The sequence below is a fragment of the Streptomyces sp. NPDC111656 genome, from assembly GCF_055656965.1.
The window spans coordinates 1-108,860 of sequence record NZ_JBVKCA010000029.1 but is presented as its reverse complement, the minus strand read 5'-3'; the positions used below and the strand labels follow the sequence as shown (position 1 = coordinate 108,860).

General features: G+C 70.4%; 88 protein-coding genes, 3 pseudogenes and 2 riboswitches. Of the genes and pseudogenes, 35 read left to right on the top strand and 56 right to left on the bottom strand.

The window, feature by feature from the left end; translation table 11 throughout:
• Positions 1–110: 110 nt before the first annotated feature.
• Positions 111–1,562, bottom strand: coding sequence for a MocR-like pyridoxine biosynthesis transcription factor PdxR (pdxR, locus tag ACZ7M3_RS46700; RefSeq protein ID WP_472072061.1), 1,452 nt, complete (start codon positions 1,560–1,562; stop codon positions 111–113).
• A gap of 47 nt (positions 1,563–1,609) precedes the next feature.
• On the opposite strand from pdxR, the gene ACZ7M3_RS46695 reads away from it, so the two are divergent.
• Complete coding sequence (locus ACZ7M3_RS46695; protein WP_472072059.1) at positions 1,610–2,806, top strand: MFS transporter; 1,197 nt, start codon at positions 1,610–1,612, stop codon at positions 2,804–2,806.
• 4 nt (positions 2,807–2,810) lie between these two features.
• Here the strand turns inward: ACZ7M3_RS46695 and ACZ7M3_RS46690 are convergent, their stop codons facing one another.
• Positions 2,811–3,398, bottom strand: a complete 588-nt coding sequence (locus ACZ7M3_RS46690) for a TetR/AcrR family transcriptional regulator (RefSeq protein ID WP_099943455.1) — start codon at positions 3,396–3,398, stop codon at positions 2,811–2,813.
• Between the two features lie 97 nt (positions 3,399–3,495).
• Between ACZ7M3_RS46690 and ACZ7M3_RS46685 the strand changes: the two genes are divergently transcribed.
• Positions 3,496–5,061 (top strand): MFS transporter, encoded by a 1,566-nt coding sequence (locus ACZ7M3_RS46685; protein WP_472072057.1) that lies wholly within the window; start codon positions 3,496–3,498, stop codon positions 5,059–5,061.
• A 441-nt stretch (positions 5,062–5,502) separates the two neighbouring features.
• On the opposite strand, the pseudogene ACZ7M3_RS46680 reads toward ACZ7M3_RS46685, so the two are convergent.
• Positions 5,503–5,700 (bottom strand): annotated as a pseudogene (locus ACZ7M3_RS46680) (hypothetical protein); the annotation flags it as partial.
• Between ACZ7M3_RS46680 and ACZ7M3_RS46675 the strand changes: the two are divergent.
• Positions 5,677–8,643, top strand: a complete 2,967-nt coding sequence (locus ACZ7M3_RS46675; protein ID WP_472072055.1) for a helix-turn-helix transcriptional regulator — start codon at positions 5,677–5,679, stop codon at positions 8,641–8,643. The pseudogene ACZ7M3_RS46680 and the gene ACZ7M3_RS46675 overlap by 24 nt on opposite strands.
• An 84-nt stretch (positions 8,644–8,727) precedes the next feature.
• On the opposite strand, the gene serA is transcribed toward ACZ7M3_RS46675, so the two are convergent.
• From serA to ACZ7M3_RS46645, 6 genes are all read right to left on the bottom strand, one after another.
• The gene (serA, locus tag ACZ7M3_RS46670) at positions 8,728–10,317 is read right to left on the bottom strand and encodes a phosphoglycerate dehydrogenase (RefSeq protein ID WP_121414944.1); all 1,590 of its coding nucleotides are present in this window, start codon (positions 10,315–10,317) and stop codon (positions 8,728–8,730) included.
• Between the two features lie 369 nt (positions 10,318–10,686).
• Entirely contained in the window at positions 10,687–11,685 is a 999-nt protein-coding gene (gene ilvC, locus ACZ7M3_RS46665; RefSeq protein WP_472072053.1) for a ketol-acid reductoisomerase, read from the bottom strand.
• A 115-nt stretch (positions 11,686–11,800) separates the two neighbouring features.
• The gene (gene ilvN, locus ACZ7M3_RS46660; protein ID WP_054234575.1) at positions 11,801–12,331 is read right to left on the bottom strand and encodes an acetolactate synthase small subunit; all 531 of its coding nucleotides are present in this window, start codon (positions 12,329–12,331) and stop codon (positions 11,801–11,803) included.
• Between the two features lie 27 nt (positions 12,332–12,358).
• Positions 12,359–14,215: an acetolactate synthase large subunit gene (locus ACZ7M3_RS46655; RefSeq protein ID WP_452963012.1), complete on the bottom strand. Its 1,857-nt coding sequence runs from the start codon at positions 14,213–14,215 to the stop codon at positions 12,359–12,361.
• Between the two features lie 226 nt (positions 14,216–14,441).
• Complete coding sequence (locus tag ACZ7M3_RS46650; RefSeq protein WP_472072051.1) at positions 14,442–17,645, bottom strand: putative bifunctional diguanylate cyclase/phosphodiesterase; 3,204 nt, start codon at positions 17,643–17,645, stop codon at positions 14,442–14,444.
• 197 nt (positions 17,646–17,842) lie between these two features.
• Positions 17,843–18,784 carry a 2-hydroxyacid dehydrogenase gene (locus ACZ7M3_RS46645; protein ID WP_472072049.1) on the bottom strand — a complete coding sequence of 314 codons (942 nt, stop codon included), beginning with the start codon at positions 18,782–18,784 and terminating at the stop codon, positions 17,843–17,845.
• Between the two features lie 75 nt (positions 18,785–18,859).
• Between ACZ7M3_RS46645 and ACZ7M3_RS46640 the strand changes: the two genes are divergently transcribed.
• Together ACZ7M3_RS46640 and ACZ7M3_RS46635 are read left to right on the top strand one after the other, a co-directional pair.
• A complete protein-coding gene (locus ACZ7M3_RS46640; protein ID WP_393016519.1) occupies positions 18,860–19,867 on the top strand; it encodes an aldo/keto reductase in 1,008 nt (335 codons plus the stop codon).
• Positions 19,868–19,984: 117 nt separating this feature from the next.
• Complete coding sequence (locus ACZ7M3_RS46635; RefSeq protein ID WP_472072047.1) at positions 19,985–21,136, top strand: PQQ-dependent sugar dehydrogenase; 1,152 nt, start codon at positions 19,985–19,987, stop codon at positions 21,134–21,136.
• A gap of 10 nt (positions 21,137–21,146) precedes the next feature.
• On the opposite strand, the gene ACZ7M3_RS46630 is transcribed toward ACZ7M3_RS46635, so the two are convergent.
• The 14 genes from ACZ7M3_RS46630 to ACZ7M3_RS46565 form a co-directional block, all read right to left on the bottom strand.
• Positions 21,147–21,383 carry a DUF6191 domain-containing protein gene (locus tag ACZ7M3_RS46630; protein WP_472072045.1) on the bottom strand — a complete coding sequence of 79 codons (237 nt, stop codon included), beginning with the start codon at positions 21,381–21,383 and terminating at the stop codon, positions 21,147–21,149.
• 38 nt (positions 21,384–21,421) lie between these two features.
• Positions 21,422–24,505 carry a helix-turn-helix transcriptional regulator gene (locus ACZ7M3_RS46625; protein ID WP_472072043.1) on the bottom strand — a complete coding sequence of 1,028 codons (3,084 nt, stop codon included), beginning with the start codon at positions 24,503–24,505 and terminating at the stop codon, positions 21,422–21,424.
• A gap of 104 nt (positions 24,506–24,609) precedes the next feature.
• Positions 24,610–24,807 (bottom strand): hypothetical protein, encoded by a 198-nt coding sequence (locus tag ACZ7M3_RS46620; protein ID WP_351304078.1) that lies wholly within the window; start codon positions 24,805–24,807, stop codon positions 24,610–24,612.
• Between the two features lie 210 nt (positions 24,808–25,017).
• Positions 25,018–25,626: a hypothetical protein gene (locus tag ACZ7M3_RS46615; protein WP_472072041.1), complete on the bottom strand. Its 609-nt coding sequence runs from the start codon at positions 25,624–25,626 to the stop codon at positions 25,018–25,020.
• A gap of 64 nt (positions 25,627–25,690) precedes the next feature.
• A complete protein-coding gene (locus ACZ7M3_RS46610; protein ID WP_067370891.1) occupies positions 25,691–26,257 on the bottom strand; it encodes a GNAT family N-acetyltransferase in 567 nt (188 codons plus the stop codon).
• Between the two features lie 297 nt (positions 26,258–26,554).
• A complete protein-coding gene (gene gatB, locus ACZ7M3_RS46605) occupies positions 26,555–28,072 on the bottom strand; it encodes an Asp-tRNA(Asn)/Glu-tRNA(Gln) amidotransferase subunit GatB (RefSeq protein WP_095852470.1) in 1,518 nt (505 codons plus the stop codon).
• 16 nt (positions 28,073–28,088) lie between these two features.
• The gene (locus ACZ7M3_RS46600) at positions 28,089–28,331 is read right to left on the bottom strand and encodes a hypothetical protein (protein WP_054234587.1); all 243 of its coding nucleotides are present in this window, start codon (positions 28,329–28,331) and stop codon (positions 28,089–28,091) included.
• Positions 28,328–29,833, bottom strand: a complete 1,506-nt coding sequence (gene gatA / locus ACZ7M3_RS46595; RefSeq protein WP_075031593.1) for an Asp-tRNA(Asn)/Glu-tRNA(Gln) amidotransferase subunit GatA — start codon at positions 29,831–29,833, stop codon at positions 28,328–28,330. The genes ACZ7M3_RS46600 and gatA overlap by 4 nt, the downstream gene beginning before the upstream one ends.
• Positions 29,834–29,838: 5 nt before the next feature.
• Positions 29,839–30,135 carry an Asp-tRNA(Asn)/Glu-tRNA(Gln) amidotransferase subunit GatC gene (gene gatC, locus ACZ7M3_RS46590; protein WP_010984178.1) on the bottom strand — a complete coding sequence of 99 codons (297 nt, stop codon included), beginning with the start codon at positions 30,133–30,135 and terminating at the stop codon, positions 29,839–29,841.
• A 332-nt stretch (positions 30,136–30,467) separates the two neighbouring features.
• The gene (locus tag ACZ7M3_RS46585) at positions 30,468–32,714 is read right to left on the bottom strand and encodes a putative bifunctional diguanylate cyclase/phosphodiesterase (RefSeq protein ID WP_472072038.1); all 2,247 of its coding nucleotides are present in this window, start codon (positions 32,712–32,714) and stop codon (positions 30,468–30,470) included.
• A gap of 260 nt (positions 32,715–32,974) precedes the next feature.
• Positions 32,975–35,170 carry an NAD-dependent DNA ligase LigA gene (ligA, locus tag ACZ7M3_RS46580; protein ID WP_452968622.1) on the bottom strand — a complete coding sequence of 732 codons (2,196 nt, stop codon included), beginning with the start codon at positions 35,168–35,170 and terminating at the stop codon, positions 32,975–32,977.
• Between the two features lie 15 nt (positions 35,171–35,185).
• Complete coding sequence (locus ACZ7M3_RS46575) at positions 35,186–36,181, bottom strand: methionine synthase (protein ID WP_472072036.1); 996 nt, start codon at positions 36,179–36,181, stop codon at positions 35,186–35,188.
• Positions 36,178–36,876, bottom strand: a complete 699-nt coding sequence (locus tag ACZ7M3_RS46570) for an SDR family oxidoreductase (protein WP_472072034.1) — start codon at positions 36,874–36,876, stop codon at positions 36,178–36,180. The genes ACZ7M3_RS46575 and ACZ7M3_RS46570 overlap by 4 nt, the downstream gene beginning before the upstream one ends.
• Positions 36,877–36,883: 7 nt before the next feature.
• Entirely contained in the window at positions 36,884–37,423 is a 540-nt protein-coding gene (locus ACZ7M3_RS46565; protein WP_095852476.1) for an LOG family protein, read from the bottom strand.
• Between the two features lie 50 nt (positions 37,424–37,473).
• On the opposite strand from ACZ7M3_RS46565, the gene ACZ7M3_RS46560 reads away from it, so the two are divergent.
• A complete protein-coding gene (locus ACZ7M3_RS46560; protein WP_472072032.1) occupies positions 37,474–37,797 on the top strand; it encodes a DUF427 domain-containing protein in 324 nt (107 codons plus the stop codon).
• A gap of 88 nt (positions 37,798–37,885) precedes the next feature.
• Here the strand turns inward: ACZ7M3_RS46560 and mnmA are convergent, their stop codons facing one another.
• Positions 37,886–39,013, bottom strand: coding sequence for a tRNA 2-thiouridine(34) synthase MnmA (gene mnmA / locus ACZ7M3_RS46555; protein WP_472072030.1), 1,128 nt, complete (start codon positions 39,011–39,013; stop codon positions 37,886–37,888).
• Positions 39,014–39,327: 314 nt separating this feature from the next.
• On the opposite strand from mnmA, the gene ACZ7M3_RS46550 reads away from it, so the two are divergent.
• Together ACZ7M3_RS46550 and ACZ7M3_RS46545 are read left to right on the top strand one after the other, a co-directional pair.
• Complete coding sequence (locus tag ACZ7M3_RS46550) at positions 39,328–40,026, top strand: N-acetylmuramoyl-L-alanine amidase (protein ID WP_472072028.1); 699 nt, start codon at positions 39,328–39,330, stop codon at positions 40,024–40,026.
• A gap of 261 nt (positions 40,027–40,287) precedes the next feature.
• Positions 40,288–41,781: a multicopper oxidase family protein gene (locus ACZ7M3_RS46545; RefSeq protein ID WP_472072026.1), complete on the top strand. Its 1,494-nt coding sequence runs from the start codon at positions 40,288–40,290 to the stop codon at positions 41,779–41,781.
• A 42-nt stretch (positions 41,782–41,823) separates the two neighbouring features.
• On the opposite strand, the gene ACZ7M3_RS46540 is transcribed toward ACZ7M3_RS46545, so the two are convergent.
• The 3 genes from ACZ7M3_RS46540 to ACZ7M3_RS46530 all read right to left on the bottom strand — a co-directional run bounded on the left by ACZ7M3_RS46540 (position 41,824) and on the right by ACZ7M3_RS46530 (position 43,622).
• Positions 41,824–42,993, bottom strand: a complete 1,170-nt coding sequence (locus ACZ7M3_RS46540; protein ID WP_355302305.1) for a cysteine desulfurase family protein — start codon at positions 42,991–42,993, stop codon at positions 41,824–41,826.
• Between the two features lie 109 nt (positions 42,994–43,102).
• The gene (locus tag ACZ7M3_RS46535) at positions 43,103–43,432 is read right to left on the bottom strand and encodes a DUF4190 domain-containing protein (protein WP_355302303.1); all 330 of its coding nucleotides are present in this window, start codon (positions 43,430–43,432) and stop codon (positions 43,103–43,105) included.
• A 22-nt stretch (positions 43,433–43,454) separates the two neighbouring features.
• On the bottom strand, positions 43,455–43,622 hold the full coding sequence (locus ACZ7M3_RS46530; protein ID WP_095852481.1) for a hypothetical protein: 168 nt from the start codon (positions 43,620–43,622) through the stop codon (positions 43,455–43,457).
• Positions 43,623–43,765: 143 nt separating this feature from the next.
• Between ACZ7M3_RS46530 and ACZ7M3_RS46525 the strand changes: the two genes are divergently transcribed.
• On the top strand, positions 43,766–44,392 hold the full coding sequence (locus ACZ7M3_RS46525; RefSeq protein ID WP_472072023.1) for a TetR family transcriptional regulator: 627 nt from the start codon (positions 43,766–43,768) through the stop codon (positions 44,390–44,392).
• Between the two features lie 47 nt (positions 44,393–44,439).
• On the opposite strand, the gene ACZ7M3_RS46520 is transcribed toward ACZ7M3_RS46525, so the two are convergent.
• Both ACZ7M3_RS46520 and ACZ7M3_RS46515 read right to left on the bottom strand, forming a co-directional pair.
• Positions 44,440–44,814, bottom strand: a complete 375-nt coding sequence (locus ACZ7M3_RS46520) for a hypothetical protein (protein WP_472072021.1) — start codon at positions 44,812–44,814, stop codon at positions 44,440–44,442.
• A 125-nt stretch (positions 44,815–44,939) separates the two neighbouring features.
• Positions 44,940–45,350, bottom strand: a pseudogene (locus ACZ7M3_RS46515) (WYL domain-containing protein); the annotation flags it as partial.
• 38 nt (positions 45,351–45,388) lie between these two features.
• Between ACZ7M3_RS46515 and ACZ7M3_RS46510 the strand changes: the two are divergent.
• Both ACZ7M3_RS46510 and ACZ7M3_RS46505 read left to right on the top strand, forming a co-directional pair.
• The gene (locus ACZ7M3_RS46510; protein WP_472072019.1) at positions 45,389–45,565 is read left to right on the top strand and encodes a hypothetical protein; all 177 of its coding nucleotides are present in this window, start codon (positions 45,389–45,391) and stop codon (positions 45,563–45,565) included.
• An 18-nt stretch (positions 45,566–45,583) separates the two neighbouring features.
• Entirely contained in the window at positions 45,584–45,811 is a 228-nt protein-coding gene (locus ACZ7M3_RS46505; protein ID WP_472072017.1) for a DinB family protein, read from the top strand.
• On the opposite strand, the gene ACZ7M3_RS46500 is transcribed toward ACZ7M3_RS46505, so the two are convergent.
• The gene (locus ACZ7M3_RS46500; RefSeq protein ID WP_452968590.1) at positions 45,804–46,664 is read right to left on the bottom strand and encodes a thioesterase family protein; all 861 of its coding nucleotides are present in this window, start codon (positions 46,662–46,664) and stop codon (positions 45,804–45,806) included. The genes ACZ7M3_RS46505 and ACZ7M3_RS46500 overlap by 8 nt on opposite strands.
• Positions 46,665–46,878: 214 nt before the next feature.
• Here ACZ7M3_RS46500 and ACZ7M3_RS46495 point away from each other — a divergent pair, with 214 nt between their 5' ends.
• Positions 46,879–48,108 carry an alpha/beta hydrolase gene (locus ACZ7M3_RS46495; protein ID WP_472072015.1) on the top strand — a complete coding sequence of 410 codons (1,230 nt, stop codon included), beginning with the start codon at positions 46,879–46,881 and terminating at the stop codon, positions 48,106–48,108.
• On the opposite strand, the gene ACZ7M3_RS46490 is transcribed toward ACZ7M3_RS46495, so the two are convergent.
• Together ACZ7M3_RS46490 and ACZ7M3_RS46485 are read right to left on the bottom strand one after the other, a co-directional pair.
• Complete coding sequence (locus ACZ7M3_RS46490; protein WP_082417539.1) at positions 48,008–48,673, bottom strand: trimeric intracellular cation channel family protein; 666 nt, start codon at positions 48,671–48,673, stop codon at positions 48,008–48,010. The two genes, ACZ7M3_RS46495 and ACZ7M3_RS46490, sit on opposite strands and share 101 nt — an antisense overlap.
• A 47-nt stretch (positions 48,674–48,720) precedes the next feature.
• Positions 48,721–50,112: a M1 family metallopeptidase gene (locus ACZ7M3_RS46485; RefSeq protein ID WP_351304015.1), complete on the bottom strand. Its 1,392-nt coding sequence runs from the start codon at positions 50,110–50,112 to the stop codon at positions 48,721–48,723.
• A 347-nt stretch (positions 50,113–50,459) separates the two neighbouring features.
• On the opposite strand from ACZ7M3_RS46485, the gene ACZ7M3_RS46480 reads away from it, so the two are divergent.
• The gene (locus ACZ7M3_RS46480) at positions 50,460–50,981 is read left to right on the top strand and encodes a hypothetical protein (RefSeq protein WP_099943427.1); all 522 of its coding nucleotides are present in this window, start codon (positions 50,460–50,462) and stop codon (positions 50,979–50,981) included.
• Between the two features lie 94 nt (positions 50,982–51,075).
• Here the strand turns inward: ACZ7M3_RS46480 and ACZ7M3_RS46475 are convergent, their stop codons facing one another.
• The 8 genes from ACZ7M3_RS46475 to ACZ7M3_RS46440 all read right to left on the bottom strand — a co-directional run bounded on the left by ACZ7M3_RS46475 (position 51,076) and on the right by ACZ7M3_RS46440 (position 60,482).
• Positions 51,076–52,392 carry an ABC transporter ATP-binding protein gene (locus ACZ7M3_RS46475; RefSeq protein WP_472072013.1) on the bottom strand — a complete coding sequence of 439 codons (1,317 nt, stop codon included), beginning with the start codon at positions 52,390–52,392 and terminating at the stop codon, positions 51,076–51,078.
• A 23-nt stretch (positions 52,393–52,415) separates the two neighbouring features.
• A complete protein-coding gene (locus tag ACZ7M3_RS46470) occupies positions 52,416–53,510 on the bottom strand; it encodes an ABC transporter ATP-binding protein (RefSeq protein ID WP_382118428.1) in 1,095 nt (364 codons plus the stop codon).
• Positions 53,507–54,505 carry an ABC transporter permease gene (locus ACZ7M3_RS46465; RefSeq protein ID WP_060896606.1) on the bottom strand — a complete coding sequence of 333 codons (999 nt, stop codon included), beginning with the start codon at positions 54,503–54,505 and terminating at the stop codon, positions 53,507–53,509. The genes ACZ7M3_RS46470 and ACZ7M3_RS46465 overlap by 4 nt, the downstream gene beginning before the upstream one ends.
• A 111-nt stretch (positions 54,506–54,616) precedes the next feature.
• Entirely contained in the window at positions 54,617–56,413 is a 1,797-nt protein-coding gene (locus tag ACZ7M3_RS46460) for an ABC transporter substrate-binding protein (protein WP_472072011.1), read from the bottom strand.
• Between the two features lie 70 nt (positions 56,414–56,483).
• Entirely contained in the window at positions 56,484–57,491 is a 1,008-nt protein-coding gene (locus ACZ7M3_RS46455; protein ID WP_450428272.1) for an ABC transporter permease, read from the bottom strand.
• Between the two features lie 344 nt (positions 57,492–57,835).
• Complete coding sequence (locus ACZ7M3_RS46450) at positions 57,836–58,645, bottom strand: enhanced serine sensitivity protein SseB C-terminal domain-containing protein (protein ID WP_452968567.1); 810 nt, start codon at positions 58,643–58,645, stop codon at positions 57,836–57,838.
• A 198-nt stretch (positions 58,646–58,843) separates the two neighbouring features.
• Positions 58,844–59,647, bottom strand: coding sequence for an enhanced serine sensitivity protein SseB (locus ACZ7M3_RS46445; protein WP_472072010.1), 804 nt, complete (start codon positions 59,645–59,647; stop codon positions 58,844–58,846).
• Positions 59,648–59,801: 154 nt separating this feature from the next.
• On the bottom strand, positions 59,802–60,482 hold the full coding sequence (locus ACZ7M3_RS46440) for an AAA family ATPase (protein WP_388522609.1): 681 nt from the start codon (positions 60,480–60,482) through the stop codon (positions 59,802–59,804).
• Between the two features lie 168 nt (positions 60,483–60,650).
• Positions 60,651–60,751, top strand: a riboswitch (glycine riboswitch).
• Positions 60,752–60,863, top strand: a riboswitch (glycine riboswitch).
• A 34-nt stretch (positions 60,864–60,897) separates the two neighbouring features.
• On the opposite strand from ACZ7M3_RS46440, the gene gcvT reads away from it, so the two are divergent.
• From gcvT to ACZ7M3_RS46385, 11 genes are all read left to right on the top strand, one after another.
• Positions 60,898–62,016: a glycine cleavage system aminomethyltransferase GcvT gene (gene gcvT / locus ACZ7M3_RS46435; protein ID WP_472072009.1), complete on the top strand. Its 1,119-nt coding sequence runs from the start codon at positions 60,898–60,900 to the stop codon at positions 62,014–62,016.
• Positions 62,017–62,144: 128 nt separating this feature from the next.
• A complete protein-coding gene (gcvH, locus tag ACZ7M3_RS46430) occupies positions 62,145–62,522 on the top strand; it encodes a glycine cleavage system protein GcvH (RefSeq protein ID WP_067370840.1) in 378 nt (125 codons plus the stop codon).
• Between the two features lie 13 nt (positions 62,523–62,535).
• On the top strand, positions 62,536–63,798 hold the full coding sequence (gene glyA, locus ACZ7M3_RS46425; RefSeq protein ID WP_351303992.1) for a serine hydroxymethyltransferase: 1,263 nt from the start codon (positions 62,536–62,538) through the stop codon (positions 63,796–63,798).
• A gap of 157 nt (positions 63,799–63,955) precedes the next feature.
• The gene (locus ACZ7M3_RS46420; RefSeq protein WP_472072007.1) at positions 63,956–65,323 is read left to right on the top strand and encodes an L-serine ammonia-lyase; all 1,368 of its coding nucleotides are present in this window, start codon (positions 63,956–63,958) and stop codon (positions 65,321–65,323) included.
• Between the two features lie 203 nt (positions 65,324–65,526).
• Positions 65,527–66,486: a D-2-hydroxyacid dehydrogenase family protein gene (locus tag ACZ7M3_RS46415; protein WP_472072005.1), complete on the top strand. Its 960-nt coding sequence runs from the start codon at positions 65,527–65,529 to the stop codon at positions 66,484–66,486.
• A 745-nt stretch (positions 66,487–67,231) separates the two neighbouring features.
• Positions 67,232–68,638 (top strand): arylsulfotransferase family protein, encoded by a 1,407-nt coding sequence (locus ACZ7M3_RS46410; RefSeq protein ID WP_472072003.1) that lies wholly within the window; start codon positions 67,232–67,234, stop codon positions 68,636–68,638.
• A 33-nt stretch (positions 68,639–68,671) separates the two neighbouring features.
• A complete protein-coding gene (locus ACZ7M3_RS46405; RefSeq protein WP_472072001.1) occupies positions 68,672–69,526 on the top strand; it encodes a DAPG hydrolase family protein in 855 nt (284 codons plus the stop codon).
• Positions 69,527–69,665: 139 nt separating this feature from the next.
• Positions 69,666–70,991 carry an FAD-binding oxidoreductase gene (locus ACZ7M3_RS46400; protein WP_472071999.1) on the top strand — a complete coding sequence of 442 codons (1,326 nt, stop codon included), beginning with the start codon at positions 69,666–69,668 and terminating at the stop codon, positions 70,989–70,991.
• A gap of 238 nt (positions 70,992–71,229) precedes the next feature.
• Positions 71,230–71,787, top strand: coding sequence for a glycoside hydrolase family 25 protein (locus tag ACZ7M3_RS46395; RefSeq protein WP_261689979.1), 558 nt, complete (start codon positions 71,230–71,232; stop codon positions 71,785–71,787).
• 121 nt (positions 71,788–71,908) lie between these two features.
• On the top strand, positions 71,909–72,262 hold the full coding sequence (locus ACZ7M3_RS46390) for a hypothetical protein (protein ID WP_472071997.1): 354 nt from the start codon (positions 71,909–71,911) through the stop codon (positions 72,260–72,262).
• 73 nt (positions 72,263–72,335) lie between these two features.
• Positions 72,336–72,881 (top strand): MOSC domain-containing protein, encoded by a 546-nt coding sequence (locus ACZ7M3_RS46385; protein WP_097286304.1) that lies wholly within the window; start codon positions 72,336–72,338, stop codon positions 72,879–72,881.
• A gap of 2 nt (positions 72,882–72,883) precedes the next feature.
• Here ACZ7M3_RS46385 and ACZ7M3_RS46380 read toward each other — a convergent pair whose 3' ends face one another.
• From ACZ7M3_RS46380 to ACZ7M3_RS46365, 4 genes and pseudogenes are all read right to left on the bottom strand, one after another.
• A complete protein-coding gene (locus ACZ7M3_RS46380; RefSeq protein WP_351315763.1) occupies positions 72,884–73,609 on the bottom strand; it encodes an NADPH-dependent F420 reductase in 726 nt (241 codons plus the stop codon).
• A 6-nt stretch (positions 73,610–73,615) separates the two neighbouring features.
• Positions 73,616–74,072, bottom strand: a pseudogene (locus ACZ7M3_RS46375) (FCD domain-containing protein); the annotation flags it as partial.
• A gap of 184 nt (positions 74,073–74,256) precedes the next feature.
• Complete coding sequence (locus ACZ7M3_RS46370) at positions 74,257–74,469, bottom strand: EF-hand domain-containing protein (RefSeq protein ID WP_095852504.1); 213 nt, start codon at positions 74,467–74,469, stop codon at positions 74,257–74,259.
• 48 nt (positions 74,470–74,517) lie between these two features.
• Positions 74,518–75,432 carry a helix-turn-helix domain-containing protein gene (locus tag ACZ7M3_RS46365; protein WP_472071995.1) on the bottom strand — a complete coding sequence of 305 codons (915 nt, stop codon included), beginning with the start codon at positions 75,430–75,432 and terminating at the stop codon, positions 74,518–74,520.
• A 49-nt stretch (positions 75,433–75,481) separates the two neighbouring features.
• Between ACZ7M3_RS46365 and ACZ7M3_RS46360 the strand changes: the two genes are divergently transcribed.
• Positions 75,482–76,114 carry a GNAT family N-acetyltransferase gene (locus tag ACZ7M3_RS46360; protein ID WP_472071993.1) on the top strand — a complete coding sequence of 211 codons (633 nt, stop codon included), beginning with the start codon at positions 75,482–75,484 and terminating at the stop codon, positions 76,112–76,114.
• A gap of 3 nt (positions 76,115–76,117) precedes the next feature.
• On the opposite strand, the gene ACZ7M3_RS46355 is transcribed toward ACZ7M3_RS46360, so the two are convergent.
• The 7 genes from ACZ7M3_RS46355 to ACZ7M3_RS46325 form a co-directional block, all read right to left on the bottom strand.
• Positions 76,118–76,726 (bottom strand): ADP-ribosyltransferase, encoded by a 609-nt coding sequence (locus ACZ7M3_RS46355; protein ID WP_472071991.1) that lies wholly within the window; start codon positions 76,724–76,726, stop codon positions 76,118–76,120.
• Between the two features lie 90 nt (positions 76,727–76,816).
• On the bottom strand, positions 76,817–78,007 hold the full coding sequence (locus tag ACZ7M3_RS46350) for a YVTN family beta-propeller repeat protein (RefSeq protein WP_472071989.1): 1,191 nt from the start codon (positions 78,005–78,007) through the stop codon (positions 76,817–76,819).
• Positions 78,007–78,768 carry a polysaccharide deacetylase family protein gene (locus ACZ7M3_RS46345; protein ID WP_472072063.1) on the bottom strand — a complete coding sequence of 254 codons (762 nt, stop codon included), beginning with the start codon at positions 78,766–78,768 and terminating at the stop codon, positions 78,007–78,009. Before ACZ7M3_RS46345 ends, ACZ7M3_RS46350 begins: the two co-directional genes overlap by 1 nt.
• 224 nt (positions 78,769–78,992) lie before the next feature.
• Positions 78,993–79,496 (bottom strand): ATP-binding protein, encoded by a 504-nt coding sequence (locus tag ACZ7M3_RS46340; protein WP_054234655.1) that lies wholly within the window; start codon positions 79,494–79,496, stop codon positions 78,993–78,995.
• A gap of 264 nt (positions 79,497–79,760) precedes the next feature.
• Positions 79,761–80,528: an enoyl-CoA hydratase/isomerase family protein gene (locus ACZ7M3_RS46335; RefSeq protein ID WP_067370732.1), complete on the bottom strand. Its 768-nt coding sequence runs from the start codon at positions 80,526–80,528 to the stop codon at positions 79,761–79,763.
• Between the two features lie 131 nt (positions 80,529–80,659).
• Positions 80,660–81,910 (bottom strand): L,D-transpeptidase, encoded by a 1,251-nt coding sequence (locus ACZ7M3_RS46330; protein ID WP_472071987.1) that lies wholly within the window; start codon positions 81,908–81,910, stop codon positions 80,660–80,662.
• 202 nt (positions 81,911–82,112) lie between these two features.
• Positions 82,113–83,330, bottom strand: a complete 1,218-nt coding sequence (locus ACZ7M3_RS46325) for a L,D-transpeptidase (RefSeq protein ID WP_472071985.1) — start codon at positions 83,328–83,330, stop codon at positions 82,113–82,115.
• 151 nt (positions 83,331–83,481) lie between these two features.
• Here ACZ7M3_RS46325 and glgX point away from each other — a divergent pair, with 151 nt between their 5' ends.
• On the top strand, positions 83,482–85,749 hold the full coding sequence (gene glgX / locus ACZ7M3_RS46320; protein ID WP_452968491.1) for a glycogen debranching protein GlgX: 2,268 nt from the start codon (positions 83,482–83,484) through the stop codon (positions 85,747–85,749).
• 49 nt (positions 85,750–85,798) lie between these two features.
• On the opposite strand, the gene ACZ7M3_RS46315 is transcribed toward glgX, so the two are convergent.
• From ACZ7M3_RS46315 to ACZ7M3_RS46300, 4 genes are read right to left on the bottom strand one after another with little or no spacing between them, the layout of a single operon-like run.
• A complete protein-coding gene (locus ACZ7M3_RS46315; protein ID WP_450428229.1) occupies positions 85,799–86,452 on the bottom strand; it encodes a response regulator in 654 nt (217 codons plus the stop codon).
• The gene (locus ACZ7M3_RS46310; protein WP_472071983.1) at positions 86,442–87,710 is read right to left on the bottom strand and encodes a sensor histidine kinase; all 1,269 of its coding nucleotides are present in this window, start codon (positions 87,708–87,710) and stop codon (positions 86,442–86,444) included. The genes ACZ7M3_RS46315 and ACZ7M3_RS46310 overlap by 11 nt, the downstream gene beginning before the upstream one ends.
• 28 nt (positions 87,711–87,738) lie before the next feature.
• Positions 87,739–88,473, bottom strand: a complete 735-nt coding sequence (locus tag ACZ7M3_RS46305) for an ABC transporter permease (protein WP_472071981.1) — start codon at positions 88,471–88,473, stop codon at positions 87,739–87,741.
• Positions 88,470–89,372 carry an ABC transporter ATP-binding protein gene (locus ACZ7M3_RS46300; protein WP_472071979.1) on the bottom strand — a complete coding sequence of 301 codons (903 nt, stop codon included), beginning with the start codon at positions 89,370–89,372 and terminating at the stop codon, positions 88,470–88,472. The genes ACZ7M3_RS46305 and ACZ7M3_RS46300 overlap by 4 nt, the downstream gene beginning before the upstream one ends.
• A gap of 192 nt (positions 89,373–89,564) precedes the next feature.
• Here ACZ7M3_RS46300 and ACZ7M3_RS46295 point away from each other — a divergent pair, with 192 nt between their 5' ends.
• From ACZ7M3_RS46295 to ACZ7M3_RS46265, 7 genes are all read left to right on the top strand, one after another.
• Positions 89,565–91,349, top strand: coding sequence for an ABC transporter ATP-binding protein (locus tag ACZ7M3_RS46295; RefSeq protein ID WP_472071977.1), 1,785 nt, complete (start codon positions 89,565–89,567; stop codon positions 91,347–91,349).
• Complete coding sequence (locus ACZ7M3_RS46290) at positions 91,346–93,265, top strand: ABC transporter ATP-binding protein (RefSeq protein ID WP_472071975.1); 1,920 nt, start codon at positions 91,346–91,348, stop codon at positions 93,263–93,265. Before ACZ7M3_RS46295 ends, ACZ7M3_RS46290 begins: the two co-directional genes overlap by 4 nt.
• A gap of 53 nt (positions 93,266–93,318) precedes the next feature.
• Positions 93,319–95,028 (top strand): ABC transporter transmembrane domain-containing protein, encoded by a 1,710-nt coding sequence (locus tag ACZ7M3_RS46285; RefSeq protein WP_472071973.1) that lies wholly within the window; start codon positions 93,319–93,321, stop codon positions 95,026–95,028.
• The gene (locus ACZ7M3_RS46280; RefSeq protein WP_472071971.1) at positions 95,025–96,764 is read left to right on the top strand and encodes an ABC transporter ATP-binding protein; all 1,740 of its coding nucleotides are present in this window, start codon (positions 95,025–95,027) and stop codon (positions 96,762–96,764) included. The genes ACZ7M3_RS46285 and ACZ7M3_RS46280 overlap by 4 nt, the downstream gene beginning before the upstream one ends.
• A gap of 425 nt (positions 96,765–97,189) precedes the next feature.
• Positions 97,190–99,229, top strand: a complete 2,040-nt coding sequence (locus tag ACZ7M3_RS46275) for a M4 family metallopeptidase (RefSeq protein ID WP_472071969.1) — start codon at positions 97,190–97,192, stop codon at positions 99,227–99,229.
• Between the two features lie 298 nt (positions 99,230–99,527).
• Positions 99,528–101,186 (top strand): M4 family metallopeptidase, encoded by a 1,659-nt coding sequence (locus ACZ7M3_RS46270; RefSeq protein WP_472071967.1) that lies wholly within the window; start codon positions 99,528–99,530, stop codon positions 101,184–101,186.
• An 88-nt stretch (positions 101,187–101,274) separates the two neighbouring features.
• Positions 101,275–101,790, top strand: coding sequence for a DUF1990 family protein (locus ACZ7M3_RS46265; protein WP_452980753.1), 516 nt, complete (start codon positions 101,275–101,277; stop codon positions 101,788–101,790).
• Between the two features lie 31 nt (positions 101,791–101,821).
• On the opposite strand, the gene glgP is transcribed toward ACZ7M3_RS46265, so the two are convergent.
• Entirely contained in the window at positions 101,822–104,461 is a 2,640-nt protein-coding gene (gene glgP / locus ACZ7M3_RS46260) for an alpha-glucan family phosphorylase (protein WP_388535449.1), read from the bottom strand.
• A gap of 805 nt (positions 104,462–105,266) precedes the next feature.
• On the opposite strand from glgP, the gene ACZ7M3_RS46255 reads away from it, so the two are divergent.
• Positions 105,267–106,469: a S8 family peptidase gene (locus tag ACZ7M3_RS46255; protein ID WP_472071965.1), complete on the top strand. Its 1,203-nt coding sequence runs from the start codon at positions 105,267–105,269 to the stop codon at positions 106,467–106,469.
• A 194-nt stretch (positions 106,470–106,663) separates the two neighbouring features.
• The gene (locus ACZ7M3_RS46250) at positions 106,664–108,790 is read left to right on the top strand and encodes an alpha-1,4-glucan--maltose-1-phosphate maltosyltransferase (protein WP_472071963.1); all 2,127 of its coding nucleotides are present in this window, start codon (positions 106,664–106,666) and stop codon (positions 108,788–108,790) included.
• The last annotated feature ends 70 nt before the right edge of the window (positions 108,791–108,860 follow it).

The window sequence follows — 108,860 nt, the reverse complement described above, 5'->3', positions numbered from 1 at the left end:
CGCTTCCAGCCGCTCCCACTGTGCATCCGTCAGATCGCCACGAGACATCTGAAGATCGTTTCACGACCTTGATCAACATCTCAAACACGTCCTAGGACAGCTCCTCGGCCCTAGGGCAGGTCATGGCCGGCCACGACCCGTCCGGGTCGGCGAGCGCCGGCGAGCAGGTCGCCGATCGTCGCGACGCCCTCCGTGATCGCGCGTTCCCCCACGTCACCGAAGCCCAGGACGAGTTGGGGCGGCGCCGTCGCCCGGTTCGAGCGACAGGCGCTCATCCCGTACAGGCCGACGGACCGTGCGCGCGCCCCCTCGATGACGGCCCGTTCGGCGGCCGCGTCCGTGCCGGGCAGGTGCGCGACGGCGTGGAACCCGGCCGCGAGACCCGTCAGCCGGACCTCCGGGGCGTGTGCGGCGAGGGCCGTGACCAGGGCCGTGCGCCGGGCCGCGTAAGTCGTGCGCATGCGCCGCAGATGACGGTCGTAGCGGCCGGACTCGACGAGGCGGGCGAGGGCGAGCTGGTCGAGGGTCGGGGAGCCGCGGTCGATGCGCAGCTTGGTCGCCGTGATCGGGGCGGCGAGCGCGGGCGGGCAGAGCAGCCAGCCGATGCGCAGCGCCGGGGCGAGGGACTTGCTGACGGTGCCGATGGAGACGACCCGGTCGGCGGCCAGTCCGTGCAGGGCTCCGACGGGTTCACGGTCGTAGCGGAACTCCGCGTCGTAGTCGTCCTCGACGACGTAGGCGTCCCGCCGCGTCGCCCACTCGATCAGCGCGAGCCGGCGTTCGGGCGCGAGGACGACGCCGGTGGGCCACTGGTGGGCGGGGGTGACGACGACGGCCCGTGCCCCGGTCGCCTCCAGCGCCCGTACGTCGATGCCCTGCTCGTCGACCGGGACGGGCACCGCCGTCAGACCCGCCGCGGCCGCGGCCGCCGTCACCGTGGCGGGGGCGCCCGGGTCCTCGTACGCCACGACACGCACCCCCGCCCCGGCCAGGCTCTCCAGGGTGAGGCCGAGGCCCTGCGCGTAGCCGGAGCAGACGACGATCCGCTCGGGGTCGGCCGCGGCGGCACGCACCCGGCGCAGATATCCGGCGACGACCTCGCGCAGCACGCGACTCCCTCGCGGGTCCCCGTAGTCGAGGTCCGCGGTCGGCAGGGTGCGGCCCGCCTCGCGCAGCGCCCAGAGCCAGTCGGAGAGCGGGAAGCCGGTCAGGTCCGGCACGCCGTGCCGGAAGTCGGCGATCAGCCGCTCGGGCGTGCTCCGGTGCGGCGCGGGCGCGGGCGGTACGTGGGCGCACGCCGCGACCCGGGTGGCCGAGCCGACGCGCGTCACGAGGTAGCCCTCGGCCTGGAGTTGGGCGTAGCAGTCCTGGACGAGGCCCCTCGACAGCCCCATCTCGCGGGCGAGTTCACGCGAGGAGGGCAGCCGCTCGCCGGCGCCGAGGCGGCCCGTGCGGATCGCGTCCCGCAGCTGCCGCTCCAGCTGGGCGCGCAGTTGCTCGCCGCTCTCCCGGTCGACGCACAGGAGCAGTTCGGGTGACAGACCGGCCCACTGCAACGGCATGGAATTGGAGCTTACCGGGGGTCCGGCGGCTGCCTAGCGTCGTTCCCATGACAACGACCGCGCCCCGCATCCCGTCGGCGGCCTCGAGGCCCCCTCTTCTCACTCGCCCCCTGCTGCTCCGTTTCGTGAGCATGGTCGGCGCCTCGGCGAGCTTCTTCCTGCTCCTGTCGGTCGTGCCCCGCTACGCCACGGCGTCGGGCGCGGGCCTGGCCACCGGCGCCCTGATGCTCTCCACGGTCCTGGGTGAACTGGCCGCTCCCCGCCTGGTCGCCCGCTACGGCCACCGGGTCGCGCTGATCGCCGGGCTCACCCTGCTCGGCGCTCCCGCGCTGGTCCTGACCGTCTCCGACGGCATGACGTGGATCGTGACGGTCTGTCTCGTCCGCGGCCTCGGCTTCGCGCTCACGCTCGTCGCGGGCGGCGCGCTCACCGCGTCGCTCATTCCGGCCGAGCGGCGCGGGGAGGGCCTCGCGCTGGTGGGCGTGGTCTCCGGAGTGCCGTCGCTGATCGCGCTGCCGCTCGGCGTGTGGCTCGCGGCGCACGCCGGGTACGGGCCGGTCGCCGTGGCCGCAGGTGTGGCGGCGCTGGCCGCGATCGTCGCCGTACCGGGCCTGCCGGAACGGGAGCCGACGTCCGGGAAACCGGTGGGGGTGCTGGCCGGGCTGCGCACCGGTGGTCTGATGCGGCCCGGGGTCGTCTTCGCGACCACCGCCCTCGCCGCCGGGATCATCGTCACGTTCCTGCCGCTGGCGGTCCCTGCCGTGTACGGCACGGTCGTCGCCGTGGCCCTCTTCGTGCAGCCGGCCGCGTCGACCGCGGCCCGCCTGGCGGCGGGCCGGTACGGCGACCGGCACGGGTCCGCGCGTCTCGTCGTGCCCGGCCTGGTCCTCTCGGCCGGCGGCCTGTCGATCACGGCGGTGACCGGCAGTCCCGTCGCGGTCCTCGTCGGGGTCGCGGTCTTCGGCACCGGCTTCGGTATCGCCCAGAACGCCACGCTGACCCTGATGTACGCGCGGGTCCCGGCCTCCGGATACGGCACCGTCACCGCGCTGTGGAACGTCGCGTACGACGGTGGCATGGGCGTCGGCGCGGCGGGTTTCGGCGTGCTGGCCGGGGTGACGGGGTATCCGTCGGCCTTCGCCGTCACCGCCGTACTGATGCTGGTGGCGCTGATCCCGGCGTACCGCGATGCGCGAGCCGATCGCGGGTCCGGCGCCACGTCGACCGAAGTCGTGGCCGGGTGACGCCTCAGTCCCGCGAGCCGGTCGCCCCCTCGATCACGCGTCGCAGCCCCTCCGTGAGGTCGTCCGCCGTGGAGGCGCTCGCCGGGTCGAAGAGCCACTGCACCATCAGACCGTTGAGAAGCGCCTGGTAGAAGCCGCCGAGGGACTGGACGGTGCGCTCGTCGAGCGTCTCCTCGTCCAGGCCCGTGAGCATCGCGACGAGCCCGGACCGTCCCTCGATCTGCGCCTTCGCCATGAGGTCCCGCAGCTGCGGCACCCGCTCCCCCTGCGTCACGATCTCCATGCTGGCCGCCCACACGGGCTTGAAGTCCTCGAAGGACTCCAGCATCCGCGCCCACACGTCATGGAACCGCTCCACGGAACCCCCGGGCGCGCCCTCGTGCTCCTGGTGCGGGGCGAACTTCTCGCCCCACTCCTGCACCAGCTCCACGAAGGCCTGCGTCAGCAGCGCGTCCTTCGAACCGTAGTGGTAGCCGATGGACGCCAGGTTCGTCCCGGACTCCTTCACGATGTCGCGCGCCGTGGTGCGCACGAACCCCTTCTCCAGCAGGCAGCGCTTGGCGCCTTCGAGCAGATCCTCACGGTGTCCCATGGCGATCAGCGTACCCCCGATACAGACAACTGTCCCAGACGCTCGTTTTAAACAAGCGTACTAGACAAGCGTTTAAGACGTCCGTACAGTCCCTGCCATGACGCACTCGAAGCACTCGACGAGCACCACCCCCGCACCCGGCGGAGGCCTCGCCGGCCGCCGCGAATGGACCGCCCTCGGCGTCCTGATGCTTCCGCTGCTCCTGGTCTCGATGGATGTCTCGGTCCTGTACTTCGCGGTCCCCGCGATCAGCGCGGACCTGGAGCCGAGCGGCACCCAGCAGCTGTGGATCTTCGACATCTACGCGTTCGTGCTCGCCGGACTGCTCATGACGATGGGCTCGCTCGGCGACCGCATAGGCCGCCGCAAGCTCCTCCTCTTCGGCGCCGCCGCCTTCGGCACGGCCTCGGTCATGGCCGCCTACGCCGACAGCGCCGAGATGCTGATCGCGGCCCGCGCGGTCCTCGGCATCGGTGGGGCCACCCTCATGCCGTCGACGATGGCGATCATCCGCACGATGTTCACCGACCCCGGGCAGCGCGCGAAGGCGATCGGTCTGTGGTCCGGCGTCATGACCGGCGGCATCGCGCTCGGTTCGGTGATGAGCGGGGTCCTCGTCGAGTACTTCTGGTGGGGCTCGGTCTTCCTCGTCAACCTGCCCGCGATGGTGCTGCTGCTGGTCCTCGGCCCGATCCTGCTCCCCGAGTCCAGGAACCCGGAACCGGGCCGCTTCGACGTGCTCAGCGTGCCGCTGTCGATGGCCGCCGTGCTGCCCGTCATCTACGGCGTGAAGGAAATCCCGTCCGAGGGCTGGAAGTTCGAGTACGGCGCCTCGATCGTCGTCGGTCTCGTCTTCGCCGCGCTCTTCGTCCAGCGGCAGCGCACCGCCAAGTCCCCGCTGATCTCCCCCGAGTTGTTCCGGGGCCGGGGCTTCGCGCCCGCCGTCGTGCTCAACCTGGTCTCGGCGTTCGGGATGATGGGGTCGGCGTACTTCACCACCCAGTACCTGCAGTCGGTCCTCGGCAAGAGCTCCATGGAGGCCGCGCTGTGGTCACTGTTGCCGACGGTCCTGGTCGGGGTCGCCGCGCCGGTCTCCGCGCAGCTGGTGCAGAAGGGCGTCCACCGTGCGCACGTCGTCTCCGGCGGCTTCGTCCTCGGCGCGTGCGGCTACGGGCTGCTGGCCCTCGCCGGGACCGACTCGATGTGGCTGGTCCTCGCCGGGGCCGGAGTCCTCGCTTCGGGGATCGTCACCGTGATGTCCCAGATGATGGATCTGGCGCTGGGCACCGTCCCCGTCGGCAACGCGGGTGCCGCGGCCTCGCTGCTGGAGACGGGTGCCGAGTTCGGCGGGGCGCTCGGTATGGCGGTCCTCGGGTCCATCGGTACGGCCGTCTACCGCCACGAGATTCCGTCGGGCGCCCCGGCGCCGGCCCAGGAGACCCTCGGCGGCGCGCTGGCGGTCGCCCACCGGTTGCCGGGCGGCGCGGGCGATGCGTTGGTGCGGGCCGCGCGGGAGGCGTTCACCAGTGGGATGCAGGCGGCGGCGATCGCGGGGGCGGTGTTGTTGCTGGGGGCGGCGGGGGTGGCGGCTGCGACGTTGCGGCGCGTGCGGGTGCGGGAAGTCGGGGCCGAGGCCCCGCACCCTGAACAGGCCCCCGCCTGAGGCCCCTTCACCAGGGCTACGCCCTGGGAACCCCGGCTGTGCGCTCCGACTACGGGGGCGGGGTCCGATCACGCAGTTCCCCGGACCCCTGCCCTCCCGAAGTGCCTTGCCTGCAGGCCGGTGGGGCCGATCGCGCAGTTCCCCGCGCCCCTCGGACGGGGCTACGCCCCGGATTCCCGACTTTCCGGAGTGCTTCGTCTGCGGGCGGTGGGGGTCGCTCGCGCAGTTCCCCGCGCCCCTCGGGCGGGGCTACGCCCCGAAACCCCACCCACCCGAAGTGCCTTGCCTGCAGGCCGGTGGGGGCCGATCGCGCAGTTCCCCGCGCCCCTAAGAGCCCGGCCCCGGCCCACGCCATCCAGCCCGTCCGGCGTTTGAGGACGAGGCCGAAGGCCGATGCCCCGCCCACCCCGCTCAACCCACCCAGCCCCGGCCCGCACCACCCAGCCCGTCCGGCGTTTGAGGATGAGGCCGTTCGGGGCGATGCGGGGGGGCTGGGGGCGGCAGCGCCCGGTGGGGTTGGAGGGGCGGAGCTCCTGGGGATGGGACGGGTAGGGGCGGCGGGGGCGAGGAAAAAGGGGCGGGGCCGTGTCGGTGGGGCGTGTCAGGATGGGCGGCGTGGCACAGACATCCGGTACGCCGTTCATCGGCCGGGACGACGAACTCGCCCGGCTCACCGGCGTGCTGGACCGCGCCCGCGCAGGCACCCCCCGCGCCGTCGTCCTCTCCGGAGACGCGGGCGTCGGCAAGACCCGCGTCCTGACGGAGGCCGCCGCACACGCCACGCGCACCGGCATGACGGTGCTGACCGGCCACTGCGTGGACCTCGGCGACGTGGGCCTGCCCTATCTGCCGTTCACGGAGATCCTCGGCGTGCTCGGCGGAGACGAGCGGTTCGCCGCAGCCCTCGCGGCCCACCCGGCGGTCGACCGCCTACTGGGCTCCGGCAGCGGGACGGACACGGACTCCGGCAGCCGGCTGCGACTCTTCGAGGGCGTGGCCGGCCTGCTGGCGGACGCCGCCGACATCACCCCCCTCCTCCTGGTCCTCGAAGACCTCCACTGGGCGGACCAGTCGTCGAGGGACCTCCTGCGCTTCCTCCTCAGCCGAGGCGTCCTGCAGAATCCGACTCCGGGCTCCCCCACCCACCACCTCGCCCTCTTCACCTCGTACCGCTCGGACGACCTGCACCGCCGCCACCCCCTGCGCCCCCTGCTCGCCGAGCTGGCCCGGCTCCCCTCCGTGGACCGGCTCGAACTGCGCCCCATGGCCGACGCCGAAGTGGCCCGCCTGGTGCGCGCCCTGCGCACGGACGCCCTCTCCGACACCACCGTCCGCCGCATCGTCGACCGCGCCGAGGGGAACGCCTTCTACGCGGAGGAGCTGCTCGCCGCGCTGCCGGGCGACCTCGACCCGGCGGCGCCCGCCATGCCGAGCGGCCTCGCCGACCTCCTCCTCATCCGGATCGAGCAACTCTCCGACACCGCCCAGCAGGTACTGCGCACGGCCGCGGTCGCCGGGCGGCGCGTCGAGCACGACCTGCTGCGTGACGCCGTACAACTGCCGGAGGACGAGCTGGAGTCGGCGCTGCGGGAGGCCGTAGGACGACAGCTGCTGGTCCCCGGCGACGACGCCACGTACTCCTTCCGGCACGCCCTCGCCCGTGAGGCCGTCTACGCCGATCTGCTGCCCGGCGAGCGGGTCCGGCTGCACGGCGCGTTCGCCAAACTCCTCGCCGGTCGCGGTCACACCGCAAAGAGCGCGGCCGAGCGCGCCCACCACTCGCGGGAGAGCCACGATCTCGCGGACGCGCTGACCGCCTCGCTGGAAGCCGCCGACCACGCCCAGCGGGTCGGCGCGCCCGCCGAGGAGCTGCACCACGTGGAGGCCGCGCTCGAACTGTGGCCCGCGGTGGACCCCGGCGCCCGCCCCCGCACCGGCGACCCGGTCACGCTCACCCTGCGCGCCTCCGCCGCCGCCGCGCACGCCGGGGAGACCCACCGGGCGGTCTCCCTCACCCGCGCCGCACTCGCCAGGGCGGGGTCGGACGCGGACTCGGAGCTCGCCGCCCGCGTCCGCTACACCCTCGCGGGCAATCTGATGCGCGTCGACAGTCTGAAGGCCGCCTTCACCTACAGCAGCGAGGCACTGGCCATGATCCCGGCCGAGCCCCCGTCGCACACCTGGGTGTGGGCGGCGGCCACCCATGTCATGGCCGCGCGGTACATGGGCCACGACGAGGACGCCGAGCGCGTCGCCCGGCAGGCGCTGCGCACCGCCGAGGAGCTCGGACTCGCCGACGCCCAGGCCGACTTGATCATCTCCCTGGTCGGTCTGGAGGACCACAACCGGCGTACGGCCGAGGGCCGGGAGCGACTTCGGCGGGCCCGTGACCTGGCCCGGCACGCCGGCAATGTCTCCATCGAGATGCGCGCCCTCTTCAACCTCGCCATCGGGGCCTACGAATCCGGGGCCCTGGACGAGTGCCTGACCTGGCTCGCCGAGGGACTCGAGTGGGCGAACCGCTCCGGGCTCGTCTCCTCCCCGTACGCGCTGGAGCTGCGCTACCTCCAGTCCCTGATCCTCTACACCCTGGGCCGCTGGGACGAGTGCGCTCGGGCGGCCGCCGTCGACGCCGAACGGCTGCCACCGGCGGGCGGCTTCGCCATCGGGCCCGCGTTGTACGTCGCCCTGGCGCGCGGCGAGGAAGGGGCCGCCGAGCGGGCCCGCGCGCTGCTCGACGGACCGTTCGACTGGATGGCCACGCTCGTCGCGGGCATCGTGCTGACCGACGCCGCCGCCCTGCGCGGCGACCCCGAGGGCGCCGTGACCTCCGTACGGACGACGCTCGCGGCGCTCAGCGAGGGCTCCGGCGGCGGGCGGCCCGACATCGGTGTGCGGCTCGCGGCGCTGGCCCTGTCGGCGGTCGCGGACGCCGCCGTCGAGCTGCGTCTGACCGGCGACGAGGCGGGCGCCCTGCGCTGGGCGGACCTCGCGACCGAGCTGGTGGAGGTGGCCCGGCGCACGGCCGCGAAGGGGGAGGACGGCTCGCGGCAGGGACCGGAGGGGCTGGCCTGGCTCGCCCGCGCCGAGGCGGAGTGGCTGCGCACGCACTCGGGTCCCGAGGTGGCCGCCTGGGAGAAGGCGGTCGCCGCGTTCGACTACGGCGATCCCTATGAACTGGCCCGCTGCGAAAGACGGTTGGCCGAGGCACTGCTCGTGGCGGACCGTCGGGAGGAGGCCGCCGAGCGGGCCCGCGCGGCGCGCGACACCGCCGTCCGGCTCGGCGCCGTACCGCTGCGCGAGGAGCTGGACACCCTGATCCGGCGCGGTCGGCTCGCCGACTCACCGTCCGCCGCGGACCGTGTCCCGGCGCTGACCGCCCGCGAGAGCGATGTCCTGAGGCTGCTGGCGCGCGGCCGCACCAACCGTCAGATCGGCGAGGAGCTGTTCATCACGGGCAAGACGGCGAGCGTGCACGTCTCCAACATCCTCGCCAAGCTGGGCGCCTCGGGCCGTACCGAGGCCGTGGCCATCGCCTACCGGGAGGGGCTGGTCGAGCCGCCCCGGGACTCCCGCGCCTGACCGACCCCCGCGCATGACCGGGGCCCGGTCACCTCAGGTGACCGGGCCCCGGCCCGCGTACTGCGCCCGCGTACCGCGAGAAGGTCAGACGAGGTTCACCGAGCGCGCCGAGGTGGCGCCGATCTCCTCGGCCACATCGCTCAGCACGTTCTGCGAAACCGTGTCGTCGACGGTGAGGACCGCGAGGGCCTCGCCGCCCGCGGCGGCACGCGCGACCTGCATGCCGGCGATGTTGATGCCCGCCTCGCCGAGGATGCGGCCGACGGTGCCGACGACACCGGGACGGTCCTCGTAGCTCAGCACGACCATGTGGGCGGCGAGCGCGAGGTCCACGTCGTACTCGCCGACGGCGACGATCTTCTGCAGGTGCTTGGGGCCGGCCAGCGTGCCGGAGACCGAGATCTCCTGGCCGTCGCCGAGCGTGCCGCGCACGGTGACCACGTTGCGGTGGTCGGGGGACTCCGAGCTCGTGGTCAGACGGACCTCGACGCCGCGCTCCTGCGCGAACAGCGGGGCGTTGACGTACGACACCGTCTCGTCGACGACGTCCTCGAACACGCCCTTGAGCGCGGAGAGTTCGAGCACCTTGACGTCGTGCTGGGTGATCTCGCCGTACACCTCGACGTCGAGGCGGACCGCGACCTCGCCCGCGAGGGCGGTGAAGATGCGGCCGAGCTTCTCGGCGAGCGGCAGACCGGGCTTGACGTCCTCGGCGATGACACCACCCTGCACGTTCACCGCGTCCGGGACGAGCTCACCGGCGAGGGCGAGGCGCACCGAGCGGGCGACGGAGACACCGGCCTTCTCCTGCGCCTCGTCCGTGGAGGCGCCGAGGTGCGGGGTGCAGACGACCTGGTCGAGCTCGAAGAGCGGGGAGTCCGTGCAGGGCTCCTTCGTGTACACGTCGAGGCCGGCGCCGGCGACGCGGCCCTCCTTGAGCGCCGAGAACAGCGCCTCCTCGTCGACGATCCCGCCGCGCGCGGCGTTGACGATCCGCACCGACGGCTTGACCTTGTGCAGCGCCTCGTCGCCGATGAGACCGACCGTCTCGGGGGTCTTGGGCAGGTGCACGGTGATGAAGTCCGAGACCTCGAGCAGCTCGTCGAGGGAGAGGACCTTCACGCCCATCTGCGCGGCCCGGGCAGGCTGGACGTAGGGGTCGTAGGCGACAACCTTCATGCCGAACGCGGACATGCGCTGGGCGACCAGCGCGCCGATGCGGCCGAGGCCGACGACACCGAGGGTCTTCTCGGCGAGCTCTACTCCGGTGTACTTCGAGCGCTTCCACTCGCCGTTCTTCAGCGCGGAGTTGGCCTGCGGGATGTGGCGCGCGGTGGCGAGGAGGAGGCCGCAGGCCAGCTCGGCCGCGGTCACGATGTTCGAGGTGGGGGCGTTGACGACCATCACGCCGGCCTTGGTGGCGGCGGAGACGTCGACGTTGTCCAGGCCGACGCCGGCTCGTGCGACGACCTTGAGCTTCTTCGCGGCGGCGACGGCCTCCGCGTCGACCTTGGTGGCCGAACGGATCAGGATCGCGTCGACGTCGGCGATCGCGGGCAGCAGCTCGGCGCGGTCCGCGCCGTTCGCGTGCCGGATCTCGAAGTCCGGGCCCAGGGCGTCGACGGTCGCGGGCGACAGCTCTTCAGCGATGAGTACGACAGGTTTCGAGCTCACGTGAGTCCTCACAGGTCCAATGCGGACGGCCGTCCCGACGGCCGCATGCGGTGGAGGGTTGTAACGGCCCCGGGGAAGTGTAGGTGCGTTCCCGCGTCGTTCGGTGCGGCGACAGTGCGTGCCGGGCGGCGTGGGGGCGTGCCTACATTTCTTCGGGGTCGCTCGAGCCGCGTGGAAGACGCACGACGCTGTGGGCCTGACGCGTATGTTGTGCAGCAGTGTAGTGCCGCTACGGGGGCCTTCTTGCGCCTCCGTGGAAGGATCACCCGTCCGTGGCTGGACGGGGTGGACAACGGCGCGCTCACGGGCGTTACCCAGGGTTGGCCGAAGGGGCCGGAGCGGATGCTCCGGCCCCTTCGGCCGTACGGCTTACGCCTCGTCGTTGACCCACGACATGAGTTTGCGGAGCTCCTTGCCGGTGGTCTCCAGGAGGCTGTTCTCGTCCTGCGTCTTGTACTCGTTGTACTTCTTCAGGCCGGAGTGGTACTCCTCCATCCAGTTCTTGGCGAAGGTGCCGTCCTGGATCTCCGCGAGGACCTTCTTCATCTCGGCCTTGGTGGCGTCCGTGATGATCCGCGGGCCGGTGACGTAGTCGCCCCACTCGGCGGTCTCGGAGACCGACCAGCGCATCTTCTCCAGGCCGCCCTCGTACATGAGGTCGACGATGAGCTTCAGCTCGTGGAGGCACTCGAAGTACGCGATCTCCGGCTGGTAGCCGGCCTCGGTCAGCGTCTCGAAGCCCGCCTTGACCAGCGCCGCGGTGCCACCGCAGAGAACGGCCTGCTCACCGAACAGGTCGGTCTCGGTCTCCTCCGTGAAGGTCGTCTTGATGACGCCCGCGCGGGTGCCGCCGATGCCCTTGGCGTAGGACAGGGCGAGCGGGAAGGCACTGCCCGTGGAGTCCTGCTCGACGGCCGCGATGCAGGGAACGCCGCGACCCTCCTCGTACTGGCGGCGCACCAGGTGGCCCGGGCCCTTGGGGGCGACCATGGCGACGTCGACAGCGGCCGGGGGCTTGATGAAGCCGAAGCGGATGTTCAGACCGTGGCCGAAGAACAGCGCGTCGCCGTCCTTCAGGTTGTCCTTGATGGACTCCTCGTAGACCTGGGCCTGGATCGGGTCCGGCACCAGGATCATGATGACGTCGGCCTCGGCCGCGGCCTCCGACGGCGTCACCACGCGCAGGCCCTGCTCCTCGGCCTTGGCCTTGGACTTGGAGCCCTCGTGCAGACCGACGCGGACGTCGACACCCGAGTCACGCAGCGACAGCGCGTGGGCGTGGCCCTGGCTGCCGTAGCCGATGACCGCGACCTTGCGGCCCTGGATGATGGACAGGTCGGCGTCGTCGTCGTAGAACAGCTCGGCCACTGGGGTTCTCCTTGGTGTGCGGTGTTGCGTCCCACCGTACGGCGGGCGGGGGAAGGGAAGTTTTCGGGTCTCGGTATACGGGCGGTCGGTGATCGCCGACCGCCCCTACCAAGGATCAGGCTGATCGGTCGAGCGCGCGCAGCGAGCGGTCCGTGATCGAACGCGCCCCTCGTCCGATCGCGATCGTGCCGGACTGGACGAGCTCCTTGATGCCGAACGGCTCCAGCATCTTGAGCATGGCCTCCAGCTTGTCGCTGCCGCCGGTGGCCTCGATGGTGACGGCCTCCGGAGAGACGTCCACGGTCTTGGCGCGGAACAGCTGGACGATCTCGACGATCTGGGAGCGCGTCTCGTTGTCGGCGCGCACCTTCACCAGAACGAGTTCGCGCTGCACCGCCGAGCCGGGTTCCAGTTCGACGATCTTCAGCACGTTGACGAGCTTGTTGAGCTGCTTGGTGACCTGTTCGAGCGGCAGCGCCTCGATCACGTTCACCACGATGGTGATGCGCGAGATGTCGGGGTGCTCGGTGACACCGACGGCGAGCGAGTCGATGTTGAAGCCGCGGCGGGAGAACAGGGCGGTGATCCGGGCGAGGACACCCGGCTTGTTCTCGACGAGGACGGAGAGGGTGTGCTTGGTGCTCATGGTGGTGGACTCGGCTCTCTCTCGGTCTCAGTCGTCTTCGTTGTCGCCGAAGTCGGGGCGGACGTCCCGGGCGGCCATGATCTCGTCGTTCGAGGTGCCGGCGGCGACCATCGGCCACACCATGGCGTCCTCGTGCACGATGAAGTCGACCACGACGGGGCGGTCGTTGATCGAGTTCGCCTCCGCGATGACCTTGTCGAGGTCCTCGGGGGACTCGCAGCGGATCGCGTAGCAGCCCATGGCCTCCGACAGCTTCACGAAGTCGGGGACGCGGGTGCCGGCGCTCGGCTGCTTGCCGTCCGCGTCCGGGCCGGAGTGCAGCACGGTGTTGGAGTAGCGCTGGTTGTAGAAGAGGGTCTGCCACTGGCGGACCATCCCGAGGGCGCCGTTGTTGATGATGGCGACCTTGATCGGGATGTTGTTCAGGGCGCAGGTGGTGAGCTCCTGATTGGTCATCTGGAAGCAGCCGTCACCGTCGATCGCCCAGACCGTCCTGCCCGGCTGACCGGCCTTGGCGCCCATCGCGGCCGGGACCGCGTAGCCCATCGTTCCGGCGCCGCCGGAGTTCAGCCAGGTCGCGGGCTGCTCGTACTGGACGTAGTGCGCGGCCCACATCTGGTGCTGGCCGACGCCCGCCGCGAAGATGGTGCCCTCGGGGGCGAGCTGTCCGATGCGCTCGATGACCTGCTGCGGGGACAGGGAGCCGTTGTCCGGCTGCTCGTAGCCCAGCGGGTAGGTCTCGCGCCAGCGGCTGAGGTCCTTCCACCAGGCGGCGTAGTCGCCGGCGTGGCCCTCACTGTGCTCCTTCTGCACGGCCTGGACCAGGTCGGCGATGACCTCGCGGGCGTCACCGACGATCGGCACGTCCGCGGCGCGGTTCTTGCCGATCTCGGCCGGGTCGATGTCGGCGTGGACGATCTTGGCGTACGGGGCGAAGCTGTCCAGCTTGCCGGTGACGCGGTCGTCGAAGCGGGCTCCGAGGGCGACGATCAGGTCGGCCTTCTGCAGCGCGGTGACGGCGGTGACCGCACCGTGCATGCCCGGCATTCCCACGTGCAGCGGGTGGCTGTCGGGGAATGCGCCGAGCGCCATCAGGGTGGTGGTGACGGGCGCTCCGGTGAGTTCTGCGAGGACCTTCAGCTCGGCGGTGGCCTTGGCCTTGAGGACGCCGCCGCCGACGTAGAGGACGGGCCGCTTGGCCTGGGTGATCAGCTTGGCGGCCTCGCGGATCTGCTTGGCGTGCGGCTTGGTCACCGGGCGGTAGCCGGGCAGGTCCTGGGTGGGCGGCCACTGGAAGGTGGTCCGCGCCTGGAGGGCGTCCTTGGCGATGTCGACGAGGACGGGGCCCGGACGGCCGGTGGAGGCGATGTGGAAGGCCTCCGCGATCGTCCTCGGGATGTCCTCGGCCTTGGTCACCAGGAAGTTGTGCTTGGTGATCGGCATGGTGATGCCGACGATGTCCGCCTCCTGGAAGGCGTCCGTGCCGATCGCCTTGGACGCGACCTGCCCGGTGATCGCCACGAGCGGCACCGAGTCCATGTGCGCGTCCGCGATCGGCGTCACCAGGTTGGTGGCACCCGGGCCGCTGGTCGCCATGCAGACGCCGACCTTGCCGGTGGCTTGCGCGTAACCGGTGGCCGCGTGACCCGCGCCCTGCTCGTGCCGCACGAGCACGTGCCGCACACGCGTGGAGTCCATCAGCGGGTCGTAGGCCGGAAGGATCGCGCCGCCGGGAATGCCGAATACCGTCTCGGCCCCGACCTCCTCAAGCGAGCGGATGAGGGACTGCGCTCCCGTGACGTGCTCGGGGGCGGACTGCTGTCCTCCGGAACGGGGCCGCGGCTGCGGGTGATGGGCCCCGGTGGCCTGCTCGGTCATCGGCATTCTCTTCTCGATGCTGAGGGTTTTTGCGAGTTTTGTGCGGTGTACGGCTGGTGCCTGTGCAACAAAAAACCCCTCGTGCCGTGAGGCAAGCGAGGGGAGCGCGCCGGGTGCGGTCGCTGGGTGTTCCGGGTCTGTCCGGTGGTCACCAGCTTCAGCCGACGCGCTTTCCAAGTACGAGAATTCGGGTGCGCATGGCATTGACCCTCCCCCCGGCACGCACTGACTGTCAAGTGGGTGGGACGGGAGTCTCATTATGTGAGCGGAGGGCCGTACCGCCTCCGAAGACTGCGGGCACACCACTCGTATACACCCCCGCGCCGCCGCCCGCGAACGCGGGCTCGGCCGGGCCGTGCGGCACCGGGTAGTGGCCGCAGGACAGCGCTCTGCGCAGCCGGTACTCGTCGAGCGGTCCGGAGAAGGCCATGCCCTGTCCATGCGTGCAGCCCATCGCGCGCAGGGCGACGACCTGCTCGGGCAGGTCCACACCGTCGGCCACGGACTGCAGCCCGAGGTCGGTGGCGATCCGCAGCAGCCCGCTGGTGATCTTGTGCAGCCGGGCGGACTCGACGACACCCTCGACGAGGCCCCGGTCGAGCTTCAGTACGTCGACGGGCAGCCTTCTGAGCGTCGTGATGGCCGCGTAACCACTGCCGAATCCGTCCAGGGCGATCCGGATGCCGAGCCGCCGCAGCGTGTTCAGCCGCCGCTCCAGCTCGTCCAGGGAGACCCGGGGGTCGGTGTCGGCCAGCTCGACGATCAGGGAGCCGGAGGCGAGCCCGTGCCGGGTCAGCAGGGCCTCCACGGAGCCGAGAGGCATCGAGCGGTCCAGCAGACGCCGGGCGCTCATCCGCACGGCGACGGGCACCGTGACACCCGCGGCGGCCCGCTCGGCGGCCTGCTCGACGGCTTCCTCGAGCATCCATCGGCCCAGCTCGGCGGTCTTGTCGCTGTCCTCGGCGACGCGCAGGAACTCCGCCGGCGTGAAGAGCACCCCTTGGGAGGAACGCCAGCGGGCCTGGGCGGTGACCGTCGCGATCCGGCCATTGCCGAGGCAGACCACGGGCTGGTGGAGCAGTGCGAACTCGCCGTCCTGGAGCGCGGAGCGCAGCCGGGTGGCCAGCTCCGCCTTCCGTACGACGTCCTGCTGCATCTGGGGCGCGTACAGCTCGACGCGACCCTTTCCGGCCGCCTTGGCCCGGTACATCGCCAGGTCGGCGTTGCGCAGCAACTCGCCCGCCCCCAGACCCGGTTCGGCGAAGCCGACGCCGATGGACGCGGCGACGCGGACATCGTTGCCGCCGATGGCGTACGGCTGGGAGAGCTTGATCCGCAGCCGGTCGGCGAGCTCCAGGATCTGCTGTTCGCGCGCGTTCCGGTCGCGGCTGCCGTCGCCGACGATGAGCGCCGCGAACTCGTCGCCGCCCAGGCGGGCGGCGGTGTCGCCCTGCCGCACCGAGTCCTGGAGTCTGCGGGCGGCCTGGACGAGGAGCTCATCGCCGGCCTGGTGCCCGATCGTGTCGTTGACGGCCTTGAAGCCGTCGAGGTCGATGAAGAGGACGGCCGTGCCGCGCAGCGCGGCGCCGCGGTCGGTGGAGCGGCGGCCGGACAGGGCCTGCTGGACACGCCGGGTGAACAGCGCGCGGTTGGGCAGGTCGGTGAGCGGATCGTGTTCGGCGTTGTGCTGGAGCTGCGCCTGGAGCCGAACCCGCTCGGTCACGTCACGGCTGTTGAAGATGAGACCGCCGTGGTGTCGGTTGACGGTGGACTCCACATTGAGCCAACCGTCGTCGCCGGACTTGAAGCGGCACTCGATGCGGGTGGTGGGCTCCTCCAGGTGGCTGGCGGCCAGGAAGCGGCGCACCTCGTGCATCACGCAGCCGAGGTCCTCGGGGTGGATGAGGGAGGCGAGCTCGGAGCCGACGAGCTCCTCGGCGTTGCGGCCGTAGACCCCGGCGGCGGCCGGGCTGACGTACCGCAGGATGCCGTTCGGTGCGGCGATCATGATGACGTCGCTGGAGCCCTGCACCAGGGAGCGGAAGTGGTTCTCCTGCTGGGCCAGCTCCTGCGTGAGGGTGATGTTGTCGAGCAGCATGATGCCCTGGCGCACCACGAGCGCGAGTACGACGAGGCCGGCCGTGATGAGCACGACGCGGTCGACACTGCGGCCGTTCAGGACGTTGTAGAGAATGCCCAGCGTGCACACGGCGGCGGCCAGGTAGGGCGTGAGTGCGGCCAGCGATCCGGCGATCGGACGGGTGGCCGGGGACCGGTTGTGACCACCGTCCTGAGGCCCCTGAGGCCCCTGAGGCCCTTGAGATCCCTGAGGCCCTTGAGATCCCTGGGTGATCCCCGGTCCGCCCTGGCGGGGCCCCGGGATGTGCTCGTGCGCCACGCGCGCGTGCCCGTCCCTACGGGGCTCCTCCGTGCCGTGACCGTCGGCGGTCGGCTGCCCGAGCCGGGGACCGACCCACGGGGCGTACGCGAGGAGCAGTGACCCGGCGAACCAGCCCGCGTCGAGGAGCTGCCCGGAGTGGTAGTTGTTGTGCAGGAGGGGCGAGGTGAACAGGGCGTCGCACATCACGGTCAGGGCGAGCGCGCCGATCGCGGTGTTCACCGCCGAGCGGTTCACCGACGAGCGCCTGAAGTGCAGCGCGAGCACCATGCTGACCAGGGCGATGTCCAGCAGCGGGTACGCCAGCGAGAGCGCGGTGTGCGCGACGCTCGGCCCGTCGAACTTCGCCGCCTGGGCGAGCGCGAGGCTCCAGGACAACGTGAGCAGGGAACCGCCGATCAGCCAGGAGTCGAGCGCCAGGCAGACCCAACCTGCCTTGGTCACGGGCCTCTTGGCTAGCACGAGCAGTCCTACGATGGCGGGCGGAGCGAAACAGAGGAAGAAGAGATCGGCGTAGCTGGGACTCGGGACCTGTCGGTCGAGGACGACCTCGTACCACCCCCAGACTCCGTTGCCCAGCGAGGCCATGGTGGAGGAGAGCGCGAACAGCAGCCATGCGGGTCGAAAGCGGCTGCGGCGGCTGCGGGCGTAGAGGAAGCAGGAGACCGCGGCGGCGCCCGCGGCGGCGCTCAGCCCGAAGTCGCCCATGAACAGCGCGAGGCTCGCGGAGCCCCAGCCGAGCGCGGAACCGAAGGCGTAGCCCGCGCACACCAGGGCCAGCACGAGTTGCGGAATCAGGCCCGTTCCACCGCCGTACAACGGCCGACGGGGCAGCAGCGCCCCGGGGGAACTCACCGGGCCCACCCGGTCCGCGCGGGATCCCGCTGGCCCGTGTGCGCTGGGTGCGCATGCCTTCTGCGGCCGCTGTGCCTGCGGTGGTGATGGCCACCGTGACCACCATGGACGCCGTGGCCGCGTCTGCGCGTGGCCGCGCGCCAGGGTCGTCGGCGGCCCCGCCGCGTCGGATCGTTGGTCCATAGGCCGTGCATCGCCCGTCGCCCCCCTCGCAGTCCGAATGTCCATCCCCGGCGCCGAACGGTGCGCGGCGCAGCCCCTGTCGGGACGATACACCAGTCTCGTCACTCAGGGACATAGTGCCTCTACGCTCCGTGACGATCAGGGGTGGCGCGGACACTGCACGCATTCGCCGGACTGCGGAGGGTGCCCGAAGTCGGCTACGCGCCCGTCGTAAGGAGCACGTTGCCCAGGGGTTCCCGGTTCACGAAACGATTCAACTGCGCGGTCAGAAGCCGCTTGGCGCGGGGCAGGAACGCGGAGGTGGGGCCGCCGACATGGGGGCTGATGAGCACGCCGGGCGCCTGCCACAAGGGATGCCCCTGGGGCAGCGGTTCCGGATCGGTGACGTCGAGGGCCGCGGTGAGGCGCCCGCTGTCCAGCTCGGCGAGGAGCGCCTTGGTGTCGACGACGGGCCCGCGGGCGACGTTCACCAGCAGTGCGCCGTCCTTCATCCGGGCCAGGAACTCGGCGTTCACCAGGCCCCGTGTGCTGTCGGTGAGGGGCGTGGAAAGCACCACGATGTCGGCCTCGGGGAGCAGTGCGGGCAGTTCCGTGAGTGGGTGCACCGGACCGCGCGCCGTGGTGCGCTCGGAGCGCGCGACGCGCGCCACCCGCGCTACTTCGAAAGGCGTGAGCCGGTCCTCGATCGCGGATCCGATCGAGCCGTAACCCACGATGAGTACGGACTTGTCGGCCAGCGCCGGATGGAACCCGGAGTGCCACTCCCCCTTGTCCTGCGCCCGTACGAAGTCGGGGACGCCCCGCAGCGAGGCGAGGATCAGCGTGAGCGCCAGCTCGGCGGTGCTCGCCTCGTGCACTCCGCGTGCGTTGCACAACTGCACGCCCGGGGGCAGGGACCGCACGCTCTGCAGGACGTGATCGACCCCGGCGGAGAGCGTCTGTACGACGCGCAGGGAGGTCATTTCGGCCAGCGGCCGCTGCCCGACGCCGGGCTCCTTCATATAGGGGACGACGTAGAACTCGCAGTCGGCGGGATCCGCGGGAAACTCCTGGTCGCCGTCCCAGAAGCGGTAGCTCAGGCCCTCGGGGAGGCCCTCGATCTCGTCGGCGTGAAAGGGAAGCCACACATCGGAAGTCATGGTCAGGAGGCTATGCCAGGGGCCCGGTCGCGCAGAGGTTAGGTTGGGGTCCGGAAGAAGGAGGGGCAGGGCCAGGTGGAGCGCAGGACGATCGGCGCGGCAACGCTCGATGTGGGGGCGATCGGGCTCGGGTGCATGCCGATGAGCTGGGCGTACACCGGTTCGCGACAGCGCGGTGAGGAGTCGCTGCGCGCGGTGCACGCGGCGCTCGACCAGGGGTCGACGCTGCTCGACACGGCCGACATGTACGGGCCCTTCACCAACGAGCTGCTGGTGGGGCGGGTGCTGAAGGAGCGGCGCTCCGAGGCCTTCGTGTCGACGAAGGTGGGGCTGCTGGTGGGCGAGCAGCACATCGTGGCCAATGGACGCCCCGGCTATGTGAGGCGGGCGTGCGACGCTTCGCTGCGCCGCCTCCAGACCGATGTGATCGACCTGTACCAACTGCACCGCGCGGACCCGGAGATTCCGGTCGAGGAGACGTGGGGCGCGATGGCCGACCTGGTGTCGGCCGGAAAGGTGCGCTCGCTCGGGCTGTGCGCGGTGGGCGCCAGGTCCGCCCGTCGTGCGGGGGCGCGGCTGCACGACGGAACGATCCGGCAACTGGAGCGGGTGCAGCAGGTCTTCCCGGTGAGCGCGGTGGAGGCGGAGCTGTCGGTGTGGTCGACGGAGGCGCTGGACGCGCTGCTGCCGTGGTGCGCGGCGCGCGGGGTGGGCTTCCTCGCGGCGATGCCCCTCGGCAACGGCTTCCTGACCGGCACGCTCACCCCCGGCGAGGGGTTCGAACCCGATGACCTGCGGGCTCGCCACCCCCGCTTCACCGCCGAGATGATGGCCGCGAACCAGCCCATCGTCGTCGGGCTGCGGCGCATCGCCCGGCGCCACGGCCTGCTCGGGAACACGGTCACGCCGGCCCAGGTGGCGCTGGCCTGGGTGCTGGCCCAGGGACGGCACGTGGTCCCGGTGCCGGGGACCAAGCGGGAGCGGTGGGTCACGGAGAACGCCGGGGCGGCGGGGCTGCGGCTGACGGCGGAGGACCTGGCGGAGGTGGCGGCGCTGCCGGGGGCGCGGGGATCCTGGGACTGAGGCCGCCCCGCTCCGGGGGGACCGGGTGTTCCGGTTCGGGAACCCCTGGGACTCGCGCGGTGTATGAACAGTAGGACCGCCGCGTCGAAGGGACCTCTGATCGTGCAACGTCGAGTGATGAAGGCCGTGTTGGCCGCGGCAGCGCTGGTGGTGACGGCCGGCTGTTCCTCCGGTGGCGGAGGTGGGGCGCCGATCGGCGGCCCGATCCCGTCGTCGAGCGGTACGGGGACGGGGGCGTCGTCCGCTCCGCGGGCCACCGAGACGGCCGCGCCCGCCAAGGGCTCGGTGAAGGTGGTGCGCACCGTCACCGAGGGCCTCAAGTCGCCCTGGGGCCTGGCGCCGCTGCCGGAGGGCGGTCTGCTGGTGTCCTCGCGGGACGAGGGGACGATCACACGGGTCGACGAGAAGACCGGCAAGAAGACCGAACTGGGCGAGGTGCCCGGCGTGGCACCCGCCGCCGAGGGCGGCCTTCTCGGCATCGCGCTCTCCCCCGCGTACGCCTCGGACCACATGATCTACGCGTACTTCACGACGGCCTCGGACAACCGCATCGTCCGCATGCTGTACGACGAGAAGAAGCCGTCCGGGGAGCAGCTCGGGGCGCCGGACACGGTCTTCAAGGGCATCCCCAAGGGGATGATCCACAACGGTGGGCGGATCGCCTTCGGTCCCGACCGGATGCTGTACGCGGGGGCGGGCGAGACGGGTGACCGGGGGCAGGCCCAGGACACGAAGGCGCTCGGCGGCAAGATCCTGCGGATGACGCCGGACGGCGACCCGGCGCCCGGCAACCCCTTCGACAACTCGGTGGTCTACTCGTACGGGCATCGCAATGTGCAGGGTCTCGCCTGGGACGACAAGCAGCGGCTGTGGGCGTCCGAGTTCGGCCAGGACACCTGGGACGAGCTGAACCAGATCAAGCCGGGCGACAACTACGGCTGGCCGGTGGTCGAGGGCAAGAACGACGACCCGAAGTACCACAACCCGGTGGCCCAGTGGCACACGGACCAGGCCTCCCCGAGCGGTATCGCCTACGCCGAGGGCTCCATCTGGATGGCGGGGCTGCGCGGCCAACGGCTGTGGCGCATCCCGTTGAAGGGCACGGAGGCCGCCGCCGCCCCGCAGGCCTTCCTGAAGGGCGAGTACGGCCGGCTGCGCACGGTGGTCCCGGCGGGCGGCGACAAGCTCTGGCTCGTGACGAGCGAGACGGACGGCCGCGGCAGCCCCGGCCAGGGCGACGACAGGATTCTGGAGCTGGAGGTGAAGTAGGCGTCCGGCCTCAGGACTCGTCCGGCTCCGACACGGGTTCCTCCTCCGTGTCGCCCTGCCCGCCCTCCTGCTCCTGGTCCCGCTCCTGCTTGGGCAGCCGTACGACCACCTTGCCTGAGGTCAGGTCTATGGGGCCGCGGCCCGGGTCACCGTCGTTCAGGTCCACGCGGCTCAGTTCGAGTCGCCTGCGTTCGTCGTCGGTGTGCTTGCGGCCTGGTGCGAAGAGCTCCTCGAACATGTTGAACACGGCGCCTCCCTCGGCCCGGGTCCCTGCCAGCGTATGCCTCAGCCCGCCGTCCGGGCAGTGGGGGCCTCCTGGGGGAACAGACGCAGGCGGTGCGCCAGCGCCGCCGCCTCCCCCCGGCCCGAGACGTCCAGCTTGGCCAGGATGTTCGAGACATGGACGCTGGCGGTCTTCGGGGAGATGAAGAGTTCCTCGGCGATCTGGCGGTTGCTGTAGCCGGCGGCGACCAGGCGCAGGACGTCGCGCTCGCGGCTGGTGAGACCGAGGGCCTCGGCCGGGTCGGCGGGGGCCGGGGCCGACGGCTCGGGGGCGCGGCCCAGGGCGAGGCGGGCCCGCTGGGCGAGGAGCGCGACGGCATCGGCGAGCGGGCGGGCGCGGAGGTGGCCGGCCGCCGCCCCGGCCAGCCGCAGAAGCTCCGTGGCACGGGCCCGGTCGTCCTCGTCGGCTCCCGCGATCAGCAGGGACTCGGCGAGACGGTGCCGGACGCGGGCGAGGTCGTAGGGGCGTTCCAGCGGTTCGAAGGCGGTGACCGCCTCGGACCACTCGTGCGGGTCGGCCGTGCCCTCGGCGCGGCGGAGCTCGGCGCGTACCCACTGTTCGTGGGCGAGCCAGACGGGTGCTCCGGTGGCCAGGGACTTGGCGGCCTCGCGCAGCCGCTCCAGGGTCCCGGCGCGGCCCGCCTCGGCGACGGGCAGTCCGCGGGCGTCGGCCTCCGCGGTGGCGGCGGCGAGCAGCAGCGGCCAGCCGTCGCGCTGGGTGCCGGGCGGGAAGCCCGTGTCGAGGACGTCCTCCAGGGCGGCGCGGGCGTCGAGGAGGCGCCCCTCTCCGGCGGCGATGCCGATCGCGGTGCGGACCAGGGGCAGCGAGTACTGCGGCATGGTGTCGTGGGTGCCGAAGTGGGCGCGGGCGGCGGCGAGTTGACGTGCCGCTTCGGCGAGGTCGCCGCGGGCGAGCGCGAGATCCGCGAGGCGCATGGCACCGCTGCCGGACGGTTTGCCGCTGAGCCCGACACCCAGCGCGTTGCGCGCGGCCTCTACGGCCTCGTCCCACTGGCCGAGCGCGTAGAGCGACTCCGAGAGATTGCCCCACACCCAGGCCTCGGTGTCCAACAGCCCGGATTTACGGGCGAGTTCGACGCCCTCGCGCAGGACCGTGACCGCTTCCCGGGAGCGGCCGACGGACTCCAGGTGGGAGGGCAGGTTGATGTGGACGCGCCCCGTGACCATGGAGGGGGCGTGCCGGAGCACCCGCTCCTTGACCTCGTACATCTCCGCGATGCCCGTCTCCACGTCGCCCGCGTCGACCATGAGGCCGCCCAGCGTGAGCCGGGCGTTCAGCTCGATGTCCCGGGCGCCCACCATGCGCGCGTACTCCACGGCCCGCTCGGCGGCCGAGAGGGCGCCGGGACCCGGTTCGTGCAGCATGCACCAGGCGGCGACCATGGAGAGCACCTCGGCGTGCACCTCCGACGGCGGCAGGCCGCGCACCAGGTCCCGGGCGGTGGCGAGCTCCGTCCAGCCGTCCCCGCGGGCCTGTGCCTGCACCAGGCGGGAGCGCTGGATCCAGAACCAGGCGGCACGGAGGGGGTCGTCCTCGTCCTCCAGGACGCGCAGCGCCCGCTTGGTGATCTTCAGGGCGCGCTCGCGCTCCCCGCACAGCCGGCCCGCGACGGCGGCCTCGGCCATCAGGTCGAGGTAGCGCAGGGGGGTGGTGTCCGGGTCGCAGCCGCAGGGTGGGAAGACCTCCACGTAGTCGATGGGGCGCAGCTCGTCCCGTACGGCTTCGGGGGTGGCCTCCCACAGCTCCATCGCGCGCTCCAGGAGCCTGAGTTGCTCGGAGTGGGCGTGCCGGCGGCGGGCCTCTACGGAGGCGTCGAGGACGGCGGGGAGGGCCTTGGCGGCGTCGTGCGCGTGGTACCAGTAACTGGCCAGGCGGGTGGCGCGCTCGTCGGCCGGGACGAGCGTGGGGTCGGCCTCCAGGGCTTCGGCGTAGCGGCGGTTGAAACGGGAGCGCTCACCGGGGAGCAGGTCGTCGCTGACGGCCTCGCGGACCAGGGAGTGGCGGAAGCGGTAGCCGTCGCCGCCGGGTGAGGCGTGCAGGATGTTGGCGCCGACGGCGACGCGCAGCGCCTCGATGAGGTCGTCCTCGGCGAGCCGGGCGACGGCGGCGAGCAGCGGGTACTCGACGGTGGAGCCGCCCTCGGCGACGATCCGCGCGATGCGCTGGGCGCTCTCGGGGAGGCCTTCGACGCGGACGAGGAGCAGGTCGCGCAGGGAGTCGGTGAGCCCGGTGCGGCAGCCCTGGTGGGCGGCGACGGCGAGTTCCTCGACGAAGAACGCGTTGCCGTCGGAGCGTTCGAAGATGTCGTCGACCTGGGCGGGGTCGGGTTCGTGGGCGAGGATGCCGGCGATCTGACGGCCGACCTCGGCGCGGCTGAAGCGGCCGAGTTCGATGCGGCGGACCGTGCGGAGGCGGTCGAGTTCGGCCAGCAGGGGGCGCAGGGGGTGGCGGCGGTGGATGTCGTCGGCGCGGTAGGTGGCGATGACGACGAGGCGGCCGCTGCGCAGGGTGCGGAAGAGGTAGGCCAGCAGGTGACGGGTGGAGGCGTCGGCCCAGTGCAGGTCCTCGAGGGCGACGACGACGGTACGGTCGGCGGCGACGCGCTCCAGGAGGCGGGCGGTGAGCTCGAAGAGGCGGGCCATGCCCTCCTCGTCGGGCCGGCCGCCGCGGCCGGTCTCGCCCAGCTCGGGCAGCAGCCGGGCCAGCTCGTCCTCCTGTCCGGCGGCCGCGGCGGCGAGCTCGTCGGGGAGCAGTCGGCGCAGGGCGCGCAGGGCGGTGGAGAACGGGGCGAAGGGCAGTCCGTCGGCGCCGATCTCCACGCAGCCGCCGCTCACGAAGACGGCGCCCTCGCGGACGGCCGCGGTGGCGAACTCCTCGAGCAGACGGGTCTTCCCGACCCCGGCCTCACCGCCGAGCAGCAACGCCTGCGGCTCTCCCCCGGTGCTGAACGCCTGGGAGGTACCCCCGGTGACAGTACGGGCGAGCGCGTCGTGCAGGACGCCGAGTTCGTCGGTGCGACCGACGAACACCGGGCTGACGGACCTGGATTCCACAGGCCCGAGCATCGCACAGGGGTCTGACGGTGCGGCACTGGTTATCGAGCGGGCGACCGCCGCCCCGCTCGCCGGGAGGCGGCCGACCCCCGTACGGCCGCCCCCCGCACCCGCGCTCATGCGGCGCGGGCGAACCGGTGCCGGCGGGGACGCGGGCTATGCGCCTGCCCCTCCGGGTCGTTCTGCCCGGACTCGCGCGCGGCGGCGCGGCGGGCGGCGCGACGGCCACGGAGGGCTTCCCGCGCCTGGCGGTGGTTCTGTGCCTCGCGGATCAGCTCGTTGGATCGCATCTGCTGAAGCTCGTACTCGAACATGTCGTGTCCCTCGTGAGGAGTCGGTTTCGTCATCGCTTTCTGCGATGCCTCAACCTTCGTCTCCCAGGGGGGTGCGTCACATCGGGAGAGTTCCGCATCTTGCGCACGCGAAGGGCCTTAGAGCGGCCGTAAGTGACTCACGGCGGCTCTAAGGCCCCTCAGAGGTACGGAGATCCAGCCGTGGTCTCAGCCGGGGATTCAGGCGTGGTCTCAGCTGGTGGACGGCAGTCCGAGAATGATGTCGGAGTACTTGGCGACGGCGAGGACCAGGCCGATGACGCCGAGCGAGACGCCCGCCCAGGCGACCGACTTGATCCAGGCGGCCTGCGGCTTGCCGGGGGCCCCGAAGGCGGGCCGGACCAGGACCACGACGCCGACGATCAACGCGGCCAGCGCGAAGAGGCCGCCGACCAGCGCGGTGGTCGCCCACGCATCGCCGTAGACCTCCTTGACCTGCTTGGCGACGCTCGCGGTCGAGGAGGTCCCCAGCTGGCCGACGAGGGTCTCGCGGGCGGCGGCCACGGTGGCGACCCAGCTGCCGGTGAGGGACACGACGCCAAGGCCGGCGGAGACGACGGCGGCGGCGCCCTGGCCGACGCCGGGGGTGCCCTTCTCGGCCTCGGAGGTGTCCTCGCCCTCCAGGGCCTCGGCGTCGAGGTCGTCCTGGTCCTCCTCGGCGTCCTCGGCTTCGGCGTTGCCGGTCTCCTCGGCCTCGGCGTCCGGCGCCTCGTCGGTCTTGGTGGCGTTCACGGTCTCCTCGTCGCTCTTTGCCTCGGTGCCGTTCGCGTCCACGGCTTCGTCAACTGTCTTGGTTCCCATGACCCGCACCGTACGGACGGAGTCTGAGAAGTCTCTTAATGATCGTTGCGAGCGACGATCAAGATCATCGTTGCTCACGCGCGCGTGCCGCCCGCCACTCGGGCGCGAGCACCGACCAGACCTCCATGTCGAGGCGTACGCCCCGGTGGGGGTAGCTCTCCCGCAACACCGCGTCCCGGGTCATCCCGAGCCGCCGGGCGCCGTTCACGCTCGGCACGTTCGCGGAGGCGGCGATCCACTCCACACGATGGATCCCGCGCTCCTCGACCGCCCAGTCGATGAGGATCCGCATCGCCCGGGTGACCAGACCGCGTCCGGTGCCGGCCGGTTCCAGCCAGCAGCCGACCTCGCAGTTGCCGTGCTCGGCGTCGAAGTTCAGGAAGAGCACCCCGCCGACGAGCTTCCCCTCCAGCCACAGGCCGTGCAGGGATCCGGTGTCGGCGGCGCGCATGTCGGCGTACCGCTGGAGTGTCTCCCGCGCGGAGGGCACGTCCGTGGCCTTGGAGCCGAAGGGGATGTACTGCCCGATGAACTCCCTCCCCCGGTCCAGGTGCGCGAGGAACTCCTCCGCCTGCCAGGGCTCCAGGGGGCGCAGTTCCGCACCGTCGTCACCCAGGGATATCGCGTACATCCTGCTGCCGCTCCTTTTCCTGTACGACCTCCAGTACGTCCACCTGGGCGTCCGTCGCGGCGGTCGGCGTCTCTGATTGGCTGAGCGATCCTATGCCAGGCATGGTGTCCGGCATGGGTCCCCGAAAAGGTCACGCACTCGGTCCTCGCATCGCATACGACGCCGGCGTCGGGCGCACGGCACGGACCAGGAGGCGACGCATCACTACGGATGCCCAACCACCAGGGGGACCCGCGGGCATGCCTGAGGGGATGCATCGGTTCCGATGCATCCCCTCAGGTGGGTACTCACGGGTACTCAGCCCTCGCTGACGCCCAGCTTCTCCAGGATGAGTTCCTTGACGCGGGCCGCGTCGGCCTGGCCACGGGTGGCCTTCATGACCGCGCCGACCAGGGCGCCGACCGCGGCCACCTTGCCGCCGCGGATCTTGTCCGCGACACCCGGGTTGCCGGCGATGGCCTCGTCGACGGCGGCGGTCAGCGCACCCTCGTCCGAGACGACCTTCAGACCGCGCTTGTCGACGACCTCGTCCGGGGTTCCCTCGCCCGCGAGCACGCCCTCGATGACCTGGCGGGCGAGCTTGTCGTTCAGGTCTCCGGCGGCGACGAGCTGTGCCACCCGGGCGACCTGCGCCGGAGTGATGGGCAGGTCCTCCAGGGCCTTGCCCGACTCGTTGGCGCTGCGCGCCAGTTCACCCATCCACCACTTGCGGGCGGACGCGGCGTCCGCCCCGGCCTCGATCGTGGCGACGATCGGGTCGATGGCACCGGCGTTCAGGATCGACTGCATGTCGTGCGCCGAGACACCCCACTCCTCACGGAGGCGGTTGCGACGCGCGAGCGGCTGCTCGGGCAGGCCCGCCCGCAGCTCCTCGACCCACTCGCGGGACGGGGCGACGGGGACGAGGTCGGGCTCCGGGAAGTACCGGTAGTCCTCGGCCTCCTCCTTCACGCGGCCCGAGGTCGTGGACCCGGTGTCCTCGTGGAAGTGACGGGTCTCCTGGATGATCGTGCCGCCGCCGTTGAGAACCGCGGCGTGCCGCTGGATCTCGAAGCGGGCCGCACGCTCCACGGAGCGCAGCGAGTTGACGTTCTTGGTCTCACTCCGCGTGCCGAACTTCTCGCGGCCGTGCGGGCGCAGCGACAGGTTCACGTCGCAGCGCATCTGGCCCTGCTCCATGCGGGCCTCGGAGACGCCGAGCGCCTTGATGAGCTCGCGCAGCTCGGCGACGTACGCCTTGGCGACCTCGGGAGCGCGCTCGCCCGCACCCTCGATCGGCTTGGTGACGATCTCGATGAGGGGGATGCCCGCGCGGTTGTAGTCGAGCAGGGAGTGCGAGGCGCCGTGGATTCGGCCGGTGGCGCCGCCGACGTGCAGCGACTTGCCGGTGTCCTCCTCCATGTGGGCGCGCTCGATCTCCACGCGGAAGACCTCGCCGTCCTCCAGCTGTACGTCGAGGTAGCCGTTGAAGGCGATCGGCTCGTCGTACTGGGAGGTCTGGAAGTTCTTCGGCATGTCCGGATAGAAGTAGTTCTTCCGGGCGAAGCGGCACCACTCGGCGATCTCGCAGTGCAGCGCGAGGCCGATCTTGATGGCGGACTCGACGCCGGTCGCGTTGACGACGGGCAGCGAGCCGGGCATGCCGAGGCAGGTCGGGCAGGTCTGTGAGTTGGGCGCGGCGCCCAACTCGGTGGAACACCCGCAGAACATCTTGGTCTTGGTACCGAGCTCGACATGGACTTCGAGGCCCATGACGGGGTCGTACGTCGCGAGAGCGTCCTCGTACGACACCAGCTCGTCGGTCGTGGTGGTCACGGTGAAAACTTCCCTCTCAGCCCAGCAGGACGTCGTCGTCGCCCAGGCGCCTGAGCTCCCGGTAGAGGATGGCGAGGCCGGTGACGATGGCGGCGGCGGACACGGCCGCGTCGATGAGGCGCAGCGTGTCGTGCTCCGTACGGGCCTTCTTGGCCTGCTTGGCGACGCCGATCGCACCGAACGCGGTGCTCGCGATGGACAGGTACGTGCCGGACTTGGACTTCTTGAAGCCCTTGGCCTTGGTCAGAGCCTTGCTCACAACGACGGAGCCTCCTCGAGCAGCGGGTGGCCCCACTTTTCCACGAAGGCGGCCTCGACGGCGGCGCCGACCTTGTACAGCCGGTCGTCCTTCATCGCGGGGGCGATGATCTGCAGACCGACCGGGAGGTTGTCCTCCGGGGCGAGACCGCAGGGCAGCGACATGGCGGCGTTGCCCGCCAGGTTGGTCGGGATGGTGCACAGGTCCGCGAGGTACATCGCCATCGGGTCGTCGGCGCGCTCGCCGATCGGGAAGGCGGTGGTGGGCGTCGTCGGGGAGACGATGACGTCGACCTTCTCGAACGACTTCTCGAAGTCGCGCGTGATGAGCGTACGGACCTTCTGGGCGCTGCCGTAGTACGCGTCGTAGTAGCCGGAGCTGAGCGCGTACGTGCCGAGCATGATGCGGCGCTTGACCTCGGGGCCGAAGCCCGCCTCACGGGTGAGGGAGGTGACCTCCTCGGCCGACTTCGTGCCGTCGTCGCCGACCCTGAGGCCGTAGCGCATGGCGTCGAAGCGGGCGAGGTTGCTCGAACACTCGGACGGGGCGATCAGGTAGTACGCGGCGAGCGCCAGGTCGAAGGACGGGCAGTCCAGCTCGACGATCTCGGCGCCGAGCTCCTTGAGCAGGGCGACGGCCTCGTCGAAGCGCTGCACGACACCGGCCTGGTAGCCCTCGCCGCGGAACTGCTTGACGACACCGACGCGCATGCCGGCGACGGAGCCGTTGCGGGCCGCCTCGACGACCGGCGGGACCGGGGCGTCGATGGAGGTGGAGTCGAGCGGGTCGTGGCCCGCGATGACCTCGTGCAGCAGCGCGGCGTCCAGGACCGTACGGGCGCAGGGACCGCCCTGGTCGAGGGAGGACGAGAACGCGACCATGCCGTACCGCGACACCCCGCCGTACGTCGGCTTGACGCCGACCGTGCCGGTGACGGCGGCGGGCTGGCGGATGGAGCCGCCCGTGTCCGTGCCGATGGCGAGGGGCGCCTCGAACGAGGCGAGCGCGGCGCTCGACCCGCCGCCGGAGCCGCCGGGGATACGGGTGAGGTCCCAGGGGTTGCCCGTGGGGCCGTACGCGCTGTTCTCGGTGGAGGACCCCATGGCGAACTCGTCCATGTTGGTCTTGCCGAGGATGACGACGTCGGCGGCCTTCAGCCTCTTGGTGAGGGTCGCATCATACGGCGGGATCCAGCCTTCGAGGATCTTCGAACCGACGGTCGTCGGGATGCCCTCGGTGGTGAAGATGTCCTTGAGCGCGAGCGGCACACCGGCGAGGGGGCCGAGCTTCTCGCCCCGCTCCCGCTTGGCGTCGACGGCGCGGGCCTGCGCGAGGGCGCCTTCGCGGTCGACGTGCAGGAAGGCGTGCACCTTCTCGTCGACGGCCTCGATCCGGGCGAGGTGGGCCTCGGTGACCGCGACGGCCGTGAGCTCGCCCGCGGCGATCTTCGCGGCGATCTCGGCCGCCGTCAGCTTGATGATGTTGACGTTGGTGTCCGTCATGGTGATTAGTCCTCCCCCAGGATCTGCGGCACCTTGAAACGCTGCTGCTCCTGGGCCGGGGCGCCGGAGAGCGCCTGCTCGGGGGTGAGCGACGGACGGACCTCGTCCGCGCGCATGACGTTCGTCAGCGGCAGCGGGTGAGAGGTCGGCGGTACGTCTTGGTCGGCGACCTCGCTGACGCGGGCGACCGCGCCGATGATGTCGTCGAGCTGGCCGGCGAAGTGGTCGAGTTCTTCGGCCTTCAGCTCCAGACGCGCCAGCCGTGCGAGGTGGGCGACCTCCTCGCGCGTGATGCCAGGCATGCAGCGATCCTCTGGGTGAGAGTGTGTGGTTTGGCCCAATCCTATGGGTCCGGGGCCGATGCCCGCGCCCGGGTTTGCCTCAGCCCCCTTTCCCACCCGCACCACCCGTGACGGTTCGCGTACGAGAGGGAGGTCGCCGGTGGGGGTTCCTCGCCGTCGACGCCGCCCCGCCCGGGGACTGGCATCACCGACCGGAGCCCGCGGGCCGTCCGTGGCTGAGCGCCCAGTTCCCCGCGCCCCTGACGGGGCGCGGACGCCGACGGTGGGCGAGCCGCACGGGAGAGGTCCGCTTGTCGGGTGACCGTAACGGGTGGTGCGCGGGTGGGAGAGAACTATTCCGCGGCCGGCAGCGCGGCACGCGGCCGCTGCCAGCCGCGCGACCCCCGCGCCAGCAGCCACGCCGTCGCCTCCTCCGGAGGCATCGCCGCCGCGACCAGCCACCCCTGTACCGCGTCACACCCGAGATCCCGCAGCCGCTCCCACGTCTCGTCGTCCTCGACACCCTCCGCCACGACGAGGAGCCCCAGCGAATGCGCGAGATCGACGGTGCAGCGCACGATCTCCGCGTCCTCGTTGTCCACGGCGAGCCGCGCGACGAAGGACCGGTCGATCTTCAGCTCGCTCACCGGCAGCCGCCGCAGATGCACCAGCGAGGAGTACCCCGTACCGAAGTCGTCCAGCGACATCTTCACGCCGTGCCCGGTCAGTCCGGCCAGCGTGTCCGCGGCCCGCTGCGGGTCCTCGAGGAGCACATGCTCCGTTATCTCCAATTGCAACGCCCCCGCGGGGACCCCGTGCCGGGCGAGCCGCGCGGCGACCGAGCCCGCGAAACCGGGGGTGTGGACGTCCCGCGGGGACACGTTCACCGCGACCGGTACGCGCAGTCCCTGCGCCCGCCACCGCGCGACCTGCGCGAGCGCCGTCTCCAGCACGTACTCGGTGAGGTGCGGCATCAGTCCGGACGACTCGGCGATCGCGATGAACTCGTCCGGCGGCACCTTCCCCCGCTCGGGATGCACCCAGCGGACCAGCGCCTCGAGCCCGGCCACCTGTCCGTCGAAGCGGACCTTGGGCTGGTAGTGCAGTTCGACGTCACCGGCGTCCAGCGCCCGGCGCAGATCCCCCAGCAGACCGAGCCGGTCCGGTGTGTTCGAGTCCCGCTTGGACTCGTAGACCTCCACCCCCGTACGGTCCCGCTTGGCCTGGTACATCGCCACGTCCGCCCGCCGCAGCAGCCCCTCCGCGTCCAGCGCGTGGTCGGGAAAGACGGCGAGCCCGGCGCTGGCCTCCAGGACGAGGGTGAGTCCGTCGAGGTCGAGCGGCGAGCCGAGGGCGGCGACGAGATTGCGGGCGACCCGCGTGGCCGACGTGGTGGAGTCGGCGACGGGGAGTAACACGGCGAATTCGTCCCCGCCGAGCCGCGCGGCCTCCGCCCCGCGCGGCAGCGCCAGCCGCAGCCGGTCGGCTATCTGAAGGAGCAGCCGGTCCCCGGCGAGGTGCCCCAACGTGTCATTCACCGAACGGAAGCGGTCGAGGTCGATCAGCATCAGGGCGGAACGCGCGCCTATGCGCTCGGCATCGTCCAGAGCCGTCCAGGTCCGTTCGAGCAGCCACTGGCGGTTGGGCAGCCCGGTCAGCGGGTCGCGCAGTTGCTCCTCGGCCCGGACGCGGGCGATCCACAGGGTGGAGTCGAGGGCGATGAGGGGGATCGAGAACAGCGGCAGCAGCATCGGCTGGGCGATCGCGACCACGCAGATCAGCGGCGCGATACCGAGCAGCGCGACGGCGACCAGGCCCTGCCTGACCAGCGCCGTGCGGGTGGCGGTCGGCAGTCCGCCGGTGCCCGGCGCGTGCAGGTACCAGAGCAGGACGCGGGTGACCGCGAGATAGGCGGTCGCGACCAGCACCACCTCGGGTGCGGCGTAGAAGTTCCAGCTCTCCGGGTTCCAGGGCGCCTCCACGGACGGCACCCGCCCGAACATGGCGAGGACCAGCGCTCCGGCGCCGATGCCGAGGATGTCGACCGCGCCGTGCAACACCCCCTGGCGCCAGCGGCCTCGGCGCGCGGCGCCGACCAGCACGACGACCGTCAGACTGACCATCCCGGCGGCCACCCAGCCGTACAGCAGCAGGACCGCGAGGGTGAGCGCGGCGCCGGAGCCCGTGCCGCCCCACCAGCGGGCGCGGCCGAGGGCGACCAGATGGCCGACGATGATGCCGGTCAGTACCGCCAGCGACCAGCCGACCGCGCCGGACGGGAAGAGGGCGTGGTGGCCGCCGAACGCCCGGTAGAAGCCGCCGCCGAGAACGAACGCGGCCGCCCCGACGACCGCGGCGGGCAGCGTGGGCCAGGAGATGTGCCGCTCGGGTTCGTGACCGGACAGGCCTCCGCCGCGCCCCGTGGCGAGCCTGTCGGCCCCCGGGGCGGGGGCGGCTACGGTGAGGGGTGGTGCGGAGCCCTGCCCGCCCGTTTCGGGGCGCTCCGACGGACGCCCCGTCCGGAGGCCGGCCATCCATGCGCCGGTCATCCGGCGCAGGCGCAGCCGTGAGTCCGGGGCGGCGCTCTCGGTCGGTTCCATTCCCGTCCCTCTCACAGCCGGCGGTGCCCACGCCACGCGGCCCGTTGCCGGCGACAACTGCCAACGGCACCGCGTCTGAAAACCCTTCCCCAGACTCTTGCGGAGCAGGGGATGCCCCAACCGCAGCTGGGCACGGCAGGCGCACACCTCAACAGTAGGCCGCAGAAGGCTTCTACGGGCAGCGGTCGACGACGGTTGCCCGAATGCGACCCGGCCACCCGTATGCATCTGATATGCGCCGAACGGGTGGCCTTCAACCGCTACTCCTCGGTCGGGAGGGCGACTTCCGCGGCGGCCTCCGGTCCCTGTTCGAGCAGAACGGCGAAGCCCTCCTCGTTCAGAACCGGCACCTTCAGCTGCATCGCCTTGTCGTACTTGGATCCCGGATTGTCGCCCACCACCACGAAAGACGTCTTCTTCGAGACCGAACCGGTCACCTTCGCTCCCCGGCTCTGAAGGGCCTCCTTCGCGCCGTCCCGCGTGTGGTGTTCGAGCGTGCCGGTGACGACGACGGTGAGTCCTTCGAGCGGCCGGGGGCCCTCGTCCTCGCCGGAACCCTCGTCCTCCGTACGGACGCCCGCCGCCCGCCACTTGCGGAGGATCTCGCGGTGCCAGTCCTCCGCGAACCACTCCTTGAGCGAGGCGGCGATGATCGGGCCGACTCCCTCGGTGGTGGCGAGCTCCTCCTCGGTGGCCTGCTCGATGCGGTCGATGGAGCGGAACTCGCGCGCCAGCGCCTCCGCCGCGACGGGCCCGACATGACGGATCGACAGGCCGGTCAGGATCCGGGCGAGCGGGCGCTCCTTGGCCGCCGCGATGTTGTCCAGCATCGCGATCGCGTTCTTCTTGGGTTCGCCCTGCTGGTTGGCGAAGACCGTGGCGATCTTCTCCTCGCCGGTCTTCGGGTCGCGCTTGGGCAGGCCGCTGTCCTGGTCGAGGACGTACGCCTTGATGGGCAGCAGCCGCTCGATGGTGAGGTCGAAGAGGTCGCCCTCGTCGGCCAGCGGCGGTTCGGCCGGCTCCAGCGGCTTGGTGAGGGCCGCCGCCGCCACGTACCCGAAGTGCTCGATGTCGAGTGCCTTGCGGCCCGCGAGGTAGAAGAGCCGCTCACGCAACTGGGCCGGGCACGAGCGCGCGTTCGGGCAGCGCAGGTCGACGTCGCCCTCCTTCATCGGCCGCAGCGGCGTACCGCACTCGGGGCACTCGGCGGGCATCACGAACTCGCGCTCGCTGCCGTCCCGCAGGTCGACGACCGGGCCGAGGATCTCCGGGATGACGTCACCGGCCTTGCGCAGCACGACCGTGTCCCCGATGAGGACGCCCTTGGCCTTCACCACGTCCTGGTTGTGCAAGGTGGCGAACTCGACCTCGGAGCCGGCCACCGTGACCGGCTCGACCTGCGCGTACGGCGTGACGCGGCCCGTGCGGCCGACGCCGACCCGGATGTTGACGAGCTTGGTGTTGACCTCCTCGGGCGCGTACTTCCAGGCGATGGCCCAGCGCGGCGCGCGCGAGGTGGAGCCCAGGCGACCCTGCAGCGGGATCTCGTCGAGCTTGACGACGACTCCGTCGATCTCGTGCTCCACGGAGTGCCGGTTCTCGCCGTAGTACGCGATGAACTCCCGTACGCCGTCGAGGTCGTCGACCACCTTCGCGTACCGCGTGGTCGGCAGGCCCCACGAGTGCAGCAGCACATACGCCTCCGAGAGGCGGGAGAGGCTCTCGAAGCCCTCCAGGGCGCCGATTCCGTGCACCACCATGTGCAGCGGGCGGCTCGCGGTGACGCGAGGGTCCTTCTGGCGCAGCGAACCCGCCGCCGCGTTGCGCGCGTTGGAGAAGGGCTTGTCACCGGCCTCCACCAGGCGGGCGTTGAGTTCCTCGAACTTCTCCATCGGGAAGAAGACCTCGCCGCGGATCTCCACCAGGTCCGGGACGTGGTCGCCCTTGAGTCGGTCAGGGATCTCCGCGATCGTGCGCACATTGGGCGTGATGTCCTCGCCCGTGCGGCCGTCGCCACGGGTCGCGGCGCGGGTGAGGCGGCCGTGCTCGTAGGTCAGGTTGACCGCGAGGCCGTCCACCTTCAGCTCGCACAGGAAGTGGTGGTCCGAGGTGCCCACGTCCTTGGCGACGCGCTCGGCCCAGGCCGCCAGCTCCAGGTCGCTGAAGGCGTTGTCCAGCGAGAGCATGCGCGAGCGGTGCTGGACGGAGGTGAACTCGGTCGCGTACGCGCCCGCGACCTTCTGGGTCGGGGAGTCGGGGGTGCGCAGCTCGGGATACCGCTCCTCCAGGGCCTCCAGCGAGCGCAGCAACTGGTCGAACTCCGCGTCGCTGACGACCGGCTGGTCCTTCACGTAGTACCGGAAGCGGTGCTCCTCGATCTGCTCAGCGAGCTGCGCGTGCTGCTCCCGTGCCTCGGCGGGCAGGGAATTGGGCTGTGCGTCCTTGTCGCCGGCCACCGTGTCGTCCTCCCGTTACTCTGGGTTGTCCGCGAGGGATCTCGCCGCCCGGGCGCAGTGGGCGAGTGCCCGGCGCGCGTACTCCGGGGAAGCGCCCGCGAGTCCGCACGACGGGGTGAGCGTGACCGCCTCCGCGAGAAGACCCGGATGCAGCCCCAGCCTGCGCCACAGCGTCCTGACACCCATGACGCTACCGGCAGGGTCTGACAATGGTCCGTCCGTGCCCGGCACGACACCGGCGAGCAGCCGGGTGCCGCCCTCCACCGCCTCGCCGATGGCATCGTCGTCACGCTCGGTGAGCAACGAGAAGTCGAACGAGATGGCCGCGGCCCCCGCCCTGCGCAGCAGCGCGAACGGTACGTCGGGTGCGCACGAGTGCACCACGACCGGGCCGTCGGTGTGCACCCCGACGACGTCCCGCAGCGTCGCCTCCACCCGTTGCCGGTCGACGGCGCGGTGGGTGCGGTAGCCGCTGGCGGACTTCACCTGGCCGCGCAGCACCGCGATGAGCGAGGGCTCGTCGAGCTGCAGCACGATCTGGGCGCCGGGCACCCGCCGCCGTACCTCGTCGAGGTGCGTGCGCAGCCCCTCGGCGAGCGATCCGGCGAGGTCCCGGCAGGCGCCGAGGTCGGAGAGCGCCGCCTCGCCGCCCCGCAGCTCCAGCGCGGCGGCCAGCGTCCAGGGGCCGACGGCCTGTACCTTGAGCGGCCCCTCGTAGCCCTGGGTGAACTCCTCCAGCGCGTCGAGGTCTTCGCCGAGCCAGGACCTGGCCCGCTTGGTGTCGCGCCCCGGCCGGTCCCCGATCCGCCAGCCGCTGGGCTCCACGCGCGCGTAGAGCTCCACCAGCATCCCGGCGCTCCGTCCGATCATGTCCGCGCCGGGCCCCCGGGCGGGCAGTTCGGGCAGGAACGGGAAGTCCTCGAAGGACCCGGTCACGGTCTTGGCGGCCTCGCGGGCGTCGCCGCCCGGCATGGAGCCGACCCCGGTAGCGGGGCCCCAGGTGAAGCTCATCGTCCCGGCCGCACGGTCAGGTCGTTGACCTCCGCGTCGCGCGGCAGGTCGACGGCCGCCAGGATCGTCGTCGCGACGGACTCCGGGTCGATCCACTTCGAGGCGTCGTACTCCTTGCCCTCCTGCTGGTGGACCTTCGCCTGCATGGGGCTCGCCGTCCGGCCGGGGTAGACGGAGGTGACCCGGACGCCGTTCGCGTGCTCCTCGTGGCGCAGGGAGTCCGCGAGGGCCTTCAGGCCGTGCTTGGAGGCGGCGTACGCGGACCAGTCGGCGTGCGCGGCGAGGCCGGCGCCGGAGTTCACGAACACGACGTGACCCTGGGCGACGCGGAGTTGCGGCAGGAAGTGGCGGGTCAGCTCGGCGGGGGCGATCAGGTTGACGTTGAGCTGGTGACGCCATGACTTGGGGGTCAGCTCCCCGACGGGGCCGAGGTCGACCACGCCCGCGATGTGCAGGAGCGAGTCGACGCGCTCGGGCAGGGACTGGTGCGAGAACGCCCAGGAGAGCTTGTCCGGGTCCGCCAGGTCGCCGACCAGGGTCCGGGCCCCGGGGAACTCGGCCGCCAGTTCCTTCGCGCGGCCCGCGTCGCGCGCGTGGAGCACGAGGTCGTCCCCGCGCGCGTGCAGACGGCGGGCGACGGCCGCGCCGATGCCGGAGCCCGCCCCGGTGATCACATGTGTAGCCATGGACGCCATGCTCGCATCACCGGGTGCCCACGCTCTCCTCCAGGTAGGCCAGCGCGCCCACCGGCTCCTCGGCGAAGAACACCAGGTCGGTGAGCGGGCACGGCAGGAAGCCCTCGGCCTCCATGCGGCGGAACTGCTCCTTCAGGCCGTCGTAGAAGCCCGCCGTGTTGAGCAGGACGACCGGCTTCTCGGTCTTCCCGTGCTTCTTCAGCTCCAGGATCTCGGTCGCCTCGTCGAGGGTCCCGGTGCCGCCCACCATGATCACGACGGCGTCGGCCTTGGCCAGGAGCAGCGCCTTGCGCTCGGCGAGGTCCCGGGCGATCACCATCTCGTCGGCGCCCGCCCGTGCCGTGGCCGCCAGGAAGTCCACGGAGACGCCCAGCAGCCGTCCGCCCGCCTCCTGCACCCCGTCGGCGACCACCTTCATCAGCCCGACGTCGGAGCCGCCCCACACCAGCGAGTGGCCGCCCTTGCCGAGGAGCTCGGCGAACTCCCGGGCGGGACGGGTGTAGCGGTCGTCGAGGTCGGCGGCGGAGAGGAAGACGCAGATGTTCATGTCCCTACGGTACGAGGGAAGAACCCGGGTCCCACGCGCGCTGTACGGGTATGGCCAATGGACACACGATCACCATCGAACAGGGCACGGAGCGGGTACGCGTCGTGCACGGCGACCAGGTGCTGGCGGAGAGCGACCGGCCCCTGGTGCTGCGCGAGACCGGCTGTCCCGTGCGCTACTACCTACCGGCCGAGGACGTCCGCCTCGACCTGCTGACGTCCTCCGACACCCACACGCACTGCCCCTTCAAGGGCCACGCGTCCTACTGGTCCCTGCCCGACGCCCCCGACCTCGTCTGGTCCTACCCCGACCCCAAGCCGGACGTCGCCCGCATCAAGGACCACTTCTGCTTCTACGAAGTCGAAGTGGCGTAACCGCACCGGCGCCACGCCGACGGCCCGGGTGTTCCCGGGCCGCTTCGGTGGTCAGCGGGGTCGCCGTCCTCGAAGGACCCGGAATGCCCTAGACGCTCGCCGTCGCGCGGGTGGTCGTCTCGATCGTCGCCGAGCCCACCACGCGTGTGCCGTCGTACAGGACGATCGCCTGGCCGGGGGCGACGCCGCGGACCGGCTCGGTGAACGTGACCTCGAGTTCGCCGTCGACCAGCTCGGCCGCGACCTCCGTCTCGCCTCCGTGGGCGCGGAGTTGGGCGGTGTAGGTGCCCGGGCCGGTGGGGGCGGCGCCGCACCAGCGTGGCTTGATGGCGGTCAGCCCGCTGACATCGAGGGATGCCGCCGGACCCACGGTCACCGTGTTGTTCACCGGCGAGATGTCCAGGACGTAGCGTGGCTTGCCGTCCGCGGCCGGGGTGCCGATGCGCAGCCCCTTGCGCTGGCCGATCGTGAAGCCGAACGCGCCCTCGTGGGAGCCGATGACCGACCCGGACTCGTCGACGATGTCGCCCTCCGCCTTGCCCAGGCGGTTCGCCAGGAAGCCCTGGGTGTCGCCGTCGGCGATGAAGCAGATGTCGTGCGAGTCGGGCTTCTTGGCGACGGCCAGGCCCCGGAGCTCCGCCTCCGCGCGGATCTCGTCCTTCGTCGTGACCGTGTCACCCAGCGGGAACAGCGCGTGGGCGAGCTGGCGGTCGTCGAGGACTCCGAGGACGTACGACTGGTCCTTGGCCATGTCCGAGGCCCGGTGCAGCTCGCGCGTGCCGTCCTCGTTCACGATCACCTGGGCGTAGTGGCCCGTGCAGACCGCGTCGAAGCCGAGCGCGAGCGCCTTGTCGAGCAGGGCGGCGAACTTGATCTTCTCGTTGCAACGCAGACACGGGTTGGGGGTGCGCCCGGCCTCGTACTCGGCGATGAAGTCCTCGACCACGTCCTCGCGGAAGCGCTCGGCGAGGTCCCACACGTAGAACGGGATGCCGATGACGTCCGCGGCGCGGCGGGCGTCGCGCGAGTCCTCGATGGTGCAACAGCCTCGCGCGCCCGTGCGGAACGATTGCGGGTTGGCGGAGAGCGCGAGGTGCACGCCCGTCACGTCGTGACCGGCTTCCGCCGCGCGGGCGGCGGCGACGGCGGAGTCCACGCCGCCGGACATGGCGGCGAGGACGCGGAGGGGGCGGGGGCGCTGCGAGGTCTCAGTCATAGCCCCTCCAGAGTACGGGGCCGCGGGAACCGAAGCCCGCGGGTATCCGTTGATGATCGCAACGGAGCCCGCTGCGGGACGGGCGGGCACGAAGGACGGGGGCGGACGCCATGAGTGGGGCCGCGGAGAGCACCGAGAACACGGGCGACACAGGCAACACAGGCGACTCGGGAACCATCGAAGCCACAGGAAGCGTGGGAACCAGGGAGATCGCAGCCGGCGCAGGGACCACGGGAACCACGGGAACCACAGGGGCTGTGGGCGCCACGGGGATCACTGGAGCCGGGGAATCCATCGGGAGCAGCGGGGGCGGCGTGGGCGCGAACGGGACCAAGGGGCGTGCCCGCCGGGACCACGACCGGCGGATCGGACGGCGGGCGCTGCTGATCGGTGGCGCCGCGGCCGCCGTGGGCACGGCGGTGCTCGCACGCGGTGAGCTCGGCCACCTGTGGTGGCGGCTGCCCGGCGTCGAAAAGCCCCGGGTGGCGGGAGTCGTCGACTTCCGGGGTGCGCAGTGGGTGGCCGCCTCGTCGGCGAACTGGCGGCGGGCGGACCGGCCCGACGACTACGGGATAGACCGGGTCGTCATCCACGTCACCCAGGGCAGCTACCGAAGCGCCGTGAAGGTCTTCCAGGACCCGGCACACGGCGCGGCCGCGCACTACATCGTGCGCAAGGACGGACACATCACGCAGATGATCCGCGAGCTGGACGTGGCCTTCCACGCGGGCAACCGGGAGTACAACGAGCGGAGCGTCGGCATCGAGCACGAGGGCTTCGTGGAGCGCGCCTCGTCGTTCACGGACGCCATGTACGCGGCCTCGGCGCGGCTGACGGCCGGGATCTGCGGGCGGTACGGCATTCCCGTCGACCGTGCGCACATCATCGGACACGTCGAGGTACCGGGCACCGACCACACGGACCCCGGGCGGTACTGGGACTGGGACCGGTACATACGGCTGGTACGGCAGGCCCGCACCGCGGCGGAGCCGACGCGCACAGCAGGGGCGTAGCCGCCGGAGAGCGCTTTCGGTGCGCGCTCACAGACAGCGGCGCCCAGGGCTCAAGTCACCTAATCGTGATGCTGTGAGGCACCGGCGGGACGGGGCTGTCCCTTGCGTCCCGTGCTGCCGATGTGACCAGCGACACGTCAACTCTCGCTGTTTCCGGTGGAGTTGATCCTGACTTTAAGTCATCGGATTTCACAGCGACGACGGCGTTCTCCTAACTCCGGCCCAGTCTTCACATAGTTCTTAGGCCGAGAGTCCACCGCTATGACTCACACCACGGGCAAGACCCCGGGCAAGTCCACGGGCAAGGGCATGCACCGCCGCAAGTTCCTCGGCGGGATGGCCGGAGCGGGCATCGCGGCGGTGACCGCCGGCGGCACGGCCATCGCCTTACTGACGAACGCGACGCAGAACAAGGCGCACGCCGCGGGCACCACGCTGACCATCCCCGACCTCCTGGAGGGGACCACCACGGACGGCACGACGACGTTCACCCTGGAGGCGAAGTCCGGCACCAGCGAGGTGCTCAGCGGAGTGACCAGCACGACCGCGGGCTACAACCAGTCGTTCCTCGGCCCCACCATGAAGTGGACCTCGGGCGACACCGTCCTGCTGAACATCACCAACAGCCTCACCGAGGACACCACCGTCCACTTCCACGGCGCGCACGTCCCGCCCAGCATGGACGGCGGTCCGCAGAACTCCTTCGCCGCGGGGAAGACCTGGTCGCCCACCTTCACGGTCAAGGACGAGGCGAAGACGCTGTGGTACCACCCGCACGCCCTGGGCACCACGGCGGAGCAGGCCACCCACGGCCTCGCGGGCATGATCATCGTCGAGGACGACTCGGACGCGTCCGCGGCCCTGCCCAGCACCTACGGCACCGACGACATCCCGATCATCCTGCAGTGTCTGGCCACCGACAGCGCGGGAGACATCAAGTACAACCTGACCGGCTACCTCAGCAACGGTCTGAGCTTCCCCCTGCTGTGCAACGGCACGAACGTCGACGACACCACGCTCTCCTTCACCGCCACCAAGAAGCGCACCCGCTTCCGGCTGCTCAACGCCTCGCCGTCCGACATCATCACCATCCAGCGCAGCGACGGCGCGACGCTCACCCAGATCGCCACCGACCAGGGCTATCTGACCGAGGCCACCGAGGTGGCGTCGATCCGGCTGGTGGCGGGCGCGCGGGCCGAGTTCGTCATGGAGCTCAGCGACGCGGTGACGTTGGAGGCCGTGGTGACGACGGGCTGGGTGCGCGGCGGCAGCGGGACGTACGAGTTCCTGACCGTCACCCCCGACGCCTCGGACACTCCGGAGACCCTGCCGACCCTGAACACCATCACCCGCTACGACACCAGCGACTTCACCGCACGGACGATCACACTCGGCCAGAGCGGCGCAACGATGACGATCAACGGCTCCGCCGGGACGAGCATGTCCTCGATGGCGATGATCAGCACCACCCTGGGTGCCGAGGAGGTGTGGACGGTCAAGAACAGCACGCAGCTTGAACACTCGTTCCATCTGCATGATGTGCCGTTCCAGCTGATCTCCATCAACGGGGAGGATCCGACGGGCGTCCAGCTGGGCTGGTACGACACGTTCGAGGTGGTCGGCGGCGGCTCCATCGAGATCGCGATGAAGTTCACCGACTTCTCGGACGACACCTATATGTACATGCTCCACTGCCATCTGCTGCAACACGAGGACGAGGGCATGATGGCCTCCCTCATGGTCACGGACAGCTAGGGCAGCGGCCGGACAGGTCCTAGGGGAGCGAGCGCGGTGGTGTCAGGTCAGGCCTGCCGACCGTGCCCGCTCCACCGCCGGGCCGATCGCCTTGGCCACCGCCTCGACGTCCGCCTCCGTGGAGGTGTGGCCGAGGGAGAAGCGCAGGGTGCCGCGGGCCAGGTCGGGGTCGGCGCCGGTGGCCAGCAGGACATGGCTGGGCTGGGCGACGCCCGCCGTGCACGCGGAGCCCGTGGAGCACTCGATGCCCTGGGCGTCCAGCAGAAGCAGCAGGGAGTCGCCCTCGCAGCCCGGGAACGTGAAGTGCGCGTTGGCGGGCAGCCGGCCCCCGGTCGCGGGGTCACCGCCGAGGATCGCGTCGGGCACGGCGGCGCGTACGGCGTCGACCAGGTCGTCGCGCAGGGCGCCGATCTCGCGGGCGAACCACTCGCGCTGCTCGGCGGCGAGCCGCCCGGCGACCGCGAACGAGGCGATGGCGGGTACGTCGAGGGTGCCGGAGCGCACATGCCGCTCCTGGCCACCGCCGTGCAGCACGGGCACGGGCGTGTACTCGCGGCCCAGCAACAGGGCGCCGATGCCGTACGGGCCGCCGATCTTGTGGCCGGAGACGGTCATCGCGGCGAGGCCGGAGGCGGTGAAGTCGACGGGCACCTGGCCGAAGGCCTGGACCGCGTCGGCGTGCAGCGGGATCCCGAACTCGGCCGTGACGTCGGCCAGTTCGCGGACCGCCATCACCGTGCCGATCTCGTTGTTGGCCCACATGACGGTGACGAGGGCGACGTCTTCGGGGTTTCGGGCGATGGCCTCGCGCAGGACGTCCGGGTGGACGCGGCCGTAGGAGTCGACGGGCAGGTACTCGACCGTGGCGCCCTCGTGTTCGCCGAGCCAGTGGACGGCGTCGAGGACGGCGTGGTGTTCGACCGGGCTCGCGAGGACCCGGGTGCGGGCCGGGTCGGCGTCGCGGCGGGCCCAGTACAGGCCCTTCACGGCGAGGTTGTCGGCCTCGGTGCCGCCGGAGGTGAAGACGACCTCGCTGGGGCGGGCGCCGAGGGCCTCCGCCAGGGTTTCCCGGGCTTCCTCGACCGTCCGTCGGGCGCGGCGGCCGGCGGCGTGGAGGGAGGAGGCGTTGCCCGTGACGCTCAGCTGGGCGGTCAGCGCCTCTACCGCCTCGGGGAGCATCGGTGTGGTCGCGGCGTGGTCGAGGTAAGCCATGATGGGCCCGATTCTACGGGCCGTCCGTCCGCGGTCTCGGCCCCCGTCCGGGTAGCCGTCCGTCCGCCCCTCGTTCCGCCGTGGATCGAACGCCTCGTTCGGCGACGGCTCAGAAGTTCCAGGACACCGTGCTGTCGAACTGCATGAACGCCACCAGCACCAGCAGATCGGCGATGCCGAGGCCCAGGCCGAGGAAGGCGCGACCACGGCGGGCGGTGCCGCGCCAGAGGGCGACGGAGGCCAGGGCGATGGCGATCGGGCCCAGGAAGACGTTCAGGACCAGCAGGCCGAGGAGGCCGAGGATGAAGGAGGCGACGGCCATGCCGTCGGCGTCCTTGGTGCCGGTCCCGCGGGTGGGCGCGACAGGCGCGGCCGCGGTGGGCTTGGCCACGGCGGGCTTGGTCGCGGTGGCGAGGTGGGTTCGCTCGGTGATTTCCATGACGTGAGTCAGCTCCCAACGATCAGTTGGTGGAGGTGTGGCGCCGGCGGGCGTTGCGCTCGCGGACCGCGAAGACGGCCAGCCAGACGCCGATGACGACCGCGGCGACGAGGGTGACGGGCAGCGGGGCGTGGGCTACGGAGCCCATCACGACACCCAGCAGCAGGAGGGCGGCGACGAGGAACAGCATGAGGTGCCTCTCGACAGTGAACCCCGATTGTTTCGGGGACTTGACGACTCAGTGAACGGTTGTAGTAACACTTGTTCACTGAATCAGAGTCTAGCGCGTCGCCCGGCTTTTCAATTACAGAGAACAGTTGTTAACTGCATGGTATGAGTCACACTCTCGGCATCCGGCAGGCCCAGAAGCAGAAGACCCGTCAGGCACTCCTGGACGCGGCGTTGGAACTGCTGGAGGAGCAGAGCCTGAGCAGCCTGGGTCTGCGCGAGGTCACCCGCGCCGTCGGAGTCGCGCCGACCGCCTTCTACCGGCACTTCCGCTCGACGGAGGACCTCGGCGTGGCGCTGGTCGAGGAGGCGCTCGGCAGTCTGCACCCGATGATCGGGGACACGGTCTCCGCGGCCGGCGACAGCGCCGGACGCATCGAGCGCGCGGTCGACCTGATCGCCCACCATGTCGAATCCCATCCCGCGCACGTCCGTTTCATCGCGCGCGAGCGGCACGGCGGCGTCCAGCGGGTGCGTCGGGCGATCAGGGAGCAACTCGAGCGGTTCGCCGAGGAGGTGAAGGTCGAGCTGGCCAAGCACCCCGAGTCAAAGGGGTGGAGCGACGACGACCTGCTGATGCTCGCGGGGCTCTACGTCGACCAGATGCTGATGACGGCCTCGCTCTATCTGGAGGCACTGGAGGCGTCCGAGGAGGAGCGGGAGCGGGTGACCCGTGTCGCGACCCGCCAGATGCGGCTGATCGCCATCGGCCGCCGCAACTGGCTGGGGTGACGCACCCACATGTCGAGTACGCCACCCCTGAGAGAACCGGAACGGGCTCAGCCCTGTGCGGCCTGCCCGCCGGGCTGCCCGCTCGGCTGCCCCCCGCCAGCCGGGCCGCCGCCGCAGCCGCCCTGACCGCCACCCTGGCCACCACCCGGACCGCCGGACGACATGCCCGAGGGACCGCCGGAGGGCATCTTGCCGGTGGGCATGTTCGACGGTGTCCCGGAGGGCGAGCCCGTGGGCATCCCGGAGCGCCCGCCGCTCGGCCTGCCCGACGGACCTCCGCTCGGCATTCCGGAGGGCTGCTGACAGTTCTGGCTCGTGTTGCCGCTGTTCGAGGACGACGAGTCGCCCGAGCCGCAGGCCGCCAGCAACGGCGAGAGCGCCAGCAGGGCGACGGCGGGGACGAGTCGGGCACGACGGTTCATGAGGTAACTCCCAGTCAAGTCACGTGGACCGGTTTATGAAGGCCGGATGAGTGCGGGATGAGCGGTGGACAGAGGACCAGATCCACGTAGGGCCGCGCTGTGCCGAACCTGTGGTTACCTGTGGGTCAACTTCCCTCGTGCGGGGCACGATCCCCGCCGTACACCGCACCGATCGCGGCCGCCGCCCGGGCCAGTTCCGCCCGCGCCTCCGGCGGCGACAGCACCTCCACCGTGTCCACGAAGGCCAGCAGCGTGCGGGCCTCGCGGACGACGCCGTACGCCAGGTGCGCGAGGACCCACTCGCTCTCGCCGTCGTCCTCCGGAAGCGCCGTGAGGGAGGCCGCGTTGAGCCTGAGGAACATGTCGAGGCGGGAACGCCGTACCCGAACTGTGACATCGAGACCGCCCGGCCGCTCCTCGACCTGGCGCCGCAACACCTCCCAGACGTCACCGAGTTCGACGCCCGGACGCCGCTTCACGGGATCGCCCAGGAGCGTCGCCGAGCGCACCCGGTCGGCCCGGAACAGCCGCGGCTGCCCGCCGGATCGCCGTGGTCGGCGCGAGCGGCGACGGAATGGCCGTACGACCGTTCCTCGACGGCGTCGAGGACGACCGCTGGAGCGCGGCGTACGACGAGGTCAGGACGGAGGTCCGGAAGTCCTGGGCGGACGACGCGCGCCTGGACGCGCTCGTCACCGTGCCGTGGGGTGAGGCCCCCGGACGTATCGCCCTGTCGGCCACGCGGCGGTAGCCGCATATCGGATACAGCGTGATGGAGGCCGTCACCCACACGTGGGACCTCTCCGAGTCCCTCGGACGGCCGCTCGCACTCGATCCGGAGCTGGCCGAGTTCGCGCTCGGAATCGCCCGGCGCGTGCTGCCGGACGAGCGGCGCGACGACGAGGAGCTGCCGTTCGACTCGGCGGTGCCGGCCCCCGAAGGGGCCGACGCCTATGGACGGCTCGCGGCCTACCTGGGCCGGCAACCGCTCAGCTGAGCCGGACCCGAGCGAGCTGTCGGGACTGCGCGACCAGCCGGTCCGCGCTGTCCCACACCTCGGCGTCCTCCTCCAGGAAGCCGCCGGCGAGGTTGCGGGTGGTGATCGACACCCGCAGCGGGCCCGGCGCCGGACGGCAGCGCACATGGACCGTCAGTTCGACCGTCGGCACCCAGCCGGAGATACCGAGCTCGAAGGCGGTGGGCGGCAGCGCGTCCACCGCGAGGAGCAGCGAGAGGGGGTCGGGGTCACGGCCGTCGGCGAGCCCGAACCAGGAGCGCATCTCGCCCTTCCCGGACGGCGCCCCCAGGGCCCAGCCGAGGGTCGCGGGGTCGAGCTTGAGCATCAGCCGCTCGGTGATGGCGGAGCTGCCCTCGACGGGCGCCGGTCCGTCCTCCGGCCCGAAGCAGTGCTCCATGGGCGGGATCGCGGGAGGTGTCGCCGTGGTGCGGACGTCGTCGGGCAGGGCGTCGAGATCGCCGTACGAGGCGAGTACGCGAATCCGTTCGACCTCGCGGCCCTCGTCGTCGTACTGGAAGAGCGAGGCCTGACCGGTCGACAGGGTCCGCCCCGTCCGGACGACGTCCGTTCGGACCACCGCCGGGCCGGGTTGCGACGCGGTCAGGTAGTGGGCGGACACGGTGAACGGGTCGCTGTGCGGCAGGGCGTCGGAGAGGGCGCGGCCCAGGACGGCGAGCAGATAGCCGCCGTTGACGGCGCTGATGATGGTCCATCCGGCGGACAGGTCGATGTCGTAGACGCCGGGTTCGCGCAGGGTGACCGCGGTGTCGCGGTCGAACTCGCTGTCACCGATCGCGGCGCGCGCGGCCTGTGCGGTAGCTGCTTCTGACATGCCTGAACGGTACAACAGCTCATTACTAAGCGGTAGCTTTCACTGTTTCGGGCGTGTGAACCCCGTCACCCGAGAGTGAGGTTTCGGCAATTTCTTGGCAAGTGTCCGAACTCTTCCGTGAACCAACGGCATCGGATCCCCCTCTCCAAGGACATAGAACCCGATGCAGCTGCAGACCGTTGATCCAGCCCGCACAGGAAGAGCCGCACACACCGTGAGCCTCACCGGAACGCCGTTCCTCCTCACCGCCATCGTCCTGGTCGCGGTCGCCCTGATCCTTCCCCTCGTGCTGTGGTCGCGCATTCCCGGCCCCAAGGTGCTGCGCAGCGCGGCCCGGATGGTGATGCTGCTGTTCGCCCAGGGCACCGCGGTCACCCTCGTCTTCGTGCTCGTGAACAACTCCAACAGCCTGTACGACAACTGGTCCGACCTGCTCGGCACGGGCAACCACGTGCGGGCGGCCGCCAACCTCGGCCGTGACGGCACCGGCGGCATCTCGCTGCGCAAGCTCCCCAAGGTCCGCCAGACGTTCTCGGGGGCCGACGGCCCCGGCATGTCCAAGGCGGGCGGGGTGAAGGTCACCCAGCTGCACGGCCAGGTGTCGGGGGTGGACGCGGAGGTCTACGTCTGGTTGCCGCCGCAGTACAACGAGCCCGCCTACCGCAACCGGAAGTTCCCCGTCGTGGAGCTGCTGCCCGGCTATCCGGGCTCGGCGAAGGCGTGGTTCGGTTCGCTGAAGGTGCACGAGCAGTTGCTGCCGCTGATGCGCGACGGGCAGGTCGCGCCGTTCATCCTGGTGGCGCCGCGCACGAATCTGCTGGCCAAGACCGACACCGGTTGCGCGAACGTGCCCGGCAAGGTGAACGCCGACACCTGGCTCAGCATCGACGTGCCGAAGATGGTGGTGGACAACTTCCGGGCGAAGTCCGCGCCGAACGGCTGGGGCGTGGCCGGCTACTCGGCCGGGGCGCACTGCGCGGCCAAACTCGCCGTCGCTCACCCCGACCGCTACCGGGCCGCGGTGAGCATGTCCGGGTACAACGACCCGATCGGCGAACGCAACTCGCTCGCGGCGCGGAGCCTGACGCTGCGCCGGGAGAACAATCCCTACCTGCTGCTCAAGTCCTACCGCACGCCGCCCCCCATCTCCCTCTACATCTCCGGTGAGGCGCACGACGGCTACGAGGCCGGCGCGGCGCTCCAGTCGATCGCGAAGGCGCCGACGAGCGTGCAGCTGGTGCTGCTGCCGCGGAGCGCGGGCGGTCACAACATGGCCCTGTGGCGGCCGCAGATCCCGGAGACCTTCCGTTGGCTGACCCTGCAGATCGGGCCGGGGGCGCACGCTAAGGAGTCTCCGACTCCGTCGCCGTCGACCGGCGGTGCCAAGCACGCGGCGCTCGCCAGTGGTACCGCATCGCAAGCAACCGCAGGACGAAAGCGGTGACGGCCGCGAGTCCGCTGGTGAACGGGGACAGCGCGTCGTAGCGGATGCACAGGACGACCATCGTGGCGCCGACGATCGCTGGGACCGCGTACAGATCGCGGTCCCAGCGCAGCAGTGAGGGCACCTCGTTGGCGAGGACGTCGCGCAGCACACCGCCGCCGACCGCGGTGGCCAGGCCCAGGGCGGCGGACGGGGTCAGGCCGAGGCCGTACTCGTACGCCTTCGTGGTGCCCGCGACACAGAACAGGCCGAGTCCGGCCGCGTCGAAGACGTTGACCGCGACCTGGATGCGCTCCACCTCCGGGTGGAGGAAGAACACCAGCAGGGCGGCGAGCAGCGGGGTGCTGAAGTAGCCGAGGTCGGTGAACGCCGCCGGGGGTACGGCCCCGATGACCATGTCGCGGAACAGCCCTCCGCCCAGTGCGGTGACCTCGGCGAGGACGGCGATGCCGAAGACGTCGAAGTTCTTGCGGACGGCCAGCAGGGCGCCGGAGATCGCGAAGACGAAGATCCCCACGAGGTCGAGCACATGCTGGACGGAGGGGGTGAACAGTTCCTGAAGCACCCGGACATTCTCACCCGTCGCGGGGCTCACACCTTACAAAGAAAGGCTCACAGGGTGGGTTTCCCTGTGGTGAACAGCCAGGTCCGGAAAAGGTCGTCGAGCTGTCGTCCTGAGATCCTCTCGGCGAGGTGGATGAAGTCGGCGGTGTCGGCGTTGCCGTACTTGTGGAGCTTCGTCCAGGCGGGCAGCAGTTTGAAGAACGCGGTGTCGCCGATGCGCTCGCGCAGCATCTGGAGGGTCATCGCGCCGCGCTGGTAGACCGCCGAGGCGAACATGGTGTCGCGCTGCGGGTCGGCGACGACGGTCCCCCAGAAGGCGGAGTCCGCGGGCCGCGCGTTGTACCCGGCGAGGAACGAGTCGTGCGCCGAGCGGACCCCCTTGTGCTCGGACCACAGCCACTGGGCGTAGGTCGCGAAGCCCTCGTTCAGCCAGATGTCCTTCCAACGCTCCACCGACACGGAGTCGCCGAACCACTGGTGGGCCAGCTCGTGCACGATGGTGGACTCCGAGCGCACGGCGGAGTACGCGGGCTTCGACTGCACCTCCAGCGAGAACCCTGCCTGCGGCATGTCGTCGACGATCGCGCCGGTCTCCTCGAAGGGGTAGGGCCCGAAGACCTGCGACCAGTAGTCGGTGGCCTCGGCCGTCACGGCGTACACGTCGACGCTGTTGCTGCCCGCGAGCACCGGATCGATGGCCACGTAGATCGGCGTCCCGGCCGGGGTCGTCCCCGTCTTCACGTCGAACTTCCCGATGGTCGCGGTCGCGAGATAGGTCGCCATCGGCCTGCTCTCGCGCCAGTGCGCCACCGTGCTGTCGCCCTTGTCGTACGTCGATATCAGCCGCCCGTTGGAGACGCCCGTCAGGCCCTTGGGTGCCTTGATCCGGATGTCGTAGGTGGCCTTGTCGGAGGGGTGGTCGCTGGAGGGGAACCAGGTGGAGGCGGCGTTGGGCTCGCAGGCGACGAAGACTCCGTCGGCGGTCTTCATCCACCCGTAGTCGGAGCCGAAGACGATGGGACCGTTGAGGGCTTCGGGGACGCCGCCGTAGGTGACGGTGACGGTGAAGGTCCTGCCCTTGCGGATCGCCCCGTGCGGGGTGATGTGGATCTCGTCGCCGTCACGGGTGAAGTCGGCGCGTCTGCCGTTCACTTCGACGCGCGTGACCTCCAGTCTCTGGAGGTCGAGGTCGAAGGACGAGAGGGACTGGGTGGCGCGGGCCGTGAGCGTCGTACGGCCGTCCAGACGGTCGGTGTCCGGGTTGTACGCCACGTTCAGGTCGTAGTGGCGGGCGTCGAAGCCGCCGTTGCCGAGCTGGGGGAAGTAGGAGTCGCCGATGCCGTCGGCGCCCGGGGTCGGGGCGGAGGAGGCGGCAATGACGAGGAAGGAGGCCGCCGCGGTCGCGAGGGCCCCTAAACGTGCCGAACGGGAGAGTGCCATGAGCGTCCCTTTCGTACGTGTTCCGATCGTTCCCGATCAGTTGGACACGCGAGACTCTGCACTCTTCCATTCGGGCATGTTCATGACTTTACCCAATCGTCATGGCCTACCCGTCGGTTGACTCCTGACGATCGGCTTCCGGTCTCCCCGAACGGGCGGAAACAGTCCGCCATTTGACCGCACGAAGACCCTGACATCTCCGAGTCCTTACCGCCCGAAGCGGCAGGCTCAATTGTTGCTCAACTCCACAGAATGTGATTGACCGGTCTCGGTCAAGTTCATAGGCTCATTCCAGCTTGACGGGCTCCGCCGAAACGGAGGCCGGACCACTTGCATGGGGGAAATTCATGCGTAAGAGAACCAAGCTGGCCACACTCGTCGTCGCCGGAGTAATGCCGCTCGTCGCGGGCGCGGCGCCGGCCTCGGCGGTCGTCACTCCGAAAAGGTCGTGCCCGGTCGATTACGGGGTCCTGATCACCTCGCACTCGGCCTATCGGATTCCCGCCTCGGGGGCGTACTTCAAGGACGGTCCGGGTGGCACCATCACCGCCTCCGTCACCAGGGCGTCCACCATCACGTACAGCGTCTCCGCCTCCCTGGAGGTGAGCGCCAGCTACCTGTTCGCCTCGGCCAAGGCGTCGGTGAGCGGCAGCATCACCAAGTCCGTGGCGATCACGACCGGCCACACGTACTCGCACAACATCCGCTCCAACAAGTACGGGAACCTGCAGTACGGCTCCAACGGCTTCAAGGTCGGATGGGAGTCGAACCGCACGAACCCGAACTGCTCGGTGACGACGCTCGCGAGGGGCACGGCCAAGCTTCCGGCAACTTCGGTCGGCTGGCACTACTGGGAAACCAGTTCCTGATCATTCTTCAAAACAAATGCCCCGGTAACCATTTCTCTGGTTACCGGGGCATGCGTTTCGGTGAATTCACACCGACCCGTTCACTTCGACCTGTTCACTTCTGGCTGTCGGTTCCCGACTCCTCCGACGAGTCCGACTCGTCGACGGCGACCGTTTCGGAGACCTCCTCGGGGGCGGCCTCCTCGGGGGGCTCGGTGGTCGTCTCCGCGGCGGGCTCCACGGCGGACTCCGGAGTCTCCTCCGTGGTGTCCAGTTCCGCGGCCACCGCCGCCGACGTCTCCGCCGACTCCGCCAGCACCTCGTCGGCCACGAGCGCCGCGGCCTCCTTCGCCACGGACAGCAGCACCGTGTCCTGCGGCGCCTGGTCCTCGAAGTTCTCCGGGTGGTGGCAGGCGACCTGCTGGCCGGGCTTCAGCTCCAGGAGCGGCGGCTCGGTCGTCTTGCAGATCTCCGTGGCCTTCCAGCACCGCGTGTGGAAGCGGCAGCCGCTCGGCGGCGCGATCGGCGAGGGCACGTCGCCCTTGAGCAGGATGCGCTCGCTCTTCACGTTCCGGCGCTTGGGGTCCGGAATCGGCACCGCGGACATCAGCGCCTTGGTGTACGGGTGCATCGGCGCCTTGTAGAGCGAGTCGCGGTCGGCGAGCTCCACGATCTTGCCGAGGTACATCACCGCGATCCGGTCCGAGACGTGCCGTACCACCGACAGGTCGTGCGCGATGATCACGTACGTCAGGCCGAGCTCCTGCTGAAGGTCGTCGAGGAGGTTGACGACCTGCGCCTGGATCGACACGTCGAGCGCCGAGACCGGCTCGTCCGCCACGACCAGCTTCGGGTTGAGCGCGAGCGCACGGGCGATGCCGATGCGCTGGCGCTGACCGCCGGAGAACTCGTGCGGATAACGGTTGTAGTGCTCCGGGTTGAGGCCGACGACCGACAGCAGTCGCTGGACCTCCTGCTTGACGCCGCCCTCGGGAGTGACGCCCTGCAGCTTGAACGGGGCACTGATGATCGTGCCGACCGTGTGGCGGGGGTTGAGTGACGAGTACGGGTCCTGGAAGATCATCTGGACGTCACGGCGCATCGGACGCATACCGTTCACACCGAGGTGCGTGATGTCCTTGCCCTGGAACTCGACCTTGCCCGCGGTCGGTTCGAGCAGCCGCGTGATGAGCCGGCCCATCGTGGACTTGCCGCAGCCGGACTCGCCCACGACGCCCAGGGTCTCCCCGGAGCGCACCTCGAAGTCGAGGCCGTCGACGGCGCGCACGGCACCGACCTGACGCTGCAGCAGGCCCTTCCGGATGGGGAAGTGCTTCTGCAGCCCGGTCACCTTCAGCAGGACCTCACCGGGAGCGGCGTCCTTGGTGAGGGTGGCGCCGCCTTCGTCCTGTGCCTGTGCGGGAATGGTCACTTCCGCGTCCTTGGCTTTCTCGCTCACAGCTTCGGCGCAATCTCTTCGGTCCAGATGCGTTCCCGCTGCTCCTGGGTCATGTGGCAGGCGGCCCAGTGCCGTCCGCCGACCTCGGTCAGCTCGGGGCGGACCGTGCGGGTCACGTTGTCCTTGGGAACGTCCGCGTACGGGCAGCGCGGGTTGAAGGCGCAGCCGGACGGGAGGTTGATCAGCGAGGGCGGGGAGCCCTTGACGGGGATGAGGCGCTCGGTCTGCTCACGGTCCAGGCGCGGCATCGAGCCGAGCAGCCCCCAGGTGTAGGGGTGCCGGGGCTCGTAGAACACCTTCTCCGCCGGACCGCGCTCGATGCAACGGCCGCCGTACATCACCAGGATGTCGTCGGAAAGCTCCGCGACGACGCCCAGGTCGTGGGTGATGATGATGACCGCGGAGCCGAACTCCTTCTGCAGGTCCCGCATCAGGTCGAGGATCTGCGCCTGGACGGTCACGTCCAGGGCGGTCGTCGGCTCGTCCGCGATGAGCAGCTCGGGGTTGTTGACCAGCGACATCGCGATCATCGCGCGCTGGCGCATACCGCCGGAGAACTCGTGCGGGTAGCTGTCGACGCGCTTGTCCGGCTGCGGGATACCCACCCGGTCGAGCATCTCGACCGCGCGGCGCTTCGCCGTCTTCTTGTCCACGTTGTTGTGGATGCGGTACGCCTCCACGATCTGCTGACCGATCGTGTAGTACGGATGCAGCGCGGACAGCGGATCCTGGAAGATCATCGCCATCTCGCGGCCGCGCAGCTCGCGTACGTAGTCCGGGTCGGCGGACAGCAGTTCGGTGCCGTTCAGCCAGATCTCGCCGGAGATCTGCGCCTTGCGCTTGCCGTACTGGCCGGCCGTGTGCAGGCCCATGATGCCGAGCGAGGTCACCGACTTGCCGGAGCCGGACTCGCCCACGATCCCGAGGGTCTTGCCCTTCTCCAGCTGGAAGCTGAGCCCGTCGACGGACTTGACCAGGCCGTCGTCGGTCGGGAAGTGCACCTTCAGGTCGCGTACTTCGAGGAAGGCGGAGGGCGCGGGCGAGTCCTTGACGGGCTCGGCCACCGCTCCGCTCTTGCTGAGTTCGGTCATGAGAGCCTCACTCGGGGGTCGATCACGGCGTACAGGACGTCCACCACGAGGTTGGCGATCAGCACCGCGAGAGAAGTGATCAGGGTGACGCCCAGGATGATGGGCAGGTCCTGGTTCCGGATGGCGTCGAGCACCGCGCGGCCGAGGCCGGGCAGGTTGAACGTCGACTCCGTCAGGATGGCGCCGCCGATGAGGGCGCCGAGGTCCATGCCCAGCATGGTGAGGATGGGGGTCATCGTGGAACGCATGGCGTGCTTGCCGATGACGACCTGCTCCTTGAGGCCCTTGGCACGTGCCGTGCGGATGTAGTCCTCGCCGAGGATCTCCAGCATGGTGGCGCGGGTGATCCGGGCGTACATCGCCGCGTAGAGAAACGCGAGGGTGATCCAGGGCAGGATCATGCCGCCGAACCAGCCGCTGATGCTCTGGTCGAAAGGCACGTACTGCGCGTTGATCCATTTCAGGCCGAAGGCGAAGATCGCCAGGCTGAGCAGACCGGTGAAGTAGATGGGGAGGGAGACACCCGCCAGGGCGACGACCATCGCGCCACGGTCCCAGATGGTGCCCCGCTTGAGGGCGGAGAGCACACCGGCCGCGACACCGAAGACCAGCCACAGCACGGCGGCACCGAGCGCGAGACCCAGGGTCACCGGGAAGCGGTCGGTGAGCACCGGCCAGACGGCCTGCTCGCTGCGGAAGGAATAACCGAAGCAGGGCGCGGCACAGTGCGTGACGTCGCCACCGCCCGAGTAGGTGCGTCCGGCGAAGATGCCCTTGAAGAACTCCCAGACCTGGGAGTAGATCGGGTCGCTCAGGCCCAGCTTCTGCCGTACGGCCTCGACAGCGGCCGGGTCGGCCTGCTTGCCCACGAAGCTCGAGGCGATGTCCACGCCCGCCCACTTGGGGACGAGGAAGAAGATGCCGAAGACCACCATGACGATGACCACGAGCATCACTGCGGCGGCGAACAGCCGCCTGATGAGGTAAGCGAGCACAGCTTACGGCCCGCCGCGGGGCCGCGGGCCACCGGAGGTCATCCGATGGCCCGCGACCACGCCGCGCCGGCCTTCACCTGCCTTTCGTGCCTGTACGGCGGGTGTGCCGGTTTACTTCTTCGGGTTCTTCAGGCCGAGGTTGACGAAGTCGTACGTACCGCTGTAGTTGTCCGTCGTGTAGACGTTCGCGAGGTTGTCGCCGCGCCAGTTGATGAACTTCTCGAAGGTGAAGGGCAGGTAGTACGCGCCCTCCATGACCTTGTGGTTGATCTCGGTCGAGAGCTTGGTCTTGCCCGCGTCGTCCAGCGTGGTGACGTACTGGTCGAACAGACCGTCGATGGTCTTGTCGTTGATCAGGGCGAAGTTGTTGTTACCGCTCGGCGCGATGTACTTGCTGTCCCACAGCGGCAGACCGAAGCCCTGGACGGTCGGGAAGTCCGGACCCCAGCCCATGATGATGATGCCGTAGCCCTTCTTCTTCACGTTCTCGGGGCTGCCGATGATGCCGGTGGTCTGCGAACCGTCGAACTGGTCGATCTGCGCGGTGATGCCGACCTTCTTCAGCGACGCCTGCAGCGACTGGGCCGTGGCCACCTCGACCGGCTTGTTGTTGCGCACCGCGATGGTGGTGGAGAAGCCGTTCGGCTTGCCGCACGCCTTCAGCGCCGCCTTGGCCTTCTCGACGTTGCCGTTCTTGTCGGCGCCGGCGATGTTGTACGGGTCGTACTTCTGGCCCTCGGCGCCCGGGACGGACGGCGGGAGCATGTTGGTGCCGATGTCGCCACCGGCGACCGGGCCACCGCGCGCGGTCTGCAGCGAGACGTGGTCCGCGCCGAGGATGACGGCCTTGCGGCACTCGACGTTGTCGAACGGCTTCACGCTCTGCGGGAAGGCCGCGTACCGGATGTAACCCGAGATCGGGTTGTCCAGGTTGGCCTTGTGCTCCTTCAGGGCGGTGGTGCGGCCCTGCGGGGACATGCCGGTCTGGTTGATGTCCAGGTCCAGGTCACCGTTGAGCAGGCGCTGGTCCAGCTGGTTGGCGTCCGAGTAGAACTGGACGGTGATCTTGTCCGGGTACGCCTTGCGGACCGGGTCCGAGGACTGCTTCCAGTTCGTGTTGCGCACCAGCGTCAGGCTCTTGCCCGGGCTGTACGACTCGAACTTGTACGGGCCGGAGGAGAACGGCTTCAGGCTGTACTTGGACTTGGTGTCCATGTCCTGGCGGACCGGGGAGGCCGAGACCAGACCCAGCACCTCCTGGAAGTCCGAGTTGGCCTTGGGGAGGTGGAAGACGATCGTCTTGTCGTCCGGCGTGGTGATGGCCTTCAGGCCCAGCTTGTCCTTGGACGTGTCCTTGTAGGGACCCTTGTACTCGCCCTTGGGGTCCAGGAAGTCCTTGAGGTACGTCGGACCGCCGGACAGCACGTCCTGCGCCCACACGCGCTCGATGCCGTACTTCACGTCCTTGGACGTGATCGCCTTGCCGTCCTCCCACGTGATGCCGTCACGCAGGGTGTACGTGTAGGTCTTGCCGTCGTCGGTGACCTTGGCGAGACCGGTGGCGAGGTCCGGGGTCAGCTCGGCGCCGGCCTTGCCCGGCTCCGCCTTGCCCGTGACCAGCTGGCGGCTGTAGTAGCGCGCGAAGTCCCACATGAAGCCGTAGTAGCCACGCGTGGTGTCCCACGAGTCCGCGTCCTGGGCACCGCCGAACCGCAGCGTGCCGCCCTTCTTGACCAGGGAGGCCTGGGCGACCTTGTTGTTGGCGGCGTCGAAGCCGGCGGCGCCGGTCTTCGAACCGTTGTTGTCGTCGCTGCCGCCACCGCACGCCGCCGTGGTCAGCAGTGCGGCGACCGCAGCAGCGGCGGCAAACGCCTGCTTACGCCGCCCTGAGGTGCGTTGGGTAGTCACGATCTCGGATCCTCCGGATTTGATGAGAGACCCCGTGATTGGTGCCACGGGACGCTTGGGGTACGGCTGTTCAGCGGGATGCCTTCGGGTCCAGCGCATCCCGCACGCCGTCTCCGAAGAGGTTGAAGGCCAGGACGGTGATGAAGATCGCCACACCCGGGACCACCATGTACATGGGGTCGGACTCGTAGTAGTCGATCGCGCTCGACAGCATCTGTCCCCAGGACGAGGTGGGCGGCTTGACGCCCACGCCCAGGAAGCTGAGTGCCGCCTCGGTGAGGATGTTCGTGGGGATCATCATCGTCGTGTAGACGATGATCGGCGCGACCAGGTTGGGCAGCAGTTCCTTGAACAGGATGTAGAACCGCCCGGCCCCCAGCGAGCGGGCGGCCTCGACGTACTCGCGCTCACGCATCGAGAGCGTCTGGCCGCGCACCACGCGTCCGATGTAGGGCCAGCCGAAGAATCCGATGACCAGGATCATCACGAACACGCGCACGTTGGAGCCGGACAGGCCCAGCATGTCGTTCGGCATCACCGAGACCAGGGCGATCGTGAACAGGAGTTGCGGGAAGGCCAACAGGCCGTCCATCACGCGGCTGATGAGCGAGTCCACCCAGCCTCCGAAGAAGCCCGCCAGAATGCCGAGCACGGTGCCGAGGACGACCGCGACGACGGCGGAGAGGAAGCCCACCAGGAGCGAGACGCGGGCACCGTAGAGGATGCGGGCGAGGATGTCGCGGCCGTTGACGGGCTCGACGCCCAGCAGGTGGTCACCGCTGATGCCGCCCAATGACCCCGTGGGGGTGCCGAACAGAGGGTCGATCAGCTTCTCGTTGAAGGTGTCCGGGTCCTGACCGAGCAGGTTGGTGATCACTGGCGCCAGCAGGGCGACCACGATGAGGACGAGCACGATGATTCCGCCGGTCAGGGCGAGCTTGTCCCTCTTCAGGCGCTCCCAGGCGATCCGGCCCAGGGAACGTCCCTGCACGACCTTCTCGCCGGCGGTTGCAGCCGCCGCTTCTTCGGCCGCACTCGGTGTCGCGTCCGTGGTCGGCTCGTGCAATGGTGCCGTCATCTGGCAGGGACCCCTCTCAACCGGCGGTAGCCGGCCCACACGTGCCGCTCGTAGCGGCGTGATCAGTCCGTCGTACACAGGGGGTTAAACCCCCTGGAGCGGGAGTCTTCAACGCCTCGGCGATCTGTAGCCAGACTTGACGGTGAATGGATGCGTAAACGTGATGCTGTCAGGGGGGTTCCGTTATCCGGACGGCGGGTAACGGGGGTCGGACACGGGGCAGTTGGGACACCGGAGGTTAATCCGGGCATTACCCGGACGTTCCCTTGTGATCTACGCGCGAAGAAATGCAGAGCCGCGGTGAAGGACCCGCGCCGATCCTTCACGATTCGTCGGACTGCGGATCAGTATCCGGCGGGTGCCGGTGGATAGCCGTACCCACCCGCCATCGGAGCCTGGGCGGGGGCCGCGGGGGCCGCGTGGGCCTCGCGGTCGTAGAACGGCCGCGCATTGGCGCGCAGCCACAGCGCCACCGGGTCGTACTCGTCCGACATCGCGACGGTCGACACGGGCAGCCCGTCCGGAACCGCACCGATGGACTGCTGCATCATCGCCCGCACCGAGTCGACGGCGGGCGGCGAAGTGTCGTACACGTCCAGCCCGATGGCCAGATACGGCGCCCCGAGCGCCGGCTGCACCCAGGCCCGGCGCAGCGAGCGCACGGCGGTGGTGCGATGCGCGTTCTGCGTGAGCAGGGCGTAGAACTGCGGGATCTCGATGCCGGGTTCGGACAGTCGCAGCGGACCGGCGGGCTGGCGCTCCAGACCCGCCGCGATTCTGCGCAGATCGAGCCACGGGATGCCGACCCCGCCGCCCGGGGCGTGCGGATTGAGCCAGAGCCCGAAGTGGTCGGGGTAGAGGGTGCGGGCCACGTCGAGACCGTCGACGACCTCGTACGACCGGTTCCAGCCGCTGGCCGAGAGTTCCTGGGCGGAGGTGACGCACGGCGCGTAACCGAAGCCCTCCACCTCCATGTTCCCGTACTGGGCGTCCGGTGAGCCGGCCTGGCCGTGCCAGAGCAGCATCCACACCTGGCCGGACGACGGGGTCGCGAGCGCGCGAAGGAGCGCCTCGTAGGCGTCGTAACGCCCGGGCGTCACCTGGCGCAGCATGTGCTCGACCTGACCGGCCGCGGCCGTGCCCGACGCGCTCACCTTCAACCGCCCCTTCGCGAAGAAATCATGACGTCGACCAACACCTCGGCCGAACCCCGGCCGAGCCATGAAACCAGCTTAAGCGGCGAATGCGCTCCGCTGGGGGAGCCGTTGAGAGCTCGGGACTTGCTGTGTTCGGGTCGCAACAGGTCCGTTGTGGTTGCTCGCGCAGTTCCTCGCGCCCCTTTCGGGGCGCTTCTACTGGGTCTGCTGATAGAAGGGCCGTACTTGGGCTCGCATCCAGTCGGCCACCGGGTCCTGGGCGACGTCGAGGAGGACCAGGTTCACCGGCCACTTGACCGCGACGCGGGCGAGGGCGCGGGAGAGGGCCTCCATGGGGAGCGTCCGGAGGTCTCCCTCCCACACGGAGAGTTCGACCCCGACGAACATGACCGGGTCGTCGCCCTCGATGCTGGCCAGGCAGCGGCGGGCGGTCAGGACGACTCCCGTCGCCGCGAACTCGGCCGAGGCGGCGGCGAAGAATTCCACCGGGTCGTCCTGCCAGTCGGGCTCGTAGAGTTTCACCCGGCCACCACTCGTGGGCCCGTCCAGCGGGGTGCGCCCGGTCCGGCACAGCTCGGCGACCGCGAGGGGCGGCAGCGGCACGCCGACCGTCCCGTCCGGGTTGATCGCGATGCCGACCTGCGGGGGCAGCCCGCGGGCGAACTCGACCGCGGGCGCGATCGTGTACGACAGATGGCTGCCGGCGACCTGGCGGAACTGCTCCTCGGAGCTGAAGACCGGCACGTACGCCTGGCCCTCGATCTCCAGGGTGGGCAGGTCGAGGGATCCCGTGTGCGGTCCGCCGCCGTTGGGCAGCGGCACCCAGACGAAACTGCGGCCGAGGACCTCGACGATGCGGCCGCCGGCCGAGGGCACTCCGAGGGACGCGGAGAGCACCTCCTCCAGTTCGTTGCCCGGCCAGCCGCCATGCGAGTGGGGGTGCGGGCCGGGTTGCGGGTACGCCGGTACCGAGAAGTCCGGGAAGTCGGGGATGTCCATCTGTCTACCTGTCTACCTGTCTACCGCCTGCGGTGAACCACTGTTCTGGTGTTCTGGCTGGAAAGGTTAGTGGGCCTGTACGACTTCCCGACCGCTCTCGACTGCTCTCGGCCACCCCCTGCCGTTTCTCAGTCACCGAAGTCCCTGCCGTTTCTCAGTCGCCGAAGCCGATCCGCCGCAGTACGTCCGCCGCGTCCCGGTCGAGGAGCACCGCCGAGCCGCAGCCCTCCGGCAGGTCGCCCCGCTCGACGGAGCGCAGCAGCCGGGTGACCGCGCCCCGGTGACGGGCGAACGCGTACCGCGACACGCCCCGGCCGCGCTCGCGCTGGCCCTCCAGCGCCGTGCCGGGCGTGACGTCGAGCAGCAGCAGGTGGAGGGTGCCGCCGCGGCGCCGGGCCTCGCGGGCGAGCCAGCGGCGCACCCAGGCCTGCGAACCGCAGTCGTGCACGACGAGCCCGGCGCCGGAACGCAGGGCGCGACGCAGGCCCGCGTAGTGCGCGAGGCGGACGAGAGGCCGGTAGACGGCGTACGGCAGCCGCCCGCCCGTCCGCTCGTCCCAGCGGTCCCGGGTGTCCTGGGAGTCGATGCGCGGGCCCTCGACGGCGCGGCGCATCAGGGTCGACTTGCCGCTGCCCGGCAACCCGGTGACCACGACGACGTCGGCCGCCGCGAAGTGCAGACCGTGCGGAGAGTGTCCCGCGCGCGCTCTGAGGTCGCGGACGACGGCCGTCGGCAACGCTCCGCACGTCTCCCGGGTCCCTGCCGGGACACCGGGCTGCTCGGGCAGCGCGAGGCCCGAGGTCGTGGCGTACGCCGTGGTCCTGTTCACCGTGATCGTCCTCCCCTTGGGTGTGGAGTCCCATCCCCGTCGAGTGTAAAGAGAAGGTAATGCGCGGTGTCTCTCGTTTCCGTACGCGGACTGCCACAGGCCGGTTACAGATGCGGACTGCCGCGATCGGACGGCGCGTGCGATGATGTGCCCGCCAACTGCATACCGGCCGCTTGAATCCGCGCGGGAGAGTTCCGGGAACCTTCGGGTACCCGGGCGCCGAAGGAGCAAGTCCCTCCCTTGAATCTCTCAGGCCCCGTTACCGCGCGGGCGAGGCACATCTGAAAAGCGGGCCGCTGTCCAGTGGCTCCACCCAAGGTGCAAGTCAGGACCTCCGTTCGCGGGGTCGTGATGAACCTCTCAGGTTCCGATGACAGATGGGGAGGAACGACCTCGCCGTCATGCCTTGGGAGCCCCACCGATGAGCAGTAACGCACCCCGTCTCACCGCGCTCGATGCCCTGCATCGCTCGCTCGGCGCGACGATGACCGACTTCGCCGGCTGGGACATGCCCCTGCGCTACGGCTCCGAGCGCGACGAGCACCTCGCCGTGCGCACCCGGGCCGGTCTCTTCGACCTGTCGCACATGGGCGAGATCACGGTCACCGGACCGCAGGCCGCCGCCCTGCTCAACCACGCGCTGGTCGGCAACATCGCCTCCGTCGGCGTCGGCCGCGCCCGCTACACGATGATCTGCCGGGAGGACGGCGGCATCCTGGACGACCTGATCGTCTACCGGCTCGCCGAGAACGAGTACATGGTCGTCGCGAACGCCTCCAACGCCCAGGTGGTGCTGGACGCGCTGACCGAGCGCGCCGCCGGCTTCGACGCCCTCGTGCGCGACGACCGCGACGCGTACGCGCTGATCGCCGTGCAGGGCCCCGAGTCCCCCGGCATCCTCAAGTCGCTCACCGACGCCGACCTGGACGGGCTGAAGTACTACGCGGGCCTGCCGGGCACCGTCGCGGGCGTCCCGGCGCTGATCGCCCGCACGGGCTACACGGGCGAGGACGGCTTCGAGCTGTTCGTGGCCCCGTCCGACGCCGAGAAGCTGTGGCAGGCGCTGACGGACGCGGGCACGCCCGTCGGGCTCGCCCCCTGCGGCCTCTCCTGCCGCGACACGCTGCGCCTGGAGGCGGGCATGCCGCTGTACGGGCATGAGCTGACCACCTCGCTCACCCCCTTCGACGCGGGGCTCGGGCGGGTCGTGAAGTTCGAGAAGGAGGGGGACTTCGTGGGGCGTGCCGCGCTCCAGGAGGCCGCCACCCGCGCCGAGGAGAACCCCCCGCGGGTACTCGTCGGGCTTGTCGCCGAGGGCCGCCGCGTGCCGCGCGCCGGGTACCCGGTCGTCGCCGACGGCAAGGTGATCGGCGAGGTCACCTCCGGCGCGCCCTCCCCGACGCTGGGCAAGCCGATCGCGATGGCGTACGTCGACGCCGCGCACGCCGCGCCGGGCACGGCCGGGGTCGGCGTGGACATCCGGGGCAGCCATGAGCCGTACGAGGTCGTGGCGCTGCCGTTCTACAAGCGCCAGAAGTAGCTTCGGGGCCGAAAGGGCCCCGTCCAGCGCGCCCACGTGACGCACGCCGCTGTGTCACGTCTCGTATCCCAGGACCACCCGGTCATCCCGTTCATCCGCACTCCCCCGCGTACAGGAGAATTCAGGCCATGAGCAACCCCCAGCAGCTTCGCTACAGCAAGGAGCACGAGTGGCTGTCGGTCGCCGAGGACGGCGTCTCGACGGTCGGCATCACCGAGTTCGCGGCCAACGCGCTCGGCGATGTCGTCTACGCCCAGCTTCCCGCGGTCGGTGACACGGTGACCGCGGGTGAGACCTGCGGCGAGCTGGAGTCGACCAAGTCGGTCAGCGACCTGTACGCGCCGGTCACCGGCGAGGTCGTGGAGGCCAACCAGGACGTGGTCGACGACCCGTCGCTGGTGAACTCCGCCCCCTTCGAGGGCGGCTGGCTGTTCAAGGTACGCGTCACGGACGAGCCGGCCGACCTGCTCTCCGCCGACGAGTACACCGAGTTCTCCGGCTCCTAAGGACTTCTGACTGATGTCGCTTCTGAACACGCCCCTGCACGAGCTGGACCCGGACGTCGCCGCCGCCGTCGACGCCGAGCTGCACCGCCAGCAGTCCACCCTGGAGATGATCGCCTCGGAGAACTTCGCTCCGGTCGCGGTCATGGAGGCCCAGGGCTCGGTCCTGACCAACAAGTACGCCGAGGGCTACCCGGGCCGCCGCTACTACGGCGGCTGCGAGCACGTCGACGTGGTCGAGCAGATCGCCATCGACCGCGTCAAGGCGCTCTTCGGCGCCGAGCACGCGAACGTGCAGCCCCACTCGGGCGCCCAGGCCAACGCGGCGGCGATGTTCGCGCTGCTGAAGCCGGGCGACACGATCATGGGTCTGAACCTCGCGCACGGCGGGCACCTCACCCACGGCATGAAGATCAACTTCTCCGGCAAGCTGTACAACGTGGTCGCGTACCACGTGAACGACGAGACCGGTCAGGTCGACATGGACGAGGTCGAGCGCCTCGCCAAGGAGTCCAGGCCGCAGCTGATCGTGGCGGGCTGGTCGGCCTACCCGCGTCAGCTGGACTTCGCCGCGTTCCGCCGGATCGCGGACGAGGTCGGCGCGTACCTGATGGTCGACATGGCGCACTTCGCGGGCCTCGTGGCCGCGGGCCTGCACCCGAACCCGGTGCCGCACGCCCACGTGGTCACCACCACGACCCACAAGACGCTGGGCGGCCCGCGCGGTGGCGTGATCCTGTCCACCGCCGAGCTGGCAAAGAAGATCAACTCCGCGGTCTTCCCCGGCCAGCAGGGCGGTCCGCTGGAGCACGTGATCGCCGCGAAGGCCGTCTCCTTCAAGGTCGCCGCCTCCGACGACTTCAAGGAGCGCCAGCAGCGCACGCTGGACGGCGCGCGGATCCTGGCCGAGCGCCTGGTCCAGGACGACGTCAAGGCCGTCGGCGTGGACGTCCTGTCCGGCGGCACGGACGTGCACCTGGTCCTGGTCGACCTGCGCAACTCCGAGCTGGACGGTCAGCAGGCCGAGGACCGTCTCCACGAGGTCGGCATCACGGTCAACCGGAACGCGATCCCGAACGACCCGAGGCCGCCGATGGTGACCTCGGGCCTGCGCATCGGCACGCCCGCCCTCGCCACCCGCGGCTTCCAGGCCGAGGACTTCACCGAGGTCGCGGACATCATCGCCGAGGCGCTGAAGCCCTCCTACGACACGCAGTCCCTGAAGACCCGCGTGTCCGCCCTGGCCGACAAGCACCCGCTGTACCCCGGCCTGAAGTAGTACCGCCCGAAGCAGTACAGAACCAGTTCCTGCGAAAGTTCACTTTCGTACAGAAATTCGCACGGAACGTACGATTCACCGGGACGCCGCGCACACTGGAAGCGGAGCTGTGCGCGGCGCCCGCCCCCATGCACCACCCCTGTTGTGAGGAGTCCCCGTGGCCATCTCGGTCTTCGACCTGTTCTCGATCGGCATAGGCCCGTCGAGTTCCCACACGGTGGGCCCGATGCGTGCGGCGCGCATGTTCGCCCGCCGGCTGCGCAACGAGGAGCTGCTGGACTCCGTGGCCTCCGTCCGGGCGGAGCTGTACGGCTCCCTGGGCGCCACCGGCCATGGCCACGGCACCCCCAAGGCGGTGCTGCTGGGCCTGGAGGGCGCGTCGCCGCGAACCGTGGACGTGGAGGGCGCCGACGACCGCGTGGAGCAGATCAAGTCGTCGAGCCGCCTCTCGCTCCTCGGCACGCACGAGATCGCCTTCTCCTTCGCCGACGACCTGGTCCTGCACCGCCGCAAGGCCCTGCCGTACCACGCGAACGGCATGACGATCTTCGCGTACGACGCCTCCGGCACACTCGTCCTGGAGAAGACGTACTACTCGGTCGGCGGCGGCTTCGTGGTCGACGAGGACGCGGTGGGCGAGGACCGCATCAAGCTCGACGACACGGTGCTCAAGTACCCGTTCCGCACGGGCGACGAGCTGCTGCGGCTGACGAAGGAGACCGGCCTGTCGATCTCCGCCCTGATGCTGGAGAACGAGCGGGCCTGGCGCACCGAGGAGGAGATCCGCGAGGGCCTGCTCGCCATCTGGCGTGTGATGCAGGCGTGCGTCTCCCGAGGCATGTCCCGTGAGGGCATCCTGCCGGGCGGGCTCAAGGTCCGCCGCCGCGCCGCCGTCTCGGCCCGCCAGCTGCGGGCGGAGGGCGACCCGTTGGCCCACGCGATGGAGTGGATCACGCTCTACGCCATGGCGGTGAACGAGGAGAACGCGGCGGGCGGCCGGGTGGTCACGGCCCCCACGAACGGCGCCGCGGGCATCATCCCGGCGGTCCTCCACTACTACATCAACTTCATCCCGGGCGCGGACGAGGACGGCGTCGTGCGCTTCCTGCTGGCCGCCGGCGCCATCGGGATGCTCTTCAAGGAGAACGCCTCCATCTCCGGCGCCGAGGTCGGCTGCCAGGGCGAGGTCGGCTCGGCCTGCTCGATGGCCGCGGGCGCCCTCGCCGAGGTCCTGGGCGGCAGCCCCGAGCAGGTCGAGAACGCCGCCGAGATCGGCATGGAACACAACCTCGGCCTCACCTGCGACCCGGTCGGCGGCCTCGTCCAGATCCCCTGCATCGAGCGCAACGGCATGGCAGCGGTCAAGGCGGTCACCGCCGCCCGCATGGCCATGCGCGGCGACGGCTCCCACAAGGTCTCCCTCGACAAGGTCATCAAGACCATGAAGGAGACGGGCGCGGACATGAGCGTCAAGTACAAGGAGACGGCGCGGGGCGGGCTCGCGGTGAACATCATCGAGTGCTGAGGGGCGGAAGGGCCCGGACCTGCAGGTTCGTAGCACGTACGCAACGTCGGACGCCCCTCGGGCGCGGCCGCCCGGCCGCTCGTCACAACAAACCCCTCCGTTCTCCGGTGCCGTGATCGACCGGGGCAGGATCGTGCTGCCGGGCGACCCCGGACCGGGCGCGTGCCCGCGCCCCGACAGCGAGAACACCTGGGAGAAATGACGTGCAATTCCGCTGCGCCGTACTCGACGACTTCCAGAACGTGGCGAGCACATCTGCCGACTGGTCGACGCTGAGCGATCGGGTCGAGGTCGTCTCCTTCGCCGAGCACTTCGCCACCGAGGACGAACTCGCCTCCGCCCTCGCCGACTTCGACTTCGTGGTCACCCTGCGCGAGCGGGTGCCTTTCCCGGACTCGCTGCTGAACCGGCTGCCCCGCCTGAAGCTGCTGATCGCCTCCGGCATGCGCAACTCGGTGATCGACTACGCGGCCGCGAAGGCGGGCGGCGTCACCGTGTGCGGCACCCAGAGCTCCTCGACGCCGCCGGTCGAACTCACCTGGGCCCTGCTGCTCGGACTCGCCCGCGGCATCGTCCAGGAGAACACCGCCCTGCGCGACGGCGGCCCCTGGCAGTCCACCGTCGGCGCCGACCTGCACGGCCGCACGCTCGGCCTGCTCGGACTCGGCAAGATCGGCAGCCGGGTGGCCCGGATCGGACTCGCCTTCGGCATGGAGGTCACCGCCTGGAGCCAGCACCTCACCAAGGAACGCGCGGACGAGGTCGGTGTCGAACTCGCCCCCTCCAAGGAGGAGTTGCTGGCAAGCAGCGACTTCATCTCCGTCCACCTCGCGCTGAGCGACCGCACCCGGGGCCTGCTCGGCGCCGCCGAGCTCGCCCTGCTCAAACCCACCACGTACCTGATCAACACCTCGCGGGCGGCGATCGTCGACCAGGAGGCCCTGCTCGCGGCGCTGCACGAGGGCCGTATCGCCGGCGCCGGCGTCGACGTCTTCGACGTCGAACCGCTGCCGGGCAACCACCCGATGCGCACCGCACCGCGGCTGCTCGCCACCCCGCATCTCGGCTATGTGTCCCGCGCCAACTACGCGCGCTACTACGGCCAGGCCGTGGAGGACATCCAGGCCTACCTCGACGGCGACCCGGTCCGGGTCCTCGGCTGACGTGCCGTCGTGAGCCCCGGCGGCCGTGCGGCCGCCGGGGCCTTCCTTCCCCTCCAGCTGGAACGTGGTCACCGGGGCCGGACAGCGTGGCGGGCGCGGAGCTCGCTCGGGCACGAACATGCCCAACGGCTACCGCACCGAGAAGGTCATGCCCGAGGTCGGCACCGTGCCCGGTGCGGGTCCCCCGGGACCGGCTGGGCACCTTCAGCCCTCGCTGCCGCCCAAGTACGCCCGCCTACCGGGTCGTCGGAAGGCCGGCTCGTCATCACCCCGCCGCAAGGGAGCCGCCGCATGTCCGGGTGAGGCCGCACCTGCCGAACGGCCTACCTGAGTGGCCTTCAGCAGGCGCGGGCCCCTCGTGCTGCATACCGTCACCAGAGGAACAGCTCCCGGTCTTGATCGTCATGGGTCGAGGGGTAACCGAACAAGACGTTCGAGGACGAGCGGCACCGCCATCGGAGAAGGGTTCCGGGTGCCAAGGAGGTCGGCCATGGTGACGCGAGAGCCGCGGGTCCGCCGGACACGGAGAAGAACCCGTCGCACCATCGGAGCCTGCGCGCTCGCTGCGGGATGTGTCTTCGCACACTGCGTGCCGTCGGCCACGGCCAGTCCCCAAGAGGGCGCGTCCCGCCAGTGCGCGACAAAACCCTTCCCTCCGTCGGAAAGTACTCCGCCCCCGATCCTGTCGGGCAGCGACGTGTGGAGTTTCGTCTCCGAACCGGGCCTTCACCCCATGCGGGTGACCGTGACCGCGAACAAACCGGGAACGGCCCACGGAGACATCTTTGTCGCCCCGTTCAGCGCGGACCGGATGGTCGGCCAGACGGGGGCACTGGCCAACGACGACTCGGGTGATCCGGTCTGGTTCCGCCCCCTGCCTTCCACGAACCTCCAGAACGCCGACTTCAGGGTCCAGACCTATCACCACGGCCGCGGGGGCCGGGGACAACCGGTGCTGACCTGGTGGCAGGGGACTCTCGCCCTTCCCCCGGCGTATACGAATCTGCCGGCCGGTGCGCCGGAACCGGGCGGGTGCTACTACATCTACGACACCCACTACCGCCTGCTCAAAACGGTCTTCGCGCACCACGGCTACTACCCGGACGAGCACGAATTCACCCTGACCCGCAGGGGCACCGCCCTGTTCATCGCCTCAAAACCGGTGCCCATGGATCTCACGCCCTATGGGGGTCCGAAGAACGGAGCCATCGAGAACAGCGAGATCCAGGAGGTCGACCTCGCCACGGGAAGACTCCTCTACTCATGGAACGCGCTGGACCATATCGACCCCGCCGATTCCGAGGAGGCAGCCTCCAGCGCATCGTCGTCCGGCGGAGTGTGGGACGCCTTTCACATCAACTCCGTCGACGAGGGCCCTGACGGCCGGCTGTTGATCTCGGCCCGGAACATGTGGGCGATCTACGACGTCACCAAGAAGTCCGGGAAGATCCGCTATCAGATCGGGGGAAAGAAAAGCGACTTCACCTTCGGTCCGAACGCGGGCTTCTACTGGCAACACGATGCCCGATTTCGGCCAGGAAACCGTCTCAGCATGTTCGACGACGGCTGCTGCGACCTGCCCGACGGCGCCCCCGAACAGCGTTCGCACGGCCTGATCATCAGCCTTGATTTCCGCAGCCACAAGGCGACGGCGGCCAAGACCTACTACCACCAGCCGCCATTGGAGTCACCGACCCAGGGAAACACCCAGGCCCTCTCCAACGGCAACGAATTCATCGGGTGGGGCCAGAGCCCGTACTACTCGGAGTACGCGGGCGCTGGGAACACCGAAAACAACGCCTCGCGCAACCTGCTCTACGACGCGAAGCTGCCGGGCTCCAACATCTCTTACCGAGCCTTCCGGAACAAATGGATCGGCACGCCCTACTACCCACCGAGTGCGGCGGCACGGTCCGAGGGCGGGCACAGCGTCGTCCACGCCTCCTGGAACGGCTCGACGCAGACCGAAGCGTGGCAGGTGCTCGCCGGATCCGACCCCCATTCCCTGTCGGTCGTCGTCGGACACGCCCCACGGTCCGGCTTCGAGACCGCCGTCACCACGCCCACACCAGGCCCGTACTTCAAGGTCAGGGCGCTGGACGCGAAGGGCAGGGTCATCGGGGACTCCCGCGTGGTGAAACTCTCCGGCTGACCGTTGGCGGGGGAACCATGAGGGAGTCACAGCATGACTGAGGTGAGAGAACCGCGCCCAGACCCCACCCGCCGACCCCACCTGGGAATGCACCCCGGCGAACTCGACGGCAAATGGTACGCAAAGTACTGGAACCCGGTGATGGCACCCATGCCGGAGCACATCAAAGAGGCGATCGATCTCGGCCCGCAGTCGCCCCCTTTGTGTCTGAGCCCGGATGACGCAGCGATGCTGAGCGACACCGGCTATGGGGAGTTCGAGAACGGATACAGCCTCTTCAGCGACGGATCCGTGCACAGCGCCACACTGACCCGCATGCCGCGAGTGTCTCCGGCCATGGTGAACTGGTGGTTCTGGTGGCACGCCACGGAGACCCAACGGTACAAGCTGTGGTATCCGCGTGCCCACCTGTACGCGGAATGGTCTGGAGGCACGGTGGACCAGAGTGCTCCCTACCGCGACAGGTATATCGGGGGTACATCGTTCGTCGACGAGTACGTCGGCAGTTCGCTCGGCGAGCTCGCTATCCGGTTCGTCCCTCCCGACACGCTGGGATTCAGCGACGACGGCGTCGATCCGGACGAAGCCACCGCGATCTGCGCCAGGGTCGGGTTGTCCCGCGTTCCGCTCGACTGGGGCCACCTGGTCCACTACGTACGCCGGGTGAAGGGCGGCGCCGAGATGCGTTCGCGCTTTTGGATGGGCGGCAAATACGTCGCCCCTCGCGCCGGAACCTCCCTGACCGACGAACTCGAAACAGTCGCGGAAGGTCTGCGGCGTCCCGGAGACGGGCACGCCCGCGCCCTGGTCGTGCATTGCTCGCAGGAGATGAACCATCTCGCAGCGTTTCTCCCGGATATTTTCGACGAGTTCCAACGATCCGAATAGGCTCGCCGGCCGACGGGGCCTGTTCTGCCGTTCGTTCCGGTGCACGAAGATTCCTGAAAGGAGAGGGCATGTCGACCCGGATCGAGGGCAGGGTGTTGCGGCGCGGTGACTACCGCTACGAGAGTCGGCGCCGTGAGGCGTGCTGGCACGCGGGGGTGCCGGACCGCTACCCCGAGGTGATCGTGCGGCGAACAATGAGGACGATGTCGTCGCAGCGGTGCGGCTCGCCAGGGAGGAGTGCCTGCAGATCGCGGTGCGGTCAGGTGGCCACAGCTGGTCCGGGTCGCACCTGCGTGACGGCACGGTGCTCATCGACCTGTCGAACCTGCGGCACGTGGCGGTCGACAGGGAGGCGATGACCGGCACCGCCCAGCCCGGAATCAAGGGGTCGGAGCTCAATGCGATGTTGGCCGAGCAGAACCTGTTCTTTCCCACCGGCCACTGCACGGGCGTCTCCATCGGCGGGTACCTGCTGCAAGGCGGGTTCGGCTGGGCCGGCCGGGATTACGGACCGGCGTGCATGTCGGTGACCGGTATCGACGTGGTCACGGCGAGCGGCGAACGGATCCACGCCGACGAGACGCAGCACGCCGACCTGTTCTGGGCAGCCCGCGGCGCCGGTCCCGGCTTCTTCGCCGTTGTGACCAGGTTCTACGTCAAGCTGTACCCGCGCATGCGGGTCACGATGAACAGCGGCTACTTCTGGCCGGCCTCGGCCGCACCAGACGTCTACCGGTTCGTCCACGAGATCGGCCGTCAGACCCCGACCGAGATCAATCTCCTGTGCTGCCGCGACCCGATGACGGATGGCGAGCCTCTCATCTCGCTCAATGCGACGGCCTTCACCGATACGGAGGAGCAGGCCAGGGAGCAACTGTCGGTCTACGAGTCCTGTCCCGCACGCCCTCACGTGCTCACGACTCGGCTCAACGAGGTGACGGACACCGCAACCCTCAGCCGATACGGCACTGATCCACATTACGACGAGACCAAGCGCTATCTGGCCGACAGCATGTGGACCCATGCCTCCTTCGACGACCTGTGGCCCAACTTCGAGGCCATGCTGAAGACCTGGCCGCCGGCGCCGTCGCACCTGTTGGTGTTCAACTGGGGAGGATACGAGAGACAGCCCGAACGTCCGTCGATGGCGTACTCGGTGGAAGACGAGCTGTACTACGGGCTGTATGCGGCCTGGACCGATCCGCTCGACAGCCAGACTTACACGAACTGGGTGACCAACCACATGAGAGCGTGGGAGCCGTATGCCAGCGGCATCCAACTGGCTGACGAGAACCTGGTCAACCGCCCGTATCACTTCGTGACCGACGAGAACCTCCTGCGGCTCGACGCCCTCCGCACCGGATGGGACCCCGACGGTCGGTTCGTGTCCTGGCTGGGTCGGCCTGAACTGCATACCGCTGCCGTGCATACCGAGAAAGGCCCGGTAGCCGACAGGAGCGAATGATCGGAGCGGAGGGGCGAACCGGAAGGCACGGCCGAGCACTTCCCTGCTCTCCAGAAGAAATTCCAAGGAAGTGAGCACCGGACGCGGGTTCCCTCGGCGGCGGTGGCGGAGGTTCCGCGTCCGGGCCGGTGTTCGAGGGTGTGGTGGGGCAAGCGGGGGCATGTGACAAGCAGTCGGTCCTCGCACGTATCAGGCAGGACGGTACGTGTACATCCCCCCACGCACGGAGGAGTCGCCCATGCTGCGCGGCATCGACGTAAGCGCCTACCAGTCGTCCGCTTTCTCCACCGACGGTCTCTCGTTCGTCTTCGTCAAGGCGACGGAGGGCCGTACGTACGTCAATCCGAAACTGACCGCACAGGTGAAGACGGCCCGGGACGCCGGGTGCGTGGTCGGGTTCTACCACTTCCTGTGGCCCGGCGACATCACCGCCCAGGCCGAGTACTTCGTCGGCAAGGCCCCCGAGAAGGCCGGGGACCTGCTCGCCGTCGACTGGGAGGCCACCGGTGACGGCACGCACGCGAGCAACGCCGAGAAGGACCGTTTCATCCGGATGGTGAAGCAGCTTCGGCCGAACCACCGGGTCCTCCTCTACACCAACCGCAACTACTGGCTCACCGTCGACACCACCTCGTACGCCGGAGACGGGCTGTGGATCGCCGACTACGTGACCGCGGGCAAGCCCCGCATCAAGGCCTCGTGGCGATTCCACCAGTACACCGACGAGCCCCTGGACAGGGACGTCGCGAACTTCGGCAGCAAGGCCGCGCTCAAGGAGTGGGCGACGGGAGACTGACAGAGGGATGACGGGCCGGCCGCGGCCCCTTGTGGAACGGACGGAAACCTCGTGGCCGCCGGGCTCATGGCGCCGGTATCGTCCGAGCTCCCCCGTACCTCCCCGTTCGAAAGCGGTGCGCATGTCCAGCCAGCCGGCGACCACGACCCTGTGGCGCCCCACCGGTCCCAAGGAGCTGGACCTGGTCCGGCAGTCGGGGTGGCGCGCCTGGCCGCCCCGGCTGCCCGAGCAGCCGATCTTCTATCCGGTGCTCAACGAGGACTACGCGATCAGGATCGCGCGGGACTGGAACGTGCAGCACGACGGTGCCGGCTACGTCACGCGCTTCGAGGTCGAGTCGGACTTCCTGACCCGGTACCCCGTCCAGCAGGCCGGCGGGCGGACCATCCTCGAGTTGTGGGTGCCGGCCGAGGAACTCGACGAGTTCAACGCCCACATCGTCGGAGAGATCCGGCTGACCCATGAGTTCTCCTGACGCACACGCTCCGACGCGTACGCTCTGACCCGCGGCTCGGTGGGAGCTGCCGGAGAGAGGGGAGCTCTCGCTGATGGGCGGGGCGGTCACGGCGGTCAGCAGTAACGGGACGTATTCCTTCACCAAGCCGAACCGGGAGAGCATCACGTTGCTCGCCGGGCTCGGGGTGGAGGGTGATGTGCACGCGGGAACCACCGTGAAGCACCGGTTCCGGATGGCGAAGGACCCGTCGCAGGTGAACCTGCGGCAGGTGCACCTCATGCACGAGGAGCTGTTCGACGAGCTGCGCGAGAGCGGCTTCACCGTCGCTCCCGGGGAGCTCGGGGAGAACGTCACCACCCGGGGTGTCGATCTGCTGGGGCTGCCGGTGGGCACGCTGCTGCGTCTCGGGGACGAGGCCGTCGTGGAGATCACCGGTCTGCGCAATCCCTGTGCGCAGATCGACGACTTCCAGAAGGGGCTGCTCAAACAGGTCGTCGGGAGGGACGAGGACGGCGGCGGCGTCGTCTACAAGTCCGGGGTCATGAGTGTCGTACGGGAAGGCGGTGTGGTGCGGCCCGGGGACCCCGTCGAGGTCGAGTTGCCGGTCGGGCCGCACCGTCCGCTGCGGATTGTCTGACGTTACGCGCGGAAGTCCGCGGAGCGCTCCCGGGGCGCCTCCGCCAGCGCCTTGGTCACCTCGTCCACACCCTTCTGGAGGCCGTAGACCGGGGTGCCGGGCTGCTGGCGCCAGGAGTCGTCGAGGCCGCCCGTGTCGACCGTGTCGAAGCCGAGTGCGTCGATGAGTTCACGTACGACCCGCTTGGCGGCCTCGTCGTCACCGGCCACCGGCAGCGCCAGTCGGTCGGGGGCGCCGGCCGGGCGGTGCCGGTCCAGGATGTCCTGGGCGTACGTGCCGTTGAACGCCTTGACGACGGTGTGGCCGATCTGTCGGGCCGTCCAGCCGCTCTCGGTCAGGCCCTCGTCCTCGATCGCGGCGATCCTGCCGTCGCGCTGCCGGGGGTAGTAGTTGCCGGTGTCGATGACGGCGACACCCTCGGCGGCCTGGTCCACAAGCCCGTGCGGCAGGTTCGGGACCGCCTTCAGGGGAACCGTGACGACGACGACCTCGGCGTCGCGCGCCGCGTCCTCGACCTTGACGGGGGTCGCCCCGGTTTCCTCGGCGAGTGCGGTGAGGGTCTCCGGACCGCGGGAGTTCGCGACCGAGACGTCGTGTCCGAGGGCGGTGAGCCGTCGGGTGAGATTGCCGCCGATGTTGCCCGCTCCGATGATGCCGATCTTCATGATGGACAGGCCCTTCCGGGGTTGACGCCACTGGACTGACGGTGATCGACAACCGTGGTGCACGCGCGCCTATTCCGGGACGTACGGCGTTCGGGTGACGGGTCGCCGCAACAGGGCGAGCGTCTCCTCCAGCTCCTCTCGGAGCACCGTCCCCGCCGTGTCCGCGTCCCCGTCCGCGACGGCCCGTACCAGCGCCGTGTGGGCGTCGTCGCCCGTGTTGGGGTCGTGCTCCCGCATCCCCACCAGGTCCAGCATCTCGATCAGGCCCTCCCGCAGGGCAGGCACGAACTCCCTGAAGAGGTCGGTGTACGGGGTTGCGGGCGGCGGCGACCACGGCCGCGTGCAGCGCGATGTCGGCGTCGACGAAGGCCGCGTCGTGCCCGGCGGACGCGGCGCGGCGGCCGGCCAGCGCGGCGTCCAGGGCGGTGACGTCCTGCGGTGTGCGGCGGGCGGCGGCGAGGCGGGCCGCCTGCACCTCCACCAGGATCCGCACCTCGTGGACGTCCGTCACCGCGGCGCGGCACAGCGTCTGCACCGTTCAGGTCGGCGACCGGTTCGGCGACTACGAGGGCACCGGCAACGGCCCCCTCGTCATCGCGTACGCCTTCATGGTGCACGCCGGCGCACCGCGCGCACGGCATGACGAAGGGGCGCCCGCCGGATGGTCGGCGGGCGCCCCTGTGCCCCGTGTCACCTGGTCAGGGCCCGGGTCACTTGTTCAGGTGGGTCCAGAACTCGTCGAACGAGAGGACCTTGTCCCCGTTGAGGTCGCGGGTGGCGATGATGGCCTCCGCCACCGAGTCGGTGACGTTCCAGTCGCCGCCCTGGGCGAGGGCGCTCTTGAACTCGGCCGCGGTGATGAAACCGTCACCGTCCGTATCGATCCGCTCGAACTGCTTGCGTGCTTCCTCGATGTCCGCCACCGATCCGCCCCTTCGTAGTGCATTACCGCTGTATTGACGGAGGTCAGATTAACGGTCCGCGCCGGCCCTCAGTGCGGCGACCACCCAGCCGAACTCCGCACGGTGCGCGGACGGGGTCCCCGCGCCCTTCACCGTGGACAGCAACTCCCGGTACCGGGCGAGCCGGTCGTTGGACGCCGACTCCATGCGTGCGAGTACGGCGGCCGGGTCGCCGTCCCCCAGTACCTCCCGCAGGAGCGCCGCCGCCTCCGGCGACTCGGGGGCGATTCCCCGGGCGCGGGCCTCGGTCGCCAACTGGAGCATGCGCATGGGGAACCACAAGGATCGCCCGACGGCCGCGGCGTGGTCCTGGTCGGCCGCGTTGAACTCGACCACCTCGCGCATCTGCGCTCGGAACTCCGGATCCTGGACCATCTCCGCCAGCTCCACCCAGGCGTCCACCTGCTCGGGGGTCGGCTCCCGAGGCAGGTCCACCGCGGTGGAGCGCATCCGCTCCTGGATGGCCGGATCCACGGAGTCGAGCCCGTGGAACAGCTCCTCCACGAACTCCTCCATGATCCGTTTCCGTTCGGCGGCCGACAGCCGCGCCAGTTTGTTCATGAGCGTCATCTCCTCCGCGGTCGAACCGCGTCGCGCCACGGACGACAGCACCGCCCTCGTCACCTTCAGCGAGCTGATCTGCGCGTCCAGCGCCGTGACATGGGCGGCGGCCACCTCCGCGACCGTCGTCTCGCCGGCCAGCACCTTGCGTACGGCGTCCAGACCGAGGCCCAGTTCGCGCAGGGTGCGGATCAGTTCGAGGCGGGCCACGGACGCCGCGTCGTACAGCCGGTAGCCGCCCGAGGAGCGGGCCACCGGGGGCAGGGCGCCCTCGTCCGACCAGTAGCGGATGGTGCGCACGGTCAGTCCGGTGGCCCGGGCCAGCTCGCCGATGGTGAGAAGTCCGGTGCCGTCGTCGATCATGTCTGCGAGTCTGGGCCTTCCAGTGGGTGGAGACTCAAGGAGCGCGGTGGTGGAGACTCTTCGGGACATTCTCGACGCGGTCGCACAGGGCGTCTTCCCACCGCCGGACGGTCGTACGACCGTCGTGGCGCAGGCGTCCCACCGGGACGCGGGGGTGCTCGCCTTCACCGCGCACGCGGTGGTCTTCACGGACGAGGATCCGCGGTGGGTGTACGACACGCTGGCCGCCGTGCCGTGCGACGCCCTCGCCGCGCCGATGAACACGCGGTTCCTGGCGGCCTTCCTCGAGCGGACGGGGCGTACGTCCGAGACCATCGACGCGATGCTCGTGGGCTCTCCCCTGCCGGGCGAGCCGGCGCTCCCGCTGAAGGAGATCACGGACGGCGACCATCCGCGGATCGTGTACGCCCGTAGGCGCCGCGGCGACGTGCGCGCGTGGACGACGGCGGGCGGTGTGCTGGTGCTGGGGCGAGGAATCGCGGGGCGGCTCGAGGTCTCCGTCGAGGTGGACGAAGGCGTACGGCACCGAGGGCTGGGCCGGGCCCTGGTGACGGCGGCCCGGCAGCTCGCCCCGGAGCCGCTGTGGGCGCAGGTCGCGCCGGGGAACGCCCGCAGCATGCGGACGTTCCAGGCGGCCGGTTACCGTCCCGTGGGCTCGGAGGCGCTGCTCATCGCCGGATAGGCGTCAGTGCCAGGGCTCGTAGTACGGGTTGCTCTCGCAGTCGCTCATGATCTCGGTCTTGGTCTTCTTGTCGACCGGGCAGACGCCGATGATGAACTGGCGCGCGATACCGCCGGGGAAGGCGACCTCGACCTGGTCGGCCCACTTGTGGGTGTCACCGATGGTCTTGTTGACGTCGACGCCGCCGGGCGCGTCGATGTAGTAGTTGAAGCCCGACTTGTACCAGGTCTTGTACAGGTCGTGGTCGTACGTCGTCGACACGTACGGCGAGGGCTGGTTGACCAGGACGTACTGCTCGATGTCGTACTGCCCGTTGATGACGTCCTTGGGGTAGAAGCCCTGCTCGAAGACGGTGGCGGGGCCCCGGCTGTCGCTGCGGTACAGCGTGCCGCAGGTCTTGCGCCAGACCGGCTCGGGGGTGATGCGGTCGATCTGCACGCGGTGGTCGGCGGCGGCCTTGACCGGGTCGTAGAGCTGGGGACAGGTGGGCGCGACGGCCTTGGCGAGCGGGGCGGTGGGGGTCGCGGGGAGCGTCGCGGCGGAGGTCGCGAGGACGGCCGAGAGGGAGACGACGACGGCGGCGGCCCGCCACCGCAGGCGAGTTGCGATCATGGGGAGCACGATCTCGGTTCTGCGGCGGCGGGCCGGGGATCTTCACCCGTACGGCGGCGTGTCACCGCCTTCGGGTCGACCGGGCGCGGATCAGCGGAAGATGCCGGTGTGGCCGAGCGAGTAGCGGCCCGGCTGCGGGTAGACGGCCAGGCCGTGCGGGCCGCTGCCGACCGGGATGCGGGCCAGCTGGACGCCGGTGCGGGTGTCGATGGCGTACACCTCGGAGTTGTAGCGACCCGACAGCCACAGGACCTTGCCGTCGGCGGAGACGCCGCCCATGTCGGGGCTGCCGCCGTGGGGCAGGCGCCACTTCTTGGTCAGACTGTTCCGGGTGAAGTCGAAGACGGAGATGGTGCCCTCGCCCCGGTTGGAGATGTACATCTCGCGCGAGTCACGGCTGACGTACAGCCCGTGGCAGCCCTTTCCGGTCGGGAGGAAGGACGGCCTCGTGAACTTGTCCCCGTCGAGGATCCACACGCCGTTGGCCACCATGTCGGCGATGTAGTACCGCTTGCCGTCGGGGGAGATCTTGACGTCCTGCGGCATGGCGCCGCGGAAGGGCAGTTTCTCCTGGGCGACCACCTTCATCCGCGCGGTGTCGACCTTCAGCAGCTCGCCGCTGAACTCGCAGGAGACGATGAAGTAGCGGCCGTCGGGGGAGAAGTCGGCGTGGTTGACGCCGTAGCAGCTGACCGGCTCGGTCTTCACGCGCTTCATGGTGTGGGCGTCGCGGAAGACCAGCTCGCGGTCGAGGGAGGCCATGACGATCGCGTACTTGCCGTCGGGCGTGAAGTACAGGTTGTACGGGTCGTGCACGTCGACGGTCTTGCCCGCCTTGCCCGTCCTCGGGTCGATGGGGGTGAGGGTGTTGCCCCGGTCGTTGTTGACCCAGAGCGTCTTCATGTCCCAGGAGGGGACGACGTGCTGGGGCTGGGCGCCGACCCGGATCGTCTCGATGACCTCGTACGTCTTCGGGTCGATCACGGAGACCGTGTTGGAGTTGGTGTTGGGGACGTACACGCGGGACGGGAAGTCCTTGACGACCGGCGAGAGCTTGTTCGGCCGGTCGGCGGCGTAGACGTCCCTCGGGTCGAGCACGGGCGGCATGCCGGGCAGGCCGTCGGGCTGCTTCGGCTGGGCCGGTTTGACGGCGGCCTGGGTGCCGACGGCCTCGTGCGCGGTGTCCTTGGACTCGCCGTCGCAGCCCGGAAGTACGGCGAGTACGGCGAGTACCGCGCCCCCGAGCAGGGCGCGCTTCGTGAGGTTCCGGTTGCGGTGCATCAGCTCAGCAGCTCCGTGGTGGTGACCGCGCGCAGACCGCGGCGGCCGAGTTCTTCCAGGACGGCGGGGAGCGCGGCGACCGTGTCCGCGTACCCGAAGTGCAGGCTCACCACGGATCCGTCGCGGACCCCGCCGATGACCTGGCGGGTGACGGCGGGGGCGCCCGGCGAGGTGTAGTCGAGCGAGTCGACGTCGTAGGAGAGGACGTGCGGGTAGCCCACGCGGCGGGCCACGCCCGCCACGAGGGCGGAGGCGGTCGGGGTGCGGGAGGGCCTGAACCAGGTGCCGATGGACCCGGTCAGCCGCCGCAGCCGGTCCGCGCAGCCCCGGATCTCGGCCTCCGCGTCCGCCTCGGACATCGCGTTGATGGCGAGGTGGCGCAGGGTGTGGTTGCCGAGGTCGTGGCCGCCGTCGAGGATGCGGCGGGCGATGTCGGGGTGCTCGTCGAGCCAAGTGCCCACCGCGAGCACGGTGACCCGGGCGCCGGCCTTCTCCGCCTCGCCGAGCAGTGTCTTGGCGACGGCCGGGTCGCCCTGGCCGTGGAAGGTGAGGGCGACCCGCGGACGGTCGCGGGGGCCGTGGGTGATCTCGGCGGGCTGCTGCGGGAAACGGCGGGGCGCGGGCGCGGCGGCGGGCTTGGCGGAGAGGTGCGCGGAGGGAGGGGCGGCCGTGCGGGACACGGCGACCGGGTGGGCGACGACGCCGGTCGTGGCACACCCCGCGGCGAGAGTCCCGGCGGCGAGCGCGACACCCGATCGCAGCGCCGCACGCCGATCCGGAACCGTGCGAGGGTCCGGCGCCGCACGCGCGACGTTTCCGTCGGGGCTTCCGTGGGGGCTGCCTTCGGAGCTTTCGTCGGGGGACGGCTGAGGGGGGCGAGCGGGCGTGATCACCCGACCATTTAAGGGTGTGATGGTAAGAAAACGTGCGATTGGTCCGATTAGCGACAGTGCGGGTCGCGGCGCGGGCCCCGGGGGGCGAGCGGTCAACGGTCGGCGACGCGCATCTCGAACCAGGTGGTCTTGCCGCGGGGCAGAAGGTCGACTCCCCAGCGGTCGGAGAGCTTGTCGACGAGAAAGAGACCGCGACCGCTCAGGTCCATCTCCTGGACCGGCATCAGACAGGGGAGGCCTCGGGAGGGGTCACGGACCTCGACGCGGATCCAGCCCCGGCGGCGGCGCATCCGAAGTCCGAAGACGCGGGCGCCCGTGTGCCGTACGGCATTGCCGACGAGTTCGGACACCAGTAACACGGCATCCTCGGTCATCTTCGGGGAGAGTCCCCAGTGCCTCAGGACGATGACCTGGGTGAGCCGCCGGGCGGTGGCGGCGGACTCGGGGCGGGACGGCAGCGGGACCTCGCCCTCCGTCGGATTGCCGAACAACTCGAGCGCCTTGAGCGCCCGCTCGTCCTCGACCGCAGGCGACCAGCGCGCCGCGGTCGCACTCCCGTGCCGCCGCGGCTGTTCGATACCCTCCAGCCCCGCCATGCCCCCCATCATGGCCGCCCAGAGCCCGCTTCGGGGCCGTTCCGGAGGAATACGCCCCCCGGAACCGCCCATTCCACAACATCCTGCCGGCATATGCCCCCGGCAGTTCGGTGCCCGTCACGGCCTATCTGACCTGCCGGAATGCCCCGGTTGGCGGCAATCGCCAGTCGCCCCCGACAAGGCAGGCTTAAGGTTCCTTTAAGGCTGGCATAAACCAGCCCTTCGGGGGACACCGGACAAGACATCGCGTCAACTGCAAGGAGATCAGAGGAACTTCGCCTTCCCCGGCCCCTCCTCCACGAAGCTGCGCATGCCGCGCTCGCGGTCCTCGGTCGCGAACAGCCCCGCGAACCAGTTCCGTTCCATCGCGAGCCCCGTCTCGAGATCGGTCTCCAGACCCATGTCGATGGACTCCTTGGCGGCGCGCAGCGCGAGCGCGGGACCCTGCGCCAGCTTCGCGGCCCACGCGTGTGCCTGGGCGTACACCTCGTCGGCCGGGACGACCCGGTCCACCAGACCGAGCGACAGCGCCTCGTCGGCCTTCACCATCCGCCCCGTGAAGATGAGGTCCTTCGCCTTGGAGGGGCCGATCAGGCGGGACAGGCGCTGGGTGCCGCCGGCGCCCGGGATCAGGCCAAGGAGGATCTCCGGCTGGCCGAGCTTGGCGTTGTCCGCGGCGATACGGAAGTCCGCGCAGAGCGCCAACTCGCAGCCACCGCCCAGCGCGTACCCGGTGACGGCGGCGACGACCGGCTTGGGGATACGGGCCACGGCGCTGAAGGAGTCCTGCAGACCACGGGACCGCACGACCATCGCCGCGTGGTCCATGGCCTGCATCTCCTTGATGTCCGCGCCCGCCGCGAACACCTTCTCGCCGCCGTAGATGACCACGGCGCGCACGTCCTCGCGGCGTGTGGCCTCCTCGGCGAGCTCCTTGAGCCGGTCCTGTGTGGCGACGTCCAGCGCGTTCATGGGCGGGCGGTCCAGGCGGAGGGTGCCGACGCCTTCGGCCACTTCGAGATGCACAGTCATGAGGGCACCGTATCGGGGGGTCTGGGGGGTTGTCCCCCGGGGCAGGTGCGGCACGGGGACCAACGACAACGGGCCCGGTGTACTCGGTCACAGAGGTGACCGGGCACAGCGGGCCCGTCGAGGCGAAACGGTCAGGCGGTCCAGGCCGACCAGGACATGTTCCAGCCGTTGAGGCCGTTGTCCGGGGCGACCGTCTTGTCGTGGGAGTTCTTCACGATCACCACGTCACCGGTGATGGAGTGGTCGAAGAACCAGGCGGCGGGGGCACTGCGGTCGCCGCCGCCGCGCTCGTCGCGCAGGCCCACGCAGCCGTGGCTGGCGTTGTAGTTGCCGAAGGCGTCGCCGCCCCAGTAGTTGCCGTGGATGAAGGTGCCGGAGTCGGTCAGGCGCTGGGCGTCGGGCACGTCCTTGATGTCGTACTCGCCGCCGTAGCCGACCGTCTCACCGTTCATACGGGTCACCCGGAGTTGCTCGCTGATGACCATCTGGCCGTTCCAGGTGTCGTAGCCCGGCTTGCCCGTGGTGATCGAGATGGTCTTGATGACCTTGCCGTCGCGCTTGACGACCATCTTGTGGGTCTTGGCGTCGACCGTGGAGACCTGGCTGCGGCCGATCGTGAAGGACACGGTCTTGGCCTGCTTGCCGTAGACCCCGGGCCGGCCCTCGACGCCGTCGAGGTTGAGGGTGACGGTGACCTTCGTACCGGCCTTCCAGTACTGCTCGGGGCGGAAGTCGAGGCGGTCGTTGCCGAACCAGTGGCCCTGGACGTCGACGGCCGGCTCGGTCTTGATCTTGATGGCCTTCTCGACGGCGTCCGGGTGCGTGATGCCCCGGGTGAAGCGGACCGAGAAGGGCATGCCGACGCCGACCTTGGAACCGTCCTCGGGCGTGAACATACCGACGAAGGTGTTCTTCGGGGTCAGCGTGGTGAAGGCGGACTCCTCGGCGGCCTCACGGCCGTCGGCGTCCTTGGCCACCGCGTGGACCTTGTACTTGGTGGCGGAGGCGAGGTGGGTCGAGGGCGTCCAGGTGGCGCCCCCGCCGGTTATCGCGCCGTCGACCGCGTTGCCCTTGCCGTCCTTGACCGTGACCTCGGTCAGCTTGCCCTTGGCCGCGGAGACCTTGAGGGCCCCGCTGGTGGCCACGCCGTTCGTGCCGTTCTTCGGAGCGATGGTCACCACGGCCTGCGAGACCTTGGTGTCGGCCTTGGTGGAGCTGCCCGTGCTCTTGCCCTTGCCGTTCTCGGACCCGGAGTCCGAGTCCCCTCCCCCGCCGCACGCGGTCACGGCGAGCAGCAGCACGCCCAGCAGCAGCGCCAGGATCCCCTTGCTCCCCCGTGCCCGCGTTCCAACCGACGCCCCCGATATCGGTCGCCCGTTCAAGTCTGTTCTCCCCTCGCACGGCCTGATCAGGCCCGCACCCCAGCGCGTCGCCGCGCGTATCGCGCTAATTAATCACACGGCTCTGAGAGATGGCTCCCCGGGATTGTCACCGTTCAGTCCCAAGTTCGGCCGTGTGGGGGCGCGCTGGAGTCCCCTGCCCTACGACACGTACGTACCCCTTTGGCCGGGCTGCTTCGCCGGGCTACTTCACCGCGCCGCCCGCCTTCCACGCCTTCCAGGCCATGTTCCAGCCTCCGAGGCCGTTGTCGGGAGCGACTTCCCTGTCGTCGCTGTTGACGACCTCGATGACGTCGCCGATGAGACTGCGGTCGTAGAACCAGCCCGCGGGGGTGTCGGAGCCGCCGCCCTTCACGTCCTGGATACCGACGCAGCCGTGGCTGACGTTGCTGTTGCCGAAGACGCCCGGGGCCCAGTAGTTGCCGTGCACGAAGGTCCCGGAGTCGGTGAGGCGCATCGCGTGCGGGACGTCCGGGATGTCGTACTCGCCGCCGAAGCCGACCGTGCGGCTGTTCATCCGGGTCACGTCCAGCATCTCCATGACGACCATCTTCCCGTTGTACGTCGCCTTCTTGGGGGCGCCCGCCGTGATCGGCACCGTGGCGAGGAGGTCGCCGTCGCGGCGTACCTCCATGGTGTGCGCGGCGGCGTCGACCAGCGAGACCTGGCTGCGTCCGATGGTGAACGAGAAGGTCCTGTACTGGAGTCCGTAGACGCCCTTCGCCCCCTCGACGTCGCGCAGTCGCAGCCCCACGGTGACCTTCGTGCCCGGTTTCCAGTACTTCTCGGGCCGGAAGTCGAGGCGGCTCTTGCCGAACCAGTGCGGGCGGACCTCCACCGAGGGGCTGGCCTCGATGTGGATCGCGCGCTCGACGGCGGACCGGTTCTCGATCTCCCGGTTGAACGCGAGGGAGACGATCATGCCGGTGCCCACGGTGGAGCGGTTCTCCGGCGTCACGTATCCGATGAACCGCTCCTCGGGGACGTACGTCGTGAACGTCGTGTGCCGCGCCGAGCGCCGCCCGTGCCCGTCGAGGGCCACCACGTCCACGGTGTACTTGGCGGCGAGCGCGAGCCGCGGGTCGTCGGGGGCCCAGGTCAGGCCGTCGGCGGAGATGCGCCCGGGCACCGCGGACTCCTGCGCGTCCTGGTCCTTGACGACCTGCACGGACTCCAGGCGCCCGTCGGGCACCCGCACCCGCAGCGTCTGTCGCGGGCGTACGCCCTTGCTGTTGTCGTCGGGAGAGATCCGGATGACGTCCTCGGCGGCGGGGGGTTTGCCGAGCACCTCCTCCATCCCGTGCGAGGTGCAGCCGGCGGCTCCGGCGAGCAGGCCGGCCCAGGTCAGTACGGCGGCCAGTGCGGCCCCTGCGTGCCGCGCGCGTGTCTGTTCGTGCTTCACAGCGGGCCCAACGAGTGTGCACCTCTGGGGAAACGTGAGTGCGAGCCAAGCGCTGGGCAGAACAGTGGGGAGGACGACGCGAAGGGGAGCCGCGGCCGGGACGCCGCACGCTCCTCTTCGGGCCGTCCACCGAGCCGCAGGAGGCTGAACGGTGTCGAGCGCAGCCGAGCAGGAGGCAGTGCCGGAGGGGCGGGCCACGGGCGAGAAGCTGCCCGCGCAGTCGTCCCCCGTGCTGAACGGCGCCCAGCAGGCGCCGTCGCCCGCCGTGTCCGTGTGGCCGGGCGCCCCGACGCCGCTCGGGGCGCGCTTCCGCGTCGGCCCCGACGGCGCGGCGGGCACCAACTTCGCCCTGTGGGCGGGCGGGGCGGAGGCCGTCGATCTCTGTCTCTTCGACGAGCGGGACGGCGAGGTCCACGAGACGCGCGTACCGCTCACCGAGCTGACCCACGAGATCTGGCACGGCTTCGTCCCCGGCGTGCTGCCCGGCCGCCGCTACGGCTACCGCGTGCACGGCCGCTGGGACCCGTGGACCGGCGCCCGCTGGAACCCGGCGAAGCTGCTCCTCGACCCGTATGCCCGCGCGGTGGACGGCGACTTCAGTCTGCCGCCCGAGGTGTATGGGCATGTCCGGGACTGGCCCCAGCAGCAGGTCGCGGACACCGTGCGCGACGACCGGGACTCGGCGCCGTACGTCCCCAAGGGCGTCGTCGTCCACGATGACGACGACTGGTCGGACGACCACCGCCCGAAGACCCCGTGGGCGGACTCGGTGATCTACGAGCTGCACGTCCGCGGCTTCACACGGCTGCACCCCGGGATCCCGGAGGAACTGCGCGGGACCTACGCCGGGCTCGCCCACCCGGCGGCGATCGAGCATCTGGTCGGGCTGGGCGTCACGGCCGTGGAACTCCTGCCCGTCCATCAGTTCGCCCACGAGGACCACCTCCTGCGGCGGGGAATGAAGAACTACTGGGGCTACAACTCGATCGGCTACTTCGCCCCGCACGCGGGCTACGCGTCCTCCGGGACGACGGGACAGCAGGTCGGCGAGTTCAAGCGGATGGTGCGGGCGCTGCACGCGGCCGGTATCGAGGTGATCCTCGACGTCGTCTACAACCACACGGCGGAGGCCGGCGAGCTGGGCCCGATGCTGTCCCTGCGCGGCATCGACAACCGGGGTTACTACCGGCTCCAGTCGGACGCCCGCCGGTACGCCGACTACACGGGCTGCGGCAACACGCTGCACGTGGTGCAGCCGCACGTCCTGCGCCTGATCACGGACTCGCTGCGGTACTGGGTGACGGAGATGGGGGTGGACGGTTTCCGCTTCGACCTGGCGGCGGCGCTGGCCCGCTCGATGCACGACGTCGACATGCTCTCCCCCTTCCTCGCGGTCATCGCCCAGGACCCGGTCCTGCGTCGGGTGAAGCTGATCGCCGAACCGTGGGACGTCGGTTCCGGCGGCTACCAGGTGGGCGCCTTCCCACCCCTGTGGACGGAGTGGAACGACCGCTATCGCAACGCGGTCCGGGACTTCTGGCGGGGCGCGCTGCCGGACGTACGGGACCTGGGGTACCGCCTCTCGGGGTCGAGCGACCTGTACGCGTGGGGCGGGCGGCGCCCCTACGCCTCGGTGAACTTCGTGACCGCCCACGACGGCTTCACACTGCGCGACCTCGTCTCCTACGAGCGCAAGCACAACGAGGCCAACGGGGAGGGGAACCGGGACGGCACGAACGACAACCGGGCCTGGAACTGCGGGGCGGAGGGGGAGACGGACGAGGAGCGGGTACGGGGGTTGCGGCGGCGCCAGTTGCGGAACCTGCTGACGACGTTGTTGCTGTCCACCGGGGTGCCGATGCTCGTCGCGGGGGACGAGTTCGGGCGCACCCAGCGCGGCAACAACAACGCGTACTGCCAGGACAACGAGATCAGCTGGGTCGACTGGAGCCTGCTCGACGAACCGGGCTGGCGTGCCCTGTACGACCTCACCTCCCGTCTGATCGCGCTGCGGCACCGGCATCCCGTGCTGCGGCGCCGCGCGTTCTTCTCCGGCCGGGCCCATTCCGTGGACGGGTTGCGGGACCTGGCGTGGTTCACCCCGCGCGGGACGGAGATGACGGAACGGGACTGGTACGCGCCGGCCGCGACGCTGGGGATGTACCTCTCCGGCCGGGACATCCCCGGACGCGACGCCCGCGGAGCGCCGGTCGTGGACGACAGTTTCCTCGCGGTGCTGCACGCCGGGGACCGTCCCGTGAGCTTCGTCCTGCCGGGGCCTCCGTGGGCCTCGCGCTACGAACTCGTGGTCGACACCTCGGCGGAGGAGCAGGCGCGCGCGCCGGGCGTGATCCACCGGGCGGGCGGCACGGTCACCGTGCCGGCGCGGGCGGTGCTGTTGCTACGGGTGGTGGGCTGAGGCTTTCAGGGGCGCGGGCATTCGGGACCAAGCCCCGCCTCAGGTGGCGTCAGCCCAGGATGCCCCGGTCGTAGGCGACCGCCACCGCCGCCGCGCGGTCGTTGACGCCCAGCTTGGCGTACAAGTGGGTGAGGTGGGTCTTGACCGTGGCCTCGCTGATGAACAGGACGCGGGCGATCTCACGGTTCGAGGTGCCCTTGGCCACCAGGGCCAACACCTCGCGCTCGCGGGCCGAGAGGGAGTCCTGGGTCGAGGCGGGCGCGCGGACCGCCGAGACCAGGCGGGAGGCGACCGCCGGGGAGAGCACCGTACGGCCCTGCGCTGCCGCGCGCACGGCGGTGAAGAGCTCCTCCCGCGGGGCGTCCTTCAGCAGATAGCCCGTCGCGCCCGCCTCGATCGCGGGGAGGGTGTCGGAGTCGGTGTCGTAGGTGGTGAGGACGAGCACCTTGGCGCGGGCGCCGCGGCGGGTGAGTTCCGCGATGGCCTCGACGCCGTTGCCGCCGGGCATGCGGAGGTCCGTCAGGACGACGTCCGGGTCGAGCGAGGCGGTGAGGGCGACGGCCTCGACGCCGTTCGCGGCCTCGCCGAGGACCGTGAACCCCGGCGCGGACTCGAACATGCCGCGCAGACCGTCCCGTACGACGGGATGGTCGTCGACGATCAGCAGGGTGATCACAGCGTCATCGGTCACGTCATCGGTCATCGCGGACCAACGGTACGCGAGCCGAGACCGCCGTGCCGTGCCCCGGCTCGGCCTCGACGGTGAGGGTGCCTGCGACGCGTTCGGCGCGGGCGCGCATGCCGTCGAGGCCGAAACCGCCGGCGCGCGTGCGCTCGGGAAGCGCGAGAGGGTCGAAGCCCTGTCCGTCGTCGCGGATGTCGAGGATGACCTCGTCACCGAGGAAGGAGAGGGTGACGCCGAGGCGGGTGGCGTGCGCGTGCCGGGCGGCGTTGGACAGGGCCTCCTGGACGATCCGGAGGAGGGTCGCCGCGATCTCCTCGTGGAGTTGCTCGGCCGTGCCCGTCACGGTGAACTCGGCACATATGCCGGTTCGTTCGGCCCACTCGGCCACCGTCTTCTTCAGCGCCTCCGGCAGACCGTCGTCCGCCAGCGCCACCGGAGCCAGGTTGTGCACGGAGCGGCGGGCCTCGCCGAGGCTGTGTCTGGCGAGGCCGGAGGCGCGTTCGAGGTGGGTGCGGGCAGTGGTCAAGTCGGTCGCGCCGGCCACGACTTGGAGCTGGGCGATGATGCCCGTCAGGCCCTGGGCGATCGTGTCGTGGATCTCGGCGGCCAGCCGGCGGCGTTCGTCGGCGACGCCCGCTTCCCTTGCCTGGACGAGGAGTTGGGCGTGCAGGGCGGCGTTCTCGTCGAGGGCCTGTTTCAGGGCGGCGTTGGTGCGTTCGAGTTCGGTGATGGTCTCGGTGCGCTCGTGGGAGCGCTGGGCCTCCTGCTGGGTGAGATGGGCGACCACCATCTGCAGGCCGGAGTTGGCGACCAGGAGCGCGGCGAAGAGGATCCACTGGACGCCGCTCCCGAACGGCAGCCCACCGGCCTGCGCACCGGCCACGGTGACCGCGCTCGCGAACAGTCCGAGCCGCTGCCGCCGGATGCCCGGGATCAGCTCGTCGGCGTCCATGTATCCGGAGGCGGCGTAGAACGCGAAGAACGGGTTGAGCCAGCTGAGGGCGAAGGCGAGGGCCCAGCGGACGCCGTAGTACGCCGTTCCCGCCCGGGACGGGATCCGGCCACGGCCGGACCGCCGGGGACGGGTGCCGTGCCACCACAGCTGGAGGGCGACCGCGGCGGCGACCAGGGTCCAGCCGGCGTACCACTTGGCGGAACGGTCCGTCAGGTCGGTGGAGGCGACCGCGAGGACGACACTCATGCCGAGCAGCCCGTACGGCCCCCACATGTGCAGCTGCTCCCAGCGCCGATCGATCTGCCGGTCCCTGGCGGTCATCTCCCCAGTCTGCACGGCCGCCCCTCTCCTACTCCCACCGGAACCAGCGCGAGGCGCCGGCCGTCAGCAGCACGGTCCAGGCCACCAGCACACCCAGGTGCGCCCAGCCCGGCCAGTCCCCCGCAGCCGCCCGGTTCAGGGCCTGTGCGGCGGCGCCGAACGGGGTGTAGCCGACGATCCGGGCGAGCGTGTCCGGCATGGCCTGCACCGGAATCCACACGCCCGCGCAGAACATCATCGGGAAGAACACCGCCGACCCGATCGCGCCCGCGATCTTCGTCGTCCGGGACAGCGCGGAGACCACCGCGCCCAGCGCGAGCGCGACCAGGATCGCCAGGACCAGGGCGAGGAGATAGCCGTACGGCTGCTCGGGCAGTCGTACGTCGAAGGCCAGCCGGCCGACGATCAGTGCGCATAGGGCGGAGGCCAGGGCCGCCGCGCCGTAGACCAGCATCTGCGCGGACAGCAGGGCGGACGGCCTTACCGGTGTGGTGGACATGCGGCGCAGGATGCCGCGCTCGCGGTAGCCGGTGATGTTCTGCGGCATCGCCTGCAGCGCGCCGACGATCATGCCGAGCAGGACCGCGACCGGGACGTACACGTCGACCGTGCGCAGGCCGCCCAGGTCCGCCTGGTGGTGGCGGAAGGACGGGATGGAACCCAGGATCACCAGGAGGAGGGTGGGGAACGCCAGGATCCAGAAGAGGGCGCCCGGTTCGCGGCGGAAGAGGCGCAGCTCGGTGCGCAGGACCGCGGTGTTCATGAGGTGACCTCCGTCAGGTCCAGGAACGCGTCGTCCAACGTGGCGTCGGTGACGCGGAGTTGGTGGGCGGTGATGTGGCCCCGGGCGAGCAGGGTGATGACCGCGTTGACGGTCTCGTCGGTGCCGGACAGCGTGATCCTGCCGTCCTTGTGCTCGACCGACGCGAGCGCGGGCAGCGCGTTCAGGTCACCCTCGTCCAGCGGTGCGGACGGTGTGAAGCTGATGACGGTGGAGCCCGCCGAGCGCCGGATCAGCCCTGACGGGGTGTCCAGGGCGGCCACCCGGCCCTTGTCGATCACGGCGATCCGGTCGCACAGGCGCTGCGCCTCCTCCATGAAGTGCGTGACGAGCAGGACGGTGACCCCGCTCGCCCGGACGTCCTCGATGAGCTGCCAGGTGTCGCGGCGGGCGCGCGGATCGAGCCCGGTGGTCAGTTCGTCGAGGACGACGACCCGGGGGTTGCCGATGAGCGCGAGCGCGATGAACAGGCGCTGTTTCTGGCCTCCGGAGAGCTTCGCGAAGCGGGTGGTGAGCTTGGCGGTCAGGCCGAGGCGTTCGGCGAGGGGCCGCCAGTCGGCGGGGTGCCGATAGAAGGCCGCGTACAGCTCCAGGGCCTCGCGGACGGTGAGCTTGGCCTGGAGCTCGCTCTCCTGGAGCTGGGCGCCGAGGACGCGGGCGACCTGTTCCTGGTCGGCGACGGGGTCGAGCCCGGTGACCCGGACGCGGCCCGCGTCGGGGATCCGCAGGCCCTCGACGCACTCGACGGTGGTGGTCTTGCCGGCGCCGTTCGGGCCGAGGATCCCGAAGATCTCGCCCTCCTCGACGGCGAAGGAGACACCGTCGACGACGGGCCGGCCGCCGTAGGACTTGCGCAGTCCGGTGACTTCGATGACTGACATGTCCCGAGGATCCCGGCGGGACGGGAGCGGGCACATCGTCCATCGCGCTCGAAGCGGCATCAGCCGATCGGTTGATGCGGCGATACGACCGAGCCCCAGGGCCCGGGGCACCGGTCCCGGATCCGTGGAACGATTCAGGTCGGGCCAAAACTCGGTGGGCTCTGTCAGTGCCGAACCGTAGGCTCGGTCCTGATGTCCACTCCAGATGCGGTGACCCCGGGCCGAGCCGACCATTCGACCGTACGCAGCCTGCTGCGCCTGTGGCCGTACGTGCGGCCGGTGCGCACGCGGCTGTTCAGTGCCGCCTTCGTCGCGGTCCTCGCCTCCTGTACGGGGCTGGTGTTCCCGCTCGTCCTGAAGTGGATGGTGGATGGTCCGGTGGCCGAGCACGATGTGGCGGGCATCTGGCTCGGCGCGCTGTATCTGCTGCTGCTCGGGATCGCGGAGGCGGTGCTGTTCGGGCTGCGGCGGTGGCTGGTGGCGCGGCCCCTGTCGGGGGTCGAGGCCGACATGCGGGCGGATCTGTACCGGCATCTGCAACGGCTCCCGGTCGCCTTCCACGACCGCTGGGCCTCCGGTCAGCTGCTGTCCCGTGGCACCACGGACCTGATGCTGGTGCGCCAGTTCCTCGCCTTCCCCCTGACGTTCCTGCTGGTCAACTCCGTGACGATCCTCGTCGGCGTCATGATCATGCTGGCCCAGGAGTGGACCCTCGGCCTGGTGCTGCTCGCTCCCGCGGTGCCTCTGATGGTGGTCTGCTGGCTCTTCGAGCGGCACTACTCGCTGGTGGCGCGGCGGGCCCAGGACCAGGTGGGCGATCTGACGACGGTCGTCGAGGAGAGCGTGCTCGGCATCCGCATCATCAAGGGCTTCGGACGCCACCGCAGCCAGGCCCTCGCCTTTCGCGAGCTGTCCCGCACCCTGCGCGGCACGGAGCTGGCCAAGGCCCGCCTCCTCGCCGCCATCCTGACGGTCATCGTCACCCTCCCCGAACTCGCCATCGGCGCCGCCCTCGTGCTCGGCACGGTCCAGGTCGCCGACGGCCGACTGTCCGCCGGCACGCTGGTGGCGTTCCTGTCCACGGCGCTCGCGCTGCGCTGGCCCGTCGAGTCCATCGGCTTCCTCCTCGCGATGAGCCAGGAGGCGGCGACGGCGACGGAGCGGTACTTCGAGGTGATGGACGAGCAGCCGGAATCCACCGGGACATCCGCGGTCGCCGACGGGAAGGGCGAGGGCGGACTCCGCTTCCACGGCGTCCAGTTCCGCTATCCCGACGCCCCGGCGGACGCGCCCCCCGTCCTCGACCGCATCGATCTGCACATCCGTCCGGGTGAGTCGATGGCCCTGGTCGGCGCGACCGGCACCGGGAAGACCACTCTCACCGCCCTCGTCCCACGGCTGCACGAGGTGACGGCCGGGCGGATCACGCTGGACGGCGAGGACATCACGGCGATGCCCCGCGAGGAGCTTCGCGCGCGCGTGGCCGTGGCCTTCGAGGAGCCCACCCTCTTCTCGGCCGGCGTCGGGGAGAACGTGCTCATGGGCGCCCCGGACACCGCGGGCGAAGCGGACCTGGACCGTGCCCTCGCCGTCGCCCAGGCCGACTTCGCGCACGCGCTCCCGCAGGGCACGCGGACCCAGGTCGGCGAGCAGGGCCTGAGCCTGTCCGGCGGCCAGCGCCAGCGTCTCGCCCTCGCGCGGGCCGTCGTGGGCCGCCCCGGGTTCCTCGTCCTCGACGACCCCCTGTCGGCGCTGGACGTCCACACAGAGGCCGCGGTCGAGGCCGCGCTGCGCCGCGTACTGGCGGAGACGACCGCTCTGATCGTGGCGCACCGCCCGTCCACGGTCCTGCTCGCCGACCGCGTGGCCCTGCTCTCCGGCGGCCGTATCACCGCGGTCGGCACCCACCACGAACTGCTGCGCAGCAACGCCGAGTACGCCCATCTGATGTCAGGTGACGAGGAGGCCGACCGATGACGGCGCCCACGACGACCGCGCCGAACAAGGAGCCGGACCGGGAACCGGGCAAGGAAGCAGGCACGGAACCCGACGGCGGGGAGCCCGGCAAGGACCGTCCGGACCCGCGGGAGTCCCACAAGCACCAGGACCCCTTCGACCGCGACGCCCTGCCCACTCCCCCGGGCGCCACCGCCGCGCTCCTGCGTTCCCTTCTCGCCCCGCTCAAGGCCCGTGTGGTGGTGACGATGGTGCTGCTCCTGCTCCAGCAGGCCGCCATCCAGGCGGGCCCGCTGATCGTCGCGTACGCCATCGACCGTGCCGTACCGGCGTTCCGCGCGCACCACCACGGCCCGCTGATCGCGGTGGGTGTCGGCTATCTGCTGTGCGCGCTGGCCGCCGGCGGCCTCCAGTACGCCTTCACCCAGGCGTCCGCCCGCGTCAACCAGGACGTGCTGCTCGACCTGCGCGGCCGGATCTTCCGCCACGCGCAGGCGCTCAGCATCGACTTCCACGAGCGCTACACCTCGGGCCGGCTGATCTCCCGCTCCACGACGGACGTCGAGTCGCTGCGCGAACTGCTCAGCGAGGGTCTGCAGGAGCTCATCACGGTGATCCTGTCCTTCGTCTACATCTCGGCGATGCTGCTCTGGCTGGATCTGGGCCTGGGCGCGGTGGCGGTGGCGTCCTTCGTGCCGCTCTACCTCCTCGTACGGCAGTACCGGCGCCGCGCGGGCCGTATCTACCGCCTCCGCTCGACCGCGATCGCCGCCGTCATCGTGAAGTTCGCGGAGACGATGAACGGGATCCGGCCGGTGCGCGCGTTCCGCCGCGAGGACGCCAACGACGCCGAGTTCCGGGTGCTCAACAAGCGCCACGAGCGCACCAACGGCGACGCCCTGCTGGAGATGGCCCGCTATGTCGTCGGCTCCCGGCTGGTCGCCAACACGGCGGTCGCGGGGATCGTGCTGTGGGGCGCGTACCGGGTGGCCGGGGGTTCGCTGGCGCTGGGCGTGCTGGCCGCCTCGGTGCTGTACCTGCGCCGCCTGTACGACCCGATCGACCGGCTGGGCATGTTCCTCAACGCCTACCAGTCCGCGGCGGCCTCGCTGGAGAAGATCGCGGGCCTGCTGGCCCAGACGCCGTCCGTGCCGGAGCCGGCCGAACCGAGGCGGCTGCCCGCGCTCGCCTCCGCGCAGCCGGGCCGCGAGGTCGTCTTCGAGGACGTCCGCTTCGCCTACCGCACCGGCGGCGAGGTGCTGCCCACCTTCTCGCTCACGCTCCCCGCGGGGCAGACGGTGGCCGTGGTCGGCTCGACGGGCGCGGGCAAGTCGACGCTCGCCAAGCTGCTGGCCCGCTTCTACGACCCGACGGACGGCCGGGTCCTGCTCGACGGCGTCGACCTGCGCGAGCTGTCCGTGCCCGAACTGCGGCGCGGGGTGGTGATGGTGACCCAGGAGGCCTTCCTGTTCTCCGGCACGGTCGCCGAGAACATCGCCATCGGCCGCTCCGACGCGAGCCGCGAGGAGATCGAACGGGCCGCCAAGGCGATCGGCGCCCACGACTTCATCAGCGCGCTGCCCGAGGGCTACGACACGGACGTACGCAAACGGGGCGGCCGTATCTCCGCCGGACAGCGCCAACTCGTCGCCTTCGCACGGGCGTTGCTCGCCGACCCGGCCGTCCTCATCCTCGACGAGGCGACCAGCTCCCTCGACATCCCGGGAGAACGGGCGGTGCAGCGCGCCATGTCGACGGTCCTGCGCGGCCGGACGGCGGTGGTCATCGCCCACCGCCTGTCCACGGTGGAGATCGCCGACCGGGTGCTGGTGATGGAGCACGGACGGGTGGTCGAGGACGGCAGCCCGGCCGAACTCGTCGCGTCCACCGGCAGATTCGCGGACCTGCACCAGGCGTGGCGCGACAGTCTCGTGTAGCGGACGGCGAGCGACTCGTACGGCGGACGGCAAGTGAAAGGCATGGGGGCTGGATGATCGACGCTCACGAGGACCCGGGGACGCCCGACTGTCGGGGCGGGTGGTGGTATCTGTGGTGGCTGGTCACCCGGCAGTCGGGGCGCAGCGCGGCCGGCGCGCTGCTCGCCACGGTGTGGATGACGCTCCTGGCGCTGCCGCCGTATCTGCTGTCCCGTGCGATCGACGACGGCCTGGAGCCGGGCGACCGGGGCGCGCTGTTCGGCTGGACGGCCGCCGTGCTGGGCATCGGCGTGTTCAACGCCTGGCTGGGCATCATGCGGCACCGCACCATGACCAAGGTCCGGATGGACGCCAACTTCCGCACGGTCAAGGTCGTGGTGGGGCAGTCGGCGCGGCTGGGTGCCGCGCTGGGCCGCCAGGTCGGCGCCGGGGAGGTCGTCACGATCGGCGTCGGTGACGTCCAGACGATCAGCCAGTCGCTGACCGTCGTCGGTCCCGGCATCGCCGCGATCGTCACCTACGGCGTGGTGGCCGCGCTGCTGATGTCGGTCTCGCTCCAGCTCTCGGTGGTGATACTCCTCGGGGTGCCGCTGACCGCCGGGCTCGTCGGCCCGCTGATGGGTCGGCTGCAGGGCGCGGAGACCGAGTACCGCGAGCGCCAGGGCGTGCTGACCGCGCGGATCGGCGACCTCGCGGGCGGCCTGCGCGTCCTCAACGGCCTGGGTGGCAAGGGGCTGTTCGCGGACACCTTCCGCCGCGACTCGCAGCAGCTGCGGGCGCAGGGGTACCGGGTCGGGGCGGCGACCAGCTGGATCCAGGCACTGGGCACGGGGCTGCCGACCCTCTTCCTCGCCGTCGTGACCTGGCTCGCGGCCCGGCTGGCGGCCCAGGGGGAGATCACCATCGGCCAGTTGGTGTCGGTGTACGGCTATGCCGCGGTCCTCGTGGCGCCGGTGTACTTCTTCATCGAGAGCGGCTACCAGCTCAGCCGGGCCGTCGTCGCCGCCCGGCGTGTCGTACGGTTCCTGTCCCTGGAGCCCGTCGCCGACCACCCCGACGCCCGGGACGCGCCCGCCTCCCCGGCGGTGCTGCACGATCCGGACTCCGGGGTACGGGTGCTGCCGGGGCGGCTCACCGCGCTGGTCGGAGCAGATCCCGTGGAGTCCGAGGCCGTCGTCGACCGCCTCGGCCGGTACGCGGAGTCGGCGGTCACGTGGGGTGGCGTACGGCTCGACGAGATCACCCTGGCGCAGGTGCGCGAGCGGATCCTGGTCGCGGACAACGAGGCCGACCTGTTCGCGGGCACCCTGCGCGAGCTGGTCTCCGGCCGCCGGGAGCACGACGAGGAGACGATCGCCCGGGCGGTGCGCGCGGCGGCGGCGGACGACATCGTGCTCGGTCTCCCCGACGGTCTCGACTCGGACGTCGCCGCCCAGGGCCGCAGCCTCTCCGGCGGCCAGCGACAGCGCGTACGCCTGGTGCGGGCGCTGCTCGCCGACCCCGAGGTACTGCTCGCCGTCGAACCCACCTCGGCACTCGACGCGCACACCGAAGCGGCCGTGGCGGCCCGGCTGCGGGCCGCACGCTCGGGCCGTGCGACCGTCGTCACCAGCACCTCGCCGCTGATGCTCGACCAGGTGGACACCGTGCACTTCCTGGTCGACGGCAAGGTCGCGGCGAGCGGCAGCCATCACGAACTCCTCGACGGGGAGCCGGGATACCGGGCACTGGTGGCCCGCGACACGGAAGAGGTCCTGCGATGAGCGCGCAGCTGCCGGTCGCCGAACCCGCCGAGGTGCGCCGGGCGGCACTGCGGCTGATCCGGGCGGACGGGCGGGCCTTCGCCGCCGTGCTCGGCCTCAACGTGCTGGCCGCCGCGGCCGGTCTGGTCGGGCCCTGGCTGCTCGGGCGGATCATCGACGACGTACGGGCCGGGGACGGTGTGGACGTCGTGGACCGGCTGGCGTCGGTCATCCTGGTGTGCTCGCTGGCGCAGCTGCTGCTGGCGCGGTGGGCCCGGTATGTGGGGCACCGCTTCGGGGAGCGGACGCTGGCCCGGGTGCGGGAGCAGTTCGTGGAGCGGGCGCTGAGTCTGCCCGCCTCGGTCGTGGAGCGGGCCGGCACCGGTGACCTGACCGCGCGCGGCACCGCCGATGTCACCGTGGTGGGCAACACCCTGCGCGACGCCGGGCCCGAACTGCTCATCTCCTGCGCCCAGGCGCTGTTCATCCTCGGCGCGGTCTTTGCCATCGCCCCGCTGCTCGGCGCCTGCGGGGTGCTCGGGCTCGTCGGCATCTGGTTCGCCCTGCGCTGGTATCTGCGCCGTGCGCGCACCGCGTATCTCGCCGAGGGCACCGCCACCTCGGACGTCGCCGAGATCCTCGCGGCCACCGCCTCCGGTGCCCGTACGGTGGAGGCGTTCGGGCTGCAGCGCGGCCGGATCACCGCGAGCCGTCAAACGCTGGAGACGTCCCGGCTCAGGCGGATGCGGACCCTGTTCCTGCGCAGCGTGTTCTTCCCGGCCGTGGAGGTGTCGTACGTCGTTCCCGTGGTCGCCGTCCTGCTGGTGGGCGGTGCCCTGCACGCGAGGGGGGCGATGAGCCTGGGTGCGGTGGTCGCCGCGACCTTGTATCTGCGCCAGCTCGGGGAGCCGCTCGACCAGATCCTGATGCAGGTCGAGCAGCTCCAGAGCAGCGGCGCCTCGTTCGCCCGCGTCGAGGGGCTGGCCCGCGCGCCACGGGCCGTACCGTCGGGCTCGCCCACCCCGGTCGACGACCGGATCGACGTGACGGATGTCCGCTACTCCTACGACCGCGGGGGCGAGGTGCTGCGCGGAGTCGACCTGACCGTGCGGCCCGGGGAACGGCTGGCCGTCGTCGGGCCCTCCGGCGCCGGGAAGACCACGCTGAGCCGACTGCTCGCGGGCATCGACGCGCCGCGGTCCGGGTCGGTGACGGTGGGGGGCGTACCGATCGCCGACCTCGATCCCGAGCAGTTGCGCCGGCAGGTCGTCCTCGTCACCCAGGAGCACCATGTGTTCCTGGGCACCGTTCGCGACAACCTGCTGATCGCCGAACCCGCCGCCGATGACACGGCGTTGTGGGCGGCACTGGCCGCCGTCGGCGCCGACGGCTGGGTCCGGGAGCTGCCGGACGGCCTGGACACCGAGCTCGGCACCGGCGGCCGCCGGACGGACGGGTCGCGGGCCCAGCAGCTCGCCCTGGCCCGGGTGGTGCTGGCCGACCCGCACACCCTCATCCTCGACGAGGCGACGGCCCTGCTCGATCCGACGACCGCGCGCCACACCGAGCGTGCGCTCGCCGCCGTACTGGAGGGGCGCACCGTGATCGCCATCGCGCACCGGCTGCACACCGCGCACGACGCGGACCGGGTCGCCGTGATGGAGGACGGCCTGCTCACCGAACTCGGCACGCATGACGAACTGGTGGCGGCCGAGGGGGCGTACGCGGCACTTTGGCGGACCTGGCACGGGGACTAGGGCCGAGCCCTGGGCGGGGCCAGGACGGAGGCCTGAGCGGGGGTCAGGGCCGGGCCTTGGGCGGGCTTGTCCGGGTGCTCTGGGTGCGGTGCGGCGGGGCGGTCGCGCCTTGCCGCGCCACCGACTGGACACACTCCGGCGAACAGTCCGCATGCCGAACATGAACACCCGGACAACGGACGAATTCCGGCCAAATTCCTGACGCGGTCCTGACAGAAAGCGAAATCTCCTGCCACTCTTCCCACGGCAACTTCACAGCAACCTCACAGCACCGTCGCCGTGTCGCAGCCGTGGACCCCAGGCAACTGGTTCCGCGTTCCACCCTGTTCTGCCCTGTTCTGCCCTGTTCTGCCCGGACGGGTACCCACCCCGACCGGATCCCCACTGGCCGCGCGAACCGTGGCCACGCAGAAGGAGTCAGTGTGTTGAGCAGCAGTTCCTCCCACAGACGCACCTCCCACACCACTCAGCGCCGTGTCGCGGCCGTCGCCCTCGTCGGCGTCTCCGCCCTGCTGGCCGCGGCCGTCCAGTCGGGCGCCGCGAGCGCGGCCCCCCAGAAATCCTCCCTCGGCAAGATCAACCGTGGTTCTCTCGCCGTCCAGCTCACGCCTTCGCAGCGCGCGGAACTGATACGCGACGCGGACGCCACCAAGGCGGCCACCGCCAAGGACCTGGGCCTCGGGGCCAAGGAGAAGCTCGTCGCCCGCGACGTCATCAAGGACGCGGACGGCACGGTCCACACCCGCTACGAACGCACGTACGCGGGACTCCCGGTCCTCGGCGGCGACCTGGTGGTCGACACCACCAAGGCAGGGAAGACCGAGCGGGTCGTCAAGGCGACGCGGGCCACCCTCGAGGTCGCCTCGCTGACGCCCGCCATCGCCGCCTCGAAGGCGGAGAAGCAGGCCCTCTCCGCCGCCAAGGCCGACGGTTCGAAGAAGACCGACGCCGACCGGGCGCCCCGCAAGGTGATCTGGGCGGCGGACGGCAAGCCGACCCTCGCGTACGAGACGGTCGTCGGCGGCTTCCAGGACGACGGCACCCCGAACCAGCTGCACGTCATCACCGACGCGGCCACCGGCAAGAAGCTCTACGAGTACCAGGGCATCGAGACCGGTATCGGCAACACCCAGTACAGCGGCCAGGTGACGCTGACGACCACGCAGTCGGGCTCCAACTACACGCTCACCGACGGCGCGCGCGGCGGTCACAAGACGTACAACCTCAACCGCGGTACGTCCGGCACCGGCACCCTGTTCTCCCAGACCAGCGACACCTGGGGCAACGGCACCACGTCGAACGCCGCGACCGCGGGCGCCGACGCGCACTACGGCGCCGCCGAGACCTGGGACTTCTACAAGAACACCTTCGGCCGCAGCGGCATCAAGAACAACGGCGTGGGTGCGTACTCCCGGGTCCACTACGGCAACGCGTACATCAACGCGTTCTGGGACGACGGCTGCTTCTGCATGACGTACGGCGACGGGGCCGGCAACGCGGACCCGCTGACCGCCATCGACGTGGCGGGCCACGAGATGAGCCACGGCGTCACCTCCAACACCGCGGGTCTCAACTACACCGGTGAGTCCGGCGGTCTGAACGAGGCGACCTCCGACATCTTCGGCACCGGCGTCGAGTTCTACGCCAACAACGCCTCCGACCCCGGTGACTACCTCATCGGCGAGAAGATCGACATCAACGGCGACGGCACCCCGCTGCGCTACATGGACAAGCCCAGCAAGGACGGCGGCTCGGCGGACAACTGGTCCTCCAGCGTGGGCGGTCTCGACGTCCACTACTCGTCCGGTGTCGCCAACCACTTCTTCTACCTGCTGAGCGAGGGCAGCGGCGCCAAGGTCATCAACGGCGTCAGCTACAACTCGCCGACCGCCGACGGCCTTCCGGTCACCGGCATCGGCCGGGACAAGGCCCTGCAGATCTGGTACCGGGCGCTCACCACCAAGTTCACCTCGACCACCAACTACGCGGCGGCCCGCACCGGCACGCTCGCGGCGACGGGCGAGCTGTACGGCACGACGAGCGCCGAGTACACGGCGGTGCAGAACGCCTGGGCGGCCGTGAAGGTCGGCTCGCGCCCGGGCGGTGGCGGTGGCGGTACGTCGTTCGAGAACACCGGCGACGTATCGATTCCGGACAACGGGGCGGCCGTGACGTCGTCGATCGCGGTCACCGGCCGTACCGGCAACGCCCCGTCGAACCTTCTGGTCGACGTGAACATCGTGCACACCTGGCGCGGCGACCTGGTCGTGGATCTGCTGGCCCCGGACGGCACGGCGTACCCCCTGAAGCCCTTCAGCTCCTCCGACTCGGCGGACAACGTCCAGGAGACCTACACGGTCAACGCGTCCTCCGAAGTCGCCAACGGCACTTGGAAGTTGAGGGTCCAGGACAAGGCCGCGCAGGACACCGGCTACATCAACAGCTGGAAGGTGACGTTCCCGTAGACCACGCCTGAACACACAGCACCGAGAGGGCGCCGCCCCGGGGGTTCGACCCCCGGGGCGGCGCCCTCTTTGCCGTGCCATGACCCTGCTTTTGTTGCCGCTTGACCAAGATCGAGATCCGCGTAACGAACAGCGATCTTCACTCAACGGACGCTTTTCGGCCAAGATTCCATCGCCCTCCTGACATGTACGCGCCCTTGATGTCACTCTTCCACCGCACGGCTCACCCGCACCGCAACTTCGCACCTTCCGTACGGCCACCCCACGCCGTCCGGTCGCCCCCACAAGAGGAGATTGCGTGACCCCCCTCTACGCGCGTCACAAGCGCACCACTCTGGCCATCGCGACCGCTGTCGCTGCCGGAGCCCTGCTCGCCACCGGTCTGACCACCGGCGCCTCCGCCCAGACCGACTCGGCCGCCGCCAAGGCGAAGCTCCCCGGCGCCACGGTCCTGCTCTCCGCCACCGCGCGCACGAGCCTGATCCAGCAGGCCGACGCGGCCGCGCCCGAGACCGCCCAGCAGATAGGCCTCGGCACCAAGGAGAAGCTCGTCGTCAGAGACGTCCTCAAGGACGCGGACGGCACCGTGCACACCCGCTACGAGCGCACGTACAACGGCCTTCCGGTCCTCGGCGGTGACCTGGTCGTCCACGAGTCCAAGGCCGGCAAGACCGAGGGAGTCACCAAGGCGGTGAAGACGGCCATCAAGGTCGCCTCGCTGAAGCCGCAGGTCACCACCGCGAAGGCCGAGAAGCAGGCTCTCACCGCCGCGAAGGCCGCCGGCTCGGAGAAGACCACGGCCGACCGCGCCCCCCGCAAGGTGATCTGGGCCGCCACCGGCAAGCCCACCCTCGCCTACGAGACGGTCGTCGGCGGTCTCCAGGACGACGGCACCCCGAACGAGCTGCACGTCATCACCGACGCGGCCACCGGCAAGAAGCTCTACGAGTACCAGGGCATCGAGACCGGCACCGGCAAGACCCTCTACTCGGGCACGGTCAGCCTCAACACCACCCTGTCGGGCTCGACGTACCAGCTGACCGACGGCACCCGCGGCAGCCACAAGACGTACAACAAGTCGCACACCACCTCCTCCTCCGCGGGCACCCTGTTCACCGACGCGGACGACACCTGGGGCACCGGCACGGCCTCCAGCTCCACCACCGACCAGACCGCGGCCGCCGACGCCGCGTACGGCGCGCAGGAGACGTGGGACTTCTACAAGAACACCTTCGGCCGCAGCGGCATCAAGAACAACGGTGTCGGCGCGTACTCCCGCGTCCACTACGGCAACGCGTACGTCAACGCGTTCTGGGACGACAGCTGCTTCTGCATGACGTACGGCGACGGCTCCGGGAACACCCACCCGCTGACCTCGCTGGACGTGGCCGGCCACGAGATGAGCCACGGCGTCACCGCCAACACGGCCGGTCTGAACTACTCGGGCGAGTCCGGCGGTCTGAACGAGGCGACCTCCGACATCTTCGGCACCGGCGTCGAGTTCTACGCGGGGAACTCCTCCGACGTGGGTGACTACCTCATCGGCGAGAAGATCAACATCAACGGCGACGGCACCCCGCTGCGCTACATGGACCAGCCCAGCAAGGACGGCGGCTCCGCCAACTACTGGTCCTCCAGCGTCGGCAACCTCGACGTGCACTACTCGTCGGGTGTCGCCAACCACTTCTTCTACCTGCTGAGCGAGGGCAGCGGCGCCAAGACCATCAACGGCGTCAGCTACAACTCGCCCACGTACAACGGCTCGGCCGTCACCGGCATCGGCCGGGACAAGGCCCTGCAGATCTGGTACAAGGCGCTGACGACGTACTTCACGTCGACGACGAACTACAAGTCGGCCCGCACGGGGACGCTCTCCGCGGCGTCCGCCCTGTACGGCTCGACCAGCACCGAGTACAAGGCGGTGGCCGCGGCCTGGACCGCGGTCAACGTGAGCTAGTGCCCACGGGGTCCTCGAGACCCGCTTAGGCGCCTTGGGCGGTACCCGGAGAGAAGGCACCTCCGGGTACCGCCCTACGCTGTCCCCCATGGTCTCCCCGGACAACCCCTTCACATACGAGGACGTGGGCGCGACGCGCGACGGCCGCTGCCCGCCGGGGTTCCACCCCCTGCATCTGCGCACCCGCGTCGGCGAGGGCGAGGCCGTCTTCCGCGCCGCGTCCGAAGCGGTGATGACCTGGGGGATGCACCGCGCGATGGGCGTGGGCATGACCGCCACCGCCGACAAGGCGGCCCCCGGAGTCGACGTCACCGTCGGACTCGGCCCCCTCAAGGCCCCCTGCCGTGTGGTCTGGACGGTCGAGGAGTACCGCCGGGTCGGCTGGGCCTACGGCACCCTGCCCGGCCACCCCGAGCGCGGCGAGGAGGCCTTCGTGGTCGACCGCACGGGCGACGGCACGGTCTGGCTGACCGTGACCGCCTTCAGCCGTGCGGCCAAGTGGTACACCCGTGCGGGCGGACCGGCGACCCGGGGGCTCCAGCACGCCTACGCGCGGCGCTGCGGGGCGGTACTGCGCAGGCTGTGCGCGGGGTTCGAACCGTAGGCCCGCTGCCCGCCTTCCACTTTCGGCCCGCTCAGCGCATCAGGACCCCGGCCTCCTCCCCCACCTCCTCCGAAGGCATCGTCACCAGGCCCAGCTCGGCGCCGGAAGCGAGCAGTCGGTGCGTGGGGAGAATACGGACCGTGTAGCCGAACGGGCCGGTGCGGTCGAGGGAGAGCGGACCCTCGTACACCCAGCGCCCTTCCAGGTCAGGACCGCCCGCCGGTTTCAGCGGAACGCAGCTCGCGTCCGCGATGCGGTCCTGCGAGTCGACACGGCCCGAGACCGCCTGGACCTCGACGTCGTCCGGGACGAGGTCGGCCAGCGCCACCCGCACGCGCAGGGAGAGGGTGGTGCCCAGTTCGGCGGTCGTGGTGGCGGCGGAGGCCTCCAGATGGTCCACCGTGACCCGGGGCCAGGCCGCCCGGACGCGGGACTTCCAGGCGGCCAGTTCGCGGGCCGTCTCCGGGGCCAGGGCGCGGTGGGCGCGGGCCGCGGGGGCGTACAGGCGCTCCACGTACTCGCGCACCATCCGACCCGCCAGGACCTTCGGGCCGAGATGGGTCAGCGTCTGGCGGACCATCTCGATCCACCGGTCGGGCAGACCGTGCTGGCCCCGCTCGTAGAAGCGGGGCGCCACGCGCTGTTCCAGCAGCTCGTAGAGGGCCGCCGCCTCGAGGTCGTCGCGGCGGTCGTCGTCCGTCGCCGTGCCGTCCGCCGTCGGGATCGCCCAGCCGAAGTCCGGCTGGAACCACTCGTCCCACCAGCCGTCCAGAACGGAGAGGTTCAGACAGCCGTTGAGCGCCGCCTTCATCCCGGACGTGCCGCAGGCCTCCAGCGGGCGGAGCGGGTTGTTCAGCCAGATGTCGCAGCCCGGGTACAGCTTCTGCGCCATCGCCATCCCGTAGTCCGGGAGGAAGACGATCCGGTGGCGCACACGCGGGTCGTCCGCGAACCGGACCAGTTCCTGCACGAGTCGCTTGCCGCCGTCGTCGGCGGGGTGCGCCTTGCCCGCGACCACGATCTGGATCGGGCGTTCGGCGTGCAGGAGGAGGTCCATCAGACGGTCGCGGTCACGCAGCATCAGGGTCAGCCGTTTGTAGGAAGGGACGCGGCGGGCGAAGCCGATCGTGAGGACGTCAGGGTCCAGCACCCCGTCGATCCAGCCGAGTTCGGCCGTTCCGGCGCCGCGCTGGCGCCAGGAGGCTTGCAGGCGTTCCCTCACCTCGAGGACCAGTTGCTCGCGCAGCACCCGGCGCAGGTCCCAGATCTCCTGGTCGGCGATGTCCGCCACCGCGTCCCAGCGGTCCGAGCCGCCGACCGTCATCGCGTCCTCGGTGCGCTGGGCGCCGATCTGGCGGGCGCCGAGACGGAAGACCTCCGGTGCCACCCAGGTCGGTGCGTGCACGCCGTTGGTGACCGAGGTGATCGGGACCTCGTCCGGGTCGAAACCCGGCCACAGCCCGGAGAACATCTCGCGGCTGACGTGACCGTGGAGCAGCGACACCCCGTTGGCCCGCTGGCCGAGCCTGAGCCCCATCACGGCCATGTTGAAGAGGTTCGGCTCACCGCCCGGGTAGGTCTCCATGCCGAGGCCGAGGATGCGCTCGACGTCGATACGGGGGAGTTCGGCGTCCGGGCCGAAGTGGTGGGCGACCAGTTCGCGGTCGAAGCGGTCGATGCCGGCGGGGACGGGGGTGTGGGTGGTGAAGACGGTACCGGCGCGGACGGATTCGAGAGCGGCCTCGAAGTCCAACCCGTCGTGCCCGTCCTGCCCCTCGGCGAGTTCGGCGATGCGTTCCAGGCCGAGGAATCCCGCGTGGCCCTCGTTGGTGTGGAACACCTCGGGCTGGGCGTGGCCGGTCAGCCGGCAGTACGTCCGTACGGCGCGCACCCCGCCGATGCCGAGCAGCATCTCCTGAAGCAGTCGGTGCTCGCTGCCGCCGCCGTACAGCCGGTCGGTCACCCCGCGTTCGCCGAGGTCGTTCTCCTCGACGTCGGAGTCGAGCATGAGAAGGGGGACGCGACCGACCTGGGCCAGCCAGATGCGGGCGCGCAGGGCGCGGGCGCCGGGGAGGGCGAGGGTGACCTGGGCCGGGGTGCCGTCGGATTCGCGCAGGGGTACGAGAGGGAGTTCGTTGGGGTCGAGGACGGGATAGTGCTCCTGCTGCCAGCCGTCTCGGGAGAGGGACTGGCGGAAGTAGCCGTGCCGGTAGAGGAGTCCTACGCCGATGAGGGGTACGCCGAGGTCGCTGGCGGCCTTGAGGTGGTCGCCGGCGAGGATGCCGAGGCCGCCGGAGTACTGCGGCAGGGCCGCGGTGATGCCGAACTCGGGTGAGAAGTAGGCGATGGCCGCGGGGAGGTCGGGAATCTGGGTCTGGGTCTGATACCAGCGTTCGCCGGTCACGTAGTCGCGCAGGTCGTCGGCGACGGCGGCGAGGCGGCGCAGGAAGCGGCGGTCCTCGGCTAGTTCCGCGAGGCGGTGGGGAGGGACGCTGCCGAGCAGGCGTACGGGGTCGCCGTCGCAGGCGGTCCAGCGTTCGGGGTCGACGGACTGGAAGAGGTCGCGGGTCTCGGCGTGCCAGGACCAGCGCAGGTTGCGGGCGAGGTCACTGAGCGGGTGAAGGGCGTCGGGCAGTACGGGGCGAACGGTGAATCTGCGGATTGCCTTCACAAGTTCCACCTTCACAAAAGACGTATGCGGCGGGATGTACGTCATCGACGACGGTAGCGGCGAGGGTGTTTCCACGACACGGCGCATCGATGAACTCCGGCGTCGTGGGTGAGTCGGGCGCGTGGGTGGGTCGGGGGCGTGGGGGTGTGTCGAGCCCGTCGCCGCCGGATCAGACGTGGGCCGGGCAAGCGAGCCGCTGCTCGATCCGAACGTAAGCGACGGGCTTACGACCCACCCCCACGCCCCCTTCCGCAGTCCGCCGACCACGGGTGAGTGGAACACGAGGTCAGGGCATGGGGATCCCGGGGCGGGCCTCATTCCCCGCCTCGGGGACGCGAGGAATGCGGGGCGCGGCCCCGCCCCAGGGGCGCGGGGAACTGCGCGACCAGCCCCCACCGACCGCCAGCCGAACGAAACGCGCGAGCAGGGATGCGGGGCGCAGCCCCCGCTTCAGGGGCGCGGGGAACTGCGCGACCAGCCCCCACCGGCTGTCAGCCGAACGAATCACCCGGGCGGGAATCGGGGCGCGGCCCCGCCCCAGGGGCGCGGGGAACTGCGCGAACGGCCCCCGCCGGCCCGCAGCCGACGGACTCGGCTGAGGGCGTCGACAAGAGGAACCGTCGACCGGGAATCGACGCAACCATTCCGCCCCACCCCCGGAGGGTATGGCCGATTCCGCCCGTATCGGCGGCCTTGTGGTGCTTCACACCACACGAGAGGCTGCCAAGTGGCGTACGCGCGACCCCGGTCGCACACCGGTCGGTCCCGGTCGGCGTACGCCGACTTGAGGAGGGGAACTCACGTCATGGCACAGACGAGACAGCGGCGTCTGCGCTGGGCAGGATGCCTCACCGCGGTCACGACGACCGCGGTGCTTTCGGCCATCACCCTGCCCGCGCACGCCGCCCCGGAGGGGCGGATACTCGGCGCCGGCGAACCCGGTTCCGTCAGCGGTAGTTACATCGTGACGCTCAAGGGGGGTACGAGGGCTCCGTCGTCGGCGGGTAAGGGCATCGCCGAGAAGTACGGAGCGCGAATCAGCCATACGTACGGCACGGCGCTCAACGGGTACGCGGTTCAGGTGGGCGAGAAGCAGGCGCGGCGGCTCGCGGCGGACTCCCGTGTGGCCTCCGTCGTCCAGGACACCCGGGTGGCACTCGACCACGTCGAGAAGAACCCGCCGTCCTGGGGGCTGGACCGGATCGACCAGCCCGCTCTGCCGCTCGACAAGGGCTACACGTGGCCGGAGTCGGCGGGCGCGGGCGTGACGGCGTACGTCATCGACACGGGGATCCGGATCACGCACAAGGACTTCGGGGGGCGGGCCGGTTACGGCTGGGACTTCGTGGGCAACGACAAGGCGGCGGGGGACGGGAACGGACACGGGACGCATGTCGCCGGGACCATCGCGGGGACGACCTACGGTGTGGCGAAGAAGGCCAAGGTCGTGTCCGTGCGGGTGCTCGACAACGCCGGATCCGGCACGACCGCGCAGGTCATCGCCGGTATCGACTGGGTGACCCGGCACGCGCACAAGCCCGCGGTCGCCAATCTGAGCCTGGGCGGCCACGCGAACGCCCAGCTCGACGCCGCCGTACACAACTCCATCGCCTCCGGGGTGACGTACTCGGTCGCGGCGGGCAACGACGGACTGGCCGCCGGGCTGTACTCCCCCGCCCGGGTCAAGGAGGCGCTGACGGTCGGGGCGAGTGACCGGGCCGACGCCCGGGCGAGCTTCTCCAACTTCGGCGCGGCGCTGGACCTGTTCGCGCCCGGCGTGGCGATCACGTCGGCGTCGTACGCGAGCGACACCGGGAAGGCGACCTTCTCCGGTACGTCGATGGCGAGCCCGCATGTCGCGGGCGCGGCGGCGCTCTATCTCGCCGGTCACCCGAAGGCAACCCCGGCCCAGGTGGGCAAAGCGTTGGTCGGGCGGGCGGTGTACGGGAAGGTCGGCGGCGCGGGGCTCGGTTCGCCGAACAGGCTTCTGCAAGTCGCTCGTTCCTAGGGAACCGCCGCAGCAGGCACCGGCCTCGCCCGTCGGACGAGGCCGGTCTTGTGTGTAGACATACGCGTAAGTAGTTAGCAACCTGCCGGATTGCTCACCCGAATAGGGTGGGAAGGCTCCCCCGGTACGCCCCGCAGGCCCCACCTCCCCACACCGTCATCCGCCCACCCACGTTGACGCGGACAGGAGCGGTCATGCCCGCCACGCACCACACGTCGCCACCCCCGACGACCACCTCCGCCACACCCCCGATACGCAAGGTCGACGCCGTCCCCCGTGCCCCGGAGCAACCCTCCGAACAGGGCGGCGAAGGCGGCGAGAGCGTCGGACGCATTCCCGTCGTCGACGTTCGGCCCCTCGTCCTGCAAGGCCGCCGCCCCGCCAAGACGGTTGTCGGCGAGGTCTTCGACGTCACGGCCACCGTCTTCCGCGAAGGCCACGACGCCGTCGCCGCGAACGTCGTCCTGCGCGATCCGGAGGGCCGCACCGGCCCCTGGACCCCGATGCGCGAACTCGCCCCCGGCACCGACCGCTGGGGCGCCACCGTCCGTGCCGGGACGACCGGCCACTGGACGTACACCGTGGAGGCCTGGAGCGATCCGGTCTCCACCTGGCGCCATCACGCCGGGATCAAGATCCCGGCGGGCATCGACACGGAACTGGTCCTGGAGGAGGGCGCCCGGTTGTACGAGCGCGCTGCCGCCGGAGTGCCGAAGAGCAAGGGCAGAAGGGATGTCGTCCTCGCCGCGGCGGACGCGCTGCGGGACACCGGCCGTTCCTCGGCGGCCCGGCTCGCCGCCGCCCGTACCCCTGAAGTGGACAGGGTCCTTGACCGTCATCCGCTGCGTGAGCTGGTCAGCAGCTCGGAGCCGTTGCCCCTGCTGGTGGAGCGCGAGCGGGCGCTGTACGGCTCCTGGTACGAGTTCTTCCCGCGTTCGGAGAGCGGACATCTCGATCCGCCGGTGCACGGCACGTTCCGCAGCGCCGCCGAGCGACTGCCCGCCATCGCGCGGATGGGCTTCGATGTCGTGTATCTGCCGCCGATTCATCCGATCGGGACCACTTATCGCAAGGGGCCCGACAACACGCTCTCGGCGGGGGCCTACGACGTCGGTGTGCCGTGGGCGATCGGCTCCCCGGAGGGCGGGCACGACGCCGTTCATCCGGACCTCGGCACGATCGACGACTTCGACGCCTTCGTGAGGCGGGCGGAGCGGGAGGGGCTGGAGATCGCGCTCGACTTCGCGCTCCAGTGCTCGCCCGATCATCCGTGGGTGCAGAAGCATCCCGAGTGGTTCCACCACCGGGCCGACGGGTCGATCGCGTACGCGGAGAATCCGCCGAAGAAGTACCAGGACATCTATCCGATCGCCTTCGACCAGGACATGCCGGGGCTGGTCCAGGAGACGCTGCGGGTGCTGCGGCACTGGATGAGCCACGGCGTGCGGATCTTCCGCGTCGACAACCCGCACACCAAGCCGGTCGTCTTCTGGGAGCGAGTCATCGCGGACGTCAACCGCACCGACCCGGACGTGATCTTCCTGGCCGAGGCGTTCACCCGGCCCGCGATGATGCGCACGCTGGGTGCGGTCGGCTTCCAGCAGTCGTACACCTATTTCACCTGGCGCAACACGAAGGAGGAGCTCACCGACTACCTCAGTGAGCTGTCGGGGGAGGCGGCCGCGTACATGCGGCCCAATTTCTTCGTGAACACCCCGGACATCCTGCACGAGTTCCTTCAGCACGGCGGCCGGCCGGCCTTCGAACTGCGTGCGGTGCTCGCCGCGACGCTGTCTCCGACCTGGGGCGTCTACAGCGGATTCGAGCTCTGTGAGAACACCCCGCTGCGTGCGGGCAGCGAAGAGTACCTGAACTCCGAGAAGTACCAACTGCGTCCGCGGGATTGGGAGTCGGCGGAGCGTGAGGGTCGTAGCATCGCGCCATTGCTGAGGGCGCTCAACGCCGTCCGCCGGCGCAGTCCGGCATTGCGCCAGTTGCGCGGCCTCCACTTCCACCACACGGACAAGGACGCGGTGATCGCCTACTCGAAGTCGGTCACGGACGGGAGCGGATCGAACACGGTTGTGATGGTGGTCAACCTCGACCCCCACCACACCCAGGAGGCGACGGTCTCGTTGGACATGCCGCAACTCGGCCTGGACTGGCACGAGTCCGTGCCGGTGCGCGACGAGCTCACCGGCGAGACCTACAACTGGGGCAGGGCCAACTATGTGCGTCTTGAGCCAGGGCATAGCCCCGCGCACATTCTCACCGTCCTGCGACCGTCCTCACCGCAGATCGGAGGGTCACCCACCACATGATCGTCAACGAGCCCGTCCCGGACACTTTCGAGGACACCCCGGCCAGGGACCGCGACCCCGACTGGTTCAA

Excerpts from the sequence above, each read along its gene's own strand:
- pdxR (WP_472072061.1), bottom strand. The coding sequence starts at position 1,562 with ATGCCGTTGCAGTGGGCCGGTCTGTCACCCGAACTGCTCCTGTGCGTC.
- ACZ7M3_RS46695 (WP_472072059.1), top strand. The coding sequence starts at position 1,610 with ATGACAACGACCGCGCCCCGCATCCCGTCGGCGGCCTCGAGGCCCCCT.
- ACZ7M3_RS46690 (WP_099943455.1), bottom strand. The coding sequence starts at position 3,398 with ATGGGACACCGTGAGGATCTGCTCGAAGGCGCCAAGCGCTGCCTGCTG.
- ACZ7M3_RS46685 (WP_472072057.1), top strand. The coding sequence starts at position 3,496 with ATGACGCACTCGAAGCACTCGACGAGCACCACCCCCGCACCCGGCGGA.
- ilvN (WP_054234575.1), bottom strand. The coding sequence starts at position 12,331 with ATGAGCACCAAGCACACCCTCTCCGTCCTCGTCGAGAACAAGCCGGGT.
- ACZ7M3_RS46655 (WP_452963012.1), bottom strand. The coding sequence starts at position 14,215 with ATGCCGATGACCGAGCAGGCCACCGGGGCCCATCACCCGCAGCCGCGG.
- ACZ7M3_RS46650 (WP_472072051.1), bottom strand. The coding sequence starts at position 17,645 with ATGGACCAACGATCCGACGCGGCGGGGCCGCCGACGACCCTGGCGCGC.
- ACZ7M3_RS46645 (WP_472072049.1), bottom strand. The coding sequence starts at position 18,784 with ATGACTTCCGATGTGTGGCTTCCCTTTCACGCCGACGAGATCGAGGGC.
- ACZ7M3_RS46635 (WP_472072047.1), top strand. The coding sequence starts at position 19,985 with ATGAAGGCCGTGTTGGCCGCGGCAGCGCTGGTGGTGACGGCCGGCTGT.
- ACZ7M3_RS46625 (WP_472072043.1), bottom strand. The coding sequence starts at position 24,505 with ATGCTCGGGCCTGTGGAATCCAGGTCCGTCAGCCCGGTGTTCGTCGGT.
- ACZ7M3_RS46620 (WP_351304078.1), bottom strand. The coding sequence starts at position 24,807 with ATGTTCGAGTACGAGCTTCAGCAGATGCGATCCAACGAGCTGATCCGC.
- ACZ7M3_RS46615 (WP_472072041.1), bottom strand. The coding sequence starts at position 25,626 with ATGGGAACCAAGACAGTTGACGAAGCCGTGGACGCGAACGGCACCGAG.
- ACZ7M3_RS46610 (WP_067370891.1), bottom strand. The coding sequence starts at position 26,257 with ATGTACGCGATATCCCTGGGTGACGACGGTGCGGAACTGCGCCCCCTG.
- gatA (WP_075031593.1), bottom strand. The coding sequence starts at position 29,833 with ATGACGGACACCAACGTCAACATCATCAAGCTGACGGCGGCCGAGATC.
- gatC (WP_010984178.1), bottom strand. The coding sequence starts at position 30,135 with ATGCCTGGCATCACGCGCGAGGAGGTCGCCCACCTCGCACGGCTGGCG.
- ACZ7M3_RS46585 (WP_472072038.1), bottom strand. The coding sequence starts at position 32,714 with ATGGAACCGACCGAGAGCGCCGCCCCGGACTCACGGCTGCGCCTGCGC.
- ACZ7M3_RS46575 (WP_472072036.1), bottom strand. The coding sequence starts at position 36,181 with ATGAGCTTCACCTGGGGCCCCGCTACCGGGGTCGGCTCCATGCCGGGC.
- ACZ7M3_RS46570 (WP_472072034.1), bottom strand. The coding sequence starts at position 36,876 with ATGGCGTCCATGGCTACACATGTGATCACCGGGGCGGGCTCCGGCATC.
- ACZ7M3_RS46565 (WP_095852476.1), bottom strand. The coding sequence starts at position 37,423 with ATGAACATCTGCGTCTTCCTCTCCGCCGCCGACCTCGACGACCGCTAC.
- ACZ7M3_RS46560 (WP_472072032.1), top strand. The coding sequence starts at position 37,474 with ATGGCCAATGGACACACGATCACCATCGAACAGGGCACGGAGCGGGTA.
- mnmA (WP_472072030.1), bottom strand. The coding sequence starts at position 39,013 with ATGACTGAGACCTCGCAGCGCCCCCGCCCCCTCCGCGTCCTCGCCGCC.
- ACZ7M3_RS46545 (WP_472072026.1), top strand. The coding sequence starts at position 40,288 with ATGACTCACACCACGGGCAAGACCCCGGGCAAGTCCACGGGCAAGGGC.
- ACZ7M3_RS46540 (WP_355302305.1), bottom strand. The coding sequence starts at position 42,993 with ATGGCTTACCTCGACCACGCCGCGACCACACCGATGCTCCCCGAGGCG.
- ACZ7M3_RS46535 (WP_355302303.1), bottom strand. The coding sequence starts at position 43,432 with ATGGAAATCACCGAGCGAACCCACCTCGCCACCGCGACCAAGCCCGCC.
- ACZ7M3_RS46530 (WP_095852481.1), bottom strand. The coding sequence starts at position 43,622 with ATGCTGTTCCTCGTCGCCGCCCTCCTGCTGCTGGGTGTCGTGATGGGC.
- ACZ7M3_RS46525 (WP_472072023.1), top strand. The coding sequence starts at position 43,766 with ATGAGTCACACTCTCGGCATCCGGCAGGCCCAGAAGCAGAAGACCCGT.
- ACZ7M3_RS46520 (WP_472072021.1), bottom strand. The coding sequence starts at position 44,814 with ATGAACCGTCGTGCCCGACTCGTCCCCGCCGTCGCCCTGCTGGCGCTC.
- ACZ7M3_RS46510 (WP_472072019.1), top strand. The coding sequence starts at position 45,389 with ATGGCCGTACGACCGTTCCTCGACGGCGTCGAGGACGACCGCTGGAGC.
- ACZ7M3_RS46500 (WP_452968590.1), bottom strand. The coding sequence starts at position 46,664 with ATGTCAGAAGCAGCTACCGCACAGGCCGCGCGCGCCGCGATCGGTGAC.
- ACZ7M3_RS46485 (WP_351304015.1), bottom strand. The coding sequence starts at position 50,112 with ATGGCACTCTCCCGTTCGGCACGTTTAGGGGCCCTCGCGACCGCGGCG.
- ACZ7M3_RS46480 (WP_099943427.1), top strand. The coding sequence starts at position 50,460 with ATGCGTAAGAGAACCAAGCTGGCCACACTCGTCGTCGCCGGAGTAATG.
- ACZ7M3_RS46470 (WP_382118428.1), bottom strand. The coding sequence starts at position 53,510 with ATGACCGAACTCAGCAAGAGCGGAGCGGTGGCCGAGCCCGTCAAGGAC.
- ACZ7M3_RS46455 (WP_450428272.1), bottom strand. The coding sequence starts at position 57,491 with ATGACGGCACCATTGCACGAGCCGACCACGGACGCGACACCGAGTGCG.
- ACZ7M3_RS46445 (WP_472072010.1), bottom strand. The coding sequence starts at position 59,647 with ATGGACATCCCCGACTTCCCGGACTTCTCGGTACCGGCGTACCCGCAA.
- gcvT (WP_472072009.1), top strand. The coding sequence starts at position 60,898 with ATGAGCAGTAACGCACCCCGTCTCACCGCGCTCGATGCCCTGCATCGC.
- gcvH (WP_067370840.1), top strand. The coding sequence starts at position 62,145 with ATGAGCAACCCCCAGCAGCTTCGCTACAGCAAGGAGCACGAGTGGCTG.
- glyA (WP_351303992.1), top strand. The coding sequence starts at position 62,536 with ATGTCGCTTCTGAACACGCCCCTGCACGAGCTGGACCCGGACGTCGCC.
- ACZ7M3_RS46405 (WP_472072001.1), top strand. The coding sequence starts at position 68,672 with ATGACTGAGGTGAGAGAACCGCGCCCAGACCCCACCCGCCGACCCCAC.
- ACZ7M3_RS46395 (WP_261689979.1), top strand. The coding sequence starts at position 71,230 with ATGCTGCGCGGCATCGACGTAAGCGCCTACCAGTCGTCCGCTTTCTCC.
- ACZ7M3_RS46390 (WP_472071997.1), top strand. The coding sequence starts at position 71,909 with ATGTCCAGCCAGCCGGCGACCACGACCCTGTGGCGCCCCACCGGTCCC.
- ACZ7M3_RS46385 (WP_097286304.1), top strand. The coding sequence starts at position 72,336 with ATGGGCGGGGCGGTCACGGCGGTCAGCAGTAACGGGACGTATTCCTTC.
- ACZ7M3_RS46365 (WP_472071995.1), bottom strand. The coding sequence starts at position 75,432 with ATGATCGACGACGGCACCGGACTTCTCACCATCGGCGAGCTGGCCCGG.
- ACZ7M3_RS46355 (WP_472071991.1), bottom strand. The coding sequence starts at position 76,726 with ATGATCGCAACTCGCCTGCGGTGGCGGGCCGCCGCCGTCGTCGTCTCC.
- ACZ7M3_RS46350 (WP_472071989.1), bottom strand. The coding sequence starts at position 78,007 with ATGCACCGCAACCGGAACCTCACGAAGCGCGCCCTGCTCGGGGGCGCG.
- ACZ7M3_RS46340 (WP_054234655.1), bottom strand. The coding sequence starts at position 79,496 with ATGGCGGGGCTGGAGGGTATCGAACAGCCGCGGCGGCACGGGAGTGCG.
- ACZ7M3_RS46335 (WP_067370732.1), bottom strand. The coding sequence starts at position 80,528 with ATGACTGTGCATCTCGAAGTGGCCGAAGGCGTCGGCACCCTCCGCCTG.
- ACZ7M3_RS46315 (WP_450428229.1), bottom strand. The coding sequence starts at position 86,452 with ATGACCGATGACGTGACCGATGACGCTGTGATCACCCTGCTGATCGTC.
- ACZ7M3_RS46310 (WP_472071983.1), bottom strand. The coding sequence starts at position 87,710 with ATGACCGCCAGGGACCGGCAGATCGATCGGCGCTGGGAGCAGCTGCAC.
- ACZ7M3_RS46305 (WP_472071981.1), bottom strand. The coding sequence starts at position 88,473 with ATGAACACCGCGGTCCTGCGCACCGAGCTGCGCCTCTTCCGCCGCGAA.
- ACZ7M3_RS46300 (WP_472071979.1), bottom strand. The coding sequence starts at position 89,372 with ATGTCAGTCATCGAAGTCACCGGACTGCGCAAGTCCTACGGCGGCCGG.
- ACZ7M3_RS46295 (WP_472071977.1), top strand. The coding sequence starts at position 89,565 with ATGTCCACTCCAGATGCGGTGACCCCGGGCCGAGCCGACCATTCGACC.
- ACZ7M3_RS46290 (WP_472071975.1), top strand. The coding sequence starts at position 91,346 with ATGACGGCGCCCACGACGACCGCGCCGAACAAGGAGCCGGACCGGGAA.
- ACZ7M3_RS46285 (WP_472071973.1), top strand. The coding sequence starts at position 93,319 with ATGATCGACGCTCACGAGGACCCGGGGACGCCCGACTGTCGGGGCGGG.
- ACZ7M3_RS46280 (WP_472071971.1), top strand. The coding sequence starts at position 95,025 with ATGAGCGCGCAGCTGCCGGTCGCCGAACCCGCCGAGGTGCGCCGGGCG.
- ACZ7M3_RS46265 (WP_452980753.1), top strand. The coding sequence starts at position 101,275 with ATGGTCTCCCCGGACAACCCCTTCACATACGAGGACGTGGGCGCGACG.
- ACZ7M3_RS46255 (WP_472071965.1), top strand. The coding sequence starts at position 105,267 with ATGGCACAGACGAGACAGCGGCGTCTGCGCTGGGCAGGATGCCTCACC.
- ACZ7M3_RS46250 (WP_472071963.1), top strand. The coding sequence starts at position 106,664 with ATGCCCGCCACGCACCACACGTCGCCACCCCCGACGACCACCTCCGCC.